Source organism: Solirubrobacter soli DSM 22325 (assembly GCF_000423665.1).
Taxonomy (GTDB): Bacteria; Actinomycetota; Thermoleophilia; order Solirubrobacterales; family Solirubrobacteraceae; genus Solirubrobacter; species Solirubrobacter soli.
In genome coordinates this window covers 187,281-299,895 of record NZ_KE384073.1, presented here as the reverse complement: position 1 = coordinate 299,895, position 112,615 = coordinate 187,281, and the positions used below count along the sequence as shown (strand labels likewise).

Sequence of the window (112,615 nt, the reverse complement as noted above, 5' to 3'; positions counted from 1 at the left end):
GTGCGCGACGGTCGAGCGCGAGCGCGGCGGTCCGGCGCCGACGCCCGCACGCAACGTGAGGACGCGTCGCTGCGCGCCGGAGAGGTCGTCGAGGCAGCGGACGGTGTCAACGACGGTCTCGCGCAGCTCGCAGTCGCGCCGGGTGGCGCCGCGCGGCCGGTTTGCGCAGCGTTGCGCGGGTGAGCGCAGCGCATGGGTGCCGGACGCGCCGGCGCGGGACGCCGACGCTCCCGAGGAGGACGTGCTGCCGCAGGCCGACGAGGCGGCGCCGCGCGAAGGCGAGCAGCCGGCGGACGCGCCGCAGCTCGATGACGAGCACGCGGCGGCCGAGGTCGACCCGGACGACGACGAGTCCCCGCCGGCCGAGGAAGAGCCGCCCGAGGAGGACGAGCCGCCGGATGAAGAAGAGCCGCCCGACGAGGTGGAGCCGCCCGACGAGGTGGAGCCGCCGCCGGACGAGCCGCCGGACGAAGCGCCACCGCCCGACGAAGAGCCGCCGCCGGAGGACGAGCCGCCGCCGGAGGACGAGCCGCCGCCCGAGGGCGAACCGCCGCCACTTCCTCCCCCGCTCGGCGGGGCCGCGGTCGGAACCGGGACGTTGGGGACCTGGACGGTCGGAATTGGGACCTGCACCGTCGGGACCGGCACCTGCACGGTCGGGACCGGCACCTGCACGGTCGGCACGGGCACCTGCACCGTCGGGACGGGAACCGGTGCCTGGACGGTGGGAACGGGCAACTGGGCGAAAGCCGGAGCCGCGACTCCGACGGCCGCCGCGCTCGCCACGATCACGGTCCGGAACTTCACTCCACCGGGCGGCATACCGCCGCCCGATGATCTTCAAACCAGAGTGGCTAACCGAGAAGAGCGCGGAGGCGCCCGAGCGCGTCGTCGACCTGCTCGGAGGTGACGATCAGCGGCGGCAGGAACCGGAGTGTCGTCGGTCCTGTCGCGTTGATGATCAGCCGCTGTTCCAGGAGCGCGCGCTTGGCCAGCTCAGGGGCGCCGCCGGACACCTCGGCCGCGACCATCAGGCCGCGACCGCGCGCCGAGAGGACGCCGGGAAGCTCGCGCAGCCCTTCGAGCAGACGCTCGCCCTGTTCCCGCACGGCCGCCAGGAACGGCTCGTCGTCGATCACGTCCAGGGCGGCCAGCGCGGCCGAGGAGACCACCGGCCCGCCCGCGAACGTCGAGCCGTGGTCGCCCGGCGCGAAGACGTCGCGCAGCCTCTCCCCGATGACCAAGGCGCCGATCGGGAGCCCGCCGCCCAATCCCTTCGCCAAGGTCATCGCGTCCGGGACGACGCCGACCTGCTCGTACGCCCACAGCGTGCCGGTCCGCCCCATGCCGGTCTGGACCTCGTCGAAGACCAACGCCGCGCCAGCGGCGTCGCAGGCCGAACGGATCGACGCCAGCAGCGCCGGATCCATGATGTTCACGCCGGACTCGCCCTGCACGGGCTCGATCAGCACCGCCGCCGTCGACGCGCCCACAGCAGTCGGGATCTCCTCGGCCGGCAGCGCGATGAAGCCCGGCACCAGCGGCGCGAACGGCGCCTGCTTGGACTCCTGGGGCGTGGCCGAAAGCGCACCGTACGTCCGCCCGTGGAACGCGTTGTGGGCGACGATCACATCGCCGCGCGGGCGTGCCTTGCGCACGAGCTTGATCGCGGCCTCGTTGGCCTCGGCCCCCGAGTTGCAGAAGAACACGAACTCGCCGAACGAGCGTCCCGTCAACCGGGCGGCCAATTCCACGTTGGGCGCGTTGTAGAAGAGATTGGAGATGTGCATGAGCCGGGCGACCTGCTCTTGCACCACGCTGACCACCGCCGGGTGGCAGTGCCCGAGGTTGTTGACCGCGATCCCGGAAAGGAAGTCGAGGTACTCGACGCCGTCCTCGTCGACGAGCACGCAGCCGGAACCGGACGCGAAGGTCACGTCGTACCGGGCATACGTCGGGGCCAATGAAGTCATGCCGCAGGCCTCACCTTCGTGCCGATGCCGGCGTCCGTGAACAGCTCGAGCAGCAGCGAGTGCGGCAGCCGGCCGTCGATGATATGGGCGTAGGTCACGCCCCCGTGAATGGCTTCGATGCAGGCTTGCAGCTTCGGCCGCATCCCGCCCTCCATGGTCAGCAGCGCGGTCTCGACGTCGTCGGCCGAGGCCTCGGAGATGACGCTGTCCGGGTCGGCGGGGTCGCGCAGCCAGCCCGCGACGTCCGTGAGGAACATGACCTTGTAGGCGCCCATCGCGCGGGCGATCGCGCCCGCCGCCTCGTCGGCGTTGATGTTGTGCGAGCGGCCGACGCGGTCGGCGCCGACCGACGCGATGACCGGGATGTAGTCCTCGGCGATGTGGTTGATCACGCCGACGTCGACCCGGTCGATCTTGCCGACGAAGCCGATGTCCTCACCCGCGGGACCGCTCATCGTCGAGACGCGGAAGAGCTGGCCGTCGTCGCCGGAGAGACCCACGGCCGGCTGCCCGTGGCGCGAGATCCGCGACACGATGTCCTTGTTGACCTTGCCGACCAACACCATCTTCGCGATCTCGACGGTGTCGGCGTCCGACACCCGCAGGCCGCCGATGAACTCGACCGGCATGTCGAGCCGCTTCATGTAGGCGGTGATGTCGGGCCCGCCGCCATGGACGACGATCGGGTTCAGCCCGACGTACTTCAACAAGACGACGTCGCGCGCGAAGTCCTCGCGCAGCTCGGGCTCGGTCATCGCCGCCCCGCCGTACTTGATCACGACGGTCTTGCCGTGGAACTCCCGGATGTACGGGAGCGCCTCGAGGAGTGTCCCGACCTCAGGATGATTCTTCACGTCGTGTAGTCCGCGTTGATCGTCACGTACTCGTGCGAGAGGTCCGAGAAGAAGACCTCCGCCTCCGCCCCGTCGCCGGGCAGCGCGACCGCGTACTCGACCTCGTCGCCCGTGACCGCCTCGGCCAGCGCGGCGACGTCGTAGCGCGTCGCGGCACCGCCGGAGCAGACCTTCACGCCCTCGATCGAGATGTCGAGCGGGAGCGGTGCCGTGTCGTACATCGCGGCGCCGACCGCCTGCGCGATCCGGCCCCAGTTCGGGTCCCCGCCGTGCAGCGCGGCCTTGACCAGCGGTGAGTTCGCGATCGCACGCGCGACGCCGGCGACGACCGCCTCGTCCCCGCCCGACACGACGACGCGCCCGATCCGCTTGGAGCCCTCGCCGTCGCGCACGATGTCCAGCGCCAGCTTGCGCAGCGCCCAATCCAGCGCCTCGCCGAAGCGCACCTCGTCCTCGGACTGCGGGGCGACGACCACGCCGGACGCGCCCGACGCCTGGAGGATCACGGTGTCGTTGGTGGAGAGCTGACCGTCGACCGACACCCGATCGAACGACCGCGCCACGCAGACGCCGAGCAGCAGATCAGCCGTCTCGGCCGACAGGACCGCATCCGTCTGGACGAAGCAGAGCATCGTCGCGAACGCGGGCGAGATCATCCCCGCGCCCTTGGCCTGCGCGGTCAGCCGCACGGTGCCCGACGGCAGCGCGACGTCGACCTCGATCTCCTTCGGGAACTTGTCGGTGGTGCGGATCGCCTCGGCGAAGTCGCCGTGCCCGTACTCGCGCAGCTCGCCGCGCGCCCGCGCGATCCCGCGGATCGCCTCGCCCGCGTCCAGCGGCACGCCGATCACGCCCGTGGACGCGACCGCGACCTGGTCCTCGCGCACACCGCCGGCCATCGACGCCGCGCCCTGCATCCGCGCCGCGTCCTCGAAGCCGCGGTTGCCGGTCGCCGCGTTGGCGTTGCCGGAGTTGGCCACCACGACCCGGATCGCTTCCTGCCGCGCGCGGGTCTTGGTCAGCACGACCGGCGCGGCGAGCACGCCGGACCGCGTGAACCTCGTCGCGGACACGCAGTCCGGCTCGCCGCAGACCATCAGCCCCAGATCGAGCGCCCCCGACTGCTTGAGCCCGCAGGCCACCCCCGCCGCACGGAAGCCCGCGGGAAGGTCGCCGGGGTTCTCCGTCACGTGCGCGGGCACTTCGAGCCAACGAGAACTCACAGCAGACCCTCCGTCTCAGGACGCTCGAACATCAGGTTCAGGTTCTGCACGGCCTGCGAGGCCGCGCCCTTCCACAGGTTGTCGATCGCCGAGAAGACGATGATCCGTCCCGTCCGTGGGTCCTGGTGCCACGAGATGCGGCAGAAGTTGGTGTCGCGCACGTCGATCACGCCCACCGGCCCGGTGCGCAGCTCGACGAACGGCTCCCGCGCGTACATCTCGTCGAACAGGTTCACCAGCTCGTCCTCTGAGAGCTCCGCCGACGGCGTCACGTAGCAGGAGACGAGCTCGCCCTGGTCGAGCGGGAGCAGGTGCGGCATGAACGTGATCGGCAGGTCGGCGCCGAGCTCGCGCAGCTCCTGCTCGATCTCGGGCGTGTGGCGGTGTCCGGTGATCTTGTAGGGCGAGACGTTCTCGTTGGCCGAGATGAAGTGCGTCGCGTGGGTGGGCGCGCGGCCGGCGCCCGAGACGCCCGACTTCGCGTCGATGACCACGTCGGCGATGACACCCGCGCGGGCCAGGGGAGCGAGCCCGAGGAGCGCCGCGGTCGGGTAGCAGCCGGGGTTGGCGACGAGGTCGGCGCCGCGCACGGCGTCCCGCGTCAGCTCCGGCAGCCCGTAGACGCCCTGTCCGAAGATCGACGGCGCCTTATGCTCGCCGTACCAGTCGTCGTAGATCGCGCGGTCGCGAAGGCGGAAGTCGGCCGACAGGTCGACCACGCGGGTCCCCGCCGCCCGCAGCTCGGCCACCACCGGGGCGGCCGCGCCGTGCGGGTAGGCGACGATCGCCGCGTCCACGGCGTGGCGCGACACGTCGAAGACCTCGAGCTCCAGGGGCACGCGCGTGCGCGGGTGGATGTCGTCCAGCCGTTGGCCGGCCTCCGCCCGCGCGGTCACGTGCTTCAGATCGAAATGCGGATGCCGGTAGAGGAGTTGCGCCGCGATGGCGCCCGCGTAGCCGACCGCGCCGAGAACAGCGATCTCAGCCACGGAGCTCGCCCTCGAGCTTGGACTTGACCGCCTCCACGATCTTCGTGCGCTGCGGCGCGATCTCCTCGTCGGTCAGCGTGCGATCCGACGCGCGGAACTCCAGCCGCACGGCCAGCGAGGTCTGGCCCTCGCGGGCGTAGACGTCGAAGACCCCCACGTCGCGCAGGAGCTTCCCGCCCGCGCCGCGGACGACCTCGACCAGCTCGGCCGCCGTCCGGTCCGCCGGAATCCAGAACGCGAGGTCCTGGCGGATCGCCGGAAACGACGTCAGGTCCTCGTAGTGCGGCGTGTGGACGGCATGCGGCAGGACCGCGCCGAGGTCGAGCTCGAAGCCCGCCACCTGGCCCAGGTCCCACTCCGAAGCCACGCCCGGGTGCACCTCGCCGAGCCAGCCCGCGTCCTCACCCGCGATCAGGACGCGCGCCGCGCGGCCCGGGTGCAGGAACGGGTCGTCGCCGCGCACCACGCTGAACTCGACGCGCAAGGCGCCCAGCAGCGCCTCCAACGCCGCCTTGGCGACGAAGAAGTCCGCGGCGGGCGGGGCGCTCTCGCCCCACGACGGCGCTCGCAGGCGGCCCGTGAGCAGCGCGGCGAAATGCATCTGCTCATCCGGGAGCGGCGTCGAACGCGCCTCGGCGGCGGTGGGCGTGCGGCCGTGCGGGCGGTCGAAGTAGACCGCGCCCTCTTCGAAGAGCCGCACGTCCTCGCGCCCGCGCGCGACGTTGTGACGCAACGAGGTCAGCAGCGAGCCCAAAAGCGTGGTTCGCATGACCGACAGGTCCTCGGACAGCGGGTTGCGCAGCACCACCGCCGGTGCGGAGACCCGCAGGCGACGCGCCATCTCCGGCGCCTCGAAGCTCCACCCGATCGCTTCCGAGAAGCCGAGCCCGACCAGCGCGTCACCCGCGCGCCGGCGCAGCTTCTGCTCGACCGTGAGCCGCCCGGAGGCGCCGTGGGCCGGCAGCGTCGACGGCAGCTTGTCCAGCCCCCAGAGCCGCGCGACCTCCTCGATCAGGTCGACCTCGCGGGTGACGTCGTTGCGCCGGACCGCGGGAACGGTCACCTCGAGCCCGTCGCCGGTGTCGACCACGCCGAAGTCGAGTCGCTCGAGCAGCTCGGCCTGCTCGCCGAGGGGAACCGAGGCGCCGAGCAGCCCCGTGACCTTCTCGTCGCGCAGCCGGATCGTCTTCGGCGCCGGACCCTCGCCGCCGATGTCGACGGTGCCGTCGACCAGCCGCGCGCCGGTCAGCTCGAGCATCAGCTGCGTCGAGACGGCCTGGGCCCACATCGTGATCTCGGGCGCGAGGCCCTTCTCGAACCGTCCCGACGCCTCCGTGCGCAGGTTGAGCTTCTGCGACGTCCGGTGCATCGTCGGGCCGTCCCAGTTGGCGGCCTCCATCAGCACCCGCGTGGTGGTCGGCTGGACCTCGGAGCGCTGGCCGCCCATCAGGCCCGCGATCGACGTCGGGCCGTCGTCGTCACAGATCAGGCCCATCCGCGCGTCCAGGGTGCGCTCGGCGTCGTCGAGCGTCGTCATCTTCTCGCCCTCGGCCGCCCAGCGGACCACGAGGTGCCCGCCGCTCACCAGGTCCCAGTCGAACGCGTGCAACGGCTGGCCCGTCAGCAGCATCACGTAGTTGGTGATGTCGACGACGTTGTTGATCGGCCGCTGGCCGGACGCCATCAGCCGCTGCTTCAGCCACGCCGGCGACGGCGCGATCGTGACGTCCTCGAACAGCCGCGCGGTGAAGCGCGGACAGAAGTCCGGGTTCTCGACCTCGATGTTCACGCCCGCGATCGGCCCCGGCGTGCCGGGATCGTCGAGCCACGGCGGCGCCTTCAGCGGCGCGCCGGTCGCGGCATGCACCTCGCGCGCGGCACCGTAGATCGACAGGCAGTCCGGCCGGTTGGACGTGATCGCCAGCTCGAGCACGGTGGTCGAGATCGGCAGGACGTCGGCCAGCGGCGTGCCCGGGGTCAGGTCGTCGTCGAGGACCATCGTCCCCGCGTGGTCCTGGCCGATGCCGAGCTCGTCCTCGGCCAGGATCATCCCGTTGGAGGGAACGCCGCGCAGCTTCGCGCGCTTCAACCGCGTCCCGTCCGGCATGACCGCGCCCGGAAGCGCGACGCCGACCGTCTGGCCGGCGGCGACGTTGGGCGCGCCGCAGACGATCGTCGAGACGTCACCCTCGCCGATCGCGACCTGGCAGACGCTCAAACGGTCGGCGTCCGGATGCTGCTCGCGCTCGAGCACCCGCCCGACGACGAAGTTGTCGAGCGAGCCGACGCCGTGCGTGAAGATCCCGTCGACCTCGGTCCCCGTCAGATCCAGGCGCTCGGCGAGCTTCTCGGGCTTCAAGCCCGGATCGACGTAGTCCTTCATCCAGGACAGGGGCAGCTTCATCCGAATTGCTCCAGCAGCCGAAGGTCGTTTTCGAAGAACATGCGCAGATCGGGCACGCCGTGCTTGAGGAAGGCGATCCGCTCGATCCCCATCCCCCAGGCGAAGCCCTGATGCTTCTCGGCGTCGTAGCCGGACTCGGCGACGTAGCCGTACAGGTTCGGGTCCACCATCCCGGAGCCGAGGATCTCGATCCAGGCCGTGCCCTTGCAGAGCGGGCAGCGCGAGCCGTCGCGCAGGTAGCCGTCCTTGCAGTTGAAGCAGGAGACGTCGAGCTCGACCGAGGGCTCGGTGAACGGGAAGAAGTGGGGGCGCAGGCGGACCTTGCGGTCGTCGCCGAAGATCGCCTGGGCGAAGGCGAGCAGCGTCCCCTGCAGGTCGCTCAACGTCAGGCCCTCGTCGACCGCGAGCCCTTCGACCTGGTGGAACTGCGGCGTGTGGGTCGCGTCGTTGTCGGGGCGGTAGACGCGGCCCGGGACGATGATGTAGATCGGCGGCGGCTGCATCTCCATCATCCGCACTTGCATCGGCGACGTCTGCGTGCGCAGCACCACGTCGTCGGCGACGTAGAACGTGTCCGACTCGGCCCGCGCCGGGTGGTACGGGTCGTGGTTGAGCGCGTCGAAGTTGTAGTAGGCGAGGTCGATCTCCGGCCCTTCGACCACGCGGTAGCCGAGGCCCACGAACACGTCCTCGATCTCGCGCCGGGTGGCGGTGAGGATGTGCAGGTGGCCGGCGGCCAGCGTCGGCGTGCCGGGGAGCGTGACGTCGACGACGTCCGCCGCCAGCTTCTGTTCCAGCTCGACCTGCTCGAGCTCGGCGGCGCGCGCGTCGACCGCCGCCTGCAGCGCCTGACGCGCCTGGTTGGCGCCCTTGCCGACGGGACCTCGCTCCTCCGGCGGAAGCTTGCCGACGTCTCTCAGCAGGTTCGGGAGCTCGGCTTTACGGCCGAGGAAGCGCACGCGCACCTCTTCGAGCTCGGCGGTTGCGGTGGCGGCGGCGACCGCCGCCTCCCCCTCGGCGCGCAGTGCGGCGATCCGGTCGGCGGTGCTCATTGGCGGGTGATCCTAGTTGTGAGGTCGTAGAGAGCGACGGTGGCCGCCATGGCGGCGTTGAGCGAGTCGGCGTGGGCGATCGGGATGTGGGCGACGTCGTCGCATTCGGCGACGATCGAGGACGGTAGGCCTTCGCGCTCGGCACCCACGACGAGCGTCAATTCACCGTCCACCGGCAGTTCGCGCAGCGGCGCGCCCTCGCGAGCGACGAGGGCGATCTTGCGGCCGGGGAGCTCGGACAGCTGCTTCACGCGCGCGACCGGCACCGAGAACAGCGCGCCCATCGACGCTCGGACGGCCTTGTGGCCGTACGGATCGGCGCTGCCCGGGCCGAGCGCGACGCAGGACGCGCCGAACGCGAGCGCGGAGCGGATGACCGTGCCGACGTTCCCCGGATCCCCGACGCCCCACAGCGCGATGCAGCGCGGGCCGACGGCGGGCGACCAGCGCTGCGGGTAGACCGCCATCGCGCGGGTGCCGGAGCCCAACTGGGACACCTCGGCGAGCACGTGCGGGAGGACGGGGACGCCGTCCAGGCCGCTGCCCTTGGCGGCGAAGCGCATCGAGGCCTGCCAGCCGGCGGCGTCCGCGGCCTCGAGCAGGTCCTCCCCCTCGGCCACGAACTCCCCCAGCTTGTCGCGCCAGCGCCTTCCGGCGAGCTTGCGGACTTCCTTCAAGGCTTCGTTGTGGGATGAAGTGATTTCGGTCATGAAACGAAAAAGGGCGCCGCTCCGGAGGGAGGGGCGCCCTAAGAAAGGACTCGGCGGTGTGCGGGTTTGGCTAGGCCGCCGAGGCCTCGCGGGCGCGCTCGACGAATCGGCGGAAGGTCTCGGGGTCGCGCACGGCGATGTCGGCCAGGACCTTGCGGTCCAGCTCGATACCGGCCAGCTGCAGACCGTGGATGAACGTGCCGTAGGACATGCCCTCGGCACGCGCGGCGGCGTTGATGCGCGTGATCCACAGACGGCGGAAGTCACGCTTGCGGTTGCGACGATCGCGGTACGCGTACGCGTCCGCCTTCATCATCGCTTCCTTCGCGCGCTTGTACGAGGAGTTGGCCTCCCCGCGGAAGCCCTTGGTCCGCTCGAGGACCTCGCGGCGCTTCTTACGCGCGTGGACTGAACGCTTTACGCGGGTCATCGGCCCTGCCCGTGGAGGAGCTGGGTTGCACGACGAGCGTCGCCCTTGACGAGGTTGATGTCCAGGTGCATATGACGCTTGCGCTTGGGCGACTTCTTCTCGAGGATGTGGCTCGAGAACGAGTGGCGGGCCTGGACCTTGCCGGTGCCAGTGACCTTGAAGCGCTTCTTGGCGCCGGAGTGGGACTTCATCTTGGGCATGACGAGGGCGGCAGTATAGCCGCCCCAGTCACAGGCCCGGATTACGAGGCCGGCTTGGCGCCGTCTGGCGGCGTTGTTCGGGCCGGCCCGAGCATCATCGTCATGTTGCGGCCGTCCTGCTGGGGCCGCTGCTCGACGATGGCAAGGTCCGCAAGGTCCTCCGCGAGGCGGTTGAGGATCATCTCCCCCCGCTCCGGGTGGGCCATCTCGCGCCCGCGGAACATGATCGTCACCTTGACCTTGTCGCGCGCCTTGAGAAAGCGCGTGACGTGGCCCTTCTTGGTGTCGTAGTCATGCTGCGCGATCTTCGGCCGGAACTTGATCTCCCGGACGTTGATCTGCTGCTGGTGCTTGCGAGCGGACTTGGCCTTCTGGGCCTGCTCGTACTTGTACTTCGAGTAGTCAAGGATTCGGCACACCGGCGGTTTGGCGTCGGCGGCCACCTCGACGAGGTCGAGGTCCTTTTCCTGCGCGCGGCGCAGGGCATCTTGGGTGCGCATGATGCCCACCTGCTGGCCGTCCTCATCGATGAGTCGGACCTCAGGAACGCGGATGCGTTCGTTGATGCGGGTGGTATCGCGCTCCGGCGGTTGCCGGTCGAACCTTCTCGGGACCGGCACTAGCTGAGGGTGTGCGCGCTAGGCGTCAAGAACGCGGCGCAATCTGGAGACGCTTAATCAACGCACGTGAGTATAGACACCAATGGCGCGGCGCGCTCAAGAAATCACGCGCCGCGACGAATATCCCGGCCACTCCACTCACGGAGGACAAACGCCCGGGCCAAGGATGCGCCAGGGTGCCGAGGGTGACCCGCAGGGCAAGGATGCCGGCGGGTAACCCCTAGTCCTCGTCCGTGAGCTTGGCGCGGAAGTCCTCCAGGGTGAGCGACCCCAGGTCGCCCTCGCGGTGCCTGCGCACGCTCAGCGTGTCGGACTCGACCTCGCGGTCGCCGAGCACGACCATGTACGGGATCTTGCGCAGCTCTGCCTCGCGGATCTTGCGCCCGATCGACTCCGTCCGGCGGTCGACCTCCACCCGGAAGTCGCCCAGCGACTCCTGGATGCGGTCGGCGTGCTCGACATGGCGGTCCGAGACCGGCAGCACGATCGCCTGAACGGGCGCCAGCCAGACCGGGAACTCGCCCGCGTAGTGCTCGACGAGCATGCCGATGAAGCGCTCGAAGGAGCCCATCAGCGCGCGGTGGATCATCACCGGGCGGTGCTCGGCGTTGTCGGCGCCCGTGTAGGTGAGCTCGAAGCGCTCCGGCATCACGTAGTCGAGCTGGACCGTGCCGAGCTGCCACGAGCGACCGATCGCGTCGGTCATGTGCAGGTCGATCTTCGGCCCGTAGAACGCGCCGTCGCCCTCGTTGACGTCGTACTTGAGCCCGTGGTTGTCGAGCGCGCGCTGCAGCGCGGCCTCGGCGCGGTCCCACATGTCCTCGGTGCCGATCCGCTTCTCCGGGCGGGTGGAGAGCTCCAGCCGCGGCTCGAAGCCGAACCGGTCATAGATCGCGAAGCCGAAGTCGAGGCAGCGGATGACCTCTTCCTCGATCTGGTCCTCGGTGGCGAAGATGTGGGCGTCGTCCTGCGTGATGTGGCGGACCCGCAGCAGGCCGTGCAGCGTGCCGGACGGCTCGTGGCGGTGCACGAGGCCCTGCTCGGAGTAGCGGATCGGCAGATCGCGGTAGGAGCGGCGCTGGGACGCGTACAGCTGGGTGTGCGCCGGGCAGTTCATCGGCTTCAGGCCCATCGACTGGCCCTCGACGTCCGTGAAGTACATGTTGTCCCGGTACACGTGCCAGTGCCCGGAGCGCTTGAACAGCTCCGCGTCGTAGAGGATCGGCGTCTTGACCTCGCGGTAGCCGCGCGCGCCGTTCTCGTTGCGCCAGAGCTTGGTCAGCTCGTTCCAGATCGCCATCCCGTTCGGGAACCAGAACGGCGAGCCGGGCGAGAGCTCGGAGAACATGTACAGCTCGAGCTCCTTGCCGAGCTTGCGGTGATCGCGCGCCCGCGCCTGCTCCAACCGCTCCAGATGCTCGGCCAGTTCGTCCTTGGTCGCGAACGCGGTGCCATAGATGCGGGTGAGCATCTGGCGGTTCGCGTCGCCGCGCCAGTAGGCGCCGGCGACACTCGTGAGCTTGAACGCCTTCGCGCGGCCGGTGTCGGGCGCGTGCGGGCCGCGGCAGAGGTCGCGGAACGCGCCGTTGGTGTAGATGCCGACCGTCTCGACGCCCTGGTTCTTGACCAGGTCCTCGATCAGCTCGACCTTGTACGGCTGGTCCTCGCGCAGGTAGCGCTCGATCGCCTCGCCCGCCGTGACCTCGGAGCGCTCGAACGGCTCCGCGGCCTTGACGTGCTTGCGCATCTGCGCCTCGATCTTCTCGAAGTCGCCCTCGTTGATCGAGACGCCGTGCGGGAACTCGAAGTCGTAGTAGAAGCCGTCGGCGATCGGGGGACCGATGCTCACCTTGGTCCCCGGGTAGAGCTCGAGCACCGACTCCGCCAGCACGTGGGCGATGTCGTGGCGCAGGAGCTTCAGCGCGTCCCCGTCGCCCGCCTTGGCGGTGACGATCTCGACCGGCTGGCCGTCGGCGAGCGGCTCGGCGAGGTCGACGATCCGCCCGTTGTCGTAGGCCGTGCCGTCCCGCTTCTCCGTCTTGTCGCCGTCCAGGACGCGGATGGCGAGGGCGGCGCGGGCGAGGCCCGGGCCGATGTCGGCGGCGAGGTCGGCTCCGGTGGAACCGTCGGGAAGTTCACGGACAGAGCCGTCGGGAAGGGGGACGCGCATCGCGCGCTGATGCTAGATCACGCGGATCGTCACGCTCTTCGTGAGGGCGCCCACGGTCAGAACGAGCTTCTGCTTGCCACGCTTGGCGTTGGCCGGGACCTTGAAGGAGAACGGGGTCGCGCCCGCCTCCAGCGTGAGCGTCTTCTGCGACTTGCCGAGCGTGAGGACGCCCTCGGTGTCGACCGAGCTGCCGATCACGACCTTCAGCGAGCGGTTGCGGCGCACGGACTTGGCCAGCGTGAGCAGCGAGGCGCGCGGGGCGGCGACCGGAGCGGAGTCGTCCAGGCCGCTCGGCACCTCGACCGGCACCTGCTGGATCTCCGGCGGCGGCGCGATGTCGGCCTGCGGATCGGAGAACAGCACGTCGTCGACGGCCGCGAGGTCGTTCTGGGGCGAGTCGACCACGCCGGGGGCGATCGGACTCGAACCGGCGCGGATCTGCACCTCGGCGACCCGCTCCCCGTCGCGGAAGCGCACGCCCACGAAGCTCAGTCCGTTGGGGCCGGGCGGGACCGGGACGGCGAGGATCGTCGCCCCGCGCGAGTCGAGGAAGGTGACCGCGGCGCCGCCGGTCGTGTCGACGTCGGAGAGCACGACGCCGAACGCGCTCGTGAACGCCTGGCGGTCAGTGCCCGGGACGTTGAAGCGCACGTTCGTGTAGTTCGAGCCGACCGGCGCGAGCAGCTTGTCGCCGCTGTAGGTCTTGAAGCCGCCGCCCCAGGGCGACCCGTTGGAGATCTCCGTGCCGGTCCCGGGGGTGTCGAAGGTGGCGCCGCGCTGGTTGCCGAAGAAGCCGCCGGGGAAGCGGTTCGGGAAGGACGCGCTCGCGGGCACGCCGTCCCAGTTGATCTGCGACGGCGCGTTGGCCTTGAACGCGTCGATCGTCGCCTGCAGCTCGGCGGGCGAGGCGCCGGAGACGGTGCGGATCTCAGGCGCCGCTGAGGCGACGGCCGGCAACGCGAGCGCAAGCACCGCGGCGATCAGAGAGACTCTCAGGGTCGTGGCCATACCGGTGGGGACGCCGGGGCCGCGCGAGGCATTCCCACTGCAGGAGGAGAGCGCGATGTCCGAGGACCTGTGGCGCCGCGGCGCCGGTGAACTGGCTCAGCTGATCGCGGCGCGGGAGGTCTCGTCGCGCGAGGTCGTCCAGGCGCACCTCGACCGCATCGAGGCGGTCAACCCGCACCTCAACGCGGTCGTGCTCGTGCTCGCGGACGAGGCGCTCGCCGCGGCAGACGCGGCGGATGCGGCTTCGGCGGGCGGGCCGCTGCACGGCGTGCCGTTCACCGTCAAGGAGAACATCGACGTCGCCGGCACGCCGACCACGTCCGGCGTCCCCGCGCTGGCCGAGGCGGTCTCGCCGATCGATGCGCCGCAGGTCGAGCGGCTGCGCGCCGCGGGTGCGATCCCGATCGCTCGCACCAACCTCCCCGACCTCGGCCTGCGCATCCATACGGACTCCTCGCTGCGCGGGCTCACGCGCAACCCGTGGGACCCGGACGTGACCGCGGGCGGGTCGTCCGGTGGTGAGGCGAGCGCGTTGGCGTCCGGCATGTCGCCGCTCGGGCTGGGCAACGACGTCGGCGGCTCGCTGCGCAACCCCGCCCACTGCTGCGGGATCGCGTCGATCAAGCCGACGCCCGGCCGCGTCCCCCACGCGACCGTCATCCCACCCGAGGACATGGGCCCGGGCATGCAGTTCATGGCGGTCGAGGGCGTGATGGCGCGGCGTGTGGGCGACGTGCGGCTCGGGCTGTCGATCGTCTGCGGGATGTCCCCGCGCGACCCCGAGTCCGTGCCTGTGCCGCTCGACGTGCCGCGGCCGGAGTCGCGTCGCGTCGCGCTGCTGGCGGAGCCGCCCGGCGGCGACACCCACCCCGAGATCGCCGCGGCGGTCCGGCGGGCGGGCGACGCGCTGGCCGACGCCGGCTACGAGGTGGTCGAGGCCGAGCCGCCGGCCTACGAGCAGGTGCTCGACGTGTGGGGGCGCTTCCTGTTCAACGACATCCGCGCGCAGGAGGAGATCCTGCGCGCGGTGATGGGACCGGACGCGATCCGCTTCCTGGACCACATCGGCGTGCTCTACGACGACCTCGACGCCGCGGGCGTGGTGGCGACGCTCGTCGAGCGCCGCGCGCTCGGGCGCGCGTGGAATGCGTTCCTCGAGACGCACCCGCTGATCCTGTCGCCGATCTGGTCGCAGCCGCCGTTCCCGCACGGCTGGGACGCGGCCTCGCCCGAGAACTCGAAGGCAACGATGGAGCTGATGCGCCCGGTGATGCCCGCGAACCTGCTCGGCCTCCCCGCCGCCGCGGTCAACGCCGGCAAGGCCGCGGGCCTGCCCGCCGGCGTCCAGGTCATGGGCGCCCGCTTCCAGGACCTGGCGTGCCTGGAGGCCGCGGAGGCGATCGAGACCCGCCTCGGCGTGGCGGAGGCGATCGACCCGGTCCTCGCGACGGCCCGAACCTAAAGACGGCCTGCTCCCTTTTAGGTTGCGTTTAGGTCCGGGCGGGCCTCGAATGGCCCTGCAGCGTGGTCAACCTAAATGCGGCCTGGCCCTCTTTAGGTAGCGTGGGGGTTCGTAAGCGAACGAAGGACGTGACATGCGAACGACCACGACCGCAGTATTGGCCGTGGGCGCCACCGCTCTAGCCCCGACCCCCGCTCACGCGCAGCAGTCCTCGGTCCAGGTCCCTCTCGCGGGACATCTGACCGTCGAAGCACAGATGCACGCTGAGCACACCGAGCTCGCGCAGCAGCGCCTGACCCGCAAGGCCTGGCGGCTCGCGGACAAGGTCGCCACGGTGCGCGACCATGGCTTCTCGCCGCGCAAGTACCGCCGCCGGGTCCGCGACGAGTCGCCGGCGCGGCTCGCCGGCCGTGTGCGCGACCTGCGTCGCGCCTTGAAGGACGCCCGCCAGGCCGAGCGCCGGCGCGCCCGAGCCGCGACCGCGGACGCCTCCGCCTCCCCCACGCTCGAGGCGATCGCCGCGTGCGAGTCCGGCGGCAACCCGGCCACCGACACCGGCAACGGCTTCTACGGCAAGTACCAGTTCACCCTGCAGACCTGGGCCAGCGTGGGCGGGACCGGCAACCCCGCCGCCGCCTCCGAGGCCGAGCAGAACCGCCGCGCCGCGGCGCTCTACGCCCGCGAGGGCGCCTCACCGTGGCCCGTGTGTGGGCGTTAGGGGTTCGCAGAAGGGTGGTCGGTCCGCCTGACGTGGTGCAGCCGCCAGTGCCTCGGGCCGGCCGCGCTCGCGATGCGGGCCTCTGGGCCGTGAGCAGCGCGGGTGGCGCGAGGCGCCGCGGATGTGCCGCGGGAGGCGCATCGGAATCCTTCTGCGGGCCCTTAGTAGTCTCGACCGGACATGGCTCTCCGCGATGAGTTCCCCGTCCTGCAACGGGTCGCATACCTGAACGCCGGCACGGACGGGCCGATCCCGCGCGCCGCCATCGAACTGGCGCAGAAGGAGCTCACCGCGGAGCTCGAGGAGGGCCGCGTGTGGCCGCACTTCGAGCGTCGCAGGGAGTTGCAGGCCGACCTGCGCGCCGGCTACGCGCGGCTGCTCAACTGCGAGGAGGACGACGTCGCGGTGACGACCGGGACGAGCTTCGGGCTCGGCTGCGTGCTCGCCGGGATGGACCTTGGGCCGGGCGACGAGATCGTGACGTCGGACAATGAGCATCCCGGCTTGCTCGGGCCGCTGATCGCCGCGCGGCACCGCGGGGCGACGGTCAGGGCGGTCCCGTTCAAGGAGCTCGCGAACGCCGTCACCGCGACCACGACGCTCGTCGCCGCCTCGCACGTGAACTGGATCACGGGCGAGATCTCGCCGGAGGAGCTCTCCGAGGTGAACGTGCCGGTGGTCCTCGACGGCGCGCAGGGCGCGGGCGCGGTGCCGGTCGACGTGAAAGCGCTCGGCTGCTGCGCGTACGCCGCCGCCGGCCAGAAGTGGCTGTGCGGTGCGGACGGGACGGGGCTGCTCTACGTCGACCCGGAGTTCGGCGAGCGGGTCCGCACGATCGCCCCCACCTACGGCTCCTTCGAGGACGCCAACCGCGGGCTGGACTCGATCCTGCGCGCGAGCGGGCGGCGCTTCGACTCCGCCATCTCGCGCGAGGGGATCGCGTTCTCCCACGCCGCGCTCGAGGTGCTCGTCGCCAACGACCTCGACGCGTCGATGGAAAGCGCCGCCGACCTCGCCGACACGTTCGCGTCCCGGCTGGCCGAGGCCGGCCACACCGTCGCCCCGCGCGGGCGCAGCACGCTGGTCGCGTTCGAGTACCCCGAGCCCGAGCAGGCGCGACAACGGCTGGCCGACGCCGGCATCGCCGTGCGCGACCTCCCCGGCCATCCCTACCTGCGCGCCTCGGTCGGCGCGTGGAACGACGAGTCCGACCTCGAGCGCCTGATCAGCGCGCTGTGAAGTCCGTCTGCGTCTACTGCGGGGCCAGCACCGGCTCGGACCCCGTCTACGCAGAGGCCGCCGTCGAGCTCGCGACCACGCTCGCCACCCACGGCCTGCGCGTCGTCTACGGCGGCGCGCACGTCGGCCTGATGGGCCTGATCGCCGACACCGCGCTCGCGGCGGGGGCCGAGGTCGTCGGCGTGATCCCGCGCGTGCTGGTCGACTGGGAGGTCGCCCACACCGGCCTGACCGAGCTGCACGTCGTCGACGACATGCACGAGCGCAAGGCGAAGATGGCGGAGTTGTCCGACGCCTTCGTCGCGCTCCCGGGCGGCATCGGCACGCTCGAGGAGCTGATCGAGATCTACACCTGGAGCTACCTCGGCATCCACGACAAGCCGTTCGCGCTGCTCAACACGAAGGGCTACTACGACGGCTTCACCGCCTTCCTGGACCACGCCGCCGCCGAGGGCTTCCTGAAGCACGAGGTGCGCTCACGGCTGCTCGTCGCATCCGACCCCGAGGCACTGCTCGCCGCCTGGACATGACCTGGTGGCGGCGCGGCGCGATCTACCAGGTCTACCCGCGTTCGTTCGGTGACCTCGAGGGCATCCGCGAGCGTCTGCCGTACCTGAAGTGGCTCGGCGTCGACGGCGTCTGGCTGTCGCCGTTCTACCGCTCGCCGATGGCCGACTGCGGCTACGACGTCTCCGACCACTGCGACGTCGACCCGGCCTTCGGCACGCTCTCCGACTTCGACGCGCTCGCCGCTGAGGCGCACCGGCTCGGGCTGAAACTGATCCTCGACTACATCCCGAACCACACGTCGATCGAGCACCCGTGGTTCCGAGCGCACCCGGAGCGCTACCTGTGGGCGGACGAGGTCCCCAACAACTGGGTGAGCGTCTTCGGCGGGCCGGCGTGGGAGCGCCACGGCGCGCGCTTCTACTACCACGCCTACCTGCCCGAGCAGCCGGACCTGAACTGGCGCCGCGATGACGTCCGCGCCGCGATGCTCGACGTCCTGCGCTTCTGGTGCGAACGCGGGGCCGACGGCTTCCGGATCGACGCCCTGCGCCAGCTCTTCAAGGACGCCGAGCTGCGCGACAACCCCGTCAACCCGGACTGGCATGACGGGGAGGACCCGTACGCGCGGCTGATCCCCGAGTTCACCACCGACCGTCCCGAGGTCCAGGACGCGATCGCCGCGTTCCGGGCGACCGTCGGCGACGAGCGGCTGCTGCTCGGGGAGCTCTACCTGCCGATCGAGCGCCTCGTCGCCTACTACGCCTCCGGCCTCGACATGCCCGCGAACTTCCACCTGCTGACCACGCCGTGGGAACCGCGGGCGATCGCCGGCCTCGTCGAACGCTACGAAGCCGCGTTGCCCGAGGGCGCGTGGCCGAACTGGGTCCTGGGCAACCACGACCGCCCGCGCCTCGCCACCCGCCTGCCCGGCCAGGAGCGCGCCGCCGCGCACCTCCTGCTGACGCTGCGCGGCACCCCGACGCTCTACTACGGCGACGAGCTCGGCATGGCCGACGTCGAGGTCCCGCCCGAGCATCGCGTCGATCGCTGGGCCTTCGGCAACCGCGACGCCTGCCGGGCGCCGATGCGCTGGGACGACGTCGAGGCCCAGCGCGACGACCCGGAGTCGCTGCTCGGGCTCTACCGGCGCCTGCTCGCGCTCCGCCGCTCCGAGCCGGACCTGATCGAAGGCGCCTACCGCACGCTGGAGGCCACGGACCGCGTCCTGCGCTTCGCCCGCGGCGACTCGATCGAGGTCACGATCGACTTCGAGACCGGTGACGGGTCGATCATTAGAAAGTCGTAAGAGACCCCGAATAGCTTCGCGCTGCCAGACCGGGGCGGACCGGTCAGAGTTCTCGATGGAGGGTCGAATGATGCGGGCTGCAGTCCTCGGGCTGAGCGCGGTGCTGACGTGCGCCATGACGGCGCCGGCCGGCGCGGCGACGCTGGTGAATGCCGACGGCGTCCTCACGTACACGGGCGCGCCGGGCGAGAGCAACCAAGTCGCGTTCGAGCGGATGCCGGACGGCACGACACGGGCCTCCGCGTATGGCGCGACGCCGACGACGGTCGACGGCTGCACCGCGCTGCCGCCGGTGGGTGTCGTCGACGGCACCCCGTACACGCCTTACGACTGCGCTGGGGTCGAGACCGTCGTCGCGGACCTCGGCGACGGCGACGACTACGCGATCACGACGCTCCCGGCGACGCTCAGCGGCGGAGCTGGGCAGGACACGCTGATCGGCAGCGCCGCGGCCGACCGGCTCGACGGCGGACCGGGCGACGACACGCTGCGGATGACCCCGGGCGACACGATCGTCGGCGGGAGCGGCGTCGACACCGCCGAGCTGACGGACTCAAGCGTCTTCAGCGTCGTGTTGGACCCGACCCTCGAGAACGCGACCGCCTACTACGGTGTCACGGCGCCCCTCACGCTCACGGGCAACGAGGGCGCCAACCGCCTCGCAGGCGGCGACGGCGGCGACACGATCACCGGCGGGCGCGGCAGCGACGTCCTGATCGGCAACGGCGGCGATGACCTGCTCAACGCGCGCGACGGCGAGCCCGACCGCGTCGAGTGCGGCACGGGCAACGACGTCGTGATCGCCGACCAGTACGACCAGGTCGGGGACTCGTGCGAGAGCGTCGCGCGCGAGCTCGTCCTGAACGCGCTCGATGCCCGCCCGCCGACGATCGCCTGGGCCACCGGGGCGAAGTCGAAGCTCGTCGCCCGGCCCGCGACAACGCTGCGGGTGGACGCCACCGGCGCGCAGAAGGTCGAGTTCTACGACGACGACCGCGTCGTGTGCACCGACACGACGGCGCCCTTCACCTGCGCCTATGCGCCGCGGCTCGGGGACGTCGGCCGCAACACGCTGCGGGCGGTCGCGACGGACGCGAGCGGGCAGACCGCGAGCGTCCTGCGAACGGTCACGGTCGCGCGCTTCGCACCGCACGCGGTGTCGCTTCACCTCGAGCGTCACGGCAACCGGGTCACCGCGACCGGCAAGGTGACCCTGCCCAAGGGCATCGCCTGCTCCGGCGTCGTCGAGGTGCGCACCGGCGCGACCACGCGGACCGACCGGCTGGGCCGCGGCTGCACCTACTCGGTGAGCTTCCCCCGCGGCCGCACCTTCGTGGCGGCCTACCGCGGGACCGACGCGATCGCGCCCAAGCACTCGACCCGGAAGGTGGCCCGATGAAGGCTCTGCTGCTCACCGGCGCGATGCTCGCGTTCGCGGCCCCCGCCCAGGCAGCGACGCTCGTCAACAGCAACGGCACGCTGACGTACACCGGCACTGCGGCCGTCAACGACATCTCGCTTTATGGAACGGACACCGTGACCGTCGGCCGCGGCTACTCCGACGCGGACCCGATCGCCGTGAGCGGATGCTCCCGGGTCGAGGACGGGCTTACGACGGAGCGGTACGCCTGCGCGGGCGTGACCACGGTCGCGGTCGACACCGGCGCGGGCGACGATCGCATCGACCTGGCAACCAAGCTCGTCCAGACTGTCGCCGCCGGGCCCGGGGACGACACGATCTGGGCCGGCCGCGGCACGATCGGCGGCGGCTCCGGGATCGACGTCGTGCGCGTGTACCCCGGAGACCACGCGACGCCGCTGTCGTTCTCGCTCGATGGGACGGCCAACGACGGCGCCGCGGCGGCGAACATCCTCCCCGACGTGGAGGACCTCACGATCGAGGAGCCGATCTCGTTCTCCGGCACGCCGGGCTCGTATGGGCCGAACGTGGTGATCGGCTCCGACGCGGCGAACGAGCTCACCGGCGGCAACGGCGCGGACACGATCACCGGCGGTGGCGGATCGGACACGTTGAGCGGCTCGCACGGCGACGACGTGATCGACGCGCGTGACGGTGTGGCGGACCGCGTCAGTTGCGGCCCGGGTGCCGACACCGTGCTCGCCGACAGCATCGACCAGGTCGGGGAGGACTGCGAGTCGGTCCAGGTCACGGCCGTGGCGCCGTTCACCGACAAGCCGCCCACGGCGGACTGGAAGAGCCCGGCGGCCACGCTCGCCCCGAACGCGCCCGCCACGCTCGAGGTGACCGCCGGCGACGACTTCGGCGTGGCGAGCGTCCGCTTCCTCGACGACGACCGGACGCTGTGCACCGTGACCGCGCCGCCGTACACCTGCAAATACGAGCCGCGCCTGCAGGACATCGGCCCGAACCTCCTGGTCGTGGTCGCCACGGACAGCGTCGGGCAGACCACCACGATCTCCCGGCTCGCCACCGTCTCCAAGTTCACGCCGACCGCCGTCACGGTGAAGACGCAACGGCGCGGCGGGCGCTCCGTGGTCAGCGGGAAGGTGACGCTCCCCGCCGGCGCTCGCTGCGGCGGCACGGTCACCGTCTCGGCGAAGGGCGTCCCGAGCCGGACGATCAAGCTGTCGGCGAGGTGCACCTACCGGGTGACGATCGCGACCCGCTCCGCCGCCCGGTTCAAGGCGCGCTTCGACGGCACGAAGACCCTCGCGGCCAAGCGATCCGCGTGATCTGAGTCCGCATGCAGACCTGATTTCGTCAACAGATGGTGACCCAACGATTTGGCGGACGTTCCGCCGGGAAATCCATCAGTACCGGGGTGGCGCCGAGCCCGTGTTCCAGTCGGCGCCACCACCGAGGCTGAGTTGTTCTCGCCCGCCCGGCGGTGATCTCCCCTGGGCGGGCGGGATCAGCCGCCCGTACCCTTTACGGGGTATGCGTACCGTTTTCCTGTTCATCGTCGCGCTCGCGCTGGCGATTCCGGCCTCGGCGAAGGCCGCGACGTTGACGTTCGACGGCGGCACGTTGACCTACACCGCCGAGGGCGGACGCGCCAATTCCGTGACGATCGTGGCGGTCGGTGGGCTCGTCGGGGTGAGGGTCGGCGACGACGACCTGTTCGCGCAGCCGCCGGGCTGCACGCCCCTGGACGGACCGCCGAACACGGGCTACGCCTGCCCGGGCGTCGCGCGGGTGGTCGTGAACGCCGGTGACCTCGACGACTCGGTCACCGCGGCCGACGACGTCCCGGTCCCGCTGACGATCGACGGCGAGGCCGGCAACGACGACCTCGGCGGCGGCGCGGGCGACGACGTGCTCGCCGGGGGCGACGGGCAGGACCAGCTGGCCGGTGGGAGCGGGAACGACGTGCTCGACGGCGGCGCGGGGGACGACACGCTCGACGGCGAGGACGGCAGCGACCGCCTGCTCGGCGGCCCTGGCATCGACCGCGCCCGCTACGTCGCCCCGAGCGCCACGCCGCTCTACACGGTCACGCTCGACGGCATGACCAACGACGGCCGGCCGGGCGAGAACGACGAGGTCGCCGCGGACGTCGAGAACGTGACCGTCGCGGGTCTGCGCGCCGGCGTCCCGCCGCTGGACGTCATCGTCGTGCCGCAGGCATCAACGCTGATCGGCGACGCCGGCCCGAACGAGTTGACCGCCGACGACGGCGACGACACGCTCGTGGGCGGGGCCGGCAACGACATCCTCACCGGCCTCGGCGGCGACGACACGATCGACGCGCGCGACGGCTTCATGGACCGCGTCCACTGCGGCCCGGGGACCGACGCGGTGACCGCGGACACGCTCGACCTCGTCGACAGCGACTGCGAGTCGGTCTCGGTGGCCAACGTCGCCGCCGCCGCCGACGCCCCGCCGACGATCGCCTGGACCGCGCCGAAGGCCGGCGCGCGCATCCGCGGGAACCCGGCCACCCGCCTCACGGTCGACGCCTCCGACGACCATGGCGTCGCGCGCGTGCGCTTCCTCGACGGCAACCGGGTGCTCTGCGAGGACACGACCGCGCCGTACACGTGCGCCTACCGGCCGCGCGAGAGCGACCTGGGCCGCAACACGCTGACCGCGGTCGCGATCGACGGCGCGGGTCAGAGCGCCTCGGCCCAGCGCTCGGTCACCGTCGGGCGGTTCCGGCCGACGCTGACCCTCAAGGTCCTCCGCTCAGGGACCCGCTACACGGCCCGCGGGACGCTCAAGCGCCCGGCGGCGCTCACCGGCCGCTGCAGCGGCACGGTCACGCTCATCGCGGTCAAGGACAAGCGCCGGATCGCGACCCGCAAGGCCAGGCTGACGCGCAACTGCACCTACCGCATCGTCCTGTACCTGGGCGTGGCCGACCCGGGATTCGCCATCAGCTATCCCGGCAGCAAGCTGCTGACGTCCGTCAGGACGCCGTGAGCTCGCGCAGCAGCAGCGCTTCGGCGCGCGCGATCCCGGCGATCTCCGACAGCGAGACCGACTCGTTGGCGGCGTGGATGCGGGCGAGATCCGAGTCCTGCGCGCCCCAGAGCACGAACTGCGCGTCCGGGTAGGCCTCGCGCAGCTTGGCCACCAGCGGCACCGAGCCGCCTGAGCCCATCTTCGAGACCGCCTTGCCGAACGCCTCCGACAGGGCGCGCTCGGCGGCGGCCGGCGCGGGCAGGGAGATCGGGGTCGAGGCGGGCTCGACGTCGATCGTGATGTCGGCTCCCCACGGGACGTGGGCGCGAAGGTGCCGCTCGACGGCGTCCATCGACCGCACGGGGTCGGCGCCCGGCGGGACCCGCACCGCGATCTTGGCGCGAGCGTGCGGGATGACGATGTTGCCCGCCCCGTCGACCGACGGCGCGTCGAGGCCGAGGACGGAGATCGCGTGACGCGCCCAGACGCGGTCGCTGAGGTTGCCGGTGCCGACCAGCGACACGCCGTCGAGCACGCCCGCCTGGCGCCGGAAGTCCTCCTCCGGCCACTCCGCCCCGTCCCAATCGCCGTCCTGCAGACCCGCGACGGCGACGCTGCCGTCGTCGTCGTGCAGTGTCGCGATCAGCCGCGAGAGCGCGAGCAGCGCGTCCGGCGCGGCACCTCCGAAGTGGCCGCTGTGCAGGGCGTTCTTGAGCGTGCGCAGGGTCACCGTGAGCTTGCCGTGGCCGCGCAGCGTCTGCGAGAGGGTCGGCTCCCCCACGCGCCAGTTGCCGTTGTCGGCGATCACCATCACGTCGGCGCGCATCAGCTCGGGCCGGTCGTCGACGACCTGCAGCAGCGCCTGGCGCCCGTTCTCCTCCGAGCCCTCGACGAGCACCTTCACGTGCACGGGCGGTTTGCCGCCCAACGCACGGAGCGCGGCCAGGTGGGCGACGATGCCGGACTTGTCGTCGGCGGCGCCGCGCCCGTAGACGCGGCCGTCGAGGCGGGCGGGCGAGAACGGGTCGGTGTCCCACCCTTCGCTCGGCGCGGGCTGGACGTCGTAGTGCGCGTACAGCAGGACGGTCGGCCCGTCGCCCGGGAAATCGGCGAGGATCGACGGTGCTTCGCCGGGCACGTCGACGCGCTCGACGGTCGCGGCGCCGGCGTCCTGCAGCAGTTCCTCGACCAGCGCGGCGGCCTCGTCGAGCGGCTCGCGCGGGAACCCCGCGAACGCGATCGAGGGGATCGCCACCAGGCGTTCGAGGTCGGACTGCAGGCGTTGGAGATCGACGTCCATCGCGGGCACTGTACGAAGGCACGTCACAATCGAAGGGTGACCGACGTCCTGGAAGGCGCTCATATCGCAGGGTGCCGGATCGAGTCGGTCGCGGGCCGCGGCGGCATGGGCATCGTCTATCGCGCCACCCAGCTCTCGCTCGGGCGGCCGGTCGCACTGAAGCTGATCGCGCCTGAGCACGCGGCCGACGCGGGGTTCCGCGAGCGCTTCCAGCGCGAGTCGCGGATGGCGGCCGCGATCGATCACCCGAACGTGATCCCCGTCTACGAGGCGGGCGAGGAGGACGGGCGCCTCTACATCACGATGCGCTGGGTCGAGGGGACCGACCTGCACCGGCTGCTGCGCAGCGAGGGGCGGATCGATCCGCTGCGCGCGGCGAAGATCGTCGACCAGGTCGCGGGCGCGCTCGACGCGGCGCACGAGGCGGGATTGATCCACCGCGACGTCAAGCCCGCCAACGTGCTCCTGAGCGGCGACCACGCCTACCTCGCCGACTTCGGCCTCACCCGCTTCGCCGGCGCCGACACGATGACGACCGGCGGGCACTTCCTCGGCACCGTCGACTACATGGCGCCCGAGCAGTTCCACCCCGGGCCCAACGACGCCCGGGCGGACGTCTACGCGCTCGGATGCGTGCTGTTCGCCGCGCTGACCGGCGCGCCCCCGTTCCTGCGCGAGACCGTCCCGGCGACGATGCTCGCCCACCTGCACGACAAGCCGCCTCGGGCGTCGCTGACCGAGGGCGTCTCCCCCGGTTTCGACCGCGTGCTCGCGCGGGCGCTGGCCAAGTCGCCCGAGGATCGCTACCCGTCGGCGGGCGACTTCGGGCGCGCCGCCCTCGCGGCCGCCGAGGGCCGCTCGGTGACCGCGGAGGAGCGCTCGGTGGCGCGCGGGGCCGCCGCGCCGACGATCCGCCGCGACGGGCGCCTGTGGTCCGGCCCGCACGAGCCGCTGCCGGACCCGGTCGACGAGGACGCCAGGCCGACGCAGGCCGAGGAGGCGCCCGTGCGCACCTACCGCGCGCGCCGAACGCGCCGGCGCGCGCTGGCGTGGGCGTCGGGCGTGGGCGCGATCGCGGCGGGCGTCGTCGCGCTCGGGGTCGTCCCCGGCGGCGCGGACACCCCGGAGCCGGGCGCCCCGGTGTCCTCCGGCGACGTCGAGCGGATGGCGAAGTCGTTCGCCTCGGCCTACGGCGACGAGGACGCGCCGCGGATCTCGCGTCTGCTGACCTCCGACGCCCAGCGCACCTCGCCCACCGACAGCCAGGTCGGCCGGCGCACCGTCGTCGCCGCCTATGAGAGCCAGTTCAACGACAACGCGATCACGGGGATGGAGCTCGACGGCCTCTCCGGCGAGGGCGGGGCGTCAGGCCGCGCGACCGCCAAGTACAAGATCTCCTACAAGGGCGCGAAGCCGACGACCGGCCAGATGACGTGGATCGTCATCCGCGACAAGGGCCGGCCGCGGATCTCGCTGATCGCGTTCAGGCCGGATTAGCTGCAGGCTCGCGCGGTGTGCACGGTCACCTTGGTGCCCTTCGCGACCGCGGTACCAGCCGACGGGTCGGTCGTGCAGACCTGCGGCGCGCCCAGCAGGCGGTCGAGCCAGTTTCCGTCGTCCTGCACGACCGCGACGAGGCCGATGTCCTTGAGGGCCGCGGTCGCGTCCTCAGGTGTCTGGCCGAGGACGTCCGGGACGTCGACGGTCATGTCGCGGGTGAAGCGGACGGCGTCGGTCGCCGAGCGGCGGCCCGGCGAGGAGGCGGTGATGTCGATGACGTTGCCGCCCGGCTCGAGGTCGACGTCGGCGGTGAACTGACCGGCGGTGACCTGCGCCTCGACGCCCATCACCTGCACCGCGGAGTCGGCGGGCGACACGGTGCCGCTGACCGCGATGTGCGTGTCCCGGGTCTTGCCGCCGCTGTCCGGCGCGTCGAGCTTGAGCTTGACGCGCGGCTCGGCCGTGGGGCGGGGGGCCTCACCGCAGGCGCTGACGAGCAGGCCGGCGGCGAGCAGGAGGATCAGGGGGCGACGCACTCCCTCACAGGCTAACCATCGCCTTCGCGGTGGTGGTCAGTGTCTTGGCGCCAGGCGGGGTGAGCGAGACGGTGACCGTGAGGCTCAGATGACGTCTGGCGCGCAGCGCCTTCCGGGTCTTCGCGTTCAGGACGACGGTGAAGGAGGTCCGGCCGCTGGCCGCCGACTTCTTCACCCACGTCCCCGCCCTGGCCTTGCCTGAGCGGACGGCGACCTCGACACGCGAGCCCGCCTGCACCACCCTGAGGCTCCCCCGCACCCGCGTGCCCTTCTGCCGGCTCGCGAGCCTGAGCGCGAGCGAGGTCTGCTTGGGCGCGGGTGGCGTGGTGCCGACCGGGGTCGGGGTGGCGGCGGGCGTGGTCGGGTCCGTGGTCGGCGCGGGTGTGGGCGTGGCCGTGGCGGTGGGCGTCGGGGTCGGCGTCGGCACCGCGACCACGACCTTGCCGGTCATCTGGGGATGCACGTCGCAGACGAACGGGTACGTCCCGGCCTGCGCGAACGTGCACGTCGCCGACCAGCCCTTCGGCCGCGGACCGGGCGGCAGGCCGGTGCAGTCCGGGACGCGGTCGGTGAAGTCGAGGTTGTGGGTCGTCATGCCCGACGGATAGCCGAACGTGACGGTCTGCCCCGGGGCGATCGTCAGCGTCGTCGCGTCCGTGTCGTTCGCCCGCCAGGCGTAGTCGACGGCGGTGAACGTCCCGTCCGGGTAGCCGTCGCCCCAGGCCGGCGCTGCCGCGCAGACCAGCGCCGCCGCGGCGAGCAGCGCCTTGCATCCGAGCCCCACAGTCATCGCCCTCCGTGAGCTGAGCCTTACACCCGCCCGGGGATACGCCGCGCTTGCGCATTCGGTTCGGACGAAGTTGACATGTGACCTTTTGGTCACCTATTCTGGTTGGCGATGAGCGACGACGACCGGGTCTTCAAGGCGCTCGCCGACCCCACCCGCCGCTTCCTGCTCGACCGCCTGTTCGCCCGCGACGGCCGCACGCTGACCGAGCTCGAGTCCGAGCTCGAGATGACCCGCTTCGGCGTGATGAAGCACCTGCGGGTGCTCGAGGAGGCGAACCTCGTCGTCGCGCGCCGGTCGGGCCGGGAGAAGCTGCACTACCTGAACCCGGTGCCGATCCGCCTGATCCACGACCGCTGGATCGACAAATACACCGAGCGCCGGGTGTCGGCGCTCGCCGACCTCAAAGCCCAGCTGGAGTCTGCATGACCACTTCCACCGCGACGACCCAGGTCTACCGCGTCTACATCCGCACCACCCCGGAGGCGGTCTGGGACGCGATCACCAAGCCCGAATGGACGCAGCGCTACGGCTACGCCGCGATCAGCGACTACGACCTGCGCGCGGGCGGCCGCGCCCACGCCAAGCCCGGCCCCGCGATGGCCGCCTTCCCGGGCGTGCCCGAGCTGATCATCGACGGCGAGTTCCTGGAGGTCGACCCGCCGCGCAAGCTCGTCCAGACCTGGCGGATGCTGATGGACGAGACGATGAAGGAGGAGGGCTTCACGCGGCTCACCCACGAGATCGAGGCGCTCGACGGGGGCGTGACCAAGCTCACCGTCATCCACGAGCTCGAAGGCGCGCCGGCCCTCGCCGCGATGGTGGGCGGCGAGCACGAGGCCGAGGGCGCCGGCGGCGGCTGGGCGTGGGTGCTGTCGGACCTCAAGAGCGTGCTCGAGTCCGGTGCGCCTATGGCTTCACGCTGATCGCGCAGCGGAAGACGTTCTCGAAGCGGTAGGAGCCGTCCGCGCGCCGGAACGGCTCCGCCGCGGCGACCATCATCGCCAGCGCCTCCGCCTCGGGAATGTCCAGGCCGCGCGCCTCGAAGCCGAGCGCGAGCTCGAGCCGCTCCAGATCCGGGACCTCGAACGGCACCGCGACCGCGTCGTGCTCGCGCAGCGTCAGCCCGGCGGCGGCGACCGTCTCGAGCAGCCGGTGGCAGAGTCGCTCGGGCGGTGGCTCCCTACGCACCACGCCCTCGACGAGCTCGAGCTCGCACTCCTCGCGCGGTCCCCAGACGGTGATCGCGATCGCCCCGCCCGGCCGGGTCACGCGCACCCACTCGCGCAGCGCGGCCACCGGGTCGTCGGCGAACTGCAGCGAGTTGAAGCCCGTGACGGCGTCGAAGGTCGCGCCAGGCCACGGCAGCCGGTCGAGCGGGCCGACGCACAGGTCCGCGCCGGGCGCTGTCCGGCTCGCGATCTCGATCATCGCCGGCGCGCCGTCGAGACCGCTGACGGCCGCGCCGCGCGAGGCGGCGAGCGCGCAGAAGCGTCCCGCCCCGCAGCCGACGTCGAGCACGCGCATCCCTTCGCACAGCCCGAGCGCGTCCGCGACCTTGCGCTGCGCGGGGGCGCCGAAGGCGGACCAGTGCTCGGCGAACACCGCCGCTTCGTCGTTCCAGAGGTTCATGAACCGTAGGACCGATTGTGAGCGCGTCGCTCATCGGTAACCCCGTCACAGTCGCGTCCGGCAGCCGTTGGACTGAGTGTTATGCGACGCATCCTCTCCCTCCCCCTCCTGATCGGCGCCCTGGCCCTCCCCGCCTCCGCCAGCGCCGACGTCCCGCTCCACAGCGCGATCTCCATGCGCCTCGTGGACACCCACCACGCGACGATCGAGTTCGCCTCGCCGGTGCTCCCGCGCAAGGCCGACGGCACGATCGACGCCCGCTACGTGCTCGCCCCGGGCAAGCGCGCGTCGGCGATCAAGAAGGTCGGCATGCACGGCAACGACACCCGCTACCGGGCGACGATCACGTCCAAGAGCGACTGGCGGGTGAACGTCCGCTACACGGTCCGCCTGAAGATCGCCGGTCAGAAGGACATCGTTCAGAAGATCAAGCTGATCGACGCGCGTTGATAGCCTCGGTCGGGATGGGCGGCAGGGGCTTGTGGATCTTCGGCGCGCTGATTCTCGCCCTGCTCCTCCCGGCCGCGGCGCGCGCCGACACGCCGGTCACGAGCCTGCGACCGTGGGCGGCGGACAACACGTACCTGGCCGAAGCGGACCTCGACGGGCGCGCGCAGCCGCAGTCCGAGCCGCGGGCGGTCGTCAATCACGTCCGCAAGGGCCAGTGGGTGAAGATCGAGTGCCAGACCGTTGGCGAGGAGGTCTACGGGTCCGCGCTGTGGGACAAGGTCAACGGGCTCTACGTCCCCGACCACTACCTCAAGACGTACACGACGGGCTTCCTCGACGGCGCCCCGCGCTGCGACGCCGCTCCGCCCCCGCCGCCTGACGCCGACGGCGACGGCTTCCCGGCCGCGCAGGACTGCAACGACCTCGACCCGGCGATCCACCCGGGCGCGATCGAGATCCCCGGCAACGCGGTCGACGAGAACTGCGACGGCATCCGCGACGCGCTGCCGCCGATCGTGGCCAACGTGTCGACGAACTTCCACGTCAGCGGCACGCGGGTGCGGATCGATCGCCTGCTGATCACGAGCGGCAGCCCCGGCCTTTCGGTCGAGCTCCGCTGCTCAGGCCCGCGCTGCCCGGTCAAGCGCAAGGCCGTCACGGCGCCGTCCGGTGGGCGCCTGAACGTCCTGCGCGCGATCAAGCGCTACCGCGGGCGGTTCCGGGCGGGCCAGACGATCGAGGTGCGCGTGACCGCGCCGGACAAGATCGGCAAGGTCATCCGCTATCCGCTCAAGCGGGGTCGCACCCCGATCGCGCGCACGCTCTGCCTCGCGCCGGGCGCGACGAAGCCGACGCGCTGCAGTTAGCCGCGGCGGACGGTTCGGCCGTGGCGGTCCGCTGAGTACTGGCGGCCGTCGTCGAGCACGAGCTGCCAGCGGGCGCCGTCGAGCAGCAGGTACGCGACGTTCGCCTGTTTGACCGTGCGCACGATCCGCGCGGGAGCGCGGGCGTCCACCCGGACCCAGCGGCGGGCCGGCTTCTCCGGCGCGGGCAGGTCGGTCACCCAGCCGCGTGAGGTGATGCGGACGAGTCGCACGTGACCGTCGATGACGACGCGCGCGTCGATCCGGTCGGCGGACACCCGCAGCGCTTCGACCCGCCCCGGCGGCAGGCCGTGCAGCGCCGCCTCGAGCGCCACGGCGCGCAGGAGCGAGCCGCCTTCGACCGGCACCGTGCGGGCGGAGGCGCCTCCGCGGATCATCCCGAGCAGGTCGCCGCCGATGCCGGCGGCGTAGAGCGCGATCGCGGCCGCGATCGCGGCGAGCAGGACGCGCGACATCACCCGCGGGCTCTGGCCGGCCCGGGGTGAGCGGCGCGCGGGGCGCGCCCGGTCCGGCTCGCGTTGCGGCGGGCGGAACTCCTGGGTCGGCGCGATCGCCGCGGCCGCGGGCGCTTCAGCTGTGAGCGGGAACGCCGGCGCGTCCTCGATCGTGGCCACGAAGTCCGGCGTCTCCATCGCAGCCCAGCGTCGAGCGCGCGCGTTGCTCCGTCAACCCCCGACGGACAAGGGTCGTAGCGCCTAGAAGAACCGCGAGCGCGCGCGGGAGAGGAAGAACCCGTGCTTGCGCTTGTTCTTGCACGTCAGGCCCTTCTTCGCCGACGTGCACTTGAGCCCGCTGTGCGCCCACGATTTGCCGTAGGCCAGCACCTTGGCCTTGGACTCCATCACGAACGGGCCGGGGTCGCCCTTGCACGGCACCCTCGTCGGGCGGCTGGTGACGCCGAGATCGACGAAGGTGTTGTTGGCCGGATCGCCGCCGAGGTCCGAGCAGTCGGCCGGCTTGGCGGCGGGCTTGATCCCGCTCTTGATCCCGCACTCGACGTAGGGCTTCTGGTCGGAGTAGCCGTACGCGTAGGCGCAGACGACGTTGTGCGACGGGGTCTTGAAATACCCCATCGTGCCCGCGTTCGCGGTCGCCACCGGCAGCGCGAAGAACACGGCGGCGGCGGCGAGGAGGTGCCGGTGGGTCATCCTGCGCGCAGCATATGCGACGCGCGACCTGGACCTCCACCCGCGCCGGCGCACACCAGAACGACGCGAGCCCGCGTGGTTGCGGGCTCGAGGAGGTGGGCGATACTGGATTCGAACCAGTGACCTCACGCATGTCAAGCGTGCGCTCTAACCAACTGAGCTAATCGCCCCGGCGGGGCGTGAAGAGTAGCAACCGGTCGGACGCGGCTAAGATCTTCGCCCCACCCCGGCGCCGTGGCGGAGTGGCTACGCAGCGGCCTGCAAAGCCGTGTACACCGGTTCGATTCCGGTCGGCGCCTTTCGATCAGTGGTGGTCGAGCACCTTGCGCTTCGCCAGCTCGAACTCCTCTGGGGTAAGCGCGCCCTCGTCCTGCAAGGTCTTCAGGCCCCGGAGCTGCTCGACGAGGTCCGGCTTCGGGGCGGGCGGCGCAGACCGGGCCGCGTAGCGCCTCACCGGGTACATCGCGCCGCGGAACATCATCGGCGCGATCGCGAAGGGTCTCATGATCACGCGCATACGGTCCCGCGGCTCGGGACGTCGCGCGTCATCCGAAACGGATGACGACGCTTCCTACGGGACCGCCGTGGCGGCGTCGGCGAGGGCCGCCAGGAGGGCGGCCGTCGCGGGTGGGTCCGGCGGCTCGCCGTAGGTGGCGGCGAAGATGTGCCGCTCCCAGCCGGGCAGCTCGGTCGCGACGACGCCGTCGATGTGGTGCGCGCGCAGGGACAGGCCGGTCTGGGTGGTCACGCCGAGGCCGGCGACGACCAGCGCCTGCATCACGACCATGTCGTCGGAGGAGAAGCCGATCCGGGGGTCGAACCCCGCGTCGGCGCAGATCGACAGGAGGTGGCTGCGGCAGCGGTCGCAGCCCGCGATCCAGGTCGCGTCGCGCAGGGAGCCGAGCTCCGGGTCCTCGGGGCGGGTCGACAGGACGTAGACCGGATCGTCGAGCAGGTGGTGGAGACGAACCCCGTTCAGCTCGGGCTCGGTCTCGTCGTAGCGGAAGATGATCGCGACCTCGATCTTGCCGGTCCGCAGGAGCTCGATCGCTTCGGGCGGGTGGGTGTCGATCAGGCTGATCTCCAGGCCCGGGTGCTTGGCCGCCAGCGTCGCCACCGCCGCCGGCACGAGCGACCCGATCGCGGAGGCGAACGCCGCGAGCCGCACGCGGCCGGCGGTCAGCCCCACGTGGGCGGAGAGCTCCGCGTGGGCGGAATCGATGCGCCCGATGATCTCGACCGCCCGCTCGGCGAGCAGCTGCCCGGCCGGGGTGAGCCGGATCCCCCGGCCGACGCGCTGCAGCAGCTGCGCGCCGGTCTCGGCCTCGAGCCGGCTCAAATGATGCGTCACCGCCGGCTGGGAGTAGTGCAGCTCCTTCGCGGCCTCGGTCACGGACCCGTGCCGCGAGACCGCCTCGATCACCCGCAGCCGGTTGACATCGAGCATTCATCAAAGCTACCGATGAGTCCGCGAGGAAGTTGCTATTGGACGAATTCGGCGGTGCGGCGCAGGCTGCATGCATGTCACGCGTCTACGTGCACTTCTTCTCGGTCTCACTCGATGGCTTCGGCACCGGTGAGGGCCAGACCAAGGAGCTCCACTTCGGGCATGCCGGGGAGCGCCTGCACAGGTGGATGTTCGCCACGCGGACCTGGAAGGCCGGCGGGAGCGGCGGCATCGACGACGTCTTCATGCAGCGGCACGACCACGGGATCGGCGCCGAGATCATGGGCGCCGGCAAGTTCGGCCACCCCGGATGGGAGGACGACCCGGACTGGAAGGGCGCGTGGGGCCCCAACCCGCCGTTCCACACGCCGGTCTTCGTGCTCACCCACCACACGCGCCCGTCGATCGAGATGGAGGGCGGCACGACGTTCCACTTCCTCGACGCCTCGCCCGCCGAAGCGCTCGCCACCGCGAAGGAGGCCGCCGGCGGCAAGGACATCCGCATCGGCGGCGGCCCCACGGTGATCCGCGACTTCCTCGCCGCCCGGCTCATCGACCACGCCCACTTCGCGATCGTCCCGGTCCTGCTGGGCCGCGGCGTGCGGCTCTGGGACGGGCTGGAAGGGCTCGAGCAGGACTACGCCGTCGAGGCCGTCTCCTCCCCCAGCGGCGTCACGCACGTGACGTTCGCCCGCATCGGCATGTGACGCTACGCTCGGCTCCAGTGACGTCGGAGGAACTCGCCAACCTTGCGCATCTGCGCCGCGCGCGGGACCTGATCGACCGCGAGTACATGCGGCCGCTCGACGTGGCGGCACTCGCGCGGGCGGCGCTGATGTCGTCCGCGCACTTCTCGCGTCAGTTCCGCGCGACGTACGGAGAGACGCCCTACAGCTACTTGATGACGCGGCGGATCGAGCGGGCGAAGCTCCTGCTGCGAAACGGCGATCTGTCGGTCACCGAGGTGTGCCTGGAGGTCGGCTGTACGTCGCTCGGATCGTTCAGCGCTCGCTTTACGGAGCTCGTGGGCGAGACGCCGACGGCCTATCGCAACCGCGACCACAGCGCGCTCGCGGGGGTGTCCGGGTGCGTCGCCAAGAACGCGACGCGCCCGAGCCGCAATCCGAGCAGGAACGGAGAAGCGCCTGTGGCCGTGGCGTCTTAGCCTTGGCGCCATGGACCTCACGCTTTCCCAGTGCTTCGTCATCGTCCACGATCCGGACGAGGCGCTGAGCTTCTACCGCGACACCCTCGGCCTCGAGGTGCGCAACGACGTGGCCAACGAGGGTTTCCGCTGGATCACGGTCGGCTCGCCTTCGCAGCCGAACATCGCGGTCGTGCTCACCAACTACCTGAACGGCAGTCCGGCCGACCTGGACCTGGTCGCCGGCCTGGTCGCCAAGGGCGCGCTCCCGGGCGTGCACTTCCAGACCGGGGACCTCGACGCGTCCTTCGCGAAGGTGCGCGACGCGGGCGCGGAGATCGTGCAGGAGCCGACCGAGCAGTTCTGGGGAACGAAGGACTTCGCGGTGCGCGACCCCTCCGGCAACATGGTGCGCGTGGACCAGCCGCCTAGCGCGCTCGCGTGAGCCGGGAGAGCGCCCGCCCCGCGACCGGCATGCTCGGCGGGCGCCAGACGTGGCGGTCCTCGAAGGGCCACGCGTAGATCGGGTTGCCGTCGCGCACGAGTTCGAGCAGGCGCGGCTCCCCCAGCTCGCCCGCGGACCACTCATAGAGCTGCTGGACCCGCGGCACGATCACCGCGTAGTCGAGCAGGCGGCCGAGCCGCTGCTCGGCGGCGATGTAGCGCTCGACATCCAGCGCGAGCGGGTAGCGGTCCGGCAGCACGCGGCGCAGCGACAGGAAGACGCCGGCCATCCCGAGCCGAGGGTCGCCCAACACGTGGCCCAACGGCGCGAACGGACCGAGCGCCAACCGCGGCGCCGCGGCGAGCGCGTGCGCGTACAGCACCCGCAGCAGCGCGACGTTCATGAAGAAGCGCTCGGCCATGGCCTCTGTCTCGGCCAGGTCGCGGTGCTCCAGATACCCGGCGACGACGCTCGCGTTGTGGGCCCGGTACCAATGGCGCCCGGTCGGCCAGATGGCGAAGTCCAGCCACAACCGCACGGCGTCCGAAGACGCCTCCCCGTCCTGACCGCCGAGGAGCGCGACGGTCTCGCAGCCGTCGCGCAGCAGCCGCTCGTTCACCGACCGCCACCAGACGCTTCCGGGCGGGGACGCGTCGAGCGGCGCGAGCACGCCGCGGCGCGCCTGCCAGCGCATGAACGACAGCGCCGCGCGCCGGAACGGGAGGTGCCGCGGCGCCCGCCCCGTCGGGCCGCGGAACACCCGCGACATCAGCGCCAGCCGCGCCGCCGGATCGTCGCGCACGGCCGCGACCTGCGCGGCCGCCGAGGCCGCCGCGTCGGCACTGGACCTGAGCGCTCGCTCCGACTTAGGGTCGCCTCTCGTCCCGGCATGATGCCGCACCTGGAGATGACGGTCGAGACGTCGGGATGTCCCACGACCGGCGCCGGATGTTCGGCGCGGCCGCCGGGGGCGCGATGCTCGCTCCCGGGAGCGCGAGGGCGCCGCCGGCCCAGATCGATGGATCGTGGCCGCGCTGCGCGCGCTCGGGGCGCCCGGCGGTCGGGCCCGTTCGGCGACCCGATCCTCTATCTGAACGCCGCGCCGGGCTGGAAGCCGAACCTCGGCGCGACGCCAGGTGCGTTCGCGATGACCGACCCGCTCGACTACGCGGGGGTCGGCGCCGTGCGCTGAACCGTCGTGGTGCACTTGCGCTGCGTGACCTTGCGGACACGGCCGTGCTTGCGCACCTTCTTGCAAGTGACGATCCGGATCTCGCCGGGCGCGCCGTTCGCGCCTGGCGCGGCGGCCGCGCCGCTGCGCGCGTCCTTTGACACAGTTGGGCGCCGTGCTCGCGTACGAGACCCACGGAACGGGCGAGCCGCTGGCGCTCGTCCACGGCCTCGCGACGACGCGGGTGATCTGGCGGCGGGTGCTCCCGTACCTCGACGGCCGCGTGATCACGTTGGATCTGCCCGGCTTCGGGGAGTCGCCGCCGGCGGGCGACGGGTTCATGCTCGAGGAGGTCGCGGACGTCATCGCCGCCGCGCTGGCGGAGCCGTTGGACCTGGTCGGGCACTCGCTGGGCGGCGCGGTCGCGATCGTGCTCGCCGAACGCCACCCGGACCTGGTCCGCCGGCTCGTGCTCGTCGCCCCGGCGGGCCTGCGGTCGATCCCCGCGCCCGCCGCGTGGGTCGCCGCGGTCGCCGCCGCGGGCGCGATCCCGCTGCGCCGGCGCGCGGCGCCGCTGGCGGACACGCCGTGGGGCCGGCGGCTGCTGCTGGCGACGGGGACGAAGGACCCGGTCTCGCTCCCGCCCGCCGAGGTGCGGGCGATGCTCAAGGCCTCAGCGGGAGCGACCCGCACCCGGGAGGCGCTGGAGAGCGTCGCGCGTGCGCAGCTGACCGAGCGGCTCGGCGCGCTGGCGATGCCGGTGGGCGCGATCTGGGGCGCGCACGACCGGATCGTCCCGATGCCGCCGCTCGACCTGCCCGTGCAGGTGATCGAGGGCGCGGGTCACATCCCGATGATGGAGCGGCCCGAGGCGTTCGCCCGGGCACTGGTCACCACCCTGAAACACCGCGCCGTCTGAGCCGCACTACCGATTCCGGTCATGAACGGCCTGCACGTGCGACTTGCCGACCGCCGCTCGCTGGCCGTCGGCGACGTGGGCCCGCGCGACGGGGTCCCGGTGATGTACCTGCACGGCGCGATCGGCGCGCCGCTGGAGTGCCGCGGTGACCTCGCGCTGGCGCTCGGGACGCTCGGCGTCCGGCTGCTGCTCCCACAGCGGCCGGGCTTCGGCGGGTCCGACCGCCAGCCGGGGCGCACGCTGCTGGACTTCGCGGAGGACCTCGAGCAGGTCGCCGATCGCCTCGGCCTCGAGCGCTTCGCGGTCGTCGGCGTCTCGGCGGGCGGGCCGTACGCGCTGGCCACCGGGCACCGTCTCGGCGAACGCGTCCGGGTCGCCGCGGTGTCCTCGCTCTCCCCCTTGTGCGCGCCCGTCGAGGTCCCCGGCCTGCCCCGGCGCGTGCGGCTGCCGCTCCGGGCGATCGCGGCGGCTCCGCGGCTCGCCGCCAAGCTCGGGGACGGCGGCGTGGCGCTCGTCGCCCGCCACCCACGGCTCCTGGAGCGGGCGATGCTCGTGGGTGCGCCGCCGATCGACCGCCGCCGCGTCACCGAGTCCGCCACCCGCCGCGACACGCACAGCGCGTTCCTCGCCGCGACCGCGAGCGGGATCGGCGGGTTGATCGACGATCACCTCGTCACGTCACGCCCCTGGGGGTTCGCGCTCGATCAGGTGCGGAGCGAGGTGCACGTCTGGCACGGGCTGGCTGACGCCTTCGTGCCGTCCGATCACGCGCTGCACCTGGTCGCGAGCCTGCCGCGGTGTCGCGCGTGGTTCGACCCCGGCGAGGGGCACTTCTTCTTCCGGCGGCGGGTGCGCGAGATCCTGGGGGAGCTCAGCGCTTCGGGCAGGCGAACAGCTTCGTGTCGCCCGGCAGCTGGCACTTGTCGGTGCGCTTCGGACCCTTGCCCTTGCGGATCGTGATCGTGGTGATCTTGCTGATGTAGTTCGGCTTGGTCACCGTGATCGTCAGCTTGGTCCCGGCACGCAGCTCGCGCTCGAACTGCTGGATGTGGAAGAGCGAGGTGGCCTGCGCGACCTCGCGCAGCGGGCAGCCCTTGCCCTCGCAGGTGAGCGTGATCCGCACGCCGCGCGGGGCGCGGACGGTGAGCCGGGTGACGTTGGCGCCGCCCTTGGTCAGGCTGCCGCTGATCCGCACCGTCGGGTAGGGCTTGATCATCTTCGGCTTGACCTTCTTCTTCGCCGCCTTCTGAGCGCTCTGCGTGGTCGCGGCGTCCGGCTGGGCGACGGGCTCGGCGATCGGGTCGCCGGACGGCGGGTTGCCCGCGGGCGGCGTGTCGGCCGAGTTGAAGTCCGGGGTGGGCGTCGGCGTGGCGGTCGCGGTCGGCGTCGGCGAGATCACCGGCGTCGTCGTCTTGACCGGCGTGGCCGTCGGGGTCGGCGTCCTGGTCGGCGTCGGCGTGGGCGTCGGCGTCCTGGTCGGCGTCGGCGTGGGCGTCGGCGTCTTGGTCGGTGTCGGCGTCGGCGTGGGCGTCTTGGTCGGCGTCGGGGTGGGCGTCGGCGTCTTGGTCGGCGTCGGGGTGGGCGTGGGCGTCGGCGCCGCCGCGATTGTCGCTGTCGCGTTGGAGATCGCGTAATCCCAGTCCGAGCCGTAGTACGCGTAGAGCATCACGCGAATCCACTTGCCCTTGTCGGACGTCGTCAACGTGTACTGCGTGGTCGTCGCGTTGTCGATCCACGCGCAGTTGGTCGTCGTGGCGGTGTCGCAGCGCAGCCACTGGCGCCCGACCGTGGTGCCGGCCGGGCCGGTGTAGCTGCCGTTGGAGACCGTCAGCTTCTGACCGACCACGGCGGAGCCGGAGATCGACCCCGCCGACGTCACGTCGACGCCGGCAGCGTGGGCGGGCGCGGCGAGGCCGAGCGTCAACAGCAAGCCGTATAGAGCGATGTGGAACCTGCGTCCGTACAACTCGCCGCCTCCGTGCGGGTCCGTCCTGGTTGCGACATCTTTGACTTGAATCGGTCTGGACGCAACTCGACCGATCGTCCAGGTAGGTCTAGGTGTTCAGCCCGAGCAGCGTCGCCGCCACGTACAGCACTGTGAACGTGGCGGCGAACACGACGAAGCGGGCGAAGAGGCGGCGCGACGTCATCTAGAAGATCTCCCCGAGCTGGACGATCACGTACCAGCCGGCGAAGAAGCCGTAGAACAGCACCGCGAACCCCAGTGCGCCGAGGCGCACGCCGCGGACGCGGATCGCCGGCGGCAGACCCTTGCGGTTGAGCCGGATCAACAGGATCGAGTACACGAACATCACGATGCCGTTCAGGCAGGCGCTCAGCACCAGCAGCACGAGCGGCTGGTCGAAGCCCGCCGCGAGGACGGCGATGCCCAGGAGGCACATCCCCCACACGACGCACGCGTAGAGCTTCGACTCGCTCCAGCGCTGGTTGTCGCGCAGGTGCAGTGTCTTGAGAACGTCAGCAGACAGACGTGCGACGTAGTCGACGACGCCCAGCGCGACCAGCATCAGCGAGATCGATCCGAAGATCCAGAAGAACGTGCCGAACCAGGGCCCGACGACGTCCTTGAGGACCTCGCCCTCGCCCTTGATGAAGTCGAAGTCGGCCTCGTCGGAGATGTTCTTGCCGAACACCGTCGAGTAGGCGAGCACCGAGAACACCGTGATCGAGGCCAGGCAGATCGCCCAGAACGAGACGAGCTGCTCCTTGTTGGCCACGCTGAACCACTTGCGGAAGCGCGCGATGTTCTCCTCGTCCTGGCGCATCATCACGCCCGTCGACGGCTCAGGCTCGGGCTCGCCCGTCATCGTGGACTCGATCCGCGGCGCGTAGGAGCCCATGCCGAAGCCCTTCTCGCGGATCCAGTTGGACTGCACGAGGTTGTTCGCGCCGCCCGCGCCCGCGAAGACGAGGCCGGCGAGCAGGGTCGCGACCGCGACGTCGCCGGTCGGGAGCGTGCCCAGGTTGCCGACGTTGTCGCCCAGGGCCTTCCAGTCCGACGGCTCGATGGCGGCGACGATCGCGATGATCAGGAAGACGATCGTCAGCCCGACCTTGAAGAACTCCGCGCCCTCGAGCGCCTTGTAGACGACGGGCGACGTCGTCAACGCCACCCCGATCGACAGGAGCACGATCATCGCGATCACGTTCGCCGACCCGCCTACGAGGTAGGTCAGGATCGTCGCTCCCGCCGTGCCCCAGCCGGGCCAGATGTTGGGGACGATCGCGAAGACGCAGAAGAGGATCCCCCACGGCTTCCACGAGCGCGCGAACCCGGCGATCGCGGTCTCCCCCGTCGCGAGCGTGTAGCGCTCGATCTCCATGTTGAGGAAGTACTGGATCGTCACGCCGACGACGGCCAGGTAGAGGAACCCGACGCCGGCGTTGGAGCTGATGTACGGCCAGAGGATGTACTCGCCGGAGCCGACGCCGACCCCCGCGAGGATCACGCTCGGCCCGAGGACCTTCCGGAGCGGCAGCGGCTCCGGCATGTCCTTGTACTCCATCGGCGGCAGATGGTCGCTGCGCGCCTCCGGGGCGTACTGCGGCTCAACCTGGTCAGGGCGTTCGAACCTCCGCCCCGTGGTCGTACCTCGAGTGCTGACCTCGTGTGCCAACGTCCTCACCTCCCCCGCGGCGCCTCCCTTTAGGCCGCCGCGGCCTCTGTAGCGGACGTCACTAAGTGTTGCCAGGGTCTGGCGCGCGCAAACGCGCCAGACCAAATCCACGTCAGCCGACGATCAGCTTGCCGGTCATCCCGGCCTTGGCGTGCGAGCCGACGCTGCAGTAGAAGGTGTAGGTGCCCTTCTTGAGCTTGGCGCTGAAGGTCGACGTACCGCCCTTGTTGACGGTCTTGCCGGACCCCTTGCCCTTGATGCCGATGTTGTGCGGCAGGCTCGACGGGTTGGACATGCTGAGCGTGACCTTGCCCGCCTTGGCGCGGATCGTCGACTTGTTGAACTTCAACTTCGACTTGTCCGCGGACAGCTTGTAGGTCGCGTTCGGCGCCGCGGACCCAGCGGTGGTCATGACGCCCCCGAGACCCACAGCCAACACGACGGCCCCCGCGGCGAGCTTGCTCTTACGCATGCTTCCCTCCATTCAGTTTCCCAACGCGGAGGTCTACGCAGGTCCCCCGTCCCGGGTTCAGAGTACGCGTCTGAGACCATGCACGAGTGGAACTGACGATCGCACTCACGCTCTGGGTGTCGTTCGGCGCGTTTCTGTTCTTCCCGACCGTTCATGCGCCGCCGCTGTTCCCCCGCACCGCGATCGCGCTGTGCGCCGCCGAGCTGATCGCCTGCCTGCTCTGGACCGCCGGACGCACCTGCATCGTCCCCGGCTGCCCGGCGATGTCGGCGGCCGCGCACACGGCGGCGCGGGTCGATATCCCCGCCTTGACCGGGCTGATGTTCGTCGGCGCGCTGGTCTACGGGCTGCGGGTCGCTCGTAGCTGGTAGTCATCCGGTCATGGACATCCTCGTCACCGGCGCTCGCGGCAAGGTCGGCGCGGCGACCGTGCACGACCTCCTCGAGGCCGGCCACCGCGTCACGGGCTGTGATCTGATCGCGCCCGTCTACGAGGGCGGCCACCGCGGCGCCCACTACTTCCAGGCCGATCTCACCGACCCGGGCGACGCCTTCGCGGCCGTTCGCGGCGCCGACGTCGTCATCCACTGCGCCGCGCTCCCCGAGCCGACCCGCAACGCGCCGCACAAGGTCTTCTCCAACAACCTGATGTCGACGTTCAACCTGGTCGAGGCCTGCGTGCGCGTGGGCGTGGACCGGTTGGTCAACGTGTCGTCGGAGACCGTGGCGGGGATGGCGTTCGCCGAGCGGCCGTTCTGGGCGTCGTCGGCGCCGATCGACGAGTCGCTCCCCTCCCGCCCCCAGGATCCCTACGCGCTGGCCAAGGTGTTCGGAGAGCAGCTGATGGACGCCGCCGTCGCGCGCTCGGATCTGCGGGCGTTGACGATCCGGCCCACGTGGGTGCAGTGGGAGGGCAACTACGAGCGGTCCTTGCACGGCTGGCTCACCGACCCGCTCGGCAGCGGGCCGAGCGCGAGCTTCTGGAGCTACGTCGACGCCTACGACCTCGCCCACGCGCTGCGGCTCGCCGCGGAGAGCTCGTTGGACGGGCATGAGGCGATGTACATCGCCGCGGCCGACAACGGCGCGGGGCGGCCGTTGCAGGAGCTGATCTCGCACCACTTCGGCGCCGAGGTGTCGGTGGGCGCGCTCCCCCGCGAGGACGCCGGCGGGATCTCGACCGCGAAGGCCGAGCGGCTCCTCGGCTGGCGCGCCACGCGCTCGTGGCGCGACTACCTGGCGCCGTCCGGCGAACTGCTGACGGAGGCGCGCGAGCGGCTCGCCGCCGGCCGAACCGGGGTCCAGCTCGGGCGAGCCGCGCTGTCCTAAGCCACGCTGGGCTCTTCGGTCGCCGCCACGCGCGGGGCCGGGACGCCCGCCGCGTTGTAGGCGTCATCCATGTCGAGCGTCTCCTCCTCGAGGAGGCGCTCGGTCAAGGAGTCCAGCTTGTCGCGGTTCTCGGTGAGCAGGCGCGTGACGACCTGGTACTGCTCGTCGACGATCCGCCGCACCTCGGAGTCGATCAGCTGCTGCGTCGTCTCCGACACCTCCGACGCGCCGGGCAGCAGCGGGCCGTTCGCCTCGGAGGGGATCACCGCGATCGGCCCGATCGCCTGGCTCATCCCCCACCGCCCGACCATCTGGCGGGCGATGCCGGTGAGCTGCTGGATGTCGGACTCCGCGCCCGCGCTGATCGAGCCGTAGACGACCTCCTCGGCGATCCGGCCGCCGAGCGCGACCCGGATCCTGCCCAGCAGGTAGTCCACGTCGTAGTTCGTCCGCTCGTTGTCCGGGCTGGAGATCGTCACGCCCAGCGACATCGTGCGCGGGATGATCGACACCTTGCGCACCGGGTCCGCCCCCGGGGTCATCATGCCGACGATCGCGTGCCCCGACTCGTGGTATGCGGTGCGCCGCTTCTCCTCGTCGGAGAGGATGATCCCGCGCGGCGCGCCGAGGATGATCTTCTCGAGGCTGTCGGTGAAGTCCAGGCGCGACACCTTGTTGTGCCCGCGCCGGGCCGCCAGCAGCGCCGCCTCATTGGCCAGGTTGGCGATGTCCGCGCCGACCATGCCCGGGGAGATCGCGGCGATGTCGTCGAGGTCGACGTCGCTGTCCAGCGGCAGGCTGCGCGTATGGACCTCGAGGATCTTCCGGCGCCCGTCCTTGTCGGGCGGCGGGACCGTCACGCGGCGGTCGAAGCGGCCGGGGCGCAGCAGCGCCTGGTCGAGGATCTCCGCCCGGTTGGTCGCGCCGAGGACGATCACCGTGTCCCCCGTCTCGAAGCCGTCCATCTCCGTGAGGATCTGGTTCAGCGTCTGCTCGCGCTCGTCGTTGCCGCCGCCGAACGTGTTGCCGGCGCTGCGCGCGCGACCGATCGCGTCGAGCTCGTCGATGAAGATGATCGCGGGGGCCGCTTCCTTGGCCTGCTTGAAGAGGTCACGCACGCGGGAGGCGCCGATGCCGACGATCGCCTCGACGAACTCCGAGGCCGACACGGAGAAGAACGGCACCTCGGCCTCGCCCGCGACCGCGCGTGCGAGCAGCGTCTTGCCGGTGCCGGGGCGCCCCGCGAGCAGGACACCCCTCGGGATCCGCCCGCCCAGCTTCTGGTACTTCTCGGGGTTCTTGAGGAAGTCGACGACCTCGGTGAGCTCGCCCTTGGCCTCGTCGATGCCCGCGACGTCCTTGAACGTGACGCGCTGATCGCCGCCTTCCACACGGCGCGCGCGTGAGCGCCCGAAGTTGCCGATCGCGCCCATCTGCCCGCCCGCCGCTCTTCTCGACAGCCACACGAAGAGCACCACGAGGAGGATCACCGGGCCGAACCCGAGGATCAGGTTCGTGAAGAACCCGCGACCGTCATTGATCGGCGTCGCCGACGTCGTGACCTTGTGCTCCGTGAGCAGCTTGTTCAGGTCGGCGTTGTTGTAGATCACGAACGACGGCAGCTCGGTCTCGAAATTCTTGACCGGGTCGGCCTTGTCGTTCGGGAACTTGACCTCGTTCTTGAACTCGCCCTCGACGCTCGCGCCCTGCGTCTTGATCTTCGTGACGTTGTTGTTCGTGACCTGCTGCACGAACCCGGCCGGCCCGGTCGGCGCGTCATACGGGATCGTCACGCTGCGCGCCTTGCCCGGCGCGAACAACGCGACGCTCAGATAGTTGATCGCCAGCAGCGACAGCACGACGATCCAGAACGTCCGCCCACCGGGCAGACGCGGCATCCGGCCGGTCGGAGCGGGCGCGCCAGGCCGCCTTGCAGGAGGCTTCCCAGGCTCCTGCCCACGGGGCAGCGGAGTCCTCGGTCGCCGTTCGGTGGGGGAGTCCGCCATACCTGGACTGTACCGGCGCTCTCACAAGACCAAATCAACGTGGCTATACTCGCCACCGCGTTTGCGGATGTAGCTCAGTTGGCTAGAGCGTCTGCTTGCCATGCAGAAGGTCGAGGGTTCGAGTCCCTTCATCCGCTCTCTACGAAAGGCCCGCTCCGGCGGGCCTTTCGCGTTCATGGGGTCCGTTCGCCGAACCCGTGACTCCCGCGGCGGACCAATTGCGTCAGATGGCGATCGGCCGCGGCAGCGTGGCGAGATAGCGGTCGCCGAGTCGACGGACGTGCTTCTCGTACTCGCCGTGCGTGAATAGCGAGGCGTTGGGCTTGACCATGCCGTTGATCACGACGATCTGAGGCGCGGGGAGGCCGCGTTCGGCGAGTTCCTCGGCGTTGCCGTTGTCGAGGATGCAGAACAGCCGGTAGTGCTGGCGGCCCGGGCCGGTGACCCGAATCTCGTAGTAGCCGCCCATCGAGCCGTGCATGGCCTCCCACTTGCCGCCGCCGCTGAACGCCGGCGGTGGGGCTGCACGAACGGCCTCGAGGACTGCAACGAGCTTCGCCCTGACCTTCACCGGGCAAGACCTCAGGAACTCGAGCCCGGGAGCGTCGCCAGTCTGCGTCGCGTAGTAGACGATTCCCCAAGACACGGCCAGCGAACGCTACGGCCGGTCTCGGACGGAGCTGAGGTCAGGTGACCGGGTCTTTCGGGCGCGGCTTTGTGGGCCTCCGACCACGCTTCCGCGGGACGACTTTGATGTCCGCGTCGAGTGCGGCGGCCATCGCGACCACGGTGCGCAACTCGGGGTTGCCCGACGCCGTCAGGAGACGCCGGACACTCGCAGGGTTCTTGCCGATCTCACGCGCGAGTTCCGCCTTCGACATTCCGTACTCGGCGCGGAGCTGGTCGAGTGCGTTGACGATCTCGTCGATGACGGCCAGTTCGCGCCGCTCGCGCTCGTACTCGGCTCGGAACTCGGGATCACCGAGTTGCTCGGCGAGCCAGCGGTCATGCAAGGTCGTGTCTTGGGTTTCGTGATGAGCCATCGCGCGCCGTCTGCACCCGTGGGACATGTAACACATGTGTTACGTCAGAACGAGCTAAGCGTAACACAGGTGCTACACCGGTCCGGGCTTGGGATATCTGAGTCTTGATCAGGTCTCGTCGAGCTCGGCGATCAGAGCGTCGATCCGGCTTGCGATCTCGTCTCGTGTGGCTCTCACCGCTTCGATCGGTTGACCCTTGGGGTCGGGCAGGTCCCAGTCGAGGTAGCGCTTGCCGGGGATGTACGGGCAGGTGTCGCCGCAGCCCATCGTCACGACGACGTCGGCGCGCTCGGCGAGTTCGGTCGTGAGACGCTGCGGACGGCGGTCGGCGAGGTCGATGTCGAGCTCGCGCATGACCTCGATGACCTCGGGATGGACGTGGCCGTCGGGGTCGGCGACGCTGCCCGCGGACTCGGCGGTATGGCGGCCGGAAGCGGCCCGCTCGAAGAGCGCCTGGCTGATCTGGGAGCGGCCGGCGTTGTGCAGGCAGACGAACAGGACGTGGCTCAAGTCGACTCCTTGGGGACGACGACGCCGGCGGCTTGGGTGGGACTGAGCCCGGGATACAGCGTGCGGATCAGGACGAACGCGACCGCGCCTCCGGCGAGTTGGGCGATCACGAAACCGGGCACCGAGGCGGGCGCGATCCCGGCGAAGGTATCCGAGAACACGCGCCCGACGCTGATCGCCGGGTTGGCGAAGCTCGTGGAGCTGGTGAACCAGTACGCGGCGCCGATGTAGGCGCCGACCGCGGCGGGAGCGGTTGCGAGGCGGCCCGTCCGGGCGAGCGAGAAGATCACGAGTATCAGCCCGCAGGTCGCGACGACCTCCGAGAGCAGATGCGCCGGGCTCGCGCGGTGGTGCGTGGAGATGCTGATCGCCGCCAGGTCGAACATGACGTTGGCGAGCACGGCACCGGCGACACAACCGACGACCTGCACCGCCATGTACGGGGCGAGATCGCGCCGGTCGAGCCCGCCGAACGCGGCGTCGACGAGCGACACGACCGGGTTGAGGTGCGCCCCTGACACCGGGCCGAAGATCAGGATCAACGCGAACAGCCCGGCGGCGGTCGCCGCCGCGTTCTCGAGCAGCTGGAGCCCGGCGTCCTCGGAGAGGTTCTGAGCGGCGATTCCCGAGCCGATCACCAACGCGGCCAGCAGGGCGCTGCCGAGGAACTCGGCCAACAGCCGTCGTCGCAGGGGCGGTCGCATCACCGACCGGACCATATTCCATTGACAACCGTCACTTCAATCGATAGATGTAGATAGATGGCTGTCGATCTGCCACTGGCCCCGAAGACCAAGCGCGCCGCAGGCGAGCCCTGCTGCGAGCCCGTCGTCTACCCCGACGTCGAGCGCGAGCACGCCGTCCGGATGGCCGAGGTCGCCAAGGCGCTCGGCGACCCTGTCCGCCTGCAACTCGTCGACGTCCTGCGCAAGCACGCCGGCAAGGTCTGCGTGTGCGAGCTGGTGCCGCTGTTCGACATCTCCCAGCCCACGCTGTCGCACCACCTCAAGAAGCTCCGCGAGGCCGGCATCGTCGACTCCGAGCGCCGCGGGCTGTGGGCCTACTACTACGTCCGCCCCGGCGCGCTGGAGGAACTGACCGCATGGCTGAGCTGACCGACCTCACCCCCGCCGCCACCGGCACGAGCACCTGCTGCTCGACCGACGCGCAAGCCGGCTGCTGCGAACCGGCGGACAAGGCCACGTGCTGTGAGACCGGCGCGGCCGGCGGCACGTGCGGTTGCGCCGAAGGCGCCGACGCCCTGCGCGAGACCGTCCGCGAGCGCTACGCCGCGGCCGCCCTCGCCACCGCCAACCCGATCGAGACGGCGGGCTGCTGCAGCCCGGACTCGGCGATCATCACCGACGAACAGGCCGAACTGTTCGGTCGCGGCCTCTACGGCAACGAGGGCGACGAGCTCCCCGAAGAGGCGCTGATCGCCTCTCTCGGATGCGGGAACCCGACGGCGATGGCGGACCTGCAGCCCGGCCAGGTCGTGCTCGACCTCGGGTCCGGCGGTGGCATCGACGTCCTGCTCTCCGCCCGCCGTGTGGCGCCGGGCGGCACGGCCTACGGCCTGGACATGACCGACGAGATGCTCGAGCTCGCCCGCGCCAATCAGGCCAAAGCGGGGATCGACAACGTCCAGTGGCTCAAGGGGCACATCGAAGCGATCCCGCTCCCGGCCGATTCGGTCGACGTCGTCCTGTCGAACTGCGTCATCAACCTCTCGACCGACAAGCCCCGGGTGCTGCGCGAGACGGCCCGCGTGTTGAAGCCCGGCGGCCTGTTCGCGGTCTCGGACGTCATCGCCGACCCCGACATGGACGACGCCACCCGCGCCGACATGCAGCAGTACGTCGGCTGCATCGCCGGTGCCCTCACGCACGACGAATACACCCGCTACCTCGCCGATGCGGGCTTGAGTGACATCGAGATCGTCGAGACGCACCGCGTCCACGAGCACGCCGGGTCGGCGATCATCCGCGCCCGCAAGCCGGTGTGAGTGCGGCGCGGCCGTCCGGCCGGACCAGCTGGGCGTGCGCCGCCGCCTTCTCGGGCTCGGGCGTCCGGAGGTTGCGCTCGTACGCGGCGCGGGCGTCCGGACCTCCGCCGACGACCATGTCAGCGCCGGCCATCAAGGCTTCGTAGCCGAGGCGGCCGACTTCCTCCTTTGGGAACTTCTGCATCCGGCCGATCGGGGTGTCAGCGCCCATCCCGCCGTTGCTATGGAAGTCCGAGTCCGTGGCACCGGGCAGCAGCGCGGTGACCACCACGCCGTGTCCGCGCACCTCTTCACGCAGGGTCTCGGCGAGGTTGTACCCGAAGGCCTTGGTGGCGCCGTAGACGCCCTCGTACGGCGTCGGCGTGGTCGCTGAGATCGACGAGACGATCAGGATCCGCCCCGTGCGGTTGACGACCATGTGGTCCACGACCCGCTTGGCCATGTGGGTCGTGCCGACGACGTTGATCGCGAGCACGCGCAGGTGCGCGTCGAGCGGCGTGTCGGCGATCGCGGCGCCGACCGCGACGCCGACGTTCAAGACCGCGACGTCGACGCGGCGCCCGAGGCCCTCGACGAAGCGCCAGAACGACTCGACGCCCTCGTAGGTGCTCGCGTCGGCCTGGTGGCTCCACGCCTCCCCGCCGAGCTCGCGCAACCGGGCGGCGCTCTCGTGGACACGCCCGCTGGACCCGGAGACGGCGACGTCATGGCCGTGTGAGGCAAGCTGCTTGGCCAGCTCGTAGCCGATGCCGGACGAGCCACCGGTGACAAAGGCGAGCGGTCGATCGATTCCCATGACGATCCAGGTTCGTCCGGGCAAGCCAAAGTTTCAAATGATGATTTTCGCCAGGCGATAGATTCTTTCTATGGATCCGAGACGGGTGCTGACCTTTCGTCAAGTCGCCCACGAGCGGTCGTTCTCGCGCGCGGCGCGCGCCCTGTCGCTCACGCAACCGTCGGTCTCACACCAGGTCGCGCTGCTCGAGCGCGAGGTCGGTGGGCGCCTGCTGGAGCGCGGCCCTGGCGGTCTGCGTCTCACCGATGCCGGTGAAGCCCTGCTCGCCCACGCCGACGCCATCGCGGAACGCTTCGAGCTCGCCGAGTCCCAGCTCAGCGAGATCCTCAGCCCAGGCGACACCCGTCTCCGCATCGGCGCCGTCCCCAGCGCCCTCGCCGGGCTCGTCCCCGCCGCTCTGCAGCGGGTCCGCAACCACGCCCCGCACGCGTCGGTCACGGTCGCAGAGGGCGGCGCCGCCGAGCTTCCCGGCCGCGTGCGGTCTGGTGAGCTCCACCTGGCGGTCAGCTTCCAGGACGCGGCCCTCCCGCCCGCCGACCACGAAGGTCTCGCCCGCCATGACCTGCTGCGGGAACGCTTCCTCGTCGCGCTCCCGCCCACGCACCCATTTGCCGACCGGCCGGCCGTCCGCCTGGCGGACCTCGCCGACGACGACTGGATCGCCGGCACCACCGACGGCATCATCGTGAACGCCTGTCGCGACGCAGGTTTCGAGCCGCGCATCGTCTCTATCACACGCGACCAGTTCGCCATCCGGGCGCTCATCACGCGAGGTCTCGCGGTGACCCTCGCCGCGGGTCTCCTCGCCGACGCCTTCGAACACGCCGTGCTCCGGCCGATCGACGGCCCGGCCCCGGAACGGGACGTCTACGCGCTGTTGCCGCCCGGCGGGCTGCATCCGCTCGCGGGACCCGCGCTCGAGGCGCTCACCGGCGCGGCGGAGGACCTGCAAGGTCAGCGGAACGACGCCCTTACCGGGACGGTTCACAAGCGCGTTACCTAGACAGCCGAGGCAAAGCGCACGATGCCGCCGCCGGAGTTTCTTTCTCAGGGGGTAACGATGCTGAACGAATCCGATTTACAGGTCACGCGGCAGCGACGAACGGCCTCGCGCGTAAAAGGCCGACGGCGCGCCGTCGCGGCCGGCGCCGCGGCGGTCGCGCTCGTGGGCGCGGGTGCGGCGTACGCGACGACTCAGGTGTTCGGGCAGAACAAGGTCGGCACGGAGTACTCGAACGGGATCCAGGTCTCCGACGACCAGATCATCAAGCCGCTCGGCGACCGGCTGGTCACGCAGACCGGCAAGTTCATGGGCTCCACGACGAGCCCGGACGGACGCTATCTCGCGGCCACCAGCACCGACCGGTCGGTGGCTCTGCAGATCTTCGACCTGACCAGCTACAAGCAGATCTGGTCGGCGGGCACGGCGACCGGCGTCAGCCAGAAGCTCACGGGCAACAGCGTCGGCCAGGTCGGTCCGACCTACTCGCCGGACGGCCGGACGCTGTGGCTGCCGCAGCAGGACTCGGTGAGCCGGTTCCCGGTCAAGGCCGACGGCACGCTCGGGGCGCCGACCACGTTCGCGATCCCGAAGGTCAGCGGTCACTCCGCGCTGGTCGGGCAGATCGTGTACTCGCCCGACGCCTACACGGTGTACGTCGCGATCAACGGGCAGAACACGGTCGTCCAGATGGACCCGGACAGTGGCGCGGTCCTGCACACGTGGAACGTCGGCATCGCCCCGCGTGAGCTGAAGTTCGTGGGCGACAAGCTCTATGTCACCAACGAGGGCGGCCGCAAGCCGCGCCCCGGCGAGACGACGATGGACTCCTATGGCACCGCGGTGCCGGCGGACGGGTACTACGGCACGTCGACGACCGGGTCGGTCAGCGTGATCGACACCACCGACCCGACGGCGCCGGTCGGCTCGATCGCGGTCGGCCTGCATCCGACGGCGATGTTCGTCCAGCCCGGCGCGCCGAAGAAGAACAAGCCGAACAAGACGAGCCCGGACGCGCTGTTCGTCGCCAACACCAACAGCGACACCGTCTCGGTGATCAACACCAAGAACGACAAGGTCGTCCAGACGATCGAGACCAAGCCGTGGCCGTCGTCGGACATCGGCTACCAGCCCACCGGAATCACGATGGGCCCGAACAACCACCTGCTCGTGACGCTCGGCCGCGCGAACGCCGTGGCGGTGTACACGTACGCGGGCAAGCCGCAGGAGCCGGTGAGCTACCTCGGCCTGCTGCCGACGGACTACTACCCGGAGGACATCGCGACCGTCGGGCGTCAGATCTTCGTCACCAACACCCGTGGCATCGACGCGCGCGGCCCGAACCTCACGTTCAACAAGGGCCAGGGCACCACGCCGGCGACGGGCCACGGCACGCACAGCACGACCGCGTCGCTGACCCGGTTCACGCTGCCGCGCGACAAGGACATCTCGGGCCTGTACACCGACACGGTCTTCGCGCAGAACGGCTGGGGCGCCAACGACGTCACGCAGGCCAAGGGCAAGAAGGTCCCGCCGGTGGCCGTCCCGACGCGCATCGGCGACCCGTCGACGATCAAGCACGTCTTCCTGATCGTCAAGGAGAACCGCACGTACGACCAGGTCTACGGCGACATGACCGAGGGCAACGGCGACGCCACTCTGGCGCAGTTCGGCGCCAAGCAGACGCCGAACCAGCACGCGCTGGCCAAGCAGTTCGGCCTCTATGACAACACGTATGACATCGGGACGAACTCCGCCGAGGGCCACAACTGGCTGATGCAGGGCGACAACCCGGAGTACACCGAGTCCTCCGCGGGCGAGTATCAGCGCAGCTATGACACCGAGGAGGACGTCCTCGGCCACCAGCGCTCGGGTTTCCTGTGGACGGCGATCCAGGACGCCAACAACAACACCGCGCGCAACTTCGGCGAGTTCATCTACACCGAGGGCAAGCCCTCCGGCGGCAGCTGGCAGCAGTACTACTGCGCGGCCACGGCCGTCCAGGCGGGCGGTGACCCGGCGCTGCTGACGCCCGCGAACTTGAAGGGCAACTACGGCTCGACGATCCCGTCGCTGAACGCGATCACGAACCCGACGAGCCCGCCGTACGACCTCTCGGTCCCGGACATCTACCGCTACCAGATCTGGAAGCAGGACTTCCTCAAGAACGGTCCCGCCAACTTCAACATGATGTGGTTCTCCTCGGACCACACGGGCGGTCCGATCACCCCCGAGGCCGGCGTGGCCGACGGTGACCTCGCCGTGGGCCGCGTCGTCGACACGATCTCGCACAGCAAGTACTGGAAGGACTCCGTGATCTTCGTGGCGGAGGACGACAGCCAGGACGGCGCCGATCACGTCGACGGCCACCGCGCGCCGATCCAGATCATCAGCCCGTGGGCGCAGCACGGCAAGACCGACAGCACGTACTACTCGCAGATCACGATGGTGCGCACGATCGAGCAGATCCTCGGCGCCCAGCCGCTGAACCAGAAGGTCGCCGCGGCGACGCCGATGTACGGCGCGTTCACCGACGACCCGGACTTCACGCCGTTCACGGCGGTCCAGAACCAGGTTCCGCTGACCGAGAACATCGCCACGGCACCGGCCTGCGGCCTGGACACGATGGGCCAGACGCCGACGGCGACGCCGACGCCGACGGCCACCGCCGTGCCGACGAGCCAGGCGGCCACGGCCGCGCTGTGGCAGGGCTGGATCGCCAAGCAGCGCACGACCGGCAACGGCGCGACCCCTGACTACGCGAACCCGGAGCAGATGAACCGGTACACGTGGTACGTCACCCACGACTGGAAGGTGCCGTACCCGGGTGACTCGACGATCTACGCCCCGGAGGACGTCCCGGGCGCCTACATCCCGAGCCCGGACTCCAACTGACCGCTGACGTGCAGGCAGTTCGTGCTCAGGGCCTGAGCAAGTGCTTCGGTGAGGTCGTCGCCCTCGATGGCGTCGACCTCACCGTCGCGCAGGGCGAGGTGCATGGCCTGGTCGGACCGAACGGCGCCGGCAAGACGACGCTTCTCGGTCTGCTCCTCGGGCTGGCCCATGCCGACAGCGGGATCCTCGAGATCCTCGGTAGCCCCGTCCGCGAGACGCCCGCCGGGGTCGCGGGCTTCGTGGACGGGCCAGGCCTGTATCCCGCGCTCAGCGCGCGGCAGAACCTCGTCGCGCTCGCGCAGCTGCGCGGCGACGGCGCCGACGGCATCGACGACGTGCTCGACCAGGTCGGGCTCACCGACGTCGCGGACGACCGCGTCCGCGGCTTCTCGCTCGGCATGCGCCAGCGTCTCGGGCTGGCCGCCGCGTTGCTGACGCGGCCTCGGCTCCTGGTGCTCGACGAGCCGGCGAACGGCCTGGACCCCATCGGCACGCGGCACGTGCACGGCGTGCTCACCCGGCTGGCGGCGAACGGCACCGCCGTCGTCCTGTCCAGCCACCGGATGGACGACCTCGCGGCGCTGTGCAGCCGGGTCACGCTGCTCGCCACCGGCAAGGTGGTCTTCACGGGCCCGCTCAGCGAGCTCGCCGCCGACACCGGCGAACTGGACTACCGGCTGCGCACCTCCGATCCCGCCGCGGCCCGGCGGATCGCGGCCGAGACGCCGGGGGTGCGCCTGGTCGGAGACGACGTGGTGCGAACCGCGATCCCGGCTCTGGACGAGCTCGTCGCGCGGCTCGTCGGTGCGGGCGTCGGCGTGCGTGAATTGGCGCCGGTCGTGGCGCCACTCGAGGCGGCCTTCCTGGCCCTGACCGCAAAGGAGAAGGAATGAGCACCGCCGCTGCCGTCACGACGCAGCCACGGACCGCCGCCCCACCGACACCCGTGTGGCGCGGCTACCGCTTCGAGCTGGTCAAGCTCCTGGCGCAGTGGCCGATCCGGCTGCTGCTGTTGGCGTGCTGCCTCGGCCCGGCGGTGTTCGTGGCCGTCGTCAGCCGGCAGAGCTCGCTGCCGTCGGACACGGTCTTCGGCCGCTGGATGGGACAGACCGGGTGGGCCGGAGCGCTGGTGATCCTGACCTTCTCCTGCAGCTGGGTGCTGCCGCTGCTGACGTCGCTGGTCGCCGGCGACGTGTTCGCGTCGGAGGACCGGCTGGGCACGTGGCGCCATCTGCTCGTCGCGGTGCGGTCGCCGCGGCGGATCTTCGCCGCCAAGGCGCTGGCGAGCCTCACCGTGATCGTGCTGCTGGCGCTCGGCCTGGCCGTCTCCGGCATCGCCGGCGGCCTCGCCGCGGTCGGCAACCGGCCGCTGGTCGGTCTCGACGGGCATCTGTTCGACCCTGCCGGCACGGTCCTGCTCGCCTGGGCGGCCGTGCTGGCGCCGACGCTGGCGTTCGCGTCGATCGGGCTGCTCGGCTCGGTGGCGCTCGGCCGCTCCCCGATGGGGTTGGCGATCCCGGCGCTGCTCGCGTTGGCGCTCGGGATCGCGCAGCTGCTTCCCCTGCCCGCGGTGGTTCGGGTCGCGCTGCCGAGCTACGGCTTCATCGGCTGGCGCGGGCTGTTCACCGACCCGGCGCAGACCGGCCCGCTCCTCGTCGGCATCCTCGTCAGCCTCGCGTGGGCGGCGGCCGCCACGGCGCTGGCGTACCGCCTGTTCATGCGCCGCGACTTCACCGACCTGGCGTACGACGGCTCTCCTCGGCGTGTCCTGGTTCAGGCCGTGCTGCCTCTAGGGGCGCTGTTCGCCGCCAGTGTCGGGGTCATCGCCGTCGCCACCTCGGCCTCGGCTTCGGGGATCGAGCAGGCGAAGCTCCAGCGGTCGCTCGCGACGGCGTTCGCCCATCTCTACCGCCTCCAGACGGACGAGCTGCATCGCCCCGCCGTCACCGAGGCGCAGCTGCGCGCCGGCGCGTCGTGCGACAAGGGCGGCTCACGCGTCGACGACGTGGGAGCGGGCAACGACTGGCGCTGCGTCGTCACCTGGCACCTGCCGGGTTCGACCGCGACCGGCTCGGCGATCTACCAGCTCGATGTCACACCGGACGGGCGCTACGTGGCGGACGGCGACGGGCCGCAGCAGGTCAACGGGTTCTTCCAGGTCCGCACCGAGACCGGTGACGCACCGAACCCGCTCTGGCAGCTCGACGGGCTGGTCAACCTGATCAAGTAGAGAAGTGCGCGCGGACCCCATGGCGGCGCGCGCTCAGCACGAAGTACAGGAAGGCCAGTGAGGACGCGGCCGCGAGGCAGAACGGCTGCCCGACGCCGTTGTCATGCGTGATCAGCGCGGTGTGGACCCCGCGGAAGAGAAAGATCGCCGCCACGACTCCCGCCGCTGCCGCGCCGATCAGCAACTCGACATCGAACAGCTCGCCGATCCTCCCGGGCAACCACCAGCGGCGCTGGAGCCGGCGGTAGAGCAGCAGGACCAGCACGCCGATGACCCCGCAGGCCAGCGTGTCCATGAGGTAGTGCGACGCGTGCAGCGCGGTCATGACCTCCAGGCAGTCGTGCGCCTTCGGGTTCGCGGCCTGCCAGTTGTCGCAGTCGGCGGCCGAGTAGGAGTCGGCCGGGAACGCGTTGGCGATCGCCGCCGGCCCCCACACCGCCCGTACGACCAGCCCGAGGACCCCGGCGAGCCCGATCGCCACGCCACCGACGCCGCCGATCAGCAGCAGCGAGAGCGCGACGCGACGGCGCAGCGCCGGCGTCAGGGAGAGCGTCACACGCTCCGGACCGGCGGCGACCTCGGCCGGACCCATCCTCCGTACCGCTTCGGCCCGTGCCTCTTCCCATGACAGGCCGGACGCCTCGAGCTCCTCCGCGGACTCGTGGAGATGCAACTCGGCCTCGGCCAGGGTACGGCGGACGTCTCGCGGGGACCCGGTCAGCGCGACGAGCAGCCGGTCGAGATAGGCCTCGATCGGGTCGTCGACGAGCACTCTCACGCCGGCTGCACCCCGATCATTCGGGAGACCAACGTGCTGAACGCCGTCCATTCGGCGCGCCGTGTGTCCAAGCGCTCGACGCCGGCGTCCGTCAACCGGTAGGTCCGGCGGCGCTTGCGACCGACGAACTCGTCGGAGGAGCTGACGAACCCGGAGGCCTCCAACCTGTGCAGCGCGGGATAGATCGTGCCCTCCGGCATTGCGAAGATCCCGCCGCTGTCATCGCGCAACCGCGCGATGACACCGTAGCCGTGTGCCGGCCCCTGCGCCAGTGCGGCCAGGAGGAGCATGTCGAGTTGCCCAGCCGTCTGGTCGATCTTCATCTGGCCGCGAGTGTAATTCGCGTCGGCACATACCTAGCGAGTCGAGACACATGTCGTTTACGAGTTCGGGCCGAGAACGGCATTGAATTGCCCTGATGTTGAACCGCCTGAGCCTGGTCGCCGCAGCCGTCGCGCTCGCGATGCCCGCGACTGCTGCCGCCGCGACCGTGTCCAGCGACGGGACCGGCGCGATCACGCTGCGCGACGCCGGCGCCGAGACCAACGCCGTCACGGTCGCGCTCGACGCGCAGACCTGGGTGATCAGCGACTCCGCCAGCCCGCTGACCGCCGGGGCCGGCTGCACGCAGTCGACCGCCAACGAGGTCCGCTGCGCCCAGACCGCCGCGCGCGCCACGGCGTTCCTCGGCGGCGGCGATGACACCTTCACCGCAGCGCCCGCGGGCGGCTGGATGGTCTTCGGCGAGGCCGGCTCCGACCACCTCGACGGCGGAGCGGGCCCGGACGCGTTCTTCGGCGGCGCCGGCGTCGACACGCTGACCGGCGGCGGCGGCAACGACCGGCTCGACGGCGGAGCCGGCGACGACGCGATCGACGGCGGCACCGGCGAGGATCTGACCACCTACTCGTCCGCGACCGGCCCGGTGACCGTCGATCTGAACGCGGGCACGGGCGGTCAGGCGGGCGAGCACGACGTGCTGACCGGGATCGAGGACGCGACCGCGAGCGGCACATTGACCGGCGACGACGGGCCGAACTTCCTCACGGGCGGCGGCGCCGACGACGTCATCACCGGCAACGGCGGCGACGACACGCTCGTCGGCGAGGCGGGAAGCGACACGCTCACCGGCGGCGCCGGCGACGACCGCGTGTACGGCGACTCCACGTTCGGCGGCGCCGGCGGCGCCGACCACCTGGACGGCGGTCCGGGCGACGACCGGCTCGACGGCGGCGACAAGGCGGATCAGATCGACGGCGGTCCCGGCTTCGACATCCTCGACTACAGCGACCGCGTGCTCGGCGTCGACGTCGACCTGCGCCGCGCCGCGCCGCAGGGCGAGCCCGGAGAGGGCGACTCCGCGGTCGGCATCGAAGGCGGCTACGGCGGCGCCGGCAACGACACGCTGGTCGGGGACGACGGCGCCAACGTCCTGCGCGGCGGCGCGGGCGACGACACCCTGCGCGGTCTCGGCGGCGCCGACACGCTCGACGGAGGCGCCGGCGCCAACGTGCTCGACTGCGTCGCGAGCGACGACACGGTGATCGCCGGCGCGCAGGACTCCGTGATCGCGTGTGACACCGGCACCGCACCGCCGCCCGGCGGCGGCGGCCAGGGCGTTCCGCCCGGCGGTGGACCGAACGCGACCCAGCGTCCGTCGGTCAAGCCGCAGTCCACCCGCCTGACGGTGCGCGTCCTCGCCAAGACGCTGCGGCTCGGCCGCGACGGAAAGCTCGCCCTGCGCGTCAACGCCTCGTCCGCCGGCAAGCTGACGCTCGCCCTCAAGCGCGGAACCGTCACCTATCTACACACGTCGGTCGCGGTCAAGCGCGGCACCTCGACGCTGCACCTCAAGCTGTCGGCGAGCATGACGCGGAAGCTGCGCAAGCAGGCGAAACAGACGCTGGAGCTCTCGCTCGGAACCTTGCGCGTCAAGGTGGTGGTGAAACGGGCGTAGGTACGACCGGTCGACGAACGCGAGGTACGCGGTGAAGACGGCGAGAGTGAAGAAGCCGACGCGCAGCCCGAGGTCGATCCCGAGGTGCAGCGTCACGCCGGCGAGCAGGGCGAAGGGGCGTGTCCGGCGGGGCCACACGAGCACGACGAGCGCGGCTTCGATCGCCATCGTGCCGTAGGTCGCGGCGGGCACGAGCCAGGGGGCCGCGTCGAGGAGGTCGCCCACCGGGAAGCGCACGAGGTCGGAGACGCGCAACGCGTACTCGGTCGCCGATCCGTCGCGCCATGCGGGCCCGCGCAGCTTCGCCCAGACCGCGGCGAGGTACATCACGCTGACCTGGATCTGGATCAGTCGCAGCGGCCAGGCGGGGATCGAGCGCGGACCCCGCCGCCGGGCGTCGAGCGACAGGCACGCGCCCGCGGGAGCGAGCGCGACGAACAGGCACAGCAGCCGCAGCAGCGAGTCCCCGCTGTTGAAGACGTACGGGTCGGTGCGTTGCAGGGAGACGGCGCCGAGGCACACGATGATCGACGCCACCCGCGTGTGCCAGCCGGCGGTGAGCGCGATCGCTGCCACCAGCATGGCGAGGCAGACCGCTCCGAGCCACGTCGGCGAGGGCGTGGCGCCGAGCAGCGTCCAGACGTGCCACGGGCGGCCGGCCGCGGCGCTGCCGGTGACCCCGCGGGCCGTGAAGAAGTCCGGCAGCTGTGGCAGCAGCGTGAGCGTCCAGAGCGTCATCACCACGCCGAGCGCGATCCGCACGAGGCCGAGCGGAAGCGGGTCCACCGGCGCGAACCAGAAGCGGTCCCAGCGGTGCCAGGCGCGGCGGATCACGAGCGTCTCGGCGCGTACCGGGCTCGGTAGAGCTCGCGTGGGACCCAGTGCTGTGCTCCGCGGTGTCCCGCCGCACGGATGTCAGCGAGACGGCGGACGAGACGCAGCTCGACGGGCCAGGTCCCGGCAGGGCGCCGCTGATGCGCGAGCACGTAGCCGGCGGTCGGGCGCCAGAGGCGCTCGTCGGAGCTGGCGTTCTCGGTCCACTTGCGCCAGCGATAGTCGGAATACGCGCCGAGCCACGGGCCACCCTCCGGAATCCGCCAGGTCGTCGTCGAGCCGTCCGACCAGGTCGTGATCGCTTCCAGGCGCAACGCCGTGCGCGGAGGCTCCGGCGCGAACAGACGCCAGTCCTGATCCAGCGCGGCCAGGTCGACCAACGGCTGCGCGGTGCGAGCCACCGGCGCGACCCCGGGAAGCCCGACGAGCGTCGTCGCGAGAACGGCGACGATGCCGAGGACGAACGCGACGCTCATCAGCGCTTTGCGGAGCCCCGATGCCACACGTCACCCGGTGGTCGTCGACGTGCCCGAGGTCGATCCGCTCCCGCTCGATGTCCGCGTCGTGCCGCGGCCCGTGGTGGTCGTCGGCCCGGTGGTCGTCGGCCCAGTCGTCGTCGGACCGGTGGTCGTCGGACCGGTGGTCGTCGGCCCCGTGGTGGTCGGCCCCGTGGTGGTCGGCCCCGTGGTCGTCGGCCCGGTGGTGCTCGTCGTCTTGTCGGCCGACTTGGTCGGCGTGGGGGTGATCAGGCCGGGGATGTCAGGGCCGCCGCCGACCGTGCTGACGGCGCCCTGCTCACTCGTGATCGTCACCGGTGTCGACGAGGGGAGCGGCTCGTTGGACTCCTTGATCGCGCGCCCGAGCGCGTAGGCGCCACCCACGAACAGCACCGCGCCCACGAGCACGACGACGATCAGCCGGCGTCGCGCCCCGCTCATGTGCCCTCCGGCGACGACGACGTCCCGATGGTCCCAAGGGCGGCGATCTTCTCGGGCAGGCCGGCGCGCAGCCGCTCGACCGCCTCCCGGCCGCTCCGATAGCGCTTGGAATGGCGACCGGACGCGGCGTTGGCGAGCGCGCGCGTCTCGCGCTGCAGACGCGCGACCTGGTCGACGACGGCGTTCACCCGCGCCGCTTCGAACGGCGCCGCATCGATGCCGTCGAACGACTTGGCGGCGGCGCCGTAGACGGCGGCGAGCTTGGTCAGCGCGCGGGCCTGCGAGTCGCCGCTGCGTGCCTGGTCGAGCTCGCGCCCCGCGGCGCGCTCGTCGCGGGTCAGGTCGGCGGTGATCCCGTCGACCTCGTGCGCGAACGCGGCCCGCGGCGGCAACGAGAGGCTGCCGCGGGCGAGCCGGAGACTGCGTGCGATCCCATCGCACGAGCGGGTGACGGCGCCCTCGTCGGCGCTGCGACAGACCACGGTGGCCACGCCGTCGGCCGTCGGGACGGCGTAGACCGTGAAGCCCGTCCCTGAGGCCTCGGCCGGTCCGTAGGCGAACGCCTGGGCGTCGCCGAGCTTCACCCGTCTCGCCGTCGGCCGGCCGAGCGCCTTGTGCGTGGCGGGCCCGATCAAGGTCGCGTCGGCCGAGTCGGTCCACCCGGCGAGGACGGCGTCGCCGCGACCGGCACCGGGCGGGCGCAGCGCGACCGCGTCGCGGAGGGTGAGCCCCGGGGCCGCCTCCCCCGCGCTCGGCTTGCCCGCATGCCAGCCGGCAGGGGTCTTCAGGGTCATCTGGCTTCCCTGGACCGTCGTGTCGACGGGCTCGGCGGCGCGGACGACCTTCGCCGGCGCGGCGGAGTAGGCCAACAGCGCGGCGGCGATCGCGACCACGGCGATCCCGGCCAGGATCACGCCGCCGCCGCGGCGCTCGCGCGGGGTGGCGACGGCCGTCGGCGCGGTGATCGGCCGGCGTGGAGCGATGGTGGGCGCGTCCCGGATCGGCTCCGGCACGGGCTCGGGCTCCAGTTCGACCTCGGGCTCGGGTTCTGACTCGACCGTGGGTTCCGGTTCCGGTTCCGGTTCCGGCTCCGACTCCGGCTCCGGCTCCGGCTCGGTCTCGACCTCCTGACGCACGTCAGGCGTCCGGAGCACGAAGCTCTCGTAGCCGTCGCCCGGGTCCAGCAGCGGCGCCCTCCGGCGCCAGTACGAGCCGAGTTGATCGACGGCGATCTCCTCGAGGCGCTCCCAGGCCACGTCGGCGCTCGCCGGTCGCGCGTCGGGCTCCTTCTCCAGGAGCCACATGATCCACTCGGCCAAGCGGGGATCGGTGCCCTCGGGCAACGGCGGAGGCGGCTCGTTGATGTGGCGCAGGAGGATCGCCATCGGCGCGCCCTCGACCTCGAACGGGCTGCGACCGGCGACCATCTCGTACGTCATGGCGCCGACGGCGTAGAGATCGGTCGCCGGTCGGACGGCCTTCGCGAGCGCCTGCTCGGGTGCCATGTAGTACGGCGTTCCGAGCGCCATCCCGGTGTCGGTGAGGGGCGTCGCCAGCGTCATCTTCGTGTACGCCTTCGCGATGCCGAAGTCGGCGATCTTGACCCCGCCGCGGCTCGTCACGAGGACGTTCTCGGGCTTCATGTCGCGGTGCACGACGCCCTGCGCGCCGGCATGGCCCAGGCCGTTGAGCACGCCCTCGAGGACGCCGAACATCTGCGCCGGCGTCAGCCCGCGCTCGAGGTACGGTCGCAGCGAGCCCCGCGGGACGTACTCCATGGCGATGTACGCCTGCCCGTCGTGCTCGAAGAAGTCGTGCACGGTGACGATGTTCGGATGGCCGAAGCTGCCGGCCGTCTTCGCCTCGCGCAGGAACCGCTCGGCCCAATCGGAGCCCTGCCCGCGCACCTCAAGGCGCTTGAGCGCGATCTCACGGTCCAGCTTCGGCTGGCGGGCGAGGAAGATGACAGCCATGCCACCGCGCCCCAACTCCCGGATGAGCTCATACGGACCGATGCGTTCGGTGAGGTCTGGCACGGCGTCGACCAGCCGATCCTAAGTCGCTGGGAGCAGGCGGTGCGAGAATCTCTTGACAACCGGTGCTCCGAGGTATGTGCTTGCCCAGCGATGCGCGCTCCCCTAGCACTCGGGGTCCTGCTCGTCAGCCTCCTGCTGGGCCTCCCGGCAGCGACCGCACGCGCCGTTGACATCACGGAGTTCTACGGGCACGTCGGCGCCGAGGATGTCGCGCTCGGGCCGGACGGAAACCTTTGGGTGACGTCCGATGTCAGCTCGATCATCGAGCGCGTGACGCCGGACAACAAGGTCACCGGCCGATTCAACCCGTCGCCAGGGGCGCAGGCCTACATGTACGCGATCACGCCTGGACCGGATGGCGCGATGTGGTACAGCGAGGGGATCTACCGAAATCCGTCGCCGACCATCGGACGGATCACGATGAGCGGGACGTTCACGCACTTCCCAGTTTCCGAGCAGCCCAGGGACATCACGACCGGGCCCGACGGCAATCTGTGGTTCACGGAGAACACCCGGAACATGATCGGGCGCATGACGACCTCCGGCACGGTCAGGGAGTTCGCCTCCGGCGCGGCGCCGGGCCGCATCGTCTCCGGGCCTGACGGAAACCTCTGGTACACGTCGAGCGCGGGGGTCGGCCGGATCACACCGTCAGGGAACTCGACGGTGTTCAACACCGCCCCGCCGCCCGGCGACATCACGGTCGGCAAGGACGGCAACCTCTGGTTCACGCAGCCGGAGGTCAACAAGATCGTCCGCATGTCGGTGGCCGGCCTCGAGACCGGCAGCTTCTCCGACGGCGTCAACTCCGAGCGACCGAACGACATCGTCGCGGCAGCGGACGGCAACATCTGGGTCGCGGACAGGAACACCAACCGGGTCAGCCGGATCACGCCGTCCGGGCGGATCAGTTCCTGGGGCGCGGGCGCCGACCCGTTCGGTTACCTGATCGCGCTCGCCCCCGGCCCAAACGGGACCGTGTGGTACGTGAACTTCCACGACTCGATCGGTCGCATTACCCTCGACCGCGGCGACGTGACGACCGGCGACGCGGCCGACGTCGTCACGACGTCGGCCCGGATCGGCGGCTTCGCCAATCCGAACAACTCACCGCTGTCCTTCTGGTTCGAGTACGGACCGACCACCGACTATGGCTCGGTCACGGCCACGCGAAGCCTGCCGGACAGCGCGGCCGCCACCCCCGTGGACGCCACGCTCCAGAACCTCACCCCTGGAGCCACCTACCACTACCGGATCGTCGGATCGGGCCCGCTGGGTGGGACGGTCGGCGAGGACCGCACGTTCATGACGCCGCTCCCACGACCGTTGCCGCCGCCACCCGACGCCGACGGCGACGGGTTCCCGGAGACCGTCGACTGCAACGACCACGACGCCAACGTGCACACCGGCGCCCTCGACCGACCGCAGAACGGGATCGACGAGGACTGCTCCGGAAGCGACGCCGACTTCGGGGTCCTCCCGACGCGGATCACGGCGAACGTCCAGGCGCATCGCCGCCACGACTCGTTCAAGTCGCTCTCACTGTCGTCGCCGCGGGCGGGCTCGAGCGTCCGGCTCTCGTGCCGGAAGGGCTGCCACTACAAGAGCCAGACGGTCAAGGTGACCCGCGACGCCACGACGCTGTCGCTGCTCAAGTCGGTGCGCGGCCTCAAGCTGCGCAAGGGAGCGGTCTTTGAGGTGCGCGTCACCCACCCGGATCTGGTCGGCGTCGTGCGGCGCTGGCAGCTGAAGTCGCTGAGCAACGTCGTGACGTCGGATCTGTGCCAGCGACCGAACGCGAAGCAACCCGGGAAGTGCCCGTTCTGAGCGTCACATGCCCGGCGGGTGGCGCACCTCGAATCGCGCCAGGTACGCCGGGCTCATGAGCTCGCGCGGGATCCAGCCCGCGCCGCCCCCGGGGTTGCTCCGGCTCGTGCCGAAGAAGTGCCCGTCGATCACCATGAAGACGTGCTCGGCGTTGTAGTAGACCGAGACGCGCTTGCCGGGACCCGCCTCGCCCCAGTCGGCGAAACCGCCCGAGACGCGCGGGTCGATGCCGAGCACGCGTGAGACCGCTCCGGAGCAGTCGAGCGGCGTGACCGGGTCGCCGGGGTCCTCCTTGCCGGCGTGACCCCCTCCCCACTCGTAGCGGACGTGCGCGTCGTCGATCTTCTCGGCCTCGGCCTTCAGCGCGGCGACGGTGCCCTCATGCGGGTCGGGGTTCGGCGGGACCTGGTGCTCGCTCTGCTTCTCGGCACCCAGGTAGAGGATCCCGGTCCGTCGGTCTGGCTTCGACGACGCCTCGACGTGGCCAGGGCCGGGGCCGGCGTGGGAGTCGAACTCCTTCGCGTTCGCCAGCACACGGTCCACGTACTCCTGCGTCTCGGCGTACGGCGGAACACCCCCGAACTTCGAGACCGCTCCCGGACCCGCGTTGTAGGCCGCGAGCGCGAGCCGCTTGTCGCCGTCGAACAGGTCCATCATCTCCCGCAGGTACTTCGCTCCGCCGTCGATCGACTGCTCCGGGTCGGTCGGATCGTCGACGCCGAGCCCCTGCGCCGTGCCGGGCATGAGCTGGGCCAGACCGACCGCGCCAGCGCCGCTGCGCGCGTTCGGGTCGAAGTTGGACTCCTGCTTGATCAGGCCTTTGAGCAGCGCCGGGTCGAGCTTGTACTTGGCCGCGGCGCGCTCGATCTCACGCTCGAACGGGACGGCACGATCGGGGGCACTGTGCGGCGCGACGTGCAGCGACATCGTCACCCGCTTGATGGCCTGCGTCTCCGCTCGCTTGACGATCCGCACGTGGTCCGGATCGAGACCCATCGACGACCCGTGCTCGACGTGGTGGCCGAGCGCGAGCCCTTCCGCCGCCATGCTGATGACCACGCCGGAGATGCCGGACGGCGAGAGCCGCTTGTCGAGCGGTTGCAGCGCCTCGACCGGCCCCTCCGGGACTTGGACGTCCTCCAACTCGAAGCGCTTGAGCACGACCTGCGGCGCTCGCTTGAACGCCTTGCGGAGCTCCGGGTCGACCATCAACTCGGTCAGCAGCCGTTCCAGCCGGTCGGCGTCGGGCACTGGCATCGGACTCACCTCTGGCGTCGGTGCTTGAAGCGGACGAGCAACGGCGGGACGTACATCGCCAGCAGCGGCAGCGAGAGCCCGATGGCGGCGGCCACGAACAACGCCGTCGTGCCGGCGTTCCCGAGCACCTGCTCGAAGCGATCGCGATGCCGCTCCAACGAGAGCAGCGCCCACCAGAGCGCCACGAGCGTCCAGCCGCACGTGGCGATGCCGTAGTTGCGCAGCACGCGCGACTGCTCCCCATCCTGGCCGGCGATGCGCCGGGCGATCGCCGCGCGGGCGCGTCGCCGAAGATCCGGCTCGCGCAGCAGGTCGATCGCGATGTGGTAGCCGTCGCGTTCGAGCAGCGGGTTCAGGTTGAAGAACGCGCTGAGATAGCCCGCGATCGCCACCTGGAACGCGACCTCGCCCGCCGTACCGCTGAGCGTCGCGCTGAGGATCGCCGCCAGGCCGGCGAACGCGAGGTCCGAGGCGGGACCGGCGCCGGCGATCGCGATCCGATACGCGCGCCGCTCGAACCAGGCGTCGGACGTGTCGACGAACGCGTACGGCACGACGAGGATGAAACGCAATCCGCCGCGGGACACGGAGCGGCCCGTCGCGGCGAGGACGAGGCCGTGCGCCAGCTCGTGTGCCACGACGAGCGCCAGCCGGCCGAACAGAAGCGCGAGCGCGCCCAAGGACAGCGAGTCGTTGACGAAGAGCGGCGTGCTCGACCCGCTGAACAGCTCGACGGCGAACACCGGCAGGCCGACCACGGCCAGGACGGCGAGGAGCAGGAGCATCGGGCGGGTCAGGACGAGCCAGCCGCCACGGCTGTAGATCCCCGTGATCAGTCCCCCGACCTTGGCGGTCGCGAGCTCGCGCGGGCGCAGCAGGCGAGCGAGCCGTGAGCCGTCACCCGCCGAAGCGGCCTGGCTGTTGACCAGCAGCCCGGCATCGCTCAGGTCCCCGACGAGCGCGGCGAGCCGGTACTCGCCGTACGGGCCGAAGCGCTCGCAGGCCTCCTCACGCAGCTTGGCCAGCGACGTCTCGCCGTCGAGTTGCTCGAACAGCGCGGCGTCCTCCGGGCCGAGCCGGACGTGACCACCGCCGTCGAGGTCCTTGAGCACGAACCGGTTCGGGCCCTCGTCGGCGTCGAGGCGCTTGAGCGCCCACCCCGGGCGCAGGTGCAGCCGCGCCTCCGGTGACACACCGGTCAGCTGACCTGTGTGGGGAATCGCGGGGACCACGCGTGTGCGTCCGCTGAGGAAGTCGGGGCGCCGCCGTTCGACGACGAGCCGCGTGTCGCCGAGCCGGATCCGGGCGCCGTCGGCCAGCGCCTCGGGCGCCGTGACGGCGTGGCCGTTCAGGAACGTCCCGTAAGACGAGGCGGCGTCCTCGATCACGGCGGTGCCATCGCGCACGAAGATCCGCGCGTGCGTGCGTGACACGCTCGGGTCGTCGAGCATGACCGTGTTGTGAAGGCCGCGCCCGATCGTCGCGTTCTCGGTGAGCTTCACCCGTCGGTGATCGGGGAGCAACAGGTCGTACGCCACCGCGTCGGCCCGCATCAGCCGCCCACAGGTGCGGCATGCCGGAGCGTCCGCGGGGATCCAGTGCCGACAGTCCTTGCAGAGCATCGTCACACCGGCGCGGTCGCCGGATCCTCCCCATCGTCGACGACCTTGTCGGCGGCGCCGTTCAACGCCTGCACACGCACCCGCACGATGTCTCCCGGTGGGTGGTCCTTGGTGCACGACCACCGGCTCACCAGGAGGTCCTCCCCGCTCCATGCGACCTCACAGCTCGGCTCCCCGCCGGCCTGGACCTGCTGCTCGTCCCCGGTCGGTGACAGCACCTCGAGGTGGTAGTAACGCTTTCCGGTGTCACGCGCCAGCACGGCGATCCTGCCGTCCGCTGCCACGGCGACGGACAGGAGATCGCCGGTGACGAGCGGGGCGCCGTCGAGCTTGTAGTCGCCCGAGAGGTCGGCCTTGAGGCGGACCAGCTGATCCCACCCGCCGAGGCGGCGCGTGTCCGCCTTGCGGCGCAGGACGTACAGGCTGCTGTCATCACCGAACGCCGGCCGCCCGTACCGCCATTGTGCGTCGGTCGCGCAACGCGGCGTCGTCGCCGGCAGCGGCACCAGGCACAGATGACCGCCGTAGCCCGAGCCGTCGTCGTCGATCGCCGCCAGCAGCTTCCCCGAGGGCGAGAACGCGGGACTCGTGTACGAGCCGTCGCCGCGCGTGAGGCGGCGTCCATCCAGCGCCACGATCGATGCCTTCCCGTGCTGGTCGCGCCGAACGTAGGCGAGCTCGCCGTTCGCGGGGTCCCAGGCGGGATCGGTGCCTTCCGCGTGGGTGTCTTGCAGACCCTTTCCAGGTTGCTGGATGAGCACCCGGCCGTTGCTCACATAGGCGAGCTCGACGGTGTCGGCACTGCTCGGCGGGACCACGGTCACCTTGATCGCCGAACCGTGAGCCGCGAGCGCGTCCTCGGCCGGCTGCTGGCCGGTGATCGTCGCGCCGGGAGGAGCATCGGGCGGCTCCACCTCGCCGAGCAGGAACCCGGCGGCGCGCAACGTGCCGCGCGCCGCGTCGAGGGTCGCGCCGGTGAGGCGCGGGACCGCCGTCTTGCCCGCCCCCTCCTCGACCATGATCGTCACCTGGCCGTGCTCCTTCACGGGCTGGCCGGATGACGGGATCTGACGCAGGACGGTGGCCCGCGGGTGACGTGGGTCGGCGGCCTCGACCACGTCCTCGCGGGGTTGCAGCCCTTTGTCGAAGAGCATGATCTTCGCCGCGCGCGGGGTCAGCCCGGTCACGTCCGGGGTGCGCATCGGGTGATGCGTCGCCAGCCACGCCACGGCCGCGGCGGCGAGCACCGGGGGCACCGCCGCCCACTTGGGCAGATAGGCGCGCTGCTCGACGGTGCCACGCGTGGACACGGTCTCGCGGCTGTTCGCCGCCCGCGCGTCGACCTGGAACTGATGCAGCTCGCCGCTTCCGAGGAACTTGCGCCGGACCCTGGCATCGATCCGTGCCCAGCCGGCGTCGTCCGGATCGACCGGCAGGCGCTCCGGCGCGAGCCGGAACTCCACGCGCCCGGCGTCGTCGCGCGCCGAGAGTTCGACCTCCGCACGGTCGTTGCCCTCGTTGACGACCTTGAGCTCGGTGCGTGCGCGGGAGCGGGTGCGCAGTTTCGGGGTGCGAAGCTCGACCCCGAGGATCGCGTACGGGCCGACCGTGACGATCGCCGCCGCCGATGCGACGCGCCGGCCGTACACGCTGGAGTGCGCGACCACCCGGATCGGCCAGGAGCGGGCTTCGGCTTCAGGTGAGCGGGGGAAATGCACGCTGACCTCGGCCTCGGCCTCGTGACCGTCCCCGCCCGACCGGAACGGGAGCAGATGCAGCATTCCCGGCCGGACCTCGGCCCACGGGGCGGGCACGCCTTCGACCTCGAGCACGACGCCGTCGACGATCGACGAGAGGTTGGTGACACGGGCGACGAGCTTCACCACGCCGCCCGGGTCGGTCTTGATCTCCGGGATCTTGACCGCCTCATACGTCCCGTCCAGCTCCCGCAGGGCGATCGCGATCGCGTGGTCTCGCGCGCGGGCGTCCGCCGGGAGGGTCGTCCGTCCCGCCCGCGGCGGCTCGGGCGACTCATGAAGGGGCGTTCGCCGAAGGTAGGTGCCACATCGGCGGCAGACGTACTCCCCAGCATCCTCCGCGAAGCCACAGGCCGGGCACGCCATACGGGCGCGGGTCATCGTGTGCCGATCGTACGTCCGTCACGCGCGGCAACGCAACCCGGGACGTGGGCGCTTCTTCCCGCCGGCGGGACATTCGCGATGCTTTAGGAATCCTAAACGAAAAAGAAATCCACATGTCTCGGCGGGGAAAGGAGATAGTGCCGGCGGCCCTCGACCGGGGGTGACTTCGAGTAAGGAGAGACGGCCATGGCCGACGCGTCCAACGACGAGCGCCTGGACGAGATCGCCGAGGCAGCGCAAGCGGCGCTGACCCTCGCGGAGGACCCGAAGGCGTTTCTGAACGCCCTCGACGCGTTCCGCGCCGAGGACGCGGAGCGCTTTCAGAGCGAGCTGGCGCGTGCGGGGCTGATCCAGCACTGCCGGTACATCTGCCGCTGGTTCTGTTCCAAGCACTGCGTGTTCATCTGTCGCAAGCTCGCCGGCCCGTTCGAGGGCGAGCCGCAGTTCGACCCGAAGGAGGCGCTCGAGTTCACCCTGGCGATGCGGGTGCTCAGTGCCGATCGCGAGCTCGTCGCGGCGCTGGTCGAAGCCGCCGACGCGGTCGACGCCGACCGCTTCCAGGAGCTGCTCAAGCGCGCGCAGATCGACCCGCGCTACTGGCATCAGCTGTGTCACTGGCTGTGTGGCGTCAAGTGCCGGCGCGTGTGCCGGAAGCTCTGCCCCTTTCGCCCCACCATCACCAAGGTCGGGTTGATCCCGGCCGAACAGATCAGCCCGGCCGGCTACGGTGCTGGGCCGAGTTCGCCCACCGGGCTGACCCCGGGCGACAGTTACAGCCCCGGATCGATGGGCCACCACCCGTTCGGCGGCCTCACCCACATCGAGGGGGACATCTTCGGGGTCGCCAACGCCGAGGCCTACAAGGTCGAGTACGCGGCCAGCCCGGCGGGTCCGTGGACGCCGATGCTCAACCCGGTCGACGACACCGAGTACCCGGCCCACCTCATCCATCGGAGCCCGGTCGGCGATTGGTTCCTGGTCAGCGACATGCGTCAGCAACGGACCGATCTGGCCAACTGGTCGACCCCCGCGCCGGACGGTCTGTATTACCTGAAGCTGACCGTCCGCAACACGTTGGGCGTGGAGTTCGAGAGTGGCCTCGTGCCGGTCCTCGTCGACAACACGCCCCCGAGCCACTTCTCGTTCACCGTCACCCAGGCCGGCGAGCCGCTGCCGTGCTGCGGGGCGAAGGTGACGGAGGATCGCGGCCCGATCAAGATCACCATCACCGGCGAGGACGCGAACTTCGGCGGGCTGTCGATCGCGCTGCGAGGCGGCTGCAATGCCTCCTACCCGGTGTTCTCCAAGACATACAACGGCAACGTCGCGGACACCGGTGCCCCGGGGGCCGGGATCACGATCAACTACGACCCGTGGGCGGCCAAGGTGCCCGCGTGCTGCTACGTCCTCGAGGCCTCCGTCATCGACCGCGCGATCGTCAACAACACGGTGTACGCCGCCCACAGCGTCTCGGTCGTGCGCTCGATCACGATCGCCTAGTCTCCCCGCATCGAGCCGCATCCGACACAGGTGATCGCCGCGATGAGCGGCGCCGCGTGGCGGGTGCGGACCGGGGACGTGGTGCGGATCGTCGACCTCGAAGGCAGCCAGGTGGCGGACGTGTTCCTCGTCGACGCCGGGGACGTCACCGACGGCCTCAGCAACGGGCGCACGTTCGACTACGGCGGGACGCTGTCGCTCGGCGTCGGTTCCGAGCTCTACTCGTCCCGCAGCCGGCGGCTGGCGACGATCGTCCACGACGACGTGGGCGCGCACGACTTCCTGTACGCGCCCTGCAGCCAGGCGATGTTCGAGCGCCAGTACGCCGCGACCGGGCCGCACCCCAACTGCTACGACAACCTGACCGGCGCGCTGGCCCGATTCGGCGTCCCCGCCGCGACGGTGACGATCCCGCTCAACGTCTTCATGTGCACGTCGGTCGGACCCGACGGCCGGCTCACGATCGCTCCCCCGCGCTCCCGCCCCGGCGACGCGCTCGAGCTGCGGGCCGAGCGCGAGCTGCTGGTGGCGGTCTCCGCCTGCTCGGCGAGCGGCGCCAACGGCGGCGGCGCCCGCCCGCTCGGCGTGACCGTCAGGCCGGCGTGAGCCGCAGTGTCGTGGCGCGGGCCTCGGGGGTCGTGATGCCGTCGACGATGCTCGCGTAGCGGCGACCGTATTTGTCGCGGTACGCGGCGTCGACGGCGTCGTAGGACGCGGGATCGGCGGCCTCGACGGTCACGTCGCGCTCGAGGCCGCCGACGCGGACGCGGGCCGCGCCGCCCGCCCGGGCGACGCGGTGCCAGCCCGTGCGGGGGCCGTACGCGGCGCGGACGTAGACGTCATCGCCCTCGCGTACGGCCCAGATGATCGTGAAGCCGCGCAGACCGCCGTCGCGCTTGACGGGAGCGATCGACAGCTCGTCGGCGGCGGTCACCGCGCGCAGCTCGTCCTCGGTCCAGCTCATGCCACACCCACACGGACGAGGGACTTGATGGCGCGGCGTTCGTCCATCGCGGCGTACGCGCCGGCGATGCCGTCGAGGTCGGTGGTGTGGTCCAGGACGCGGCCGGGGTCGATCCGGCCTTCCAGCACGTCGTCGAGCAGCTCCGGGATGTAGGCGCGGGCGGGGGCGGAGCCGCCGCGGACGCCCTTGTTGAAGCGGAACATGTCGCCGAGCGGGAGCTCGACGCCGTGGGGGACGCCGACGTAGCCGACCATCGAGCCGGGGCGGGCGATCGCGATCGCGGTCTCCATCGCCTGGCCGGTGCCGACGCACTCCAGCGTGGCGTCCGCGCCGATGCCGCCGGTGAGCTCGAGAACCGCGGCTGTGGCCGTTTCGCCGCGCTGCGACACGATGTCGGTGGCGCCGAACTCGCGCGCGAGCGCCTGGCGAGCCGGATTCCGGCTGAGCGCGATGATCCGCTCCGCGCCGAGCCGCCGCGCGGCGAGCACGCCCGAGAGCCCGACGGCGCCGTCACCCACGACGGCCACCGTGCCACCCGGGCGGACGTCGGCGCAGACCGCGGCGTGGTGGCCGGTCGACATCACGTCGGACAAGGTCAGCAGCGACGCGAGCATCGCGTCGGAGTGCCCGGAGCCGGGAACGCGCACCAGCGAGCCGTCGGCGAACGGCACGCGGACGGCTTCGCCCTGGCCACCGTCCCCGTTGGACGGGTAGAAGCCGCCGACCTGGCAAGCGGAGTACAAGCCGTGCCGGCAGTGCGGGCACGTGCCGTCGCTGAAGGCGAACGGCGCGATGACGAGCTCGCCGCGACGGACGTCGCGGACATCGGCGCCGACGTCCTCGACGACGCCGATGAACTCGTGGCCGATCGGCCCGGGAGCGAACGGCGAGTCGCCGCGGTAGTACCAGAGGTCCGAGCCGCAGACGCAGGCCAGCACGACGCGGACGATCGCGTCGGTGGGCTCGGCGATCGCGGGATCGGGTCGGTCGCCGACCTCGATCCGTCCGGGCTCGACGAAGAGAGCTGCACGCATGACCGCCACTCAAACACCCCGCGCCACCGGCGAAAAGGGGTCTGTGAGAGGGGTAATGACAGGACACCTATCTGCCGTCGCGATCGGGGTAATGTCGGTCTCGTGGACTCCGCGAACGACATCTCCGAGTTCCTGACGACCCGGCGCGCGAAGATCACGCCCGAGCAGGTGGGGCTGCCGTCCACGAGCGGCCGGCGTGTTCCGGGGCTGCGGCGGGAGGAGCTGGCCGCGCTCGCCGGGGTGAGCATCGACTACTACAAGCGGCTCGAGCGGGGCAACCTCAGCGGCGTGTCGGACGGCGTGCTCGAGGCGCTCGCGCGAGCGCTGCGGCTCGATGACGCCGAGCGAGCGCACCTCTACGACCTGGCACGCGCGGCCGGCCCGGCCGGACCGCGGCGCCGCAAGCCCGCGACCCAGCGGATGCGGCCGGTCGTCCAGCGCATCGTCGACTCGATGACCGCGCCCGCGATCGTCCGCAACAGCCGGGTCGACTACCTGGCCGCCAACCACCTCGGCCGCGCCCTCTACGCGCCGGTCTTCGACAGTCGCGAGCAACCTCCCAACAGCGCCCGGTTCACGTTCCTCGATCCGGCCGCCGCGGACTTCTACCCCGATTGGGAGAAGACGGCCAAGGACCTCGTCGCGCACCTGCGCTCGGAGGCCGGTCGTAATCCGTATGACCGCGGACTCTCCGATCTCGTCGGAGAGCTCTCTACGCGCAGCGACCACTTCCGGAGATGGTGGGCCGCGCACAACGTCCGCTACCACCAGACCGGCGTCAAGCGCCTGCACCACCCGATCGTCGGTGACCTCGAGCTCGCGTACGAGGTGATGGACATCGCCGCCGAGGACGGCCTGAACATCAGCGTCTTCAGCGCCGAGCCCGGGAGTCGCTCCGAGCAGGCCCTGAGCCTGCTCGCCAGCTGGACCGCCGATCCGGATCCGCAGCGCGCCGCGCCGCAGCCCTGAGCGCCCGCTCGCTCTTCAAGCACGAAAGGAACCTGAACGATGGTCCCTGCCACATCCGAGGTGGTTCACCTCAACAACGGCGTCACGATGCCCGCCCTCGGCCTCGGCGTCTTCCAGAGTCCGCCCGAGGAGACGACCGCGGCCGTCGCGGCGGCACTTCGCAGCGGCTACCGGCTCATCGACACGGCCGCGGCCTACGGCAACGAGCGCGAGGTCGGCGACGCCGTGCGCGCCTCCGGTCTCGATCGCGCGGACGTGTTCCTGGAGACCAAGATCTGGATCTCCGACTACGGCTACGACGAGACGCTGCACGGGTTCGAGAAGAGCGCGGCCAAGCTCGGCGTCGAGCAGATCGACCTGCTGATCCTCCACCAGGCGCTGCCGTCGGCGTTCGACCGGACGCTCGAGGCATACCGGGCCCTCGAGACGCTGCTGGGCGACGGCAAGGTCCGCGCGATCGGCGTCAGCAACTTCATGGTCGACCACCTGAGCCGGCTGCTCGCTCACGCCTCGGTCATCCCCGCCGTCAATCAGGTCGAGCAGCACCCCTATTTCGCCCAGCGCGAGGTCGAGGCCTTCGGCGCCCGGCACGGCATCCTCTCGCAGGCCTGGTCCCCCATCGGCGGAATCACGTTCTACCGCGACAGCGGACACACGAGCACCCTCGAAGACCCGGTCATCACCGGCATCGCCCGCGCCCACGGCAAGACCCCCGCGCAGGTGATGCTGCGCTGGGGCCTGCAGCACGGCCGCTCCGTGATCCCGAAGTCCACCAAGCCCGAACGCATCGCCGAGAACATCGACGTCTTCGACTTCGAGCTCTCGAGCGACCAGATGACCGCCATCGACGGTCTCGACACCAACGACCGTGGCGGCCCGGACCCCGAGGCCATCACCCTCGAGACCTTCGGCCGCGACATCCCGGAGGCATGAGCATGAGCATCGACACGTACCGCCCGCTCGGCCGCACCGGGGTCCAGGTCTCGAGCCTCTGCCTCGGCACGATGATGTTCGGGGCGTGGGGCAACACCGACCACGACGACTCGATCCGCATCATCCACGCCGCGCTCGACGCGGGCGTGAACTTCGTCGACACCGCTGACGTGTACTCCGCCGGCGAGTCCGAAGAGATCGTCGGCAAGGCTTTGAAGGGCCGTCGCGACGACGTCGTCCTCGCGACGAAGTTCTTCATGCCGATGGGCGAGGACCCCAACCGGCGCGGCCCGTCACGGCGCTGGATCGTCACCGCGGTCGAGCAGTCGCTGCGCCGCCTGCAGACCGACCACATCGACCTCTACCAGGTCCACCGTCCCGATCCGGCGGTCGACGTCGAGGAGACGCTCGGCGCGTTGACCGACCTCGTCACCCAGGGCAAGGTCCGCTACATCGGCTCCTCGTCGTTCTCCGGCAGCGAGATCGTCGAGGCGCAGTGGGCCGCGCGCGAGCACCGCCTGCAGCGCTTCCGCACCGAGCAGCCGCCCTACTCCCCGCTCGTCCGCGGCATCGAGCTCGACGTCCTCCCCACCGCCCAGCGCCACGGCATGGGCATCCTCACCTACAGCCCGCTCTCCGGCGGCTGGCTGTCGGGGAACTGGACGGCCGACAGCTCCCCCACCTCACCCGCCCGCCGGCGGCTCGCGAACCGCTTCGACATGTCGCTGCCGGCCAACCAGCGCAAGCTCGAGGCCGTCCAGGCGCTCGCGACGGTCGCCGACGACGCCGGGCTGACGCTGATCGAGCTCGCGATCGCGTTCGTGATCAACCACCCGGCGGTCACGTCGGCGATCATCGGGCCGCGCACGATGGAGCAGCTCGAGAGCCAGCTCCCGGCCGCGGATGCGGTCCTCGACGCTGCGACGCTGGACCGGATCGACGAGATCGTGGCCCCGGGCGTGACCATCAACCCCGCCGACAACAGCTACGGCGAGCAGGTGCTGCAGCCGCAGCTGCGCCGGCGCTAGGAAAGGACCGATCTCCGTGCAGATCACCCGCAGCAGCATCGAGACCCGGAAGGGTCCGTCGGACTCGTTCACCGGTGACGTCTACATCGACGCCGTCGCCGCGCCCACCGGCAACTCCACCTACGCCGCCGCGAGCGTCCACTTCGCCCCCGGCGCCCGCACCGCGTGGCACACGCACCCGAACGGCCAGACGCTCTTCGTCACCGAAGGCGTCGGCCGCTGCCAGCGCGAGGGCGGCCCGATCGAGACCATCCGCCCTGGCGACCGCGTCTTCTTCGATGCGGGCGAGAACCACTGGCACGGCGCCGACCCGAACCGCTTCATGGTCCACATCGCCATCCAGCAGGCCGACGACACCGGCAACACGGTCACGTGGGGAGCGCTCGTGACCGACGCGGAGTACGGCGGCGGAAGCTAGGGCGCGGTCGTCGACAACGTGAACGTCAGCGTGCGGCTGTAGGCACCCGTTCGCAGCGCGTCCGCCGCGCCGATGTGCTGCTTGAAGTCGATCGTGACCGGGTCGTTGGACGCCGGGCCCGGCCAGGCGACCTTGGAGAGCGAGACGACCAGCGGCTCGGGCAAGGCGAACGTCCCGTTCAGCAGATGTCCAGGGTCGGAGAACGTCAGCGCCGCGTCGCCCGCGCTCGAGGTCACGGTCGCGCTCGTCGACGCCGTGTAGTCGCGCGTGACCCCCGGCGTGAACGCGCCGAACCCGGCGGGCGCCCCCAGCGTCAGCGAGAGCGTCGCCGGCACGGAGGCGCCGACGTCCGCGTGCACGACGTTCGCCAGCTCGCCGGTGGTGACCGTCGCGGCAACCTCGTCGCTCGTGTTGAAGCCGTCGCTCACGCGCAGCCTCAGCGAGTACGACGCGTGCTCGTCGAGCAGCCGCTGGTCGGCGACCCGCAACTCCCCCGTGCCCGGGGCGATCGAGAAGATCCCGGCGCCGGTTCCGCCCGTGATCGACCAGCTGAACGTGCGCAGGTTGGTGCGGCCGATCTGCGACGCCCAATCGTCGGCCTGGACGACGCCGACGGGCGCATTGACGTCGGTCACCGTGAACGTCTGCGCGGGCTTGATGACCGGGGCGATCCCGTTGACGTAGGCGAAGAGCCACTGCGCCGCCGGCTTCAATGTCCCGTTGGAGAGGAAGATCGGCGCGTTCTGGGCGTTGCGCCAGTGGTTCGGCTGGCGCCAGCCCCACAGCGTGACCCCCTTGACGCTCGGGTGCTCCCAGAAGGTCGGGAACACCTGGCGGTAGTACCGCAGCTGCATCTCGTCGCCGGGCACGCCGTCGACGTCGAACCCGTCGAGGTCGAGCTCGGTGAGCTGGATCGGCACGCCGGTCGCGGCCAGACGGTCGAGGTTGGCCTTGTGCACCGCCATGTCGGTCACGGGCTGGTACGGGTGACCCGGGATCGACGGGACGTTCGGGTTGTTGGGGATGAACTCGAACGCGTGCGCCTGGAGCCCGACCACGTCGATCAGGTTCTCGCGCTTGAGGATGTTGATGATCTTCAGGTATTCGTCGGTCGCCGCCGTCATGCCGGTGATGGCGACGTCGTTGAGCATCAGCTTGGTGTTCGGGAAGTACTGGCGCGCGAGCCGGAACGCGTTGAGGATCCAGTCGTAGCCGGTCCCGTCCGTGCCGTTGGCGCCACCGAGGGCCTGGACGTAGTTGCCGCTCGACGCGAAGTTCGCGCCCGCGTTCTTCGGCACCGAGCCGTCCGGCGGGTCCCACGTGGCCTCATTGACCACCTGGAGCCAGTCGATCGCGGGATAGCGCGCGGCCACCGCCGCGAACCACTTCTTGATCTCGATCAACTGCTCCTCGGGCGGCAGCGTCGCCATCCAGGTCGGCTGCTGGTTGCCCCACAGCAGCACGTGGAAGTTGAAGCCGAAGCCGTTGGTCTTGGCGAAGGTGTACGCCTGGTCGAGCGCGGTCCAGCGCATCGCCGCCGTGCGCGTCGTCCCCGCGGCGCTCCCCCACTTGCCCGCGTTCTCCGGTGTGACCTGGTCGAAGTACTGCGCGAACAGCGGGTTCGTGAAATCGTTGACGCTCCCGAGGAACTTGTCCTCGGCCAGTGCCGGCGCGGCGACCGAGGCCGACATCATCGACACGGCCACCGCCAGCTTCGCCCGATACATCGTCTCCCCCTCGATTAGTATTGAGGAGCGACAAATCTACGGCAACGGGCCTCCTGCCAGCGCAACCACCACGCCGGCCACGCCCGCGCCGAGCAGGACGGAGACGACCCCGCGGCGCGCCGCGAACACGGCCACCAGGGCACCCGCCAGCACCGCGAGCTGCCACGCCTCCTGCAGGGCGAGCGCCAGCGGGATCGCCGCGCCCGCGATCGCCCCGATCGCCGCCGGGCCGGCGCCGTCGAGGAAGCTGCGCACGCCCGCGTTCGCCCGCAGCCGGTCGAACCGCTGGGCGCCGAGCAGGATGAACGAGAACGACGGCGCGAACGCGATCGCCGCGGCCAACAGCCCGCCGCCGACCCCCGCCGCCGCGTAGCCCACGGCGGCGACGGTGTGCACGACCGGCCCGGGCGTCACCTGGCCGAGCGCGACGGCGTTCAGGAACTGGGCGTCGGTCATCCAGTGGTAGGTCTCGACCGCGTCGTGCTGCATCAGCGGGATGATCACGAAGCCCCCGCCGTAGGAGAGCGCGCCGACCTTCAACGCGACCCAGGCCAGCGCGAGGAGCCCGCCCGGCGCACCCACCGAGGCCAGCAGCAGCGGATGCGCCCCGAGCACCCGGCCGGGCCGCCGCAGCGACAGCTCGATCGCGCCGCACGCCAGCAGCACCAGGACGAGGAACGGGCCGACGGTCGCGGCCGAGACCCCGCCCGCCAGCGCGTAGGCGCCCCACCTGACCTGCGACGCGGCGCGCGTCCAGCTCGGGGGCGCAAGGCCCACGGCGGCGTGGACGGCGACCGCGGCCACCGCCGCTCCCGCCCCGGCACCGGCGCCGAGCACCCACTCCGGAGGCGCGTCGGAGAGGAACAGCGCCGACAGCGCGAGGATCGCGATCAACCCCGGCACGATGAAACCGAGCCCGCCGACGAACGCGCCCGCGACGCCCCGCAGCCGCCAGGCGCAGTAGATCGCGAGCTGGGTCGAGGCCGGACCGGGGATCAGGTTGGTCGCGGCGATCGCGTCCTCGAACTCCTGCTCGTCGATCCACTTGCGCCGCTCGACGCACAGCTGCCGCAGCAGCGCGATGTGCGCGGGCGGACCGCCGAAGCCGATGCAGCCGATCCGGCCCCACTCGCGCAGGACCTCGGACAGGCGCGGAACGCTCAAGCGCGCGGTTGGAACAGCTCGACCGGGTTCCCGGCCGGGTCGTCGAGGACGATCTGCCGCCCACCCGGCCCGCTGACGATGCCGCTGCGGAACGTCACGCCCTCCGCCTCGAGCCGAGCGACCTCGGCGGCGATGTCGTCGACCAGCAGGTGGATGCGGTTCCAGCCGCCGGGCTCCGGCACCCGACCGTCGGGCAGCGCGCGGCCCGCCGAGCTCAGCGGCCCGCTGATGAGCAGCCGCAGCCGGCCGCGGACGACGTCGGCGAACGCGGGCAGCGCGCTCATGCGCGGCTCGAAGCCCAGGTGGGTGGTGTAGAACGCGACCGCGGCCTCGACGTCGTCGACGAGGTAGCGGACATGGACGAGCTCCTCAGACATGGATCGCCTCCGATCCGATCGTTGCGAGCAGGAAGCCGATGCGCCGCTCGAGCTCCTCCGCGACCGACTCGAACGCGGCCTCGTCGCCGCCGCTGGGGTCGCGCAGGCTCCAGTGGATCGCCCGCGGGTACTCCGGGCAGACCTCGCGGACGCGGTCGCAGAGGGTGACCACGACGTCGAACCGCCGATCGGCGAACTCGTCGAGGTGCTTCGGCCGCGCGGCGGCGATGTCGAGCCCGCGACGCGCCATCACCGTGACCGCGTGCGGGTGCAGCGGCTTCGGCCGGCTCCCGGCGCTCCAGGCGCGCACGCCGGCGTGCCGGCCCGCGAGTGCCTCGGCCATCTGCGAGCGGGCGCTGTTGCCGGTGCACAGGAACAGGATGTCCGCGGTCACGGCCGAGGGCGCCCCCGCGCCGAGCGCGGGGTGCATCGCGGCGCCGGCCTCGGCCAACAGCTCGCCGCACCGCGCGACGTCGAGCGCGTAGTAGGTGTCGCGCCCGTCGGCGAGGCTGCGGCGGGCGAACACCAGCCCGCCGTCCCGGAGCCGGCGCAGGTGGTACGAGACGAGGCTCTGACGCTCGCCGGCGAGGGCGCACAGCTCCCCCACCCGGCGGTCGCTGTGCCCCAGCTCGCGCAGCAGCGTCCAGCGCACCGGATGGCTCGCGAGACGGAGAAAGGGCGGCGGCGACATCGCCGCACGGAGATTACATCAAGCTGGTTTGATGCGTCTGCACGGCCGCGATCGCCTCGTCCACGGCGACGGGACGGCCGACGTGGTAGCCCTGCACCATGTCGACGCCGAGCTCGCGCAGCAGGTCCTCGGTCTCCTGGTCCTCGACGAACTCCGCCACGGTCCGCTTGTTGAGGCCCGCGGCGGTGTGGACGAGCGACTCGAGGATCACGCGGTCGGCGGGGGTCGTCGTGCACTGGCGGACGAACTCGCCGTCGATCTTGAGCACGTCGAACGGCAGCTGCTTGAGGTAGACGAACGAGCTGAAGCCGGCGCCGAAGTCGTCCAGCGCGAGACGACAGCCCATCTCGGTCAGCGCGACGGCGAACACGCGCGCCTCCTCGAGGCTGCTGACCGCGGTGGTCTCGGTGATCTCGAAGACCAGCGAGCACGGGTCGACACCGGTGCGCTCGAGCTCGTCACGGATCGAGGCCAGCAGCGTCTCCTCACCCAGCGAGCGCCCGGAGAGATTGACGTGGAAGACGAGGTTGCGGTCGCGGTGGCGATCGAGGATCGCGATCGCCGAACGCGCGACCCACAGGTCGATCTCGCCGATCAGGCCGAACTCCTCGGCGACGCCGAGGAAGGCCCCGGGCGGGATCTCGCGGCCGTCGTGGTCGCGCATGCGCAGCAGGAGCTCGTGGTGGACGACCTCGCCCGAGCGCACGCAGCGGATCGGCTGCGCCGCCAGCACGAGCCGGTCCTCGTCGAGCGCGGCGCGGATGCGCTCGACCCACTCGAGCCGGTCACGCGTCGCCGACGGGGCGGTGGCGTGCTCGTCGAAGAACGCGTACCGGTTGCGCCCGGCGGCCTTGGCGTCGTACATCGCGAGGTCGGCGGCGACGAGCGCGTCGTCGGGGCCGCGCATGTCCACCGCCAGCATCGCCACGCCGACGCTGGCCGAGATCCCGTGGGTCCCGTGGTCGGCCAGCGCTTCGAGCAGGCGGCCGGCCGCGGCGCGTGCCTGCTCGGCGTCGGCATGCGGCAGCAGCACGGCGAACTCGTCGCCGCCGAGGCGCGCGACGGCGTCCTCGGAGCGCACGCAGTCGCGCAGCACGCGCGCGGCGCCTTCGAGCACGCGGTCGCCGGCGCGATGGCCGTGGAGGTCGTTGACCGCCTTGAAGTGATCGAGGTCGAGCAGCATGATCGCGCCGCCCGCGGTGTCGCCGGCGAGGTGGCGGGCGACGACGCGCCGGAACCCGCGCCGGTTGAGCAGGTCGGTCAGCGAGTCGTGCTCCGCCTGATGGACGAGCTGGTCCTCGAACTCGCGGCGGTCGCTGATGTCGATCGCCTGGATCAACAGCAAGCCCTCGCCCGCCAGGTACGTCACGTGGCTCTCCGTCCAGCGCACGCCGGCCGCGGTGTGCAGGCGGATGTCGCCGGCGACCGCGTCGCCTGGGCGGGCCGCGGCCTCGATGAACAGCTCGCTGCCGCGCGCCCGGTCCTCGGCGAGGATGACGCTCGGGGCGTGCCCGCCGGCGAGCTCGTCCTCGGGGCGGCCGAGCAGGTCGCTGAAGGCCCGGTTGACGCGGATGATCTCCCCCGCGGGGGTGATCAGCGCCATGCCGATCGGCGCGGAGGCGAACGTGTCGAGGAACCGCCGTTCGGCGCGGTCGCGGTCGCGGCGGCCGGTGTCGAGCAACCGGCGACTGGAGCGCGCCCAGTTGGCGAGGAGCAGCAGGACCATGAGCAGGATGCCGGCGGCCAGCGTGACCGGGCCGAGCCGGAGCCCGCCGCCGGAGGCGGCGCGGCTCTGGACCGACCAGGTGCGGCCGGCGAAGCTGAAGCTGGTCGTCGGCGCGCGTGGGTCGACGGCTCCCCGGTCCAGGACCTCGTCGCCTTCGAGCCGGACGCGCACCCCGGTCCCGGGCGGAACCGCGCGCAGGACCGCCGTGCGGGCATCCTCCATGCTGAACGCCCCGGCGACGACCCCGACGACGTCCTCCATCAGGTGCCGTCCCGGAGGCTTGTAGACCGGGACGTACAGCACGAACCCCGGCCGGCGGCCGGTGGCGAGCCTGATCAGCGCGGTCGAGGCCGGCCGGCCGGTGGCCACCGCGCGCTCGATCGCCGCGCGGCGATCGCCGCTCGTGAAGGCGTTGAAGCCGACCAGGGAGCGAGCGCGGACGCCCCGCGTCCCGTAGCGGAGCGGAAAGACCGGCCCGGGCGTCGTGTCCGCGACCAGGCGGCCGTCCGGAGCCAGCATGGTGATCTTCACGCCGAGCTCGCGCTCGACCGCGGCCCGGTCGGCGGGCATCACCTTGCGCAGCCAGTTGATGCTGCTGGCGCGGCCGAGGCCGACCATCGGGGTCGTGAAGCCCGTGTACTCGCGTTCGCTGACCGACTCGCTGGAGACGAAGAGGCTGCGCACGTCGACGACGCGGCTCTCCAGGCCGGCGGTCAGCACCTCGAGCGCGCCGGCGGCCTGGGCGCGGGCCTCGCTGTCACGGGCCGCGGTCCTCGCGCGGTCGGCGTGGAAGGCGACCAGCGAAACGGCCAGGCTCGCAAGCGCGCCGACGAACACAGCGAGCAGCGGGACGCGGCGGCGGGAGAGCATTCGCGCTTGCATCGGCAGCACCGCGCCGATCTTTGAGCCGAGTTGGCGCGTCCGCGTGCTGACGCTTCCGGCTGACCGCGTGATCTGAGCGAAGGCCCCGCGCCGAGCGGGGCCTTCGTCTCGGGCTAGCCCTCGGCGCGCTTGAAGTGCAGCAGGCCGAGCTCGGTCGGGAACACCGAGTCGTCCGAACCCTCGTTGCGGCCGGCGCTCTCAGCCGCGATCGCCAACGCCTGATCCAGCGTCTTGGCCATCAACTTGTTCAACTTGCGAAACGCCTTCTCGTCCAGCTCCAACGGCGTCCGCGAGAGCACCACGTCCGGATCGTCGAGCTTGCCCGCATCGGCCGCCGTGCCGAGATCGGCGACCAGGTCGGCGATCGTCTCGCCCGCCAGCTCACGCCGCAACCCCGACGGGAGCGTGCGCCACTGCCCCTCATCCAGGTTCGGGCGAGCCGTCGCCTTATAGAAATGCTGCAACGCGCCACGGCGCGGCTCCGTCCGGACAAGCTCGACACAGTCATAGTCGCGCAGCATCCGCACGTGATAGGAGACGACCCCCAGCGGAGCGCCCAGCTCCACCGCGAGGTCCCCGGGACTGGCCACACGCTCACCGAGCCGCTGCAAGATACGCGCGCGCAACGGATGAGCGAGAGCCTTCGCGATGCGTGCCTCCGAGGTTTCCCCCGCAGGACGCTGTCCATTACTGGATGAGGTAGGTGAAATGGTGGGCATGGTCAGGACCCAGACTAATTCACAAACCTAAGGAAATGGAATTGCCGTTTGGTCCGCGAACAGGGCATTGAGGCAAATGATGGACGATCTGGGCTTCAAATCGATCATCTCCGAGCTCGAGGCGATCGAGCAAACGCTTTCCGCACGGACCGGTACCGCGCCGGAAAGAGCGCGAATCGCCGCTGTCAGGGCCAAATTGCAGACGGCGGCGCGCACGGGCCAGCTCGAGCGCGTTGTCGACGCGCTCTTGCCTCCGGGCGTTCCCCCGCTCTCGGCAGTCTGGCACGCCCACCGGACGGCTGACGCCCGTCAGGAATGCTTGCGTGAACATGGCGCGTGGACAGCATCCGAAGTGGCCGATAGAGCGGGATCGAAGGCAACCAACCGGTCGGCTCTGGCGTCATCCTGGCGAGCCGCCGGCCGCATCGTCGGGGTCGACTGGCACGGGCAGGTCGTCTTCCCCGCCTTCCAGTTCGACGCCGAAGCGCATCCGCGCGTGCCGATCGGGGACGTGCTGTCCCATCTGCGTGACGCCGGCCTCGGAGACTGGGAGCAGGCGCTGTGGTTCACGACGAAGACGGGATGGCTGGGTGACCGTTGTCCGCTGGATGTCCTTGACGAGGATCCCGACGCGGTGGTAGCGGCCGCGGCGGCGTTCCACGACCGGCCGACGTGAGGACGCTGCCCGCCGGGACCACGCTCGTGCGCGTCCATCACGCGCGCTTCGCCCCGGTCGAGTTCGACGCGCCGCGGCGGCTGCCGTACGGGCGGCCGGTCACCCCCACGCTCTACGCGGCGCTCGATGCCGACACCGCGATCGCGGAGGCCCTGTTCCACGATGTACCCGAAGGCTCCGACCTCCCGCGCGCTGCGCTGCGCGACCGCCGGATCAGCCGCCTGTCCATGCCGAGGGCGCTGCGGCTGATCGCGGTCGACGACCGCGCGCTGCTCGACGCGCCCGCGTCGGCCTACGGCTCGACGGCCGATGCCGCCGAGGCGCTGCACGACGCCACTCCCGAGGCCGACGGCATCGTCTGGGCGTCGCGCCGGTTCGCGGACCAGGACGCGATCGTGCTGTTCGGCGACCGCGTCCACTTCCTGCACCACGTCGACGGCCCGCTCGCGCTCGACCATGGGCCGGGCCTCGACCTCGCGGAGCGGGTCGCCATGCGCGCCGGCGTCGGCCTGCTGTTCTGACGGCGGCGTATCACCGCCGCTCGGGCCGCGCTCCAGAACCGTGATGTCCTCAGCGGTCAGAGAGGAGCTCGCGCGGCGTCACGATGCCCGCGCTGAGCGCCTTCCACGCCAGCTCGGCGCGCTTGCGGTTCTGCGGAAGCTCGCCGAGCTCGAGCAGCTCGGCGATGCGCCGCAGATGCGTCTTGACGGCGTCGACGCTGATCGTCAGCTCGGCCGCGATCTGCTTGTTCGTCGCGGGCGCGCCGTAGGGCGCGTCGCGCAGCGGCCGGCACAACGCGACCAGCACGCGGCGCTGCGCGGGCGTGAGGCCGCTCGGGTCCGGCCCGTCGGCGTCGGCCTTCAAGGTCTCGGCGACGCCGCCCGCCTCGGGAGCGCGGAACTGCAGGCTGACGCCGCCGCAGCCGAGCACGTCGGCGTCGCGCAGCCGCCGACGCCCGTTGAGCGGGACGCCGTTGACCGTCGTCCCGTTGCGCGAGAGCCCGTCGTCCTCGACGGTCCAGACGCCGCCGATCCGTTCGAGCACCGCGTGCACGCGCGAGACCTGCGGGTCCCACGCGAGCTCGATCCCGTGGTCGGGGTCGCGACCGATGACGACCTCGCCGGCCTCCGGCAGCCGCACCAGGTGCTGGCGGCCTTCGCCGTCGCGGAACAGCAGGAACGGCACGCCGGAGCGCTCGGCCTCGAGCCGCGCCTGCAACTCGCCCACCGACTGCAGTTCGAACATCCAGCGCATCGTATGGGCACAGGAGTTCGTTGGAGCATGGTCGGTCCGACCGATGTGGTGCAGCCGCCAGTGGCTCGCGCCGCCCGCGCTCGCGACGCGGCCCTCTGGGCCGTGAGCAGCGTGGGTGGTGCGAGACGCTGCGGCTGTGCCGCGGCGGGCGCACCGGAATGCTTGAACGGGCTCCGAGGGGGATCGCCACTCACCCTCGACTCCCCCTGGGTGGAGGCGTTGCCACCTCGCACTGCCCTGGGCGGCGTGCACGCCACGCCCAGGGGGACTGGGAGCGCGGGGCGCCCGGGCGGATCGTCGCTGCCATGCCCGGCCACTACTCCTCCCCCCTCGTCGCCCGCTCCCTCGCCTCCGCCCAGGCCGAGCGCCTCGGCGGCCTCGTCGCCGCCGCCACCGGCGGCGACCCGCTCGCCTGGGCGGAACTGTTCCGCCGCTTCACCCGCCGGATCGCCACCGTCGCCCGCTGCCACCGCTTCACCTCGCACGAGGCCGACGACATCGTCCAGGACACCTGGTTGCGGGCGCTCGAGCACCTCGGCGGGCTCCGCGACCCGGAGAGCGTCGCCGGCTGGCTCAACACGACCGCCCGGCGCGAGTGCCTGCGCCACATCTCGATCAACCAGCGCGAGGCCAAGGCGCGGCGGGCCCTCGAGTCCGAGCTCGTCGAGCCGACCGCGTTCGACGTCCTCGACGGCCACGAGCGCTCGACCGCCCTCGCGCGGGCGCTCGAGCGCGTCACGGAACGGGAGCAGGCGCTGATGCGGGTGCTGCTGGCCGACCCGGAGCCGACCTACGCCGAGGTGTCGCTCGCGCTCGGCATGCCCATCGGCAGCATCGGGCCGACCCGCGGGCGGGCGATCGCGCGCCTGCGGGACGACGACGAGCTCGCCGCGGCCGTCCTGGACTGAGCGAACGACTGCTGGAAGGATCGCCGCACGTGCCCGAGCCGAAGATCGTCGAGCTGGACCAGTTCCTGGCGGAGGCGACCCCGCTGACGGGCACCGAGCGCGGCGTGGTCGTCGGCCAGGCACTGCGGCTCTTCGAGGACTACTACGTCCACCTGGCGCTGAAGCGGTCGATGTACGGCGTCGACCCGGTCCAGCGACTGCGCGTGCTGGAGGCGTCGCTGGACGACTTCGCCGACGACGACCAGGCCTTCCACGAGGAGCTGCTCGCGATCTTTCGCTCGGTGCGCGACCTGCACACCGTCTACAAGCTGCCGAGCCACTTCCACCAGCGCGCGGCGGTCCTGCCGTTCAGCGTCGAGGAGTACTTCGACGACGCCGGCGCACATGTCGTCGTCAAGTACGTCGAGCGCGAGTGGGAGCGGCTCACGATCGAGCGCTCCGGGGCGCCCCTCGCCCGCGGCGTCGTGATCACGACCTGGAACGGGCTCCCGGTCCGGCGGGCGATCGAGAACAACGCCGACCGCCAGAGCGGCTGCAATCCGGCCGCCCGTCACGCCCGCGGCGTGGCGACGATGACCGACCGCCCGCTCGCGGTCTCGCCCGCGCCGCAGGAGGCGACCGTCCGGGTCGAGTTCTCCGACGAAAGCGGCACACCCGGAACGGTCACGTGCAAATGGCGCGTGATCCCCTACGACACGCTCGAGGCGACCGATCCCGACCGGGTCAAGGGTCTGGGCGTGGACGCGGTCGGCGAGGAGGTGCGCCGGTCCTCCAAGCAGCGGTTCTTCCCGGAGCTGGTGGCCGATGAGCCGGGGCGGCGGCGCGCAGGGCTCGGCGCGAGCGGGCGGATCGAGGAGCCCGAGCTCGAGCCGCCGTTCCTCTCGCGCAAGCCGTTCGCCGACGCCCTGCAATGGCGCACGATCGACGTCGACGGCCGCCCGGTCGGGCACCTGCGTATCCGCAGCTTCGCCGTGCTCGACCCGGAGGCGTTCGTCAACGAGGTCTGCGACATCCTCACCGGCCTCCCCGCGGACGGGCTGATCCTCGACGTCCGCGGGAACGGCGGCGGGGCGATCGCGGCCGGAGAGCTGCTCCTGCAGGTCTTCACCGTGCGCAAGATCACGCCTGAGCCGATGCAGGTCCGCACGACGCCGGCGACCCGCCGGCTGTCCTCGTCGAGCACCGAGATCAGCGCGTTCAGGCCGTCGCTGACACGGGCGATCGAGACCGCCGAGGTCTACTCGGACCAGCAGCCGCTCGAGCCGGCGCACGCGTTCGCGTGCAACATCCGTGGGCAGCGCTACCACGGCCCCGTCGTCCTGCTGGTCGACGCGCTCTGCTACAGCACGACCGACATCTTCGCCGCCGGCTTCCAGGACCACGGAATCGGGAAGGTCATCGGCCTCGACGCCAACACCGGCGCCGGCGGGGCCAACGTCTGGAACCACGGCCGGCTGCTCGGCGTGGGCGGCGGCGACTCGGGACTCAGGGCGCTCCCGGGTGGGACCGACATGCGGGTCGCGCTGCGGCGCACACTGCGCGTCAACCGATCCGCGGGCGTCCCGGTCGAGGAGTTCGGGATCACTCCTGACGAGCGCCACGACCGCACCCGCGCCGACGTCCTGGACGGCAACCGCGACCTGCTGGCGTTCGCGGTCTCGATCCTGCATCACCACTCGCGCCCGCCCTGCCGGCTGGACGTCCTCGCCGAGCCCGTCGACGGCGGCGCCAAGCGCTTGACGATCACCACCGAGCGCCTGACCCGCATCGACGCGTACGTCGACGGTCATCCGGTGTCGGCATCGATCGTGGTCGACCCGGCGGGAGCGACCACGAAGCTGGACGTCACCGGCGACTTCGGCGCCAAGCTCGAGATCCTCGGCTTCGACGAAGGCGGTGGCCCCGTCGCGGAGGCCGGCGGGCCCATCGCACGCTTCCTCGCAAAGTCCAAGACCCCCAAGTGAAAGAGAAGGCCATGGCCGCCAAGGTCCCGTTCCCCGGCTACGACACGATGGACGTCAAGGAGGTGCGCAAGGCGATGGCGCAGCACTTCCACGAAGCGCTGGACGGCTTCCGCGCGATCGTCAAGGACGCGATCGCCTTCGAGAAGGAGACCGGGACGCACGGGGGTGAGCTCGACGGCGAGCTCAAGGCAGGGCTGATCCGGCTCGAGAGCGAGATCCAGGAGGGAACCGACCGCTGGGGTGGCGTCGGCAACGACTAGAGGCGTGCGGCGCGGCGCGCAAGCGCCGGCAGTCCGAGTGCGCGCGCCGAGGCGAGGGCCTCGGCGCGCAGGCGCGGCGCCGCCTCGGGCAGCGCCGTGGCGTGGTCGAGCAGCGTCTGCAGCACCCACGGGTCCGCGTGCCAGCGGGCGTTGAGCTCGCGCGCCCGCTCGAAGTGGGCGTGCGCGCGGGCAGTGTCCCCGGTCAGCGCCGCCAGGCGGCCGAGCGGCCGGGCCGCCGAGCCGAGGAGGCCCCATGCGCGGTCGATGACGATGTTCCAGTCCGCGTAGGGCTCCAGGCGCGCGTACAGCGCGTGCGCGGCGGCACGGTCGCCGACGCCGGCCGCGACGTCGGCCAGCAGCGTCAGCGCGGCGAGCCGGTCGGGGTCGCGGTCGGCGCGCTCGAAGTCGCCGAAGCGCGCGAGCAGCCGCCGGGCCTGGTCGTCGTCGCCCGTGAGCAGCGCGTGGCGGGCGAGCAGCGCGGGCCACAACGGCAGCTCGGCGAAGCGATCCGCGAAGCCCGTCAGCGCGTCGGCGGGAACGCGGTCCGGCTCCCCGCGCAGGACGCCGAGCACGAGCCGCTGGACGCTGTACTCCTGCTCGGAGTCGGCGTCGTGCGGCCGGATCGTCGCGATCGCCTCCTCGGCGAGCCGGTCGGCGGTCTCCAGCTCCCCGCGGAACGCGGCGACCGCGCCGCGCAGCACGAGCCCGTACCAGCGGTAGTACATGCGGCCGAGCTCGTCCGACAGGCGCAGGTAGGCCGCCAGCTCGGCGTCGGCTTCGCGCAGCTCGCCGAGCGCGAGCGCGTCGGTGACGCGGATGATCCGGGCCCACATCGCGCCCTGGCGCTCGCCCGCCTGCGCGAGCGCGATCACCTCGGCCGTGTGCTCGCGGCGCAGCGCGATCGACTGCGGCCGCCAATTGACCAGCGGGCTGATGCCCAGCAGCAGGACGAGCAGGTCGTGGTCGCCGAGCCGGCGCGCCATCGCCAGCGCCTGCTCCATCAGCGCCTCGCGGCGCGGCTGGTCCGCGCGCGGGTCCAGGCGGACCGCGAGCCGGCCGAGCGCGGCGGCGCGGAGCGGCGCGTCCTCGCCGGGCAAGCGATCGAGCGCGCGCTCGAGGAGCCGGACCGCCTCGTGATGGACCTTGCCGTACGGGCCCCACTCGGCGAAGCCCAGCGCCGCCCGCGCCAGCAGCTCAGGGGTCCGCGTGCGCTCGGCGACCTCGGCCGCGCGCCGGTACTCCGCCCGCCCCGCCTCGCTCTGCCCCGCGCCGGTGCGGGCGGCGGCCAGCGCGAGCAGCAGCTCGCAGGTGGTCTCGGCGTCGGGGGTCTCCAGGCGCTCCGTGAGCGCGACCGCGCGCTCGTAGTGCGCCGCCGCGTCCGCGAACGCGAGCAGGAGCAGCGCCTGCTCGGCGGCGACGCGCGCGTAGCGGATCGCGCGTTCGGCCTCGGCGGCGCGGGCGCCTTCGTAGAAGTGCAGGGCGAGCTCGGCGACGTCGACCTCGCCGCCGCGGTCGTAGCGGGCCTCCAGGACCTCCGCCGCGGCGCGATGCAGGGCGCGGCGGCGGCGATTCGGCAGCTCGGCGAGGACGGCGTCGCGCACGATCGCGTGGGCGAAGCGCCAGCGGTCGCCGCCGTCGGTGGGCGCGCCCGCGAGCTCGGCTTCGACCGCGGCGTCGAGCGCCTCCTCGACGGTGTCGACGTCGGTCGCGAGCATCCGCGCGAGGGTCTCCGAGCGGAACTCCGGCCCGAGCACCGAGGCGGCCTGGAGCGCGGTCACGGTCTCAGCGGGGAGCCGTTCGAGGCGGCGTCCGATGACGTCGATGACGCGCTTGGGAACCGTGGTGAGGTCGTTGAGGTCGCCCATCCGCACCACCTCGCCCACGAACAGCGGGCTGCCGCCGGTGTGGCGGTGGATGGCCGCGACGACCTCCGGGCTCGCGGACCGCCCGGACGCGGCCTCGATCAGGCGGCCGACGTCCTCCAGGCCGAGCCCGCGCAACTCGAGCCGCTCATGCTCGATCGCTCGCAGCGCCTCGCGCGCCTCCCCCGGCCGGTAGGTGACCAGGACGAGGATCGGCAGCCGTCCGAGCAGCGGCGCGAGGTGCTCGAGCAGGGCGAGCGAGGAGCGGTCGGCCCATTGCAGGTCCTCGATGACGACGAGCAGCGGGCGTTGCGCGGCGGCGCCGCGCAGGACACCCGCGATCGCCTCGAAGAGCGCGAAGCGCGCCTCGGCCGTGGTCGCCGCGGGCACGGTCAGCGCGGGGACGATCCGGTGTGCCTCGGACGGCAGACCCGCCGGCTCGAGGTCGCGCAGCGCCTCGGCCCACGGCCAGAACGCGGGCGCCCCCTCCATCTCGACGCACCGGCCCCAGCTGACCGTCGCATCCACCCGCTCGGCCAGCGCGCGGGCGAGCCGGGTCTTGCCGCTGCCGGGCTCGCCGGCGATGCCGACGAGGCCGCCGTGGCCGTTGTCGGCGGCGGCGAACGCGCGCTCGAGCGCGGCCAGGTCAGCGTCGCGGCCGAACAGCGCCGGCCCGGGCGCGCCGCCGAGCGCCTCGCGGACCGCCGTCGCGTCGGGGCGATCCTCGGGCCGCTTGGCCAGCAGCGCGTGGACGAGCGTGGCGACTTCGCCGAACGCCTCAGGCAGCGGCGGCGGCTCGGCGGAGATGTGCTGGGCGGCGAGCGTCCGCGTGTCCGCGCCCTTGAACGGCGGCTCGCCGGTGAGCGCCTCGTAGAGGGTCGCGCCGAGCGAGTAGAGGTCGCTGGGAGGGCCGACGGGCGCGCCGCGCGCCTGCTCGGGCGAGAGGTAGTGGGCGGTGCCGTGGATCGTCGCCGCCTGCTCCTCCCCCGCGGCGAGCGCGAGACCGAAGTCGCCGAGCGTCGCGGTGCCGTCGGCGGTCAGCCAGATGTTGTCGGGCTTGACGTCGCGGTGGACGATCCCGTGGGCGTGGGCGTGGGCGAGCGCGTCGGCGATGTCACGGCCGACGCGCCGGACGGTGTCGATCCCGAGCGGCCCTGTGGCGCTGAGCGAGCCGCCGGCGAGGTGGCGGACGACCATGTACACCAGGCCCTCGTCCTCGCCCCAGTCGTAGATCGTCGCGATGTGCGGGTGCTCGCCGAGGCGGCCCATCACCTTGGCCTCGCGCTCCACCCGCTCGCGCTCGCCGCCGATCAGGCACAGCGCGACCTCGCGGTCGAGCTTGGTGTCGTAGGCGAGCACGACCGTCTTGGAGGTGCCGCGACCGAGGTCGCGGTGAATCCGGTACCGGCCGGCGAACAACCGCGCCGTCGGTTCCTCGATCGTGGGTCGCGGGTCCGGGCTCAGCTTGGCGCGACTATACGCGCGCGCGGCCTGCATGAGAGGATCGTGCGGTGATCGGGCGAGAACGCGAGCTGGCCCGGTTGCGCGCCGCGATGGGCGAGCTGCAGGACGGTGCCCCGGCGGTGGTCGCGGTGGCGGGCGAGCCGGGGATCGGCAAGTCGCGGCTCCTGCGAGCGCTGCGCGAGGACGCGGGCGAGCGCGGGATGCTCGTGTTGTCGGGACGGGCGGCGGAGTTCGAGCGCGAGCTCCCGTACGGCGCGCTGGTCGACGCGCTCGACGCGCACCTGCGCACGCTCGACGACACGCGCCTGCGCGGGCTCGAGCACTCCCAGCTCGCGCGGATCTTCCCGGCGCTGGAGCACGAGGCGCCGCAGGCGCCGATGCTCGCCGCCGAGCGCTACCGGGCGCACCGCGCGGTGATCGAGCTGATCGGCCGCCTGGCGGCGACGCGGCCGCTCGTGCTCACGCTCGACGACGTCCACGACGCCGACCCGGCGCTGCTCGAGCTGCTCGTCGCGCTGCTGCGGCGGGCGCCGGACGCGCGGGTGCTGGTGGCGGTCGCGATGCGCCGCGCGCAGATCCCGCCACCGCTGGCGGAGGCGCTGAACGGGGCGCAGCGCGACGGGACGGTGGTGCGGTTGGACCTGCGGCCGCTCGACCCGAGCGACGCGCTCGAGCTGATCGGTCCCGACGTCCCGCCCGCCCAGCGCGACGCGGTCCTGCGCGAGAGCGGCGGCAACCCGTTCTACCTCGAGCAACTGGTGCGCGCGGGCGGCGACGTGCTGCCGACGACCGTGACCGAGGCGATCCGGGGCGAGCTGCGGGCGCTCGATTCGAGTGCGCGGCGGCTGCTGGAGGGCGCCGCGGTCGCGGGCGACCCGTTCGAGCCGGACCTGGCCGCGGCCGCTTCCTCGCTGGACGTGGGTGAGGCTCTGGAGCTGCTCGACGGGCTGCTGGCCGCGGGGTTCGTGCGCGAGACGCGAGTCCCGCGGGAGTTCGCGTTCCGGCACCCGCTCGTGCGCCGGGCGGTGTACGAGAGCGCGGGCGGCGGCTGGCGGCTCGCCGCGCACGCCCGGGTGGCGAGCGCGCTGGAGGCGCGCGGTGCGGCGCCGGCGCAGCTCGCCCACCACGTGCAGTTCTCCGCCTCGCACGGGGATGAGAGCGCGATCGCGCTGCTGCGCGCCGCGGGCGACGCGGTGCGCCCGCAGACGCCCGCCAGCGCCGCGCACTGGTACGGGGCGGCGCTGCGGCTGTTGCCGGGGCCGAACGCGGAGCGCAGGCGGGCGCTGCTGGAGGACCTCGCCGGCGCGGAGGCCGCGGCGGGGCGGCTGGAGGAGAGCCGGCGGGCGCTGCTGGAGGCGCTGGTGCTGGCGCCCGACCGCGGCTCGCCCGAGCATCTGCGGCTGGTCGCCGGCTGCGCGGCCACCGAGCACTGGCTCGGGCGCCATGAGGACGCGCGGCGGCGGCTGCTGGCGGCGTTGAACGAGGTCGGCGACTCGCCGGCGCTGCTGCTGGAGCTGGCGTTCGACGCGCTGTACGGACTCGACCTGGAGGCGAGCGCGGCGTGGGCGGAGCAGGCGCTCGTGCACGCGGACCGGCTGACGCGCGCGACGGGCGCGGCGCTGCTGAGCCTGGTGCGGGCGGCCGACGGGCGGTTGGAGCAGGCCGAGCGGGCGCGCGACGCCGCGCTGGCGGAGATCGCCCTGCTGGACGACCGCGAGCTCGTCGAACGCCTCGAAGCGCTCTGGTATCTCGCGTGGGCGGAGACGTTCCTCGACCACTACGACGCCGCGCTGGAGCACGGGCGGCACGGGATCGAGCTGTGCCGCGCGACCGGCCAGGACCGGCTGATCGTGCCGTTGGTGCTCTCGTCGGTCTTCCCGCTGGAGATGCTGGGGCGGATCGACGAGGCGCGCGAGGCGGGCGCTTCCGCGGTCGACGCGGCGCGCCTGTCAGGCAACCACCACCACCTCTCGTGGGCGCTGTGGGAGTACGGGCTGACGCTCTGGTACAGCGGGGACAGCGCAGCGGCGCGGCTGGCGCTGGAGGAGAGCCGCGTGCTCGCCGACGAGACGGGTCGCAACGTGCTCTGGGAGTCCGAGCCGGGCTGGGCGCTGGCCACGATCATGGCCGACGAGGGGGACTTCCGGGCCTCGCTCACCACCACGCTGCGCTGGTGCGGCGGCGAGGAGCTGCCGGTGGTCGTGCCCGCCGAGCGCTGCATCGGCTGGGACATCCTCACCGACACGACGATCGGCCTCGGGCGGCTGGACGAGACGGCCGGCCACGTCGCGCGGCTGGAGGCCCAGGTCGTGCGGCCGCTCGGCGCGGTGCTGGCCAAGCGCTCGCGGGCGGCGCTGCTGCTCGCCCGCGGCGACGCCGAGGCCGCCGCGGCCGTGGCGCGCGAGGCGTGCGAGTTGGCCGCCGTCACGGGCGTCGTCTTCGAGGGCCGCCGCGCGCAGGTCATGCTCGGCCGCGCCCTGGCCGCCGGCGGCGACCGCACCGGCGCGATCCGCGAGCTGCGCGACGCCGAGCTCGCTCTGGACGCGGGCGGCGCGCACGCGGTCCGTGACGAGGCGCGACGCGAGCTGCGCAAGCTCGGCCACCGCGTCGACCAGGCGCGCCGCCGCGGCGCCGCCTCGGACGCCACGGCGGGTCTCGCCGCCCTCTCGGCGCGCGAGCGCGAGGTCGTCGCCCTCGTCGCCGCGGGCCGCACGAACCCGGCGATCGCCGAAGAGCTCTTCCTCTCCGTCAAGACCGTCGAGACCCACCTGCGCAACGTCTTCTCGAAGCTCGGCGTGGCCTCGCGGGCCGAGGTCGCGGCGGCGTTCGCGCGCGGCTCGGACGCGGTCTAGCAGCGTTTCTGCGGCTTGGTCGCGCCGAGCGGCAGGCACATGCTCCGCTGCGCCGGCAGGTCGCCGCGCCGGACCAGGTAGCGGGACACCTTGGCGATCGTGTTCGGCATGCTGATCATCACGTCGAGCGTGATCCCGGGCCGCAGCCGCTTCTTGAACAGCTTGGTCAAGGACACCTCGCCGTTGGCGTCGGTCGTCTTGATGCGCTGTTTGAACGGGCAGCCTTTCCCGCCGCACAGCACGTCCACGCGTGCGCCGGGCGGCGCGTCCTGCACGCGCAGGTAGACGACCGATGGACTCGCGTGCTTGGTCGCCACGAAGAACTTGCTCCGCACGGTCGCGACGACCTTCCCGGGCTGATCCCCGCCGCTGCAGTCGTCGTCGATCCCGTTCCCGGGGATCTCCGGCGCCCCCGGATGGACGGTGTTGTTGACGTCCGAGCAGTCGGTGGTCGACGGATAGCCGTCGCCGTCTTGATCGACCAGCGGCGAGGGCTGCGGGGTGGGCGTCGGTGTCGGCGTCGGCGTCGCTCCCGGCTGCGCGGGCGCCGCGGGGCGCGTGATCGTGTGGCTCGGGGCGCACTCGCCGTTTGATTTGCACAGGTCGTAGCGGATCGCCGCGATCGCGTTCGGGCTCGTGTCCAGGCGGCGGTCGATCGGCCGGTACTGGGCCTCGCCGTCGCGCACGAAGTACGACGTGAGCTCCTGGCCGGCGGTCCCGAGCGCGGTCATCGTCATCCGCACCGCGAACCCGTCCGGCGTCCCCGCGTCCTTGACCTGCCCGCGGGGGAAGACCTGCGTCGGCGGGAGCGGCGCGCCGTTGGCCGGGTCGTTGAACGGATCGTCGGCGATGTTCCCGTACGCCCACGTGACGGGGAACCGGAACGCCTCAGCGCTCGACGCCGCCGCCAGACACACCGCCACCGTCAACAGCCCCACCACTGCCCGCATCGAGCGCCAGGATGCCAGCTCGCCGCCGCCCCGTCGAGCGGCGGCGAGCACTGGGTCAGCGGCCGAGCATCCCGTCGGCCGTGATCGCGCGCACCGTCACGCGCTTGGCGCGCGCGGTGGTGCGGAGGGTGAGCGAGCGGTTCGTCACCTGGCGGACGACCCGGCGGCCGTCGGAGAGCGTGAGCGTGACGACGTAGCGCTCGGCACCCGTCGCCGCGCGCCACGAGACGTTCAGGCGGGACCCGCGCTTGCTCGTCTTCACGCCCCGGACGAGGCCCGGGCGGAAGACCTTCGGCGCGCGGTAGTGGCCGACGACGAGCTGGTCGGTGACCATGCCGTCCTGCTCGACGATCGCGACGATCTCGCGCTTCTCGCCGGCGCCGCCGGCGGGGTTGAACGAGATCGCGCCGGACAGCTGCTTTGCCCCGCCGATCGTGCCGGAGGTGCTCGGGCCGCGCTCGATGAACGAGACGGTCTGCGACGGGTCCTTGGCGATGTCGTAGGCGAGGGTGCGCCGCGCGCCGTCGCGCGCGATCCGCACGTCGATCTTCGGCTTGGCGATCGCGTCGGCGACCTTGAGTGAGGTGACCGGGACGGAGCCGTCCTCGACGATCACCTTCCAGTCGCCCGCGCTGGGCCTGAGCACGGCGACCTGGGTGATGTTCGCCTGCGGGTTCTTCATCAGCAGGAACGGCTTGGCCTCGACCGGCATCAGGTCGTCGGGCGTCGAGATCCGCTCACCCTTGGGGCCGACGAGCGTGATCTTCGGCGGGGCGCCGGCGCCGGTGGCGACGAACGCGGTGCCCGGCAGCCCTTCGGGGACCGTCACGACCCGCTCCTCCAATGCGGCGGCGCGCGCCCGGTTCAGGTGCTCGCGGTACGGACCGAGCGAGCAGCCGGAGAAGTACGGCGTCGGCAGCGAGTCGCCCCACTTGTAGCCGAAGCCGGGGCGCCAGTCGTCGATGCCGTAGTCGATGACCATGCACACCGCGATGCCCTTGGAGGACACGAGCGCCTTCACGCCGCGACACCAGTCGACGAAGTCCAGGCAGCCCTTGACACCACCCTCGGCGTTGAACTTCTTGCCGAGCACGCCGAGCTCCAGATAGCCGCGGATCGACGCGAAGCCGTCCCAGCCGTAGCGGAAGTTGCCGGCGACCTTCAGGAAGCCGTCGGTGTGGGCCTCGAACGTCGCGTCGGCGAACGGGATCGTCGCCACCTTGACGTCGCCGAAGGCGCGGAAGACCGACGGGCGGTCGTCGTAGGTGGCGATGCCGAGCCCGGCGTCGAGCGAGATCAGGCTCGCGCCGAGCACCTGCGGGCCGCCGGTCAGGCCGACCTCGCCGCACAGCGCGAAGGTGGGGACGCCGTAGTCGGTCTCGAAGACGAGCGTGCCGATCACCTGCTTCTCGACGCCCAGGTGCGGCACGCACTCGCTCTTCTTGGGCGAGACCTCGACGCGGAACTTGATCCGCTGCAGGTAGACGGGGCCGAACGGTCCGGCTCCCGGCGAGCCGAAGCCGACCTCAGCGCCCGCGTAGTTGAAGTCGCCCTTGTAGATGCCGGCCTTGGCGTCGACGTAGGCGTCGAGCACCGGGAGCTGGACGTTGGCCTCGATCTCCCACAGGCCCTCGCCGTCGTAGCTGACGAGGAGCGTGTCGAGGCCGATCGGGCCGATCGAGGCGTTCGGGACGGTGAAGCTGAACGCGTCGTCGGCGCTCGCCGCGCCCGCGATCTTCGTCTCCGTCGAGCGCTGCGTCAGCACGATCGGCTTCTCGGACGTGGGCGCGCCGAACGCGTCCGGCAGCTTCACGTAGAAGCTCGTGCGGCTCGTGCCCTTGGCGGGCAGCTCGAGGTACTCCGGCGCGCCGGTGATGCGCAGGCCGTTGAGCAGCTTGCCGTCGAGCGAGGCGACGTTCTCGAGCCGGCCGTTGCGCGCGACCCAGTGCAGCGCGCCCTTCTGCAGCTCGACCGTGCCGTTCTGGAAGGGGAGCGTCGCGACGGCGTCGCCGGCGATGATCTCCAAGCGCCGCAGCAGGCCCGAGCCGAGGACGTTGAGCAGCACCCGCTTGCCGTTGCGGGGGACGATCGTGACGCCGTTGACGGTGAGCGGGAACGCCGAGCGGTACTGGACGCCGTTGTCGAGCGTGTAGCGGCGCAGGCACGGCCCGGTGGCGACGATCCGGCCCTCGCGCATCCAGTCCTGGCACTCCGGCTCGAGCTTGGTCAGCGGCATCGTCGTCTCGCCGGTCAGGCCGTCGTCGTCGGTGACCCGGAGCCGCAGCGTCGCGGGCTTCTCGTCCTTGAGCGTCACGGCGAGCTTCGGGCTCGCGCCGGTGTCGGACTCGAAGACCCCGTTGCCGTCGACGTCCCACTCGTAGCGGACGATCTGGCCGTCGTCGGAGGAGGGCGTCGCGTCGAACGTCTTCGGCTTGTCGAGCCCGACGATCGGGCCGAAGCAGAGCTGGGTGGTTCCCAGCGGGCCGCACTGCTGGTCGATCCGCGCGACGGGCGGGAGCTTGATCTTCGGGGCGTGGATCACCGTCGGCGCCGGCGTCGCGGTGGGCGTGGGCGTGGGCGTGGGTGCGCCGCCTTCCTTCACCACGATCGTCCGGGTGACGGAGTCGGTCACCACGACGGTTCCGACGCGCCTGACGCGGAGCGTCACGCGATGCTCGCCGGGCGTCGTGAACGCGGTCGTCACCGCCATCGCGTTGCCGTCGTCGAAGACGTCGTCGGCGTCGAGGTCCCACGCGTACTCGAGCTTCGCGCCGGTGGGGTTCTTCGTCGTGTCGGTCAGCGTCACGAGCTCGTTGACGGCCGGCTCGGCCGGCGTGAACTCGAACGATGCGTCGAGCGGGGTCTGTGCTCCGGCGGTGGCGGCGCCCAGAAGGGCGAGCACGCACACCCAGAAGAGCAGGGCTGGTCTCAGCAGGTTCATGCCGCCAACCCTCTGGTCTGGCGGCCCCCGGGTCATCGGGCGACACCCGGATCCGGGTGCTCAGGGTGCGGACAACCGCCCACCCGCGCACGCTCGGGGTGTGGTCACCTCGGGGTCCGGGATCGGATCGGGACGTCCGGCGACCTTGCAGAGGGCGAAGCGGCCGTCGGTGAAGTCGAGGCTCGCGCGGTACGGGTCGCCGAGCGCGCCGCCGACCGTGGCCGCGCTGCGGTCGATCTCGCCGGTGACGGCGAGACACGAGTAGCTGCCGCTGGTCACGCGCGGATCGCGCTCGGGCGGCGGATCGCCGACCGTCTTCGGGAACCGCTCGCACTCCACGCGGACCGCTGAGGCTCCCCGCCCGCGCGCGTCGGCGAGGATCGCGGCCTCCAGGTCGCGGAGCATCGCCGGCCGGGCGGTCGCGTCCGAGCTCCCGAACCGTGGGCGTTGCTCGCGGATCAGCGCCTGGACCGTCTGCCGGTGATGGAGATCGCGGGCGTGCCGCTCGGCCGCGGCGCGGGCCTGCGCGTCGTGGCGGAGCGCCGGCACGAGGATTGCCGTGAAGGCGATCGCCGCGAGGAGCGCGAGCCCGCCGACGACCCGGGTGGCGGGGCCGGTCCGGCGCCAGAGCCAGGACGGGAGCTCGGCGAGCCCGGGGAGTGGTTCATAGCGTTGCTCGGTCAAGCCGCGATTGTCAGCCGCGCGATCATCAACCACAAGCTCCGATTCGCAACGCACGGCGTAAGCTGCGCTTATGCTCGACCTCCGGCGACTGCGGCTGCTGAGCGAGCTCGCACGACGCGGCACGATCGCCGAGGTCGGCCGCGCGGTCGGCTACTCCGCCTCGGCCGTCTCGCAGTCGCTCTCACAGCTCGAGCGCGAGGTGGGCATGGCGCTGCTCGAACGCGACGGGCGGAACGTCCGGCTCACGCCCGCGGCACATCGGCTCGTCGCCCGCACGGATCGAGTGCTGGCGGAGCTCGACGCGGCCGAGGCCGAGCTCGCCGCCGAGCAGGGCGCCGTGCGCGGCGAGCTGGTGATCGGCGCGTTCCCGAGCGCCGGCGCGCGGCTCGTCGCACCGGCCGTCGGCGAGCTCGCGGCGCGCCACCCCGAGCTCACCTGCTCGGTGCGCGAGCACGAGCCGGAGGACGGCATCCCGCTCCTGCGTTCCGGCGCGCTCGACCTCCTGATCTCGGAGAGCTACGAGGACGTGACGGCAGCGCCCGTCGGCGGTCTGGAGCAGCGCGTCCTCTTGTCGGAGCCGCTGCTGCTGGCGCTGCCCGCCGCGGCGCGTCCCTCCCCGGCCCCGGACGGGCACGTCCCGCTCGCCGACCTCGCCGGGGCTCCCTGGATCAGCGGGATCGCGGGCACGCAGTTCGTCGGCGCGGTCGAGCAGGCGTGCCGCGCTGCGGGCTTCGTCCCGCGCATCGCGCACCGGGCCGACGACGCGACGCTGATCCTCGGCCTCGTGGCCGCCGGGATCGGCGTGGGGCTGGTGCCGGAGCTCGCGTGCGTCGAGCATGCGGGCGTGGCCTACGCGCGGGCGGTTCCGGAGCCGCCCCTTCGCCACATCAGCGCGCTCCTGCGGCGCGGCGCGGCGCAGCGGCCGGCGCTCGCGGCGCTGCTGGAGGCCCTGCTTAGTCGCCGCATTACCGGCACGTAACCGGTGCTGACGAAGCTTGTCCCATGAACAAGGTCAAGCTTCTCGCTTTCTCCACCGCCATCTCCGCTTCGCTGCTGCTGCCGACGCTGGCCGAGGCCCGGGCGACCTGGACCTAGATCGCTCGTCGACCGCCGACGAACACGGCGGTCACAAGCGGCACACCCGGTCGGTAAGCCAGATGGATATGGCTCGGAGCGTCAAGGAGGATCGCGTCGGCCCGAGCGCCGGGCGCGAGATGACCGACATCGTGGCGGCGGAGCGCTAATGCTCCGCCCTTGGTTGCGGCCCAGACCGCTTCGTCGGTGGTCATGCCCATCTCTCGCACCGCGATCGCGATGCAGAACGGGATGTTCGTCGTATAGCTCGAGCCGGGGTTGCAGTCGGCGGCGAGCGCGACGGTGACGCCGGCGTCGATCAGGCGCCGGGCGTCGGGATAGCGGGCGCGGGTCGAGAACTCCGCGCCCGGGAGCAGGGTGGCGATGGTGCCGGAGCTCGCGAGGGCGTCGACGTCGTCGTCGGTGACATGGGTGACATGGTCCGCGGAGGCGGCGTTCAGCTCGCACGCGATCTGGACGCCAGGACCGTGGCCGAGCTGGTTGGCGTGGACGCGCGGCGTCAGGCCTTTGGCGATCCCGGCCTCGAGGATCGCGCGGGTCTGGTCACCGTCGAACGCGCCGCTCTCGCAGAAGACATCGATCCAGCGCGCATGAGGCGCGCAGGCGTCGAGCATCTCGCCTTTGACGAGATCGACATAGGCGTCCGCGTCGTGTTCCGGAGGGACCACGTGGGCGCCGAGGAACGTGGTCTCGCGGGTGCGCGGGGTCGCGACCTCGAGGCTGCGGCGCTCATCAGGGACGGTGAGGCCGTAGCCGGACTTGGTCTCGACCGTCGTCGTTCCCGACCGGAGCGCCTCGTTGATGAGGCGGTCGAGGTTCGCGCCCAGCTGTTCATCGGTGGCGGCGCGGGTCGCGGCGACCGTGGTCTTGATGCCGCCGGCCGTGTAGGGACGGCCTTCCATCCGGGCGGCGAACTCCTCGGCCCGTTCTCCCGCGAACACGAGGTGCCCGTGAGAGTCGACGAAGCCCGGGATGACGGCCCGGCCTTCGGCGTCCAGGCGGGTGGTTCCGGCGGCCTCGGGCGCTTGGGTACTCGGACCCGCCCAGGCGACGAGGCCGCCGTCGAACACGATGGCGGCGTCCTTGATCGTCCCGAGCTCGGGGTCGTTGGTGACCAGCGTCCCGATGTTGTCGATCATCACGGGCGGCCGCCGATGATCGTGGAGGTCACGTCCGCCGCGGTCGCGGCGAACACGATCGACTCGAGCAGCGTGTCCGGCTCGGCGTTCTCGAGCCGCGGCGAGTCGAGCCCGACCGTGACGAGGTCCGCGAGCGCGCCGGGCTCGATCCGGCCGGCGTCCTCCCAGCCGAGGCTGGCGTGGTTGGTCGCGCCTCGGAGCAGCTGGGCGGCCGTGAAATGGCCGCGCTTCTCGGTCTTGAGCCGCAGGTTGAGCTCCACCGCCCGCGCCTCCTCGAAGAGGTCGATGATCGCGTGGCTGTCGCTACCGAGGCTCAGCTTGGGCCCGGCGTCGCCGATCCCGTCGGCGAGGTCGCGCTCGGTCGTCGGGCACATGCAGATCGTGGTCTCTCTGAGGAGTTCCTTGTCGCCGTCGGTGAGATGCGTCGCGTGCACGGCGGTCGAGTTCGGTCCGAGCGCGCCGTGCTCTGCCAGCAGGCGTGTCGGCGTGAGGCCCCAGACGGCCAGGCAGGCTTCGTTCTCCGCGCGCTGCTCGGAGAGGTGGAAGTGCAGCGGCTTGCCCTCGGCCCACTCGACGACGATGTCCATCTGCCGCGCCGGAACGGCCCGCACGGAGTGGATCGCGGCGCCGACCTTGGCCCCCTCGATCTCCGATACCCGCTCCGCCCAGGCGAACGCGTCGCCATCGCTGAAGCGCGCCTGCGCGCCGCTCACCGGCTCGTTGAACCCGCCGGCGACGTAGCAGGCGTCGAGCAGCGTGAGCCGGATGCCGGCCTCCCCCGCCGCCGCGATCAGCGCCTCGCTGTGATGCACGTAGTCGAACTCGCCCACGGTCGTGATCCCGGCCTTGACCATCTCGCCGTAGGTGCCCTTGGCGAGCGCGTAGGTGTCGTCGGGCGTGATCCGCTGCGCGAGCGCGTACATGTCCTCGCGCCACGTCCAGAAGCTCCCGCCACCCCGTTGGGTGCGCCCGCGCAGCGCCCGCTGGAACGCGTGCGAGTGCGCATTGGCGAGGCCGGGCAGCGTCACGCCGCGCAGCCGGACCGCCCGGTCGCGGGGGACGCCGGGCGTGACCGCGACGATGCGCTCGCCCGCGACCTCGATCCGCACGTCGGCGACGACCGAGTCGCCGCCGAGCCAGGCGAAGTCCGCGTGGTAGGCCACGCGCGGCCCGCCCGCGGCCACCCCACGCGCCTCGCCGGCCGCGCCCACCTCGCGCGTCACTCGCCTTCGGCCATCGGCACGCGGACGCCGCGCTCGGCCGCGACCTCGGACGCGCGGTCGTAGCCCGCGTCGACGTGGCGGATGACGCCCGTGGCCGGGTCGTTGGTCAACACGCGCTCGAGCTTCTGGGCGGCCAGCGGGGTGCCGTCGGCGACGCTCACCTGGCCGGCGTGGATCGAGCGGCCGATGCCGACGCCGCCGCCGTGATGGATCGACACCCACGACGCGCCCGAGGCCACGTTGACCATCGCGTTCAGCAGCGGCCAGTCGGCGATCGCATCCGAGCCGTCGAGCATCGCCTCGGTCTCGCGGTACGGGGAGGCGACCGAGCCGGTGTCGAGGTGGTCGCGGCCGATCACGATCGGGGCGCCGACCTCGCCGCTCGCCACCAGCTCGTTGAACGCGAGGCCGGCGAGGTGGCGCTCGCCCTGGCCGAGCCAGCAGATCCGCGCAGGCAGGCCCTGGAACTGGACCTTCTCCGCGGCCATCCGCAGCCAGCGGGCGAGCGACTCGTTCTCCGGGAAGAGGTCGAGCACCGCCTTGTCGGTGGCGGCGATGTCCGCCGGGTCGCCGGACAGCGCGGCCCAGCGGAACGGGCCGCGGCCCTCGCAGAACAGCGGGCGGATGTAGGCGGGCACGAAACCCGGGTACGCGAAGGCGTTCTCGAAGCCGCCGAGCTTCGCCTCGGCGCGCAGCGAGTTGCCGTAGTCGAAGACCTCGGCGCCCTTGTCCTGGAAGCCGACCATCGCCTCGACGTGGCGGGCCATCGACTCCCGCGCGCGGTCGGTCGCGCCCGGCTTCGTGCGCTCGTCGGCCCAGTCCTCGAACGCGATGCCACGCGGGACGTACGCGAGCGGGTCGTGGGCGGAGGTCTGGTCGGTGACGACGTCGATCGGCGCGCCGCGGCGCAGCAGCTCGGGGACGACGTCGGCGCAGTTGCCGAGCAGGCCGATGCTGAGCGGCTCGCGCGCGTCGCGGGCGGCGATCGCCAGTTCGAGCGCGTGGTCGATGTCACTCGCCTCGACGTCCAGGTAGCGGGTCTCGAGCCGGCGCGCGATCCGCGACGGGTCGACCTCGACGTTGATCGACACGCCGCCCGCCATGCTCACGGCCAGCGGCTGCGCGCCGCCCATGCCACCGAGGCCGCCGGTGAGGGTGATCGTCCCCGCGAGCGAGCCGCCGAAGCGCTTCTCCCCCACCGCCGCGAACGTCTCATACGTTCCCTGCAGGATGCCCTGGGAGCCGATATAGATCCACGACCCGGCGGTCATCTGGCCGTACATCGTCAGGCCCAGCGCCTCCAGACGGCGGAACTCGTCCCAGGTCGCCCAGTCGCCGACGAGGTTCGAGTTCGCCAGCAGCACCCGCGGCGCCCACTCGTGCGTCTGCATGACGCCGACCGGCTTGCCGGACTGCACGAGCAGGGTCTCGTCGTCCTTGAGGGTCTTCAGCGTGCGCACGATGGCATCGAACGACGCCCAGTCGCGCGCCGCCTTGCCGGTGCCGCCATAGACGACGAGCTCGGCGGGATGCTCGGCGACCTCGGGATCGAGGTTGTTCTGCAGCATCCGCAGCGCCGCCTCCTGCTGCCAGCCGAGGCACGAGAGCTCTGTGCCGCGCGCGGCACGAATGGTCGACACGGGGGTCATGGCACCTCCAGGGGAGTCACGGTCTGAGCGGCGCGGACGGCGCCGCCGTCACGAACGAAGGCCGCGGCGGCCTCGATCTCAGGGGCGAGGAATCGGTCGGACCCGGCGCCCGCGCAGGTCGCGCGCAGCGATGTCAGCACCGCGCCGGTCGCGGCTCCGGGAAGCAGGGGCGCGCGCAGGTCGATGCCACGCGCGGCGGTCAGCAGCTCGATCGCGAGCACCCGCGTGAGGCCGTCGACGGCGCGGCGCAACTTGCGTGCGGCCGACCAGCCCATCGAGACGTGGTCCTCCTGCATGGCGCTGCTCGGGATCGAGTCCACGGAGGCCGGAGCGGCGAGCCGCTTGAGCTCGGAGACGATCGCCGCCTGCGTGTACTGGGCGATCATGTAGCCGCTGTCGACACCCGGATCGTCAGCCAGGAACGGCGGCAGGCCGTGGTTGCGGGCGACGTCGAGGAAGCGGTCGGTGCGGCGCTCGGCCATCGATGCCACATCCGCGACCGCGATCGCCAGGAAGTCGAGCACGTATCCCACCGGGGCGCCGTGGAAGTTGCCGTTGGACTCGACGCGACCGTCCGGTGTCACCACGGGGTTGTCGATCGCCGACGCCAGCTCGCGCTCGGCGATCAGCGTCGCGTGGGTGAGCGTGTCGCGCGCGGCGCCGGCCACCTGTGGCGCGCAGCGCAGCGAGTAGGCGTCCTGCACGCGCGGATCCTGCGGGCCGCGGTGCGAGGCGACGATCGGGCTGTTCGCGAGCAGCGCCCGCATGTTGGCCGCGGCGGCGCCCTGGCCGACCTGCGGGCGCAGCGCGTGCAGGTCGGCGTTGAAGACGCGGTCGGTGCCGAGCAGGCCCTCCACGCTCATCGCCGCCGTGATGTCGGCGACGAGGAGCAGGTTGCGCAGGTCCGCGATCGCCAGCACGAGCATGCCGAGCATGCCGTCGGTGCCGTTGATCAGCGCGAGGCCTTCCTTCTCGGCCAGGACGACGGGCTCGATGCCGGCCTCGGCGAGCGCGTCTCCGGCGTCGCGCAGGGTGCCGGACGCGTCGCGCACCGGTCCCTCCCCCATCAGCGCCAGCGCGCAGTGGGCGAGCGGCGCGAGGTCGCCGGAGCAGCCGAGCGAGCCGTACTCGTGCACGATCGGCGTGATGCCGGCGGAGAGCATCGCGGCGTAGGCGCTCGCAACGTGCGGCCGGACGCCCGTGCGCCCGGTGGCCAGCGTCGACAGCCTGAGCAACATCAGCGCGCGGACGACCTCGCGCTCGACCTCATCGCCCGAGCCGGCGGCGTGGCTGCGGATCAGCCCGCGCTGCAGCTCGAGCCGCTTCTCGACCGGGATGTGCAGCGTCGCAAGCGCGCCGAAGCCCGTCGAGACGCCGTAGTGGGCGACGACGTCGGCCGCCAGCGACTCGACGACGCCGCGCGAATGCGCGATCTCCGCGAGCGCGTCGGCCGACAGCTCGACAGGGGCGCCGTCGCGCGCGACGGCGACGACGTCATCGAGCGACGGAGCGCCCACACCGACGGTGACCGGAGACCTGAACATGCCGCGCATCAAAGCGGCGCCGCCGCGTGCGGGAAAGCAACTCGTCGCTGTACTGTCTCGCATCTGAGACGCGCCAACGCTCCCGCCGCCGCCCAGGCGCTGCAGCTGCTGAAGCTGCTCGCCCGCCACGCCGCGCCGCTCCCGGCGTCCGCGATCGCGCGCGACCTCGGCCTTCCGCGCAGCAGCACGTACCACCTGCTCAACGTCCTGATCGACGAGGGTTTCGTCGTCCATCTCCCCGAGGAGCGCCGGTACGGGCTCGGCCCCGGCGCGTACGAGCTCGGCAGCGCGTACCTGCGCCAGGACCCGCTGCGGTGGATCGCGCAGTCGGTGCTCACCCGCCTCGTCGCCGCCACCACGCAGAACGCGCACCTCGCGCTGCTCCAGGGGCGCGAGGTCCTGTACGTGATCGAGGAACGCGCCCCGAACCGGCCCGGTCTGGTCACGGACGTCGGCGTCCGGCTGCCCGCCCACCTGACGGCGTCCGGCCTGGCGATGCTCTCCGCGCTGCCGCCGCAGCAGGTCGACGCGCTCTTCCCCAGCCGCCGGGTCCTCACCCGCCGCCACGACGCCGGCCCCGCCTCGCTCACCCAGCTGCGCGCGCTCCTGGCCCAGGCCAGAACGGCCGGATACGCCGAGGAGGACGGGTTCGTCACCCCCGGGCTGAAGTCGATCGCCTGCCCCGTGCTCGACCACACGGGCCATCCGATCGCGGCCGTGGCGCTCACGTTCGACGTCGCGGACGACTCCCTCCCCGCGCACGTCCAACGGGCGGCGAGCGAGGTCTCGCGGCGGATTCGTGGTAGCCGCACTTGAAAACGCATTCCGATATGGGAATATGAGGTGTAGATGGCCCGAGCAGCGACGACAGCGGACGCGTTCAACGCGGTGGCGGAGCCACGGCGGCGGGAGATCCTCGATCTCCTGGCCGGTGGCGAGCGCCCCGTCAACGACATCGTGCAGCTGCTCGGCCTGGCCCAACCGCAGGTGTCCAAGCACCTGCGGGTCCTCCGCGAAGTGGGAGCCGTCGACGTGCGTGACTCAGGCCGCCAGCGCCTGTACCGCCTCAACGGCCACGCGCTCAAGCCCATCCACGACTGGGTGAAGAGCTACGAGGCCACCTGGACCGAGCGGTTCGACGCGTTGGACGACGTTCTCGAAGACCTCAAACAGGAGCAACCCGATGCCCGCGACCACCGGTAGCGCAGTCCTCACCCTTCCCTCCGACACCGAGATCCTGATGGTGCGCGAGTTCGACGCGCCGCGCGAGCTCGTCTTCAAGGCCTACACCACGCCCGAGCACGTCAAGCGCTGGTGGGCGGGCAAGCGCGGGAACGTCACCGTCGCCGAGATCGACCTGCGGGTCGGCGGCCGGTGGCGCTACGTGATGGTCGCCGACGGCGGCTTCGAGGTCGCCTTCCACGGCGAGTACCAGGAGATCGTCCCCAACGAGAAGCTCGTCAACACCGAGATCTTCGAGGGCGCGCCCGAAGCCGGCGCCGCGATCGTCACGTGCACGTTCGAGGACCTCGGCGACGGCCGCACCCGCCTGCACATGCTGACGTCGGTCGACACCAAGGAAGTCCGCGACATGATCATCGGCAGCGGCATGGAGTCCGGCGCCCAGGAGGGCCTGGACATCCTCGAGCAGATCGCGATCGAGCTCGCCGCCTGAACCTAAACGCCACCTAAAGGGTCAGACCCCTTAGGTGCGCTTTAGGTGAGCGACCAGAAGCCGTCGGCGCCGATGTGGCGCTCGGTCGCGACGCGGCCGAGCGCCTCGCGCGCCTCCCAGACCTCCATGCCGGCCACGACCGCGACCTCCTTGGAGGCCAGCGGGAAGCCCGCCCACTCGAGCACTTCGGTGACGCCCGAGGGCGGGACGCGTCGGCCGAGGTCGGGCACGAGGTTGGCGAGGATCGTGTCGTAGACCGCGAAGGGCTGGAAGCCGGGCACGGCGATCCGCACGCCGTCGCTCTTGCGCACGATCTCGTAGCTCGGGCACGTGTAGCGCATGCCGCCGGACCAGTTGGCGAGCTTGTGGTCGAGCACGCGCGCGGCGGGCATCGGCGCCCGCGCGAGCGCCTTGTCGGACTCGACGGCGGCCTGGACGTCCTCGCCGGCCATCCAGTAGCCGAGGGAGACGTAGTCGAGCCCCGCGTCCGATGCGGCACCCGCGATCGTCTCCGGGGCGTCGAGCAACTCGCCGGCGAAGTTGCGCACGCGCAGCGCGCGCAGCAGCGGCCGCACCTTCTCCGGCGCGTGCAGGCGGGCGGCCACGACCGCCTCGCACGCGGGGCGCGAGGTCGCCATGCGGGGGCGCACCGACGTGTCGATCGGCATGCCGTGGTCGCACGCGATCTTCCGGTAGCCGGCCGAGAGCTGCTCGACGCCGAAGCCGCGCTCCTCCAGCTCGGCGACGGACTCCGAGAGCACGACCATTCGCACCTGCCACTCGAGGCGCTCGCCGTAGAGCCAGTTCAGCCGCTGGCGGAACGGTTCCGCGGAGTAGGCCCACGGGCAGGCGGGATCGGTGTACTCCGTGATCAGGACGTCAGCCATGTGGGGTCACCCCGCGAGGGTCAGTGAGAGCGGCAGGAACGCGATCGCGCATGCGATGCTCATGGCCAGCCCGGTCGCCGCCGTGCGCGGCGAGTAGCCGTACACCTGCGAGAACGACACGACCGAGGTGGGCACCGGGCCGAAGGCGAGCAGCCACACGGCCCCCGGCAGGTCGACGCCCGCCAGCACGGCGACGCCCAGCAGGGCCGGGACGATCGTGTAGTGCAGCGCGAGCGCGCGGATGGTCATCGCGGCCTGCGGCGCGCCCGTCCAGCGGTTGCGCGGCCAGGACACGCCGAGCAACAGGAACCCGCAGATCGCCATGACGATGCCGAGCCCGGCGACGACCGAGTCCACGAAGTCCGGTGCCGGGAAGACGATCCCGAGCGCGAGGCCGCTCATCGCGCAGATCGTCGGCGCGTAGTCGGCCAGTGCCGTGCGCGCGGACTGCGTCTTCGGCGCGTTGGAGCGCATGTGGCGCACCCCGACCGCGATCCGCGCCTGCGTGAGCATGTCGTAGGCGATGACGAACACGGCCGCCTCGGCACCCAGCGCCGCGGCGGCCACGGGCGCGGTCCAGAACGTCGGGTTGCCGAACATCCAGAACGAGAACAGCGCGCCGTCGGTGCGCTTGCGGAACACGCGGGCGGCGATGCCGACCGATGCCAGCTGCGCGAAGAGCAGCACGCCGATCGCGGCGACGTTGCGGACGTTGATGTCGAAGCTCCAGCCCGCGAGCACCGACAAGAGGCCGATGCCGCCCGCCAGCTGGAGCCGGAAGAGGAGCGTGACGTGCTGCTGCAGCCATCTCCGGGTGCCAAGACCGGCAAGGAAGGCACCGAACAGTGGGATGGCCGCGGTCACCCCTATTTCGATAGCAGACGAACCACCCCCCGCTCAGGGGGTTGTCAGAACCTCCACGGGGCTCGCGGGCGCTTGACGCTCGGGGGTCAGGTAGCCCGCGAGGAGCGCGCCGAGGGCGCCCGCGGCGGCGGCGACGGTCGACGCCACCTCGGCCGTCATGTTGAGCGCGTCCAGCAGTTGCAGGCCGATCGGGATGAAGCCGGCGAGGCTCGCGCCGCCGGTCGCGGCCTTGACCTTGCGGCGCACGCGCTGCTGTTCGGCCGCCACCTGCTGGGCGGCGAGCTTCTGAACCGCCGCCTCGAGCTGCCCCACACGCGGGTCCGGCGCCCGATCGGGAAGGTCGAGGTCGTCCAGCTGCAGGTCCTCGATCGCCTCGTCCTCGTGGTAGTCGAGGTCGGCGACGAACGTCGCCACAGGGCCGTCGATGTCGATCTCTTCGTCGTCGCTCATGTCTGCTCCTCAGTGGAAGTCGGGCCGGCCGAACTGCTGGCCGATGTGAAGGTGGGGAACGCCGTTCGCGGACCCGGACGCGCCGATCGTCTGGCCCTTGCGCACACGGTCGCCCGCCTTCACGGAGACCGTGGACAGGTGGCCGTAGAACCAGGCGTTGCTCGCGCCGCGCAGGGTCACCTGCCAGCCGGCGGTCTGCCCCGACGGGGCGTTGTAGGTCTTGACGATCACGCCGTCGGCGAGCGCGATCACCGCCGTGCCGACCGGGACGCGGATGTCCTGGGCGTTGTCGGACTGCCAGTTCCCGAGCGTGTGGGTGCCGTGATAGGGCTCGCCGATGATCGGGCCGTGGACGGCCAGCGGGTACGAGCCCGAGGCGCTGTTCGCGGCGCGCAGCTTGCGCAGCCAGGGACGCCTGCGGCGGGCGCGCTCGAGGTCGGCCGCGGTCCGGCGGGTCGGGCGGCGCAGCTTGGAGCGCAGCCCGGGCGTGATGCCGTCGCGATAGTCGGCCGTGGCAGCGCCGAGCCCGTACGCGACACGGCGCGCCGCCTTGCGCGTCTCGGCGCCGAAGTCGCCGTCCTCGGCGATCCGGATGCCGATCTTCCACTCCGTGAACCGCTGGTTGACGACGCGTTGCAGCGCGAGGACGTCGCTGCCGCTCATCGGGACGTTCAGGGTCCGCGGCGCGGCGGGGACGCCGTCGTCCAGCCGCGCGCGCCACCGCTTCTCCAGCGGCAGGACCTTGTCGGCGTAGACGGTCGAGCCGTTGTAGGCCGCGACGCCCCGGTAGAGGCCGAGGCGCTTGATGTTCCCGGCCAGGAACTCGACGCCGACGCGGATGTTGGGTCCGACCTGCTCGCACCCGCCGAGCGCGTCGGCGCGGTCCTGCAGCCCGGGGTCGGTGAGCTGCATCGGGCCGACGCCCTGGTTGCCGAGGCCTTGGCGGCGGAAGGCGAGGTACTTCGCGTAGAGCTCGGGCGTGACCGTGAGCAGGCCGTTCGGCGGGCTCTTGATCGGGTTGCGGACGTTGTCGTGGCCGAAGACGTTGCGGAAGCCGGACTCGACCTCGAGGACCGCGCAGATCAGCGACGCGGAGAGGCCGGAGCGCTTGGCCTCGCGGACGATCTCGTCCTCGTAGCGGGCGCCCGCCTTTCGCAGCGCGGCCACGAGGCGTTCGTCGGGGTCCGGCTCGGGCTCGGGCTCGGGCTCGGGCGGCTTCGCGTGGGCGAAGTGGTGGCGCAGCTCGGCCTCATAGGCCGCGCCGTCCGTGCGCGCCTTCTCCCGCTCGGCGTCCGTGAGCGGGGCGATCGCGCCGCCGATCGCGCGGAACGTGCGCACGCTGCGCTTGGGCTCCAGGCCGAGGACACGGCAGACGCGGCGGAACGCGACGTCCGTGTCGCGTTCCCAGAGGCCGTCGACCGCCAGGACGGTCGGCGAGCCGAGCGTGATCAGATGCCGGTTGAGGTCGCGCTGCAGGGCCGCGACGTATGCGCGGGTACGAGCGTCCGTGTCGATCGAGCGGCCGCCCACGACGGGTCGCTCGCGCGCCGGCGGGGCATCGTGCCCCGTGCGCTCCCTCGCCGCGTCCGTGCGGGGGTTGTCGGTTGTGGTCCCAGCCATGTCAGTGACAAATCAACTGAGACCCGGCTGAGGTTTTCTTGGCAGTTCCTTGGCGGAGCTTCACACGGCGGGGTTGCCGGCTCCTTGCCGGATCATTGCCGGGGCCGACGGGAAACCGGCGCGCTAGCGTTGGAGGCTCGTGCCGACCGTTCACGGCCTCGAGTTCGCCTACAGCCTCTATCCGCTGCCTCCGGGGCGGATGCCGTTCCGGCGCTGGCGCTGGGAGCTGTGGCACGGGTCGCAGCTGGTCGCCGCCGGGTGGCGGCTCGGCCGCCCCGACGCCGGTCGCGCCCTGCGCCTGCACGCCGCCGAGCACGGCCACAAGCTGTTCGGCCTGCCGGTCCCGCCGCGCGACCCGCGCACCGGGCGCGGCGACCTCCCGCCCGGGTCGAGCGAGCGGCTCGCGATCGGCCCGATCACGGCGCTTCTGGTGCCGCGGGCGCTCGAGCGCCCCGCGGCGTCAGCTCCCGTGTCGTAGGTGCTTGTGCGCCTTGCGCTCGGCGCGGCTGCGCTTGCGGCCGCGCCTGACGTCGGTCCCGCCGAGGATCGAGATCACCCGCAGGCGCAGGGTCGGGCCGCCCGGGTCGGGTCGCTCGACGCCGAGGTCCGAGTCATTGCCGCCGAGGATGGCGAAGTCGGTGAGCTCGACGTTCAAGCCCTCGGGGACGCGGATGTCCGCGCCGCCCAGCACCGCGATGACGGTCATCTCGACCACGTCGTCGGCGAGCTCGGCGTCGTTGAGGTCGAGGTCCGAACCACCGAGGATGTTGATCACCTTGAGGTTGCGGCCCACGAGCCAGCGGCCTTTGCGGTCGCGGCCGCTGAGGATCGCGACGAGCCAGCTCGGCCCCTCCTCGCCGCGTCGCACCGGCATGCGGTCGGCGTGGGGCCGTTCGCCGGGGACGACGACGTCGGCGACCAGCCGCTCCAGCTCCTTGTGGGTGCGCGACTCGTAGACGGTGGTCAGGCGCTCGTCGAGCTCGTCCATCGTCAGACGGCCCTCGCCGGCGGCCTTGCGGAGGACTTCGGCGTGGTGCTCGCGGTCGGCGTCTGAGGCCCGTAGCTCGGGGAGCGAGTCGTCGGTCACCCGTCTCAGCGTACATTCCGCGGATGTCTGAGGCTGTGACTTGAACGGGGCGGAGAGCGTCCTGCGGACGCTGGCGGCCGCGGGTGTCGAGGTCTGCTTCGCCAACCCGGGGACGTCGGAGATGCACCTGGTGGCGGCGCTCGACCGGGTGCCGGGCGTGCGCGGCGTGCTGACCTTGTTCGAGGGCGTGGCGTCGGGGGCCGCGGACGGGTACGCCCGCATGGAGGGCAGCCCGGCGGCGACGCTGCTGCACCTCGGGCCGGGGTTCGGGAACGCGTTCGCGAACGTGCACAACGCGTACAAGGGCCGGACGCCGATGGTGAACCTGGTCGGCGATCACGCCGTCGCTCACAAGCCGCTCGGCGCGCCGCTGGCGTCGGACATCGAGTCCGTCGTGCGGCCGGCTTCGTCGTGGGTGCGGACGACGCGCGACGCCCGCACGGCCGCGTCCGACACGGCCGAGGCGGTCGCCGCCGCGTGGGCGGGTGGCGTGGCGACGTTGATCCTTCCGGCCGACGCCGGGTGGGGCGAGAGTCTCGGCCCGGTCCCGCCGGTGCCCGTTCCCAAGCCGCTGGCGGTTCCCGCGGAGGCCGTGTCCGCCGCCGCCCGCGCGCTGCGCGGCCGCTCCGCCGCCCTGCTGCTGGGCGGCGTCGCGACCTCGGCGCACGGGTTGGCGCTCGCCGCGCGGATCAGCGCCGCGACCGGCGCGACCCTGCTGCGCGACACGTTCGCGCCGCGACTGGCGCGCGGCGGCTCGCGGCCCCGGCCGCTGGGGGTGCCGTACCTGACGGAGATGGCGGTCGACGCGCTTTCCGGGTTCTCTGCTCTGGTGCTCGTGGACACGCGGCCGCCCGTCGGCTTCTTCGCGTACCCGGGGCAGCCGAGCCTGCTGGCCGACCCTTCGACGGAGATCCTCACGCTTGCCGCTCCGGGCGAGGACGCGCTGGGCGCGCTCGCCGCGCTGGCGAGCGAGGTGAGCGCGCCGGCCTACGTGCCGGGGGCGCCGGTCGAGCGCGTCGTCTTGCCGTCCGACGGGCCGTTGAACGTCGACAACCTGAGCGCGGTGGTCGGTGCGCTGCTGCCGGATGACGCGGTGGTGGTCGACGAGGCGGTGACGGCGTCGGTGCTGTTCGTCGAGCGCACCGCGGGTGCGGGCGAGCACGACTACCTGTTCCTGACCGGCGGGTCGATCGGCTGGGGCATGCCGGCGGCGACGGGCGCCGCGGTGGGCGCGGGTGGGCGGCCGGTCGTCAACCTGGAGGCCGACGGGTCGGCCATGTACACGATCCAGTCGCTCTGGACCCAGGCTCGGGAGGGCCTCGACGTGACGACGATCATCATCGCCAATCGCTCCTACGCGATCCTGGAGTTCGAGTTCTCGCGGGTGGGCGCTTCGGGGGACGGGGCCGCCGCGCGGGAGTTGATGGACATCGGCCGGCCGGAGTTGTCGTTCGCGGGGCTGGCGCAGTCGATGGGGGTGCCGGGGCGGCGGGTCGACGATGT

At 71.7% G+C, this 112,615-nt stretch carries 108 protein-coding genes, 3 tRNA genes and 1 pseudogene (2 of these 112 only partly in view); 48 read left to right on the top strand and 64 right to left on the bottom strand.

Annotated features, from left to right (window positions below):
- The 13 genes from G569_RS60275 to G569_RS0142280 all read right to left on the bottom strand — a co-directional run.
- Positions 1-807: the 5' portion of a sigma factor-like helix-turn-helix DNA-binding protein gene (locus tag G569_RS60275; RefSeq protein WP_028067894.1), read on the bottom strand. The gene continues 594 nt to the left of window position 1, outside the view; the window shows 807 of its 1,401 coding nt (coding positions 1-807); it begins with the start codon at positions 805-807; its stop codon lies beyond the left edge, outside the window.
- A 47-nt stretch (positions 808-854) separates the two neighbouring features.
- Complete coding sequence (locus tag G569_RS0142335) at positions 855-1,973, bottom strand: aspartate aminotransferase family protein (RefSeq protein WP_028067893.1); 1,119 nt, start codon at positions 1,971-1,973, stop codon at positions 855-857.
- Positions 1,970-2,827 carry an acetylglutamate kinase gene (gene argB / locus G569_RS0142330; RefSeq protein ID WP_028067892.1) on the bottom strand — a complete coding sequence of 286 codons (858 nt, stop codon included), beginning with the start codon at positions 2,825-2,827 and terminating at the stop codon, positions 1,970-1,972. Before argB ends, G569_RS0142335 begins: the two co-directional genes overlap by 4 nt.
- Positions 2,824-4,050, bottom strand: a complete 1,227-nt coding sequence (gene argJ, locus G569_RS0142325) for a bifunctional glutamate N-acetyltransferase/amino-acid acetyltransferase ArgJ (protein WP_053227814.1) — start codon at positions 4,048-4,050, stop codon at positions 2,824-2,826. The genes argB and argJ overlap by 4 nt, the downstream gene beginning before the upstream one ends.
- Entirely contained in the window at positions 4,047-5,039 is a 993-nt protein-coding gene (gene argC, locus G569_RS0142320; protein WP_028067890.1) for an N-acetyl-gamma-glutamyl-phosphate reductase, read from the bottom strand. The genes argJ and argC overlap by 4 nt, the downstream gene beginning before the upstream one ends.
- Positions 5,032-7,443, bottom strand: coding sequence for a phenylalanine--tRNA ligase subunit beta (gene pheT, locus G569_RS0142315; protein ID WP_028067889.1), 2,412 nt, complete (start codon positions 7,441-7,443; stop codon positions 5,032-5,034). The genes argC and pheT overlap by 8 nt, the downstream gene beginning before the upstream one ends.
- A complete protein-coding gene (gene pheS, locus G569_RS0142310) occupies positions 7,440-8,495 on the bottom strand; it encodes a phenylalanine--tRNA ligase subunit alpha (protein WP_037503059.1) in 1,056 nt (351 codons plus the stop codon). The genes pheT and pheS overlap by 4 nt, the downstream gene beginning before the upstream one ends.
- The gene (locus tag G569_RS0142305; protein WP_028067887.1) at positions 8,492-9,172 is read right to left on the bottom strand and encodes a TrmH family RNA methyltransferase; all 681 of its coding nucleotides are present in this window, start codon (positions 9,170-9,172) and stop codon (positions 8,492-8,494) included. The genes pheS and G569_RS0142305 overlap by 4 nt, the downstream gene beginning before the upstream one ends.
- A 103-nt stretch (positions 9,173-9,275) precedes the next feature.
- Complete coding sequence (rplT, locus tag G569_RS0142300; RefSeq protein WP_028067886.1) at positions 9,276-9,635, bottom strand: 50S ribosomal protein L20; 360 nt, start codon at positions 9,633-9,635, stop codon at positions 9,276-9,278.
- Positions 9,632-9,835, bottom strand: coding sequence for a 50S ribosomal protein L35 (rpmI, locus tag G569_RS0142295; RefSeq protein WP_028067885.1), 204 nt, complete (start codon positions 9,833-9,835; stop codon positions 9,632-9,634). The genes rplT and rpmI overlap by 4 nt, the downstream gene beginning before the upstream one ends.
- 41 nt (positions 9,836-9,876) lie before the next feature.
- On the bottom strand, positions 9,877-10,455 hold the full coding sequence (gene infC, locus G569_RS56325; protein WP_053227813.1) for a translation initiation factor IF-3: 579 nt from the start codon (positions 10,453-10,455) through the stop codon (positions 9,877-9,879).
- Positions 10,456-10,675: 220 nt separating this feature from the next.
- On the bottom strand, positions 10,676-12,625 hold the full coding sequence (gene thrS / locus G569_RS0142285; RefSeq protein ID WP_028067884.1) for a threonine--tRNA ligase: 1,950 nt from the start codon (positions 12,623-12,625) through the stop codon (positions 10,676-10,678).
- Between the two features lie 12 nt (positions 12,626-12,637).
- Positions 12,638-13,597, bottom strand: a complete 960-nt coding sequence (locus tag G569_RS0142280; protein WP_157592688.1) for a hypothetical protein — start codon at positions 13,595-13,597, stop codon at positions 12,638-12,640.
- Positions 13,598-13,688: 91 nt separating this feature from the next.
- Here G569_RS0142280 and G569_RS0142275 point away from each other — a divergent pair, with 91 nt between their 5' ends.
- The 8 genes from G569_RS0142275 (at position 13,689) to G569_RS60260 (ending at position 23,273) form a co-directional block, all read left to right on the top strand.
- Positions 13,689-15,095, top strand: a complete 1,407-nt coding sequence (locus tag G569_RS0142275; protein ID WP_028067882.1) for an amidase — start codon at positions 13,689-13,691, stop codon at positions 15,093-15,095.
- A 256-nt stretch (positions 15,096-15,351) separates the two neighbouring features.
- The gene (locus tag G569_RS66245) at positions 15,352-15,813 is read left to right on the top strand and encodes a transglycosylase family protein (protein WP_053227812.1); all 462 of its coding nucleotides are present in this window, start codon (positions 15,352-15,354) and stop codon (positions 15,811-15,813) included.
- A 180-nt stretch (positions 15,814-15,993) separates the two neighbouring features.
- Entirely contained in the window at positions 15,994-17,052 is a 1,059-nt protein-coding gene (locus G569_RS0142265; protein WP_028067881.1) for an aminotransferase class V-fold PLP-dependent enzyme, read from the top strand.
- Complete coding sequence (locus G569_RS56315; RefSeq protein ID WP_037503057.1) at positions 17,049-17,582, top strand: LOG family protein; 534 nt, start codon at positions 17,049-17,051, stop codon at positions 17,580-17,582. The genes G569_RS0142265 and G569_RS56315 overlap by 4 nt, the downstream gene beginning before the upstream one ends.
- Entirely contained in the window at positions 17,579-18,868 is a 1,290-nt protein-coding gene (locus G569_RS56310) for an alpha-amylase family glycosyl hydrolase (protein WP_053227811.1), read from the top strand. The genes G569_RS56315 and G569_RS56310 overlap by 4 nt, the downstream gene beginning before the upstream one ends.
- Before the next feature lie 70 nt (positions 18,869-18,938).
- Positions 18,939-20,267: an Ig-like domain-containing protein gene (locus G569_RS60265; protein ID WP_157592687.1), complete on the top strand. Its 1,329-nt coding sequence runs from the start codon at positions 18,939-18,941 to the stop codon at positions 20,265-20,267.
- A complete protein-coding gene (locus G569_RS0142245) occupies positions 20,264-21,583 on the top strand; it encodes an Ig-like domain-containing protein (RefSeq protein WP_028067880.1) in 1,320 nt (439 codons plus the stop codon). Before G569_RS60265 ends, G569_RS0142245 begins: the two co-directional genes overlap by 4 nt.
- Before the next feature lie 205 nt (positions 21,584-21,788).
- Positions 21,789-23,273 (top strand): Ig-like domain-containing protein, encoded by a 1,485-nt coding sequence (locus G569_RS60260; RefSeq protein WP_028067879.1) that lies wholly within the window; start codon positions 21,789-21,791, stop codon positions 23,271-23,273.
- Here the strand turns inward: G569_RS60260 and G569_RS0142235 are convergent.
- Positions 23,260-24,555: a M20/M25/M40 family metallo-hydrolase gene (locus G569_RS0142235; protein WP_037503054.1), complete on the bottom strand. Its 1,296-nt coding sequence runs from the start codon at positions 24,553-24,555 to the stop codon at positions 23,260-23,262. The two genes, G569_RS60260 and G569_RS0142235, sit on opposite strands and share 14 nt — an antisense overlap.
- 36 nt (positions 24,556-24,591) lie before the next feature.
- Here G569_RS0142235 and G569_RS60255 point away from each other — a divergent pair, with 36 nt between their 5' ends.
- Positions 24,592-26,052 (top strand): serine/threonine-protein kinase, encoded by a 1,461-nt coding sequence (locus G569_RS60255; protein WP_157592686.1) that lies wholly within the window; start codon positions 24,592-24,594, stop codon positions 26,050-26,052.
- Here G569_RS60255 and G569_RS0142225 read toward each other — a convergent pair.
- Together G569_RS0142225 and G569_RS65055 are read right to left on the bottom strand one after the other, a co-directional pair.
- Positions 26,049-26,591, bottom strand: coding sequence for a PASTA domain-containing protein (locus G569_RS0142225; RefSeq protein ID WP_028067877.1), 543 nt, complete (start codon positions 26,589-26,591; stop codon positions 26,049-26,051). The genes G569_RS60255 and G569_RS0142225 overlap by 4 nt on opposite strands.
- 4 nt (positions 26,592-26,595) lie before the next feature.
- Positions 26,596-27,375, bottom strand: a complete 780-nt coding sequence (locus G569_RS65055; protein ID WP_028067876.1) for a cupredoxin domain-containing protein — start codon at positions 27,373-27,375, stop codon at positions 26,596-26,598.
- Between the two features lie 114 nt (positions 27,376-27,489).
- Here G569_RS65055 and G569_RS0142215 point away from each other — a divergent pair, with 114 nt between their 5' ends.
- Both G569_RS0142215 and G569_RS0142210 read left to right on the top strand, forming a co-directional pair.
- Positions 27,490-27,807 (top strand): ArsR/SmtB family transcription factor, encoded by a 318-nt coding sequence (locus G569_RS0142215; RefSeq protein WP_028067875.1) that lies wholly within the window; start codon positions 27,490-27,492, stop codon positions 27,805-27,807.
- Complete coding sequence (locus G569_RS0142210) at positions 27,804-28,304, top strand: SRPBCC domain-containing protein (RefSeq protein ID WP_028067874.1); 501 nt, start codon at positions 27,804-27,806, stop codon at positions 28,302-28,304. The genes G569_RS0142215 and G569_RS0142210 overlap by 4 nt, the downstream gene beginning before the upstream one ends.
- Here the strand turns inward: G569_RS0142210 and G569_RS60245 are convergent.
- Complete coding sequence (locus tag G569_RS60245; RefSeq protein ID WP_053227808.1) at positions 28,288-29,010, bottom strand: class I SAM-dependent methyltransferase; 723 nt, start codon at positions 29,008-29,010, stop codon at positions 28,288-28,290. The genes G569_RS0142210 and G569_RS60245 overlap by 17 nt on opposite strands.
- Before the next feature lie 81 nt (positions 29,011-29,091).
- Between G569_RS60245 and G569_RS0142200 the strand changes: the two genes are divergently transcribed.
- Positions 29,092-29,460, top strand: coding sequence for a hypothetical protein (locus G569_RS0142200; protein ID WP_028067873.1), 369 nt, complete (start codon positions 29,092-29,094; stop codon positions 29,458-29,460).
- A gap of 14 nt (positions 29,461-29,474) precedes the next feature.
- Complete coding sequence (locus G569_RS66240; protein WP_028067872.1) at positions 29,475-30,326, top strand: putative metal-binding motif-containing protein; 852 nt, start codon at positions 29,475-29,477, stop codon at positions 30,324-30,326.
- Here G569_RS66240 and G569_RS0142190 read toward each other — a convergent pair.
- From G569_RS0142190 to G569_RS0142180, 3 genes are all read right to left on the bottom strand, one after another.
- Entirely contained in the window at positions 30,323-30,976 is a 654-nt protein-coding gene (locus tag G569_RS0142190) for a hypothetical protein (protein ID WP_028067871.1), read from the bottom strand. The two genes, G569_RS66240 and G569_RS0142190, sit on opposite strands and share 4 nt — an antisense overlap.
- Before the next feature lie 63 nt (positions 30,977-31,039).
- Entirely contained in the window at positions 31,040-31,492 is a 453-nt protein-coding gene (locus tag G569_RS60240) for a DUF6636 domain-containing protein (protein ID WP_028067870.1), read from the bottom strand.
- A gap of 96 nt (positions 31,493-31,588) precedes the next feature.
- Positions 31,589-31,662, bottom strand: a tRNA-Val gene (locus tag G569_RS0142180).
- Between the two features lie 58 nt (positions 31,663-31,720).
- On the opposite strand from G569_RS0142180, the gene G569_RS0142175 reads away from it, so the two are divergent.
- Positions 31,721-31,791, top strand: a tRNA-Cys gene (locus tag G569_RS0142175).
- A 5-nt stretch (positions 31,792-31,796) separates the two neighbouring features.
- Here the strand turns inward: G569_RS0142175 and G569_RS0142170 are convergent.
- Positions 31,797-31,997 carry an SHOCT domain-containing protein gene (locus G569_RS0142170; RefSeq protein ID WP_157592685.1) on the bottom strand — a complete coding sequence of 67 codons (201 nt, stop codon included), beginning with the start codon at positions 31,995-31,997 and terminating at the stop codon, positions 31,797-31,799.
- 66 nt (positions 31,998-32,063) lie between these two features.
- The gene (locus G569_RS0142165) at positions 32,064-32,939 is read right to left on the bottom strand and encodes a LysR family transcriptional regulator (protein WP_028067868.1); all 876 of its coding nucleotides are present in this window, start codon (positions 32,937-32,939) and stop codon (positions 32,064-32,066) included.
- Positions 32,940-33,013: 74 nt separating this feature from the next.
- On the opposite strand from G569_RS0142165, the gene G569_RS0142160 reads away from it, so the two are divergent.
- The 3 genes from G569_RS0142160 to G569_RS0142150 are packed head-to-tail and all read left to right on the top strand — an operon-like array spanning position 33,014 to position 34,528.
- On the top strand, positions 33,014-33,646 hold the full coding sequence (locus G569_RS0142160) for a dihydrofolate reductase family protein (protein WP_028067867.1): 633 nt from the start codon (positions 33,014-33,016) through the stop codon (positions 33,644-33,646).
- Positions 33,647-33,663: 17 nt separating this feature from the next.
- Positions 33,664-34,104, top strand: coding sequence for a helix-turn-helix transcriptional regulator (locus tag G569_RS0142155; protein WP_028067866.1), 441 nt, complete (start codon positions 33,664-33,666; stop codon positions 34,102-34,104).
- Positions 34,105-34,114: 10 nt separating this feature from the next.
- A complete protein-coding gene (locus G569_RS0142150) occupies positions 34,115-34,528 on the top strand; it encodes a VOC family protein (protein ID WP_028067865.1) in 414 nt (137 codons plus the stop codon).
- Here the strand turns inward: G569_RS0142150 and G569_RS56275 are convergent.
- Together G569_RS56275 and G569_RS63525 are read right to left on the bottom strand one after the other, a co-directional pair.
- The gene (locus G569_RS56275) at positions 34,512-35,330 is read right to left on the bottom strand and encodes a hypothetical protein (RefSeq protein WP_037503050.1); all 819 of its coding nucleotides are present in this window, start codon (positions 35,328-35,330) and stop codon (positions 34,512-34,514) included. The two genes, G569_RS0142150 and G569_RS56275, sit on opposite strands and share 17 nt — an antisense overlap.
- Before the next feature lie 362 nt (positions 35,331-35,692).
- Positions 35,693-35,863, bottom strand: coding sequence for a hypothetical protein (locus tag G569_RS63525; RefSeq protein WP_157592683.1), 171 nt, complete (start codon positions 35,861-35,863; stop codon positions 35,693-35,695).
- 11 nt (positions 35,864-35,874) lie between these two features.
- Between G569_RS63525 and G569_RS60235 the strand changes: the two genes are divergently transcribed.
- Entirely contained in the window at positions 35,875-36,618 is a 744-nt protein-coding gene (locus G569_RS60235) for an alpha/beta fold hydrolase (protein WP_211233238.1), read from the top strand.
- Positions 36,619-36,639: 21 nt separating this feature from the next.
- Entirely contained in the window at positions 36,640-37,578 is a 939-nt protein-coding gene (locus tag G569_RS56265; protein WP_053227807.1) for an alpha/beta fold hydrolase, read from the top strand.
- Here the strand turns inward: G569_RS56265 and G569_RS65050 are convergent.
- The 3 genes from G569_RS65050 to G569_RS0142105 all read right to left on the bottom strand — a co-directional run bounded on the left by G569_RS65050 (position 37,490) and on the right by G569_RS0142105 (position 40,728).
- The gene (locus G569_RS65050) at positions 37,490-38,542 is read right to left on the bottom strand and encodes a hypothetical protein (RefSeq protein WP_211233237.1); all 1,053 of its coding nucleotides are present in this window, start codon (positions 38,540-38,542) and stop codon (positions 37,490-37,492) included. The genes G569_RS56265 and G569_RS65050 overlap by 89 nt on opposite strands.
- A gap of 226 nt (positions 38,543-38,768) precedes the next feature.
- Positions 38,769-40,145: an Nramp family divalent metal transporter gene (locus G569_RS56260; protein WP_053227806.1), complete on the bottom strand. Its 1,377-nt coding sequence runs from the start codon at positions 40,143-40,145 to the stop codon at positions 38,769-38,771.
- Between the two features lie 223 nt (positions 40,146-40,368).
- Complete coding sequence (locus G569_RS0142105; RefSeq protein ID WP_169542373.1) at positions 40,369-40,728, bottom strand: plastocyanin/azurin family copper-binding protein; 360 nt, start codon at positions 40,726-40,728, stop codon at positions 40,369-40,371.
- An 86-nt stretch (positions 40,729-40,814) separates the two neighbouring features.
- On the opposite strand from G569_RS0142105, the gene G569_RS0142100 reads away from it, so the two are divergent.
- Positions 40,815-41,099, top strand: coding sequence for a hypothetical protein (locus G569_RS0142100; protein WP_028067861.1), 285 nt, complete (start codon positions 40,815-40,817; stop codon positions 41,097-41,099).
- Between the two features lie 10 nt (positions 41,100-41,109).
- Entirely contained in the window at positions 41,110-42,057 is a 948-nt protein-coding gene (locus tag G569_RS56255; RefSeq protein WP_064750581.1) for an NAD-dependent epimerase/dehydratase family protein, read from the top strand.
- On the opposite strand, the gene ftsH is transcribed toward G569_RS56255, so the two are convergent.
- Complete coding sequence (gene ftsH / locus G569_RS56250) at positions 42,054-43,955, bottom strand: ATP-dependent zinc metalloprotease FtsH (protein ID WP_245602754.1); 1,902 nt, start codon at positions 43,953-43,955, stop codon at positions 42,054-42,056. The two genes, G569_RS56255 and ftsH, sit on opposite strands and share 4 nt — an antisense overlap.
- Before the next feature lie 171 nt (positions 43,956-44,126).
- Here ftsH and G569_RS0142085 point away from each other — a divergent pair.
- Positions 44,127-44,200, top strand: a tRNA-Gly gene (locus G569_RS0142085).
- Positions 44,201-44,286: 86 nt separating this feature from the next.
- On the opposite strand, the gene G569_RS63520 is transcribed toward G569_RS0142085, so the two are convergent.
- The 4 genes from G569_RS63520 to G569_RS65040 form a co-directional block, all read right to left on the bottom strand.
- A complete protein-coding gene (locus G569_RS63520; RefSeq protein ID WP_157592682.1) occupies positions 44,287-44,709 on the bottom strand; it encodes a type II toxin-antitoxin system RelE/ParE family toxin in 423 nt (140 codons plus the stop codon).
- A 40-nt stretch (positions 44,710-44,749) separates the two neighbouring features.
- Complete coding sequence (locus tag G569_RS56240; protein ID WP_169542372.1) at positions 44,750-45,133, bottom strand: helix-turn-helix domain-containing transcriptional regulator; 384 nt, start codon at positions 45,131-45,133, stop codon at positions 44,750-44,752.
- An 81-nt stretch (positions 45,134-45,214) separates the two neighbouring features.
- Positions 45,215-45,616 carry an arsenate-mycothiol transferase ArsC gene (locus G569_RS65045; protein WP_028067860.1) on the bottom strand — a complete coding sequence of 134 codons (402 nt, stop codon included), beginning with the start codon at positions 45,614-45,616 and terminating at the stop codon, positions 45,215-45,217.
- Complete coding sequence (locus G569_RS65040; protein ID WP_053227828.1) at positions 45,613-46,320, bottom strand: aquaporin; 708 nt, start codon at positions 46,318-46,320, stop codon at positions 45,613-45,615. Before G569_RS65040 ends, G569_RS65045 begins: the two co-directional genes overlap by 4 nt.
- A 57-nt stretch (positions 46,321-46,377) precedes the next feature.
- Here G569_RS65040 and G569_RS0142060 point away from each other — a divergent pair, with 57 nt between their 5' ends.
- Positions 46,378-46,731 carry an ArsR/SmtB family transcription factor gene (locus G569_RS0142060; protein ID WP_037503041.1) on the top strand — a complete coding sequence of 118 codons (354 nt, stop codon included), beginning with the start codon at positions 46,378-46,380 and terminating at the stop codon, positions 46,729-46,731.
- Complete coding sequence (gene arsM / locus G569_RS0142055) at positions 46,719-47,621, top strand: arsenite methyltransferase (RefSeq protein WP_084286312.1); 903 nt, start codon at positions 46,719-46,721, stop codon at positions 47,619-47,621. Before G569_RS0142060 ends, arsM begins: the two co-directional genes overlap by 13 nt.
- Here the strand turns inward: arsM and G569_RS56230 are convergent.
- On the bottom strand, positions 47,596-48,417 hold the full coding sequence (locus G569_RS56230) for an SDR family NAD(P)-dependent oxidoreductase (RefSeq protein ID WP_037503038.1): 822 nt from the start codon (positions 48,415-48,417) through the stop codon (positions 47,596-47,598). The genes arsM and G569_RS56230 overlap by 26 nt on opposite strands.
- A gap of 70 nt (positions 48,418-48,487) precedes the next feature.
- Between G569_RS56230 and G569_RS56225 the strand changes: the two genes are divergently transcribed.
- From G569_RS56225 to G569_RS0142030, 4 genes are read left to right on the top strand one after another with little or no spacing between them, the layout of a single operon-like run.
- Positions 48,488-49,420 (top strand): LysR family transcriptional regulator, encoded by a 933-nt coding sequence (locus G569_RS56225; protein ID WP_053227803.1) that lies wholly within the window; start codon positions 48,488-48,490, stop codon positions 49,418-49,420.
- 57 nt (positions 49,421-49,477) lie between these two features.
- Entirely contained in the window at positions 49,478-52,312 is a 2,835-nt protein-coding gene (locus G569_RS0142040) for an alkaline phosphatase family protein (RefSeq protein WP_028067857.1), read from the top strand.
- 8 nt (positions 52,313-52,320) lie between these two features.
- Positions 52,321-53,205: an ABC transporter ATP-binding protein gene (locus G569_RS0142035; RefSeq protein ID WP_028067856.1), complete on the top strand. Its 885-nt coding sequence runs from the start codon at positions 52,321-52,323 to the stop codon at positions 53,203-53,205.
- Entirely contained in the window at positions 53,202-54,542 is a 1,341-nt protein-coding gene (locus G569_RS0142030; RefSeq protein WP_028067855.1) for an ABC transporter permease, read from the top strand. Before G569_RS0142035 ends, G569_RS0142030 begins: the two co-directional genes overlap by 4 nt.
- Here G569_RS0142030 and G569_RS0142025 read toward each other — a convergent pair.
- Together G569_RS0142025 and G569_RS0142020 are read right to left on the bottom strand one after the other, a co-directional pair.
- Positions 54,535-55,320: a permease prefix domain 1-containing protein gene (locus tag G569_RS0142025; RefSeq protein ID WP_157592681.1), complete on the bottom strand. Its 786-nt coding sequence runs from the start codon at positions 55,318-55,320 to the stop codon at positions 54,535-54,537. The genes G569_RS0142030 and G569_RS0142025 overlap by 8 nt on opposite strands.
- Entirely contained in the window at positions 55,317-55,643 is a 327-nt protein-coding gene (locus G569_RS0142020; protein WP_028067853.1) for a PadR family transcriptional regulator, read from the bottom strand. The genes G569_RS0142025 and G569_RS0142020 overlap by 4 nt, the downstream gene beginning before the upstream one ends.
- Positions 55,644-55,738: 95 nt before the next feature.
- On the opposite strand from G569_RS0142020, the pseudogene G569_RS60230 reads away from it, so the two are divergent.
- Positions 55,739-56,824: pseudogene (locus G569_RS60230) on the top strand (calcium-binding protein); the annotation flags it as partial.
- A 300-nt stretch (positions 56,825-57,124) separates the two neighbouring features.
- On the opposite strand, the gene G569_RS66640 reads toward G569_RS60230, so the two are convergent.
- From G569_RS66640 to G569_RS60220, 4 genes are read right to left on the bottom strand one after another with little or no spacing between them, the layout of a single operon-like run.
- A complete protein-coding gene (locus G569_RS66640; RefSeq protein WP_028067852.1) occupies positions 57,125-58,111 on the bottom strand; it encodes an HTTM domain-containing protein in 987 nt (328 codons plus the stop codon).
- Positions 58,108-58,587, bottom strand: a complete 480-nt coding sequence (locus G569_RS0142005; protein WP_157592680.1) for a hypothetical protein — start codon at positions 58,585-58,587, stop codon at positions 58,108-58,110. The genes G569_RS66640 and G569_RS0142005 overlap by 4 nt, the downstream gene beginning before the upstream one ends.
- A gap of 30 nt (positions 58,588-58,617) precedes the next feature.
- Positions 58,618-59,049, bottom strand: coding sequence for a hypothetical protein (locus G569_RS65035; protein WP_053227801.1), 432 nt, complete (start codon positions 59,047-59,049; stop codon positions 58,618-58,620).
- On the bottom strand, positions 59,046-61,085 hold the full coding sequence (locus G569_RS60220; protein ID WP_053227800.1) for a serine/threonine-protein kinase: 2,040 nt from the start codon (positions 61,083-61,085) through the stop codon (positions 59,046-59,048). The genes G569_RS65035 and G569_RS60220 overlap by 4 nt, the downstream gene beginning before the upstream one ends.
- A 90-nt stretch (positions 61,086-61,175) precedes the next feature.
- Between G569_RS60220 and G569_RS60215 the strand changes: the two genes are divergently transcribed.
- The gene (locus tag G569_RS60215; RefSeq protein WP_053227799.1) at positions 61,176-62,912 is read left to right on the top strand and encodes a virginiamycin B lyase family protein; all 1,737 of its coding nucleotides are present in this window, start codon (positions 61,176-61,178) and stop codon (positions 62,910-62,912) included.
- A 3-nt stretch (positions 62,913-62,915) separates the two neighbouring features.
- On the opposite strand, the gene G569_RS63510 is transcribed toward G569_RS60215, so the two are convergent.
- The 3 genes from G569_RS63510 to G569_RS0141975 form a co-directional block, all read right to left on the bottom strand.
- The gene (locus tag G569_RS63510) at positions 62,916-64,169 is read right to left on the bottom strand and encodes a lytic transglycosylase domain-containing protein (RefSeq protein WP_211233235.1); all 1,254 of its coding nucleotides are present in this window, start codon (positions 64,167-64,169) and stop codon (positions 62,916-62,918) included.
- Positions 64,170-64,174: 5 nt separating this feature from the next.
- Entirely contained in the window at positions 64,175-65,722 is a 1,548-nt protein-coding gene (locus tag G569_RS0141980; protein WP_028067850.1) for an FHA domain-containing protein, read from the bottom strand.
- 71 nt (positions 65,723-65,793) lie between these two features.
- The gene (locus G569_RS0141975) at positions 65,794-67,929 is read right to left on the bottom strand and encodes a PASTA domain-containing protein (protein ID WP_084286310.1); all 2,136 of its coding nucleotides are present in this window, start codon (positions 67,927-67,929) and stop codon (positions 65,794-65,796) included.
- A gap of 189 nt (positions 67,930-68,118) precedes the next feature.
- Between G569_RS0141975 and G569_RS0141970 the strand changes: the two genes are divergently transcribed.
- Both G569_RS0141970 and G569_RS0141965 read left to right on the top strand, forming a co-directional pair.
- Positions 68,119-69,432, top strand: coding sequence for a hypothetical protein (locus G569_RS0141970; protein ID WP_028067848.1), 1,314 nt, complete (start codon positions 68,119-68,121; stop codon positions 69,430-69,432).
- Between the two features lie 42 nt (positions 69,433-69,474).
- Positions 69,475-70,038, top strand: a complete 564-nt coding sequence (locus G569_RS0141965; protein WP_037503236.1) for a DUF1989 domain-containing protein — start codon at positions 69,475-69,477, stop codon at positions 70,036-70,038.
- On the opposite strand, the gene G569_RS0141960 is transcribed toward G569_RS0141965, so the two are convergent.
- Complete coding sequence (locus G569_RS0141960) at positions 70,025-70,396, bottom strand: DUF2255 family protein (RefSeq protein WP_028067846.1); 372 nt, start codon at positions 70,394-70,396, stop codon at positions 70,025-70,027. The two genes, G569_RS0141965 and G569_RS0141960, sit on opposite strands and share 14 nt — an antisense overlap.
- Positions 70,393-71,430 (bottom strand): zinc-dependent alcohol dehydrogenase family protein, encoded by a 1,038-nt coding sequence (locus tag G569_RS0141955; RefSeq protein WP_028067845.1) that lies wholly within the window; start codon positions 71,428-71,430, stop codon positions 70,393-70,395. The genes G569_RS0141960 and G569_RS0141955 overlap by 4 nt, the downstream gene beginning before the upstream one ends.
- A gap of 102 nt (positions 71,431-71,532) precedes the next feature.
- Between G569_RS0141955 and G569_RS0141950 the strand changes: the two genes are divergently transcribed.
- Genes G569_RS0141950 through G569_RS0141935 form a run of 4 tightly spaced genes read left to right on the top strand, consistent with a single transcriptional unit; the run spans position 71,533 to position 74,778 of the window.
- Complete coding sequence (locus G569_RS0141950; protein ID WP_028067844.1) at positions 71,533-72,399, top strand: helix-turn-helix transcriptional regulator; 867 nt, start codon at positions 71,533-71,535, stop codon at positions 72,397-72,399.
- A 39-nt stretch (positions 72,400-72,438) separates the two neighbouring features.
- On the top strand, positions 72,439-73,332 hold the full coding sequence (locus G569_RS0141945; RefSeq protein WP_037503030.1) for an aldo/keto reductase: 894 nt from the start codon (positions 72,439-72,441) through the stop codon (positions 73,330-73,332).
- A gap of 2 nt (positions 73,333-73,334) precedes the next feature.
- Positions 73,335-74,360, top strand: a complete 1,026-nt coding sequence (locus tag G569_RS0141940; RefSeq protein WP_037503027.1) for an aldo/keto reductase — start codon at positions 73,335-73,337, stop codon at positions 74,358-74,360.
- A 16-nt stretch (positions 74,361-74,376) separates the two neighbouring features.
- Positions 74,377-74,778 carry a (R)-mandelonitrile lyase gene (locus tag G569_RS0141935; RefSeq protein ID WP_028067841.1) on the top strand — a complete coding sequence of 134 codons (402 nt, stop codon included), beginning with the start codon at positions 74,377-74,379 and terminating at the stop codon, positions 74,776-74,778.
- Here the strand turns inward: G569_RS0141935 and G569_RS66705 are convergent.
- The 6 genes from G569_RS66705 to G569_RS0141905 all read right to left on the bottom strand — a co-directional run bounded on the left by G569_RS66705 (position 74,775) and on the right by G569_RS0141905 (position 82,064).
- Positions 74,775-76,505: an endo-1,4-beta-xylanase gene (locus tag G569_RS66705; RefSeq protein ID WP_064750579.1), complete on the bottom strand. Its 1,731-nt coding sequence runs from the start codon at positions 76,503-76,505 to the stop codon at positions 74,775-74,777. The genes G569_RS0141935 and G569_RS66705 overlap by 4 nt on opposite strands.
- Before the next feature lie 36 nt (positions 76,506-76,541).
- Positions 76,542-77,669, bottom strand: coding sequence for a chromate efflux transporter (gene chrA, locus G569_RS0141925; RefSeq protein ID WP_028067840.1), 1,128 nt, complete (start codon positions 77,667-77,669; stop codon positions 76,542-76,544).
- A complete protein-coding gene (locus tag G569_RS0141920) occupies positions 77,666-78,046 on the bottom strand; it encodes a VOC family protein (protein ID WP_028067839.1) in 381 nt (126 codons plus the stop codon). The genes chrA and G569_RS0141920 overlap by 4 nt, the downstream gene beginning before the upstream one ends.
- A complete protein-coding gene (locus tag G569_RS0141915; protein ID WP_028067838.1) occupies positions 78,039-78,737 on the bottom strand; it encodes an arsenate reductase/protein-tyrosine-phosphatase family protein in 699 nt (232 codons plus the stop codon). Before G569_RS0141915 ends, G569_RS0141920 begins: the two co-directional genes overlap by 8 nt.
- A 13-nt stretch (positions 78,738-78,750) precedes the next feature.
- Positions 78,751-81,345: a bifunctional diguanylate cyclase/phosphodiesterase gene (locus G569_RS60205; protein ID WP_245602774.1), complete on the bottom strand. Its 2,595-nt coding sequence runs from the start codon at positions 81,343-81,345 to the stop codon at positions 78,751-78,753.
- Positions 81,346-81,458: 113 nt separating this feature from the next.
- The gene (locus G569_RS0141905; RefSeq protein WP_084286308.1) at positions 81,459-82,064 is read right to left on the bottom strand and encodes an ArsR/SmtB family transcription factor; all 606 of its coding nucleotides are present in this window, start codon (positions 82,062-82,064) and stop codon (positions 81,459-81,461) included.
- Between the two features lie 76 nt (positions 82,065-82,140).
- On the opposite strand from G569_RS0141905, the gene G569_RS60200 reads away from it, so the two are divergent.
- Together G569_RS60200 and G569_RS0141895 are read left to right on the top strand one after the other, a co-directional pair.
- Complete coding sequence (locus G569_RS60200; protein ID WP_028067836.1) at positions 82,141-82,740, top strand: hypothetical protein; 600 nt, start codon at positions 82,141-82,143, stop codon at positions 82,738-82,740.
- The gene (locus tag G569_RS0141895) at positions 82,737-83,261 is read left to right on the top strand and encodes an RES family NAD+ phosphorylase (protein ID WP_028067835.1); all 525 of its coding nucleotides are present in this window, start codon (positions 82,737-82,739) and stop codon (positions 83,259-83,261) included. The genes G569_RS60200 and G569_RS0141895 overlap by 4 nt, the downstream gene beginning before the upstream one ends.
- A 49-nt stretch (positions 83,262-83,310) precedes the next feature.
- Here the strand turns inward: G569_RS0141895 and G569_RS0141890 are convergent, their stop codons facing one another.
- Positions 83,311-83,985, bottom strand: coding sequence for an FHA domain-containing protein (locus tag G569_RS0141890; RefSeq protein WP_211233234.1), 675 nt, complete (start codon positions 83,983-83,985; stop codon positions 83,311-83,313).
- A 314-nt stretch (positions 83,986-84,299) separates the two neighbouring features.
- On the opposite strand from G569_RS0141890, the gene G569_RS62080 reads away from it, so the two are divergent.
- Genes G569_RS62080 through G569_RS0141875 form a run of 3 tightly spaced genes read left to right on the top strand, consistent with a single transcriptional unit; the run spans position 84,300 to position 87,126 of the window.
- On the top strand, positions 84,300-84,902 hold the full coding sequence (locus G569_RS62080) for an RNA polymerase sigma factor (RefSeq protein ID WP_053227795.1): 603 nt from the start codon (positions 84,300-84,302) through the stop codon (positions 84,900-84,902).
- 29 nt (positions 84,903-84,931) lie between these two features.
- Positions 84,932-86,866: a S41 family peptidase gene (locus tag G569_RS56175; RefSeq protein WP_053227794.1), complete on the top strand. Its 1,935-nt coding sequence runs from the start codon at positions 84,932-84,934 to the stop codon at positions 86,864-86,866.
- 11 nt (positions 86,867-86,877) lie between these two features.
- Entirely contained in the window at positions 86,878-87,126 is a 249-nt protein-coding gene (locus G569_RS0141875; RefSeq protein WP_157592678.1) for a hypothetical protein, read from the top strand.
- Here G569_RS0141875 and G569_RS0141870 read toward each other — a convergent pair.
- Positions 87,123-90,485 (bottom strand): protein kinase domain-containing protein, encoded by a 3,363-nt coding sequence (locus G569_RS0141870; protein ID WP_028067832.1) that lies wholly within the window; start codon positions 90,483-90,485, stop codon positions 87,123-87,125. The genes G569_RS0141875 and G569_RS0141870 overlap by 4 nt on opposite strands.
- A gap of 14 nt (positions 90,486-90,499) precedes the next feature.
- Here G569_RS0141870 and G569_RS0141865 point away from each other — a divergent pair, with 14 nt between their 5' ends.
- Positions 90,500-93,304, top strand: a complete 2,805-nt coding sequence (locus G569_RS0141865) for a helix-turn-helix transcriptional regulator (protein WP_028067831.1) — start codon at positions 90,500-90,502, stop codon at positions 93,302-93,304.
- Here G569_RS0141865 and G569_RS0141860 read toward each other — a convergent pair.
- Genes G569_RS0141860 through G569_RS0141850 form a run of 3 tightly spaced genes read right to left on the bottom strand, consistent with a single transcriptional unit; the run spans position 93,301 to position 97,879 of the window.
- Positions 93,301-94,254 (bottom strand): putative metal-binding motif-containing protein, encoded by a 954-nt coding sequence (locus tag G569_RS0141860; RefSeq protein WP_157592677.1) that lies wholly within the window; start codon positions 94,252-94,254, stop codon positions 93,301-93,303. The two genes, G569_RS0141865 and G569_RS0141860, sit on opposite strands and share 4 nt — an antisense overlap.
- Positions 94,255-94,309: 55 nt before the next feature.
- On the bottom strand, positions 94,310-97,195 hold the full coding sequence (locus G569_RS0141855; RefSeq protein WP_028067829.1) for a PKD domain-containing protein: 2,886 nt from the start codon (positions 97,193-97,195) through the stop codon (positions 94,310-94,312).
- Positions 97,196-97,255: 60 nt separating this feature from the next.
- The gene (locus G569_RS0141850) at positions 97,256-97,879 is read right to left on the bottom strand and encodes a hypothetical protein (RefSeq protein ID WP_028067828.1); all 624 of its coding nucleotides are present in this window, start codon (positions 97,877-97,879) and stop codon (positions 97,256-97,258) included.
- Between the two features lie 70 nt (positions 97,880-97,949).
- On the opposite strand from G569_RS0141850, the gene G569_RS0141845 reads away from it, so the two are divergent.
- On the top strand, positions 97,950-98,858 hold the full coding sequence (locus G569_RS0141845; RefSeq protein WP_028067827.1) for a LysR family transcriptional regulator: 909 nt from the start codon (positions 97,950-97,952) through the stop codon (positions 98,856-98,858).
- A 112-nt stretch (positions 98,859-98,970) separates the two neighbouring features.
- Here G569_RS0141845 and hutI read toward each other — a convergent pair whose 3' ends face one another.
- The 4 genes from hutI to hutH are packed head-to-tail and all read right to left on the bottom strand — an operon-like array spanning position 98,971 to position 104,529.
- A complete protein-coding gene (hutI, locus tag G569_RS0141835; protein WP_037503218.1) occupies positions 98,971-100,113 on the bottom strand; it encodes an imidazolonepropionase in 1,143 nt (380 codons plus the stop codon).
- Positions 100,113-101,324, bottom strand: coding sequence for a formimidoylglutamate deiminase (locus G569_RS56170; protein WP_371683509.1), 1,212 nt, complete (start codon positions 101,322-101,324; stop codon positions 100,113-100,115). Before G569_RS56170 ends, hutI begins: the two co-directional genes overlap by 1 nt.
- Positions 101,325-101,332: 8 nt before the next feature.
- Positions 101,333-102,976, bottom strand: coding sequence for a urocanate hydratase (gene hutU / locus G569_RS0141825; protein ID WP_245602735.1), 1,644 nt, complete (start codon positions 102,974-102,976; stop codon positions 101,333-101,335).
- A gap of 5 nt (positions 102,977-102,981) precedes the next feature.
- A complete protein-coding gene (gene hutH, locus G569_RS0141820) occupies positions 102,982-104,529 on the bottom strand; it encodes a histidine ammonia-lyase (RefSeq protein WP_084286330.1) in 1,548 nt (515 codons plus the stop codon).
- Here hutH and G569_RS0141815 point away from each other — a divergent pair.
- From G569_RS0141815 to G569_RS0141805, 3 genes are read left to right on the top strand one after another with little or no spacing between them, the layout of a single operon-like run.
- Positions 104,410-105,345: an IclR family transcriptional regulator gene (locus G569_RS0141815; RefSeq protein ID WP_157592675.1), complete on the top strand. Its 936-nt coding sequence runs from the start codon at positions 104,410-104,412 to the stop codon at positions 105,343-105,345. The genes hutH and G569_RS0141815 overlap by 120 nt on opposite strands.
- A 33-nt stretch (positions 105,346-105,378) precedes the next feature.
- On the top strand, positions 105,379-105,732 hold the full coding sequence (locus G569_RS0141810) for an ArsR/SmtB family transcription factor (protein WP_028067824.1): 354 nt from the start codon (positions 105,379-105,381) through the stop codon (positions 105,730-105,732).
- A complete protein-coding gene (locus G569_RS0141805) occupies positions 105,713-106,204 on the top strand; it encodes an SRPBCC family protein (RefSeq protein WP_028067823.1) in 492 nt (163 codons plus the stop codon). Before G569_RS0141810 ends, G569_RS0141805 begins: the two co-directional genes overlap by 20 nt.
- Positions 106,205-106,245: 41 nt before the next feature.
- On the opposite strand, the gene G569_RS0141800 is transcribed toward G569_RS0141805, so the two are convergent.
- Genes G569_RS0141800 through G569_RS60195 form a run of 4 tightly spaced genes read right to left on the bottom strand, consistent with a single transcriptional unit; the run spans position 106,246 to position 110,025 of the window.
- Positions 106,246-107,091, bottom strand: a complete 846-nt coding sequence (locus tag G569_RS0141800; protein WP_028067822.1) for a DsbA family oxidoreductase — start codon at positions 107,089-107,091, stop codon at positions 106,246-106,248.
- 6 nt (positions 107,092-107,097) lie between these two features.
- On the bottom strand, positions 107,098-107,955 hold the full coding sequence (locus G569_RS0141795) for a hypothetical protein (RefSeq protein WP_028067821.1): 858 nt from the start codon (positions 107,953-107,955) through the stop codon (positions 107,098-107,100).
- 33 nt (positions 107,956-107,988) lie between these two features.
- Entirely contained in the window at positions 107,989-108,405 is a 417-nt protein-coding gene (locus G569_RS63505; protein ID WP_028067820.1) for a hypothetical protein, read from the bottom strand.
- Positions 108,406-108,414: 9 nt separating this feature from the next.
- Complete coding sequence (locus G569_RS60195) at positions 108,415-110,025, bottom strand: peptidoglycan DD-metalloendopeptidase family protein (RefSeq protein ID WP_157592674.1); 1,611 nt, start codon at positions 110,023-110,025, stop codon at positions 108,415-108,417.
- A gap of 139 nt (positions 110,026-110,164) precedes the next feature.
- On the opposite strand from G569_RS60195, the gene G569_RS0141780 reads away from it, so the two are divergent.
- A complete protein-coding gene (locus G569_RS0141780) occupies positions 110,165-110,503 on the top strand; it encodes a hypothetical protein (protein ID WP_028067818.1) in 339 nt (112 codons plus the stop codon).
- On the opposite strand, the gene G569_RS0141775 is transcribed toward G569_RS0141780, so the two are convergent.
- Complete coding sequence (locus G569_RS0141775; RefSeq protein WP_028067817.1) at positions 110,486-111,112, bottom strand: DUF1707 SHOCT-like domain-containing protein; 627 nt, start codon at positions 111,110-111,112, stop codon at positions 110,486-110,488. The two genes, G569_RS0141780 and G569_RS0141775, sit on opposite strands and share 18 nt — an antisense overlap.
- Positions 111,113-111,152: 40 nt before the next feature.
- Between G569_RS0141775 and G569_RS0141770 the strand changes: the two genes are divergently transcribed.
- Positions 111,153-112,615 carry the 5' portion of an acetolactate synthase large subunit gene (locus G569_RS0141770; RefSeq protein WP_028067816.1) on the top strand. It continues 73 nt past the right edge of the window, so only the first 1,463 of its 1,536 coding nucleotides appear in the window; the start codon lies at positions 111,153-111,155; its stop codon lies beyond the right edge, outside the window.

Coding starts and splice junctions, on each gene's coding strand:
- G569_RS0142335 (WP_028067893.1), bottom strand. CDS start 1,973: ATGACTTCATTGGCCCCGACGTATGCCCGGTACGACGTGACCTTCGCG.
- pheT (WP_028067889.1), bottom strand. CDS start 7,443: ATGAAGCTGCCCCTGTCCTGGATGAAGGACTACGTCGATCCGGGCTTG.
- pheS (WP_037503059.1), bottom strand. CDS start 8,495: ATGAGCACCGCCGACCGGATCGCCGCACTGCGCGCCGAGGGGGAGGCG.
- rplT (WP_028067886.1), bottom strand. CDS start 9,635: ATGACCCGCGTAAAGCGTTCAGTCCACGCGCGTAAGAAGCGCCGCGAG.
- rpmI (WP_028067885.1), bottom strand. CDS start 9,835: ATGCCCAAGATGAAGTCCCACTCCGGCGCCAAGAAGCGCTTCAAGGTC.
- thrS (WP_028067884.1), bottom strand. CDS start 12,625: ATGCGCGTCCCCCTTCCCGACGGCTCTGTCCGTGAACTTCCCGACGGT.
- G569_RS0142275 (WP_028067882.1), top strand. CDS start 13,689: ATGTCCGAGGACCTGTGGCGCCGCGGCGCCGGTGAACTGGCTCAGCTG.
- G569_RS66245 (WP_053227812.1), top strand. CDS start 15,352: ATGCACGCTGAGCACACCGAGCTCGCGCAGCAGCGCCTGACCCGCAAG.
- G569_RS0142265 (WP_028067881.1), top strand. CDS start 15,994: ATGGCTCTCCGCGATGAGTTCCCCGTCCTGCAACGGGTCGCATACCTG.
- G569_RS56310 (WP_053227811.1), top strand. CDS start 17,579: ATGACCTGGTGGCGGCGCGGCGCGATCTACCAGGTCTACCCGCGTTCG.
- G569_RS60265 (WP_157592687.1), top strand. CDS start 18,939: ATGCGGGCTGCAGTCCTCGGGCTGAGCGCGGTGCTGACGTGCGCCATG.
- G569_RS0142245 (WP_028067880.1), top strand. CDS start 20,264: ATGAAGGCTCTGCTGCTCACCGGCGCGATGCTCGCGTTCGCGGCCCCC.
- G569_RS60260 (WP_028067879.1), top strand. CDS start 21,789: ATGCGTACCGTTTTCCTGTTCATCGTCGCGCTCGCGCTGGCGATTCCG.
- G569_RS0142235 (WP_037503054.1), bottom strand. CDS start 24,555: ATGGACGTCGATCTCCAACGCCTGCAGTCCGACCTCGAACGCCTGGTG.
- G569_RS0142215 (WP_028067875.1), top strand. CDS start 27,490: ATGAGCGACGACGACCGGGTCTTCAAGGCGCTCGCCGACCCCACCCGC.
- G569_RS0142210 (WP_028067874.1), top strand. CDS start 27,804: ATGACCACTTCCACCGCGACGACCCAGGTCTACCGCGTCTACATCCGC.
- G569_RS60245 (WP_053227808.1), bottom strand. CDS start 29,010: ATGAACCTCTGGAACGACGAAGCGGCGGTGTTCGCCGAGCACTGGTCC.
- G569_RS0142200 (WP_028067873.1), top strand. CDS start 29,092: ATGCGACGCATCCTCTCCCTCCCCCTCCTGATCGGCGCCCTGGCCCTC.
- G569_RS66240 (WP_028067872.1), top strand. CDS start 29,475: ATGGGCGGCAGGGGCTTGTGGATCTTCGGCGCGCTGATTCTCGCCCTG.
- G569_RS0142190 (WP_028067871.1), bottom strand. CDS start 30,976: ATGGAGACGCCGGACTTCGTGGCCACGATCGAGGACGCGCCGGCGTTC.
- G569_RS60240 (WP_028067870.1), bottom strand. CDS start 31,492: ATGACCCACCGGCACCTCCTCGCCGCCGCCGCCGTGTTCTTCGCGCTG.
- G569_RS0142170 (WP_157592685.1), bottom strand. CDS start 31,997: ATGAGACCCTTCGCGATCGCGCCGATGATGTTCCGCGGCGCGATGTAC.
- G569_RS0142165 (WP_028067868.1), bottom strand. CDS start 32,939: ATGCTCGATGTCAACCGGCTGCGGGTGATCGAGGCGGTCTCGCGGCAC.
- G569_RS0142160 (WP_028067867.1), top strand. CDS start 33,014: ATGTCACGCGTCTACGTGCACTTCTTCTCGGTCTCACTCGATGGCTTC.
- G569_RS0142150 (WP_028067865.1), top strand. CDS start 34,115: ATGGACCTCACGCTTTCCCAGTGCTTCGTCATCGTCCACGATCCGGAC.
- G569_RS56265 (WP_053227807.1), top strand. CDS start 36,640: ATGAACGGCCTGCACGTGCGACTTGCCGACCGCCGCTCGCTGGCCGTC.
- G569_RS56260 (WP_053227806.1), bottom strand. CDS start 40,145: ATGGAGTACAAGGACATGCCGGAGCCGCTGCCGCTCCGGAAGGTCCTC.
- G569_RS0142105 (WP_169542373.1), bottom strand. CDS start 40,728: ATGCGTAAGAGCAAGCTCGCCGCGGGGGCCGTCGTGTTGGCTGTGGGT.
- G569_RS56255 (WP_064750581.1), top strand. CDS start 41,110: ATGGACATCCTCGTCACCGGCGCTCGCGGCAAGGTCGGCGCGGCGACC.
- ftsH (WP_245602754.1), bottom strand. CDS start 43,955: ATGCCGCGTCTGCCCGGTGGGCGGACGTTCTGGATCGTCGTGCTGTCG.
- G569_RS56240 (WP_169542372.1), bottom strand. CDS start 45,133: ATGTCCCACGGGTGCAGACGGCGCGCGATGGCTCATCACGAAACCCAA.
- G569_RS65040 (WP_053227828.1), bottom strand. CDS start 46,320: ATGCGACCGCCCCTGCGACGACGGCTGTTGGCCGAGTTCCTCGGCAGC.
- G569_RS0142060 (WP_037503041.1), top strand. CDS start 46,378: ATGGCTGTCGATCTGCCACTGGCCCCGAAGACCAAGCGCGCCGCAGGC.
- arsM (WP_084286312.1), top strand. CDS start 46,719: ATGGCTGAGCTGACCGACCTCACCCCCGCCGCCACCGGCACGAGCACC.
- G569_RS56230 (WP_037503038.1), bottom strand. CDS start 48,417: ATGGGAATCGATCGACCGCTCGCCTTTGTCACCGGTGGCTCGTCCGGC.
- G569_RS56225 (WP_053227803.1), top strand. CDS start 48,488: ATGGATCCGAGACGGGTGCTGACCTTTCGTCAAGTCGCCCACGAGCGG.
- G569_RS0142040 (WP_028067857.1), top strand. CDS start 49,478: ATGCTGAACGAATCCGATTTACAGGTCACGCGGCAGCGACGAACGGCC.
- G569_RS0142030 (WP_028067855.1), top strand. CDS start 53,202: ATGAGCACCGCCGCTGCCGTCACGACGCAGCCACGGACCGCCGCCCCA.
- G569_RS0142020 (WP_028067853.1), bottom strand. CDS start 55,643: ATGAAGATCGACCAGACGGCTGGGCAACTCGACATGCTCCTCCTGGCC.
- G569_RS0142005 (WP_157592680.1), bottom strand. CDS start 58,587: ATGAGCGTCGCGTTCGTCCTCGGCATCGTCGCCGTTCTCGCGACGACG.
- G569_RS65035 (WP_053227801.1), bottom strand. CDS start 59,049: ATGAGCGGGGCGCGACGCCGGCTGATCGTCGTCGTGCTCGTGGGCGCG.
- G569_RS60215 (WP_053227799.1), top strand. CDS start 61,176: ATGCGCGCTCCCCTAGCACTCGGGGTCCTGCTCGTCAGCCTCCTGCTG.
- G569_RS63510 (WP_211233235.1), bottom strand. CDS start 64,169: ATGCCAGTGCCCGACGCCGACCGGCTGGAACGGCTGCTGACCGAGTTG.
- G569_RS0141980 (WP_028067850.1), bottom strand. CDS start 65,722: ATGCGGGCCGACGCGGTGGCGTACGACCTGTTGCTCCCCGATCACCGA.
- G569_RS0141975 (WP_084286310.1), bottom strand. CDS start 67,929: ATGACCCGCGCCCGTATGGCGTGCCCGGCCTGTGGCTTCGCGGAGGAT.
- G569_RS0141970 (WP_028067848.1), top strand. CDS start 68,119: ATGGCCGACGCGTCCAACGACGAGCGCCTGGACGAGATCGCCGAGGCA.
- G569_RS0141965 (WP_037503236.1), top strand. CDS start 69,475: ATGAGCGGCGCCGCGTGGCGGGTGCGGACCGGGGACGTGGTGCGGATC.
- G569_RS0141960 (WP_028067846.1), bottom strand. CDS start 70,396: ATGAGCTGGACCGAGGACGAGCTGCGCGCGGTGACCGCCGCCGACGAG.
- G569_RS0141955 (WP_028067845.1), bottom strand. CDS start 71,430: ATGCGTGCAGCTCTCTTCGTCGAGCCCGGACGGATCGAGGTCGGCGAC.
- G569_RS0141945 (WP_037503030.1), top strand. CDS start 72,439: ATGGTCCCTGCCACATCCGAGGTGGTTCACCTCAACAACGGCGTCACG.
- G569_RS0141940 (WP_037503027.1), top strand. CDS start 73,335: ATGAGCATCGACACGTACCGCCCGCTCGGCCGCACCGGGGTCCAGGTC.
- G569_RS66705 (WP_064750579.1), bottom strand. CDS start 76,505: ATGTATCGGGCGAAGCTGGCGGTGGCCGTGTCGATGATGTCGGCCTCG.
- G569_RS0141920 (WP_028067839.1), bottom strand. CDS start 78,046: ATGTCTGAGGAGCTCGTCCATGTCCGCTACCTCGTCGACGACGTCGAG.
- G569_RS0141915 (WP_028067838.1), bottom strand. CDS start 78,737: ATGTCGCCGCCGCCCTTTCTCCGTCTCGCGAGCCATCCGGTGCGCTGG.
- G569_RS60205 (WP_245602774.1), bottom strand. CDS start 81,345: ATGCAAGCGCGAATGCTCTCCCGCCGCCGCGTCCCGCTGCTCGCTGTG.
- G569_RS0141905 (WP_084286308.1), bottom strand. CDS start 82,064: ATGCCCACCATTTCACCTACCTCATCCAGTAATGGACAGCGTCCTGCG.
- G569_RS60200 (WP_028067836.1), top strand. CDS start 82,141: ATGATGGACGATCTGGGCTTCAAATCGATCATCTCCGAGCTCGAGGCG.
- G569_RS0141890 (WP_211233234.1), bottom strand. CDS start 83,985: ATGTTCGAACTGCAGTCGGTGGGCGAGTTGCAGGCGCGGCTCGAGGCC.
- G569_RS62080 (WP_053227795.1), top strand. CDS start 84,300: ATGCCCGGCCACTACTCCTCCCCCCTCGTCGCCCGCTCCCTCGCCTCC.
- G569_RS0141875 (WP_157592678.1), top strand. CDS start 86,878: ATGGCCGCCAAGGTCCCGTTCCCCGGCTACGACACGATGGACGTCAAG.
- G569_RS0141870 (WP_028067832.1), bottom strand. CDS start 90,485: ATGCAGGCCGCGCGCGCGTATAGTCGCGCCAAGCTGAGCCCGGACCCG.
- G569_RS0141860 (WP_157592677.1), bottom strand. CDS start 94,254: ATGCGGGCAGTGGTGGGGCTGTTGACGGTGGCGGTGTGTCTGGCGGCG.
- G569_RS0141855 (WP_028067829.1), bottom strand. CDS start 97,195: ATGAACCTGCTGAGACCAGCCCTGCTCTTCTGGGTGTGCGTGCTCGCC.
- G569_RS0141845 (WP_028067827.1), top strand. CDS start 97,950: ATGCTCGACCTCCGGCGACTGCGGCTGCTGAGCGAGCTCGCACGACGC.
- hutI (WP_037503218.1), bottom strand. CDS start 100,113: ATGATCGACAACATCGGGACGCTGGTCACCAACGACCCCGAGCTCGGG.
- G569_RS0141815 (WP_157592675.1), top strand. CDS start 104,410: ATGCGCGATCTCCGCGAGCGCGTCGGCCGACAGCTCGACAGGGGCGCC.
- hutH (WP_084286330.1), bottom strand. CDS start 104,529: ATGTTCAGGTCTCCGGTCACCGTCGGTGTGGGCGCTCCGTCGCTCGAT.
- G569_RS0141810 (WP_028067824.1), top strand. CDS start 105,379: ATGGCCCGAGCAGCGACGACAGCGGACGCGTTCAACGCGGTGGCGGAG.
- G569_RS0141805 (WP_028067823.1), top strand. CDS start 105,713: ATGCCCGCGACCACCGGTAGCGCAGTCCTCACCCTTCCCTCCGACACC.
- G569_RS0141800 (WP_028067822.1), bottom strand. CDS start 107,091: ATGGCTGACGTCCTGATCACGGAGTACACCGATCCCGCCTGCCCGTGG.
- G569_RS63505 (WP_028067820.1), bottom strand. CDS start 108,405: ATGAGCGACGACGAAGAGATCGACATCGACGGCCCTGTGGCGACGTTC.
- G569_RS60195 (WP_157592674.1), bottom strand. CDS start 110,025: ATGGCTGGGACCACAACCGACAACCCCCGCACGGACGCGGCGAGGGAG.